General features: G+C 64.9%; 98 protein-coding genes and 8 tRNA genes (2 of these 106 only partly in view). 35 read left to right on the top strand and 71 right to left on the bottom strand.

Going from position 1 to position 115075, the window contains the following annotated elements; genetic code table 11:
• Both O6P39_RS08760 and O6P39_RS08755 read right to left on the bottom strand, forming a co-directional pair.
• On the bottom strand, positions 1-758 hold the start of the coding sequence (locus O6P39_RS08760) for a transporter substrate-binding domain-containing protein (RefSeq protein ID WP_275610964.1). The gene continues 2791 nt to the left of window position 1, outside the view; the window shows 758 of its 3549 coding nt (coding positions 1-758); it begins with the start codon at positions 756-758; the stop codon falls past the left edge of the window.
• 107 nt (positions 759-865) lie between these two features.
• The gene (locus O6P39_RS08755) at positions 866-1492 is read right to left on the bottom strand and encodes a response regulator transcription factor (protein WP_275610963.1); all 627 of its coding nucleotides are present in this window, start codon (positions 1490-1492) and stop codon (positions 866-868) included.
• Between the two features lie 884 nt (positions 1493-2376).
• On the opposite strand from O6P39_RS08755, the gene O6P39_RS08750 reads away from it, so the two are divergent.
• Positions 2377-2769: a response regulator gene (locus O6P39_RS08750; RefSeq protein WP_275610962.1), complete on the top strand. Its 393-nt coding sequence runs from the start codon at positions 2377-2379 to the stop codon at positions 2767-2769.
• A gap of 52 nt (positions 2770-2821) precedes the next feature.
• On the opposite strand, the gene O6P39_RS08745 is transcribed toward O6P39_RS08750, so the two are convergent.
• Positions 2822-3166 (bottom strand): YggL family protein, encoded by a 345-nt coding sequence (locus tag O6P39_RS08745; RefSeq protein WP_275610961.1) that lies wholly within the window; start codon positions 3164-3166, stop codon positions 2822-2824.
• 268 nt (positions 3167-3434) lie between these two features.
• On the opposite strand from O6P39_RS08745, the gene dacB reads away from it, so the two are divergent.
• A complete protein-coding gene (dacB, locus tag O6P39_RS08740; RefSeq protein ID WP_275610960.1) occupies positions 3435-4880 on the top strand; it encodes a D-alanyl-D-alanine carboxypeptidase/D-alanyl-D-alanine-endopeptidase in 1446 nt (481 codons plus the stop codon).
• Between the two features lie 31 nt (positions 4881-4911).
• Here dacB and O6P39_RS08735 read toward each other — a convergent pair whose 3' ends face one another.
• Together O6P39_RS08735 and rlmKL are read right to left on the bottom strand one after the other, a co-directional pair.
• Positions 4912-7326 (bottom strand): diguanylate cyclase, encoded by a 2415-nt coding sequence (locus tag O6P39_RS08735; RefSeq protein ID WP_275610959.1) that lies wholly within the window; start codon positions 7324-7326, stop codon positions 4912-4914.
• Positions 7327-7440: 114 nt separating this feature from the next.
• Positions 7441-9624 (bottom strand): bifunctional 23S rRNA (guanine(2069)-N(7))-methyltransferase RlmK/23S rRNA (guanine(2445)-N(2))-methyltransferase RlmL, encoded by a 2184-nt coding sequence (rlmKL, locus tag O6P39_RS08730; protein WP_275610958.1) that lies wholly within the window; start codon positions 9622-9624, stop codon positions 7441-7443.
• 486 nt (positions 9625-10110) lie between these two features.
• Between rlmKL and rmf the strand changes: the two genes are divergently transcribed.
• A complete protein-coding gene (gene rmf / locus O6P39_RS08725) occupies positions 10111-10329 on the top strand; it encodes a ribosome modulation factor (protein ID WP_015478012.1) in 219 nt (72 codons plus the stop codon).
• 101 nt (positions 10330-10430) lie between these two features.
• Here rmf and O6P39_RS08720 read toward each other — a convergent pair whose 3' ends face one another.
• Complete coding sequence (locus tag O6P39_RS08720; RefSeq protein ID WP_275610957.1) at positions 10431-11456, bottom strand: quinone-dependent dihydroorotate dehydrogenase; 1026 nt, start codon at positions 11454-11456, stop codon at positions 10431-10433.
• A gap of 53 nt (positions 11457-11509) precedes the next feature.
• Complete coding sequence (locus O6P39_RS08715; protein WP_275610956.1) at positions 11510-11731, bottom strand: DUF2835 domain-containing protein; 222 nt, start codon at positions 11729-11731, stop codon at positions 11510-11512.
• Between the two features lie 148 nt (positions 11732-11879).
• On the opposite strand from O6P39_RS08715, the gene O6P39_RS08710 reads away from it, so the two are divergent.
• A complete protein-coding gene (locus O6P39_RS08710) occupies positions 11880-12764 on the top strand; it encodes a DUF6685 family protein (protein ID WP_275610955.1) in 885 nt (294 codons plus the stop codon).
• A gap of 8 nt (positions 12765-12772) precedes the next feature.
• Here the strand turns inward: O6P39_RS08710 and O6P39_RS08705 are convergent, their stop codons facing one another.
• Complete coding sequence (locus tag O6P39_RS08705) at positions 12773-13186, bottom strand: hypothetical protein (protein ID WP_275610954.1); 414 nt, start codon at positions 13184-13186, stop codon at positions 12773-12775.
• 123 nt (positions 13187-13309) lie between these two features.
• Between O6P39_RS08705 and O6P39_RS08700 the strand changes: the two genes are divergently transcribed.
• The gene (locus tag O6P39_RS08700) at positions 13310-13519 is read left to right on the top strand and encodes a DNA-binding protein (protein ID WP_275610953.1); all 210 of its coding nucleotides are present in this window, start codon (positions 13310-13312) and stop codon (positions 13517-13519) included.
• On the top strand, positions 13516-13785 hold the full coding sequence (locus O6P39_RS08695; protein WP_275610952.1) for a hypothetical protein: 270 nt from the start codon (positions 13516-13518) through the stop codon (positions 13783-13785). Before O6P39_RS08700 ends, O6P39_RS08695 begins: the two co-directional genes overlap by 4 nt.
• On the opposite strand, the gene O6P39_RS08690 is transcribed toward O6P39_RS08695, so the two are convergent.
• On the bottom strand, positions 13776-14306 hold the full coding sequence (locus O6P39_RS08690; RefSeq protein WP_275610951.1) for a hypothetical protein: 531 nt from the start codon (positions 14304-14306) through the stop codon (positions 13776-13778). The genes O6P39_RS08695 and O6P39_RS08690 overlap by 10 nt on opposite strands.
• A 200-nt stretch (positions 14307-14506) precedes the next feature.
• On the opposite strand from O6P39_RS08690, the gene O6P39_RS08685 reads away from it, so the two are divergent.
• Entirely contained in the window at positions 14507-14722 is a 216-nt protein-coding gene (locus O6P39_RS08685) for a hypothetical protein (RefSeq protein ID WP_275610950.1), read from the top strand.
• A gap of 182 nt (positions 14723-14904) precedes the next feature.
• Here O6P39_RS08685 and O6P39_RS08680 read toward each other — a convergent pair whose 3' ends face one another.
• Positions 14905-16845 carry an amidohydrolase family protein gene (locus O6P39_RS08680; RefSeq protein WP_275610949.1) on the bottom strand — a complete coding sequence of 647 codons (1941 nt, stop codon included), beginning with the start codon at positions 16843-16845 and terminating at the stop codon, positions 14905-14907.
• A gap of 70 nt (positions 16846-16915) precedes the next feature.
• On the opposite strand from O6P39_RS08680, the gene O6P39_RS08675 reads away from it, so the two are divergent.
• Positions 16916-17635 (top strand): TetR/AcrR family transcriptional regulator, encoded by a 720-nt coding sequence (locus O6P39_RS08675; RefSeq protein ID WP_275610948.1) that lies wholly within the window; start codon positions 16916-16918, stop codon positions 17633-17635.
• Between the two features lie 322 nt (positions 17636-17957).
• On the opposite strand, the gene O6P39_RS08670 is transcribed toward O6P39_RS08675, so the two are convergent.
• On the bottom strand, positions 17958-22820 hold the full coding sequence (locus O6P39_RS08670; RefSeq protein ID WP_275610947.1) for an NAD-glutamate dehydrogenase: 4863 nt from the start codon (positions 22818-22820) through the stop codon (positions 17958-17960).
• Between the two features lie 315 nt (positions 22821-23135).
• On the opposite strand from O6P39_RS08670, the gene O6P39_RS08665 reads away from it, so the two are divergent.
• Genes O6P39_RS08665 through O6P39_RS08630 form a run of 8 tightly spaced genes read left to right on the top strand, consistent with a single transcriptional unit; the run spans position 23136 to position 32048 of the window.
• Positions 23136-24017, top strand: a complete 882-nt coding sequence (locus O6P39_RS08665) for a DUF1353 domain-containing protein (RefSeq protein WP_275610946.1) — start codon at positions 23136-23138, stop codon at positions 24015-24017.
• Between the two features lie 47 nt (positions 24018-24064).
• Positions 24065-25024 (top strand): MoxR family ATPase, encoded by a 960-nt coding sequence (locus O6P39_RS08660; RefSeq protein WP_275610945.1) that lies wholly within the window; start codon positions 24065-24067, stop codon positions 25022-25024.
• A gap of 1 nt (position 25025) precedes the next feature.
• The gene (locus O6P39_RS08655) at positions 25026-25970 is read left to right on the top strand and encodes a DUF58 domain-containing protein (RefSeq protein ID WP_275610944.1); all 945 of its coding nucleotides are present in this window, start codon (positions 25026-25028) and stop codon (positions 25968-25970) included.
• Positions 25967-26464 carry a DUF4381 domain-containing protein gene (locus tag O6P39_RS08650; protein WP_275610943.1) on the top strand — a complete coding sequence of 166 codons (498 nt, stop codon included), beginning with the start codon at positions 25967-25969 and terminating at the stop codon, positions 26462-26464. Before O6P39_RS08655 ends, O6P39_RS08650 begins: the two co-directional genes overlap by 4 nt.
• Complete coding sequence (locus O6P39_RS08645) at positions 26457-27500, top strand: VWA domain-containing protein (protein ID WP_275610942.1); 1044 nt, start codon at positions 26457-26459, stop codon at positions 27498-27500. Before O6P39_RS08650 ends, O6P39_RS08645 begins: the two co-directional genes overlap by 8 nt.
• Entirely contained in the window at positions 27497-29260 is a 1764-nt protein-coding gene (locus tag O6P39_RS08640; RefSeq protein ID WP_275610941.1) for a VWA domain-containing protein, read from the top strand. The genes O6P39_RS08645 and O6P39_RS08640 overlap by 4 nt, the downstream gene beginning before the upstream one ends.
• Positions 29257-30906: a protein BatD gene (locus tag O6P39_RS08635; RefSeq protein WP_275610940.1), complete on the top strand. Its 1650-nt coding sequence runs from the start codon at positions 29257-29259 to the stop codon at positions 30904-30906. The genes O6P39_RS08640 and O6P39_RS08635 overlap by 4 nt, the downstream gene beginning before the upstream one ends.
• Before the next feature lie 50 nt (positions 30907-30956).
• Complete coding sequence (locus tag O6P39_RS08630; protein ID WP_275610939.1) at positions 30957-32048, top strand: alpha/beta hydrolase fold domain-containing protein; 1092 nt, start codon at positions 30957-30959, stop codon at positions 32046-32048.
• 112 nt (positions 32049-32160) lie between these two features.
• On the opposite strand, the gene O6P39_RS08625 is transcribed toward O6P39_RS08630, so the two are convergent.
• Positions 32161-32577: a carboxymuconolactone decarboxylase family protein gene (locus O6P39_RS08625; RefSeq protein ID WP_275610938.1), complete on the bottom strand. Its 417-nt coding sequence runs from the start codon at positions 32575-32577 to the stop codon at positions 32161-32163.
• A gap of 129 nt (positions 32578-32706) precedes the next feature.
• Between O6P39_RS08625 and O6P39_RS08620 the strand changes: the two genes are divergently transcribed.
• Positions 32707-33516, top strand: a complete 810-nt coding sequence (locus O6P39_RS08620; RefSeq protein WP_275610937.1) for a cyclase family protein — start codon at positions 32707-32709, stop codon at positions 33514-33516.
• Between the two features lie 135 nt (positions 33517-33651).
• Here O6P39_RS08620 and O6P39_RS08615 read toward each other — a convergent pair whose 3' ends face one another.
• From O6P39_RS08615 to O6P39_RS08570, 10 genes are all read right to left on the bottom strand, one after another.
• Positions 33652-36033, bottom strand: a complete 2382-nt coding sequence (locus O6P39_RS08615; RefSeq protein ID WP_275610936.1) for an RND family transporter — start codon at positions 36031-36033, stop codon at positions 33652-33654.
• Positions 36034-36047: 14 nt separating this feature from the next.
• Positions 36048-37130, bottom strand: coding sequence for a YCF48-related protein (locus O6P39_RS08610; protein ID WP_275610935.1), 1083 nt, complete (start codon positions 37128-37130; stop codon positions 36048-36050).
• A gap of 274 nt (positions 37131-37404) precedes the next feature.
• The gene (locus O6P39_RS08605) at positions 37405-38772 is read right to left on the bottom strand and encodes a DUF1329 domain-containing protein (RefSeq protein ID WP_275610934.1); all 1368 of its coding nucleotides are present in this window, start codon (positions 38770-38772) and stop codon (positions 37405-37407) included.
• Positions 38773-38831: 59 nt separating this feature from the next.
• Complete coding sequence (locus O6P39_RS08600; protein WP_275610933.1) at positions 38832-40799, bottom strand: DUF1302 domain-containing protein; 1968 nt, start codon at positions 40797-40799, stop codon at positions 38832-38834.
• 487 nt (positions 40800-41286) lie between these two features.
• Positions 41287-43944, bottom strand: coding sequence for an aminopeptidase N (pepN, locus tag O6P39_RS08595; protein WP_275610932.1), 2658 nt, complete (start codon positions 43942-43944; stop codon positions 41287-41289).
• Positions 43945-44293: 349 nt separating this feature from the next.
• Positions 44294-45121 (bottom strand): DUF2797 domain-containing protein, encoded by an 828-nt coding sequence (locus O6P39_RS08590; RefSeq protein WP_275610931.1) that lies wholly within the window; start codon positions 45119-45121, stop codon positions 44294-44296.
• Between the two features lie 13 nt (positions 45122-45134).
• Positions 45135-45395, bottom strand: coding sequence for a DUF1315 family protein (locus tag O6P39_RS08585; RefSeq protein WP_275610930.1), 261 nt, complete (start codon positions 45393-45395; stop codon positions 45135-45137).
• Between the two features lie 201 nt (positions 45396-45596).
• On the bottom strand, positions 45597-46463 hold the full coding sequence (locus O6P39_RS08580) for a rhomboid family intramembrane serine protease (protein WP_275610929.1): 867 nt from the start codon (positions 46461-46463) through the stop codon (positions 45597-45599).
• Positions 46460-47440, bottom strand: coding sequence for a metallophosphoesterase (locus O6P39_RS08575; protein WP_275610928.1), 981 nt, complete (start codon positions 47438-47440; stop codon positions 46460-46462). The genes O6P39_RS08580 and O6P39_RS08575 overlap by 4 nt, the downstream gene beginning before the upstream one ends.
• Complete coding sequence (locus O6P39_RS08570) at positions 47440-48327, bottom strand: NAD(+) kinase (RefSeq protein ID WP_152224645.1); 888 nt, start codon at positions 48325-48327, stop codon at positions 47440-47442. Before O6P39_RS08570 ends, O6P39_RS08575 begins: the two co-directional genes overlap by 1 nt.
• Positions 48328-48428: 101 nt before the next feature.
• Here O6P39_RS08570 and O6P39_RS08565 point away from each other — a divergent pair, with 101 nt between their 5' ends.
• Positions 48429-49373: a DUF1853 family protein gene (locus O6P39_RS08565; protein WP_275610927.1), complete on the top strand. Its 945-nt coding sequence runs from the start codon at positions 48429-48431 to the stop codon at positions 49371-49373.
• Here the strand turns inward: O6P39_RS08565 and O6P39_RS08560 are convergent.
• From O6P39_RS08560 to O6P39_RS08550, 3 genes are all read right to left on the bottom strand, one after another.
• Complete coding sequence (locus O6P39_RS08560) at positions 49361-50272, bottom strand: pyridoxal-phosphate dependent enzyme (RefSeq protein WP_275611921.1); 912 nt, start codon at positions 50270-50272, stop codon at positions 49361-49363. The genes O6P39_RS08565 and O6P39_RS08560 overlap by 13 nt on opposite strands.
• 42 nt (positions 50273-50314) lie before the next feature.
• Positions 50315-51871, bottom strand: a complete 1557-nt coding sequence (locus tag O6P39_RS08555) for a chromosome partitioning protein ParA (RefSeq protein ID WP_275610926.1) — start codon at positions 51869-51871, stop codon at positions 50315-50317.
• Positions 51872-52132: 261 nt separating this feature from the next.
• On the bottom strand, positions 52133-54166 hold the full coding sequence (locus tag O6P39_RS08550; protein WP_275610925.1) for an NADPH-dependent 2,4-dienoyl-CoA reductase: 2034 nt from the start codon (positions 54164-54166) through the stop codon (positions 52133-52135).
• 213 nt (positions 54167-54379) lie between these two features.
• On the opposite strand from O6P39_RS08550, the gene O6P39_RS08545 reads away from it, so the two are divergent.
• Together O6P39_RS08545 and O6P39_RS08540 are read left to right on the top strand one after the other, a co-directional pair.
• On the top strand, positions 54380-55498 hold the full coding sequence (locus tag O6P39_RS08545) for a carbon-nitrogen hydrolase family protein (RefSeq protein WP_275610924.1): 1119 nt from the start codon (positions 54380-54382) through the stop codon (positions 55496-55498).
• Positions 55495-56532, top strand: a complete 1038-nt coding sequence (locus tag O6P39_RS08540; RefSeq protein ID WP_275610923.1) for an AraC family transcriptional regulator — start codon at positions 55495-55497, stop codon at positions 56530-56532. The genes O6P39_RS08545 and O6P39_RS08540 overlap by 4 nt, the downstream gene beginning before the upstream one ends.
• 252 nt (positions 56533-56784) lie before the next feature.
• Here the strand turns inward: O6P39_RS08540 and O6P39_RS08535 are convergent.
• The 20 genes from O6P39_RS08535 to leuC form a co-directional block, all read right to left on the bottom strand.
• Positions 56785-56861: transfer RNA gene (locus O6P39_RS08535), tRNA-Asp, on the bottom strand.
• Between the two features lie 96 nt (positions 56862-56957).
• Positions 56958-57034 (bottom strand) — tRNA-Asp (locus tag O6P39_RS08530).
• Positions 57035-57050: 16 nt separating this feature from the next.
• Positions 57051-57126, bottom strand: a tRNA-Val gene (locus O6P39_RS08525).
• A gap of 263 nt (positions 57127-57389) precedes the next feature.
• Entirely contained in the window at positions 57390-58157 is a 768-nt protein-coding gene (locus O6P39_RS08520) for an SDR family oxidoreductase (RefSeq protein ID WP_275610922.1), read from the bottom strand.
• Positions 58154-59365 carry an O-succinylhomoserine sulfhydrylase gene (locus tag O6P39_RS08515; RefSeq protein WP_275610921.1) on the bottom strand — a complete coding sequence of 404 codons (1212 nt, stop codon included), beginning with the start codon at positions 59363-59365 and terminating at the stop codon, positions 58154-58156. Before O6P39_RS08515 ends, O6P39_RS08520 begins: the two co-directional genes overlap by 4 nt.
• Positions 59366-59377: 12 nt before the next feature.
• Positions 59378-60883 (bottom strand): amidophosphoribosyltransferase, encoded by a 1506-nt coding sequence (purF, locus tag O6P39_RS08510; protein ID WP_275610920.1) that lies wholly within the window; start codon positions 60881-60883, stop codon positions 59378-59380.
• 105 nt (positions 60884-60988) lie between these two features.
• Positions 60989-61531: a CvpA family protein gene (locus tag O6P39_RS08505; RefSeq protein ID WP_207884323.1), complete on the bottom strand. Its 543-nt coding sequence runs from the start codon at positions 61529-61531 to the stop codon at positions 60989-60991.
• Between the two features lie 104 nt (positions 61532-61635).
• A complete protein-coding gene (locus O6P39_RS08500) occupies positions 61636-62286 on the bottom strand; it encodes an SPOR domain-containing protein (protein WP_275610919.1) in 651 nt (216 codons plus the stop codon).
• A gap of 18 nt (positions 62287-62304) precedes the next feature.
• On the bottom strand, positions 62305-63585 hold the full coding sequence (folC, locus tag O6P39_RS08495) for a bifunctional tetrahydrofolate synthase/dihydrofolate synthase (protein ID WP_275610918.1): 1281 nt from the start codon (positions 63583-63585) through the stop codon (positions 62305-62307).
• The gene (gene accD / locus O6P39_RS08490; protein WP_275610917.1) at positions 63582-64457 is read right to left on the bottom strand and encodes an acetyl-CoA carboxylase, carboxyltransferase subunit beta; all 876 of its coding nucleotides are present in this window, start codon (positions 64455-64457) and stop codon (positions 63582-63584) included. The genes folC and accD overlap by 4 nt, the downstream gene beginning before the upstream one ends.
• Positions 64458-64703: 246 nt before the next feature.
• Positions 64704-65327 carry a phosphoribosylanthranilate isomerase gene (locus O6P39_RS08485; protein WP_275610916.1) on the bottom strand — a complete coding sequence of 208 codons (624 nt, stop codon included), beginning with the start codon at positions 65325-65327 and terminating at the stop codon, positions 64704-64706.
• Positions 65328-65384: 57 nt separating this feature from the next.
• Positions 65385-66242 carry a tRNA pseudouridine(38-40) synthase TruA gene (gene truA / locus O6P39_RS08480; RefSeq protein WP_275610915.1) on the bottom strand — a complete coding sequence of 286 codons (858 nt, stop codon included), beginning with the start codon at positions 66240-66242 and terminating at the stop codon, positions 65385-65387.
• Between the two features lie 19 nt (positions 66243-66261).
• Positions 66262-69162: a FimV/HubP family polar landmark protein gene (locus O6P39_RS08475; RefSeq protein ID WP_275610914.1), complete on the bottom strand. Its 2901-nt coding sequence runs from the start codon at positions 69160-69162 to the stop codon at positions 66262-66264.
• A gap of 169 nt (positions 69163-69331) precedes the next feature.
• On the bottom strand, positions 69332-70339 hold the full coding sequence (locus tag O6P39_RS08470) for an aspartate-semialdehyde dehydrogenase (RefSeq protein WP_275610913.1): 1008 nt from the start codon (positions 70337-70339) through the stop codon (positions 69332-69334).
• A gap of 101 nt (positions 70340-70440) precedes the next feature.
• Complete coding sequence (locus O6P39_RS08465) at positions 70441-71652, bottom strand: FimV/HubP family polar landmark protein (RefSeq protein WP_275610912.1); 1212 nt, start codon at positions 71650-71652, stop codon at positions 70441-70443.
• Positions 71653-71890: 238 nt separating this feature from the next.
• A complete protein-coding gene (asd, locus tag O6P39_RS08460; protein WP_275610911.1) occupies positions 71891-73003 on the bottom strand; it encodes an aspartate-semialdehyde dehydrogenase in 1113 nt (370 codons plus the stop codon).
• 80 nt (positions 73004-73083) lie between these two features.
• Positions 73084-74166 carry a 3-isopropylmalate dehydrogenase gene (gene leuB / locus O6P39_RS08455; RefSeq protein WP_275610910.1) on the bottom strand — a complete coding sequence of 361 codons (1083 nt, stop codon included), beginning with the start codon at positions 74164-74166 and terminating at the stop codon, positions 73084-73086.
• Positions 74167-74250: 84 nt separating this feature from the next.
• Positions 74251-75015, bottom strand: coding sequence for a class I SAM-dependent methyltransferase (locus O6P39_RS08450; protein WP_275610909.1), 765 nt, complete (start codon positions 75013-75015; stop codon positions 74251-74253).
• A gap of 31 nt (positions 75016-75046) precedes the next feature.
• Positions 75047-75691 (bottom strand): 3-isopropylmalate dehydratase small subunit, encoded by a 645-nt coding sequence (leuD, locus tag O6P39_RS08445; RefSeq protein ID WP_275610908.1) that lies wholly within the window; start codon positions 75689-75691, stop codon positions 75047-75049.
• 12 nt (positions 75692-75703) lie between these two features.
• Positions 75704-77131, bottom strand: a complete 1428-nt coding sequence (leuC, locus tag O6P39_RS08440) for a 3-isopropylmalate dehydratase large subunit (protein WP_207884310.1) — start codon at positions 77129-77131, stop codon at positions 75704-75706.
• A gap of 168 nt (positions 77132-77299) precedes the next feature.
• Between leuC and O6P39_RS08435 the strand changes: the two genes are divergently transcribed.
• Positions 77300-78193, top strand: a complete 894-nt coding sequence (locus O6P39_RS08435; protein WP_275610907.1) for a LysR family transcriptional regulator — start codon at positions 77300-77302, stop codon at positions 78191-78193.
• 109 nt (positions 78194-78302) lie between these two features.
• Positions 78303-81179 (top strand): GGDEF domain-containing phosphodiesterase, encoded by a 2877-nt coding sequence (locus O6P39_RS08430; RefSeq protein ID WP_275610906.1) that lies wholly within the window; start codon positions 78303-78305, stop codon positions 81177-81179.
• 14 nt (positions 81180-81193) lie between these two features.
• Here O6P39_RS08430 and O6P39_RS08425 read toward each other — a convergent pair whose 3' ends face one another.
• Positions 81194-81817: an XRE family transcriptional regulator gene (locus O6P39_RS08425; protein ID WP_275610905.1), complete on the bottom strand. Its 624-nt coding sequence runs from the start codon at positions 81815-81817 to the stop codon at positions 81194-81196.
• Between the two features lie 110 nt (positions 81818-81927).
• Here O6P39_RS08425 and O6P39_RS08420 point away from each other — a divergent pair, with 110 nt between their 5' ends.
• From O6P39_RS08420 to O6P39_RS08410, 3 genes are read left to right on the top strand one after another with little or no spacing between them, the layout of a single operon-like run.
• Entirely contained in the window at positions 81928-83040 is a 1113-nt protein-coding gene (locus O6P39_RS08420; protein ID WP_275610904.1) for an FAD-binding oxidoreductase, read from the top strand.
• Between the two features lie 20 nt (positions 83041-83060).
• On the top strand, positions 83061-83435 hold the full coding sequence (locus tag O6P39_RS08415) for a RidA family protein (RefSeq protein ID WP_275610903.1): 375 nt from the start codon (positions 83061-83063) through the stop codon (positions 83433-83435).
• Positions 83436-83495: 60 nt separating this feature from the next.
• Positions 83496-84563, top strand: a complete 1068-nt coding sequence (locus O6P39_RS08410) for a hypothetical protein (RefSeq protein WP_275610902.1) — start codon at positions 83496-83498, stop codon at positions 84561-84563.
• A gap of 84 nt (positions 84564-84647) precedes the next feature.
• Here the strand turns inward: O6P39_RS08410 and O6P39_RS08405 are convergent, their stop codons facing one another.
• Positions 84648-85094 (bottom strand): Hsp20 family protein, encoded by a 447-nt coding sequence (locus O6P39_RS08405; RefSeq protein ID WP_275610901.1) that lies wholly within the window; start codon positions 85092-85094, stop codon positions 84648-84650.
• A gap of 147 nt (positions 85095-85241) precedes the next feature.
• Here O6P39_RS08405 and O6P39_RS08400 point away from each other — a divergent pair, with 147 nt between their 5' ends.
• Entirely contained in the window at positions 85242-85988 is a 747-nt protein-coding gene (locus O6P39_RS08400; protein ID WP_275610900.1) for an SDR family oxidoreductase, read from the top strand.
• Between the two features lie 106 nt (positions 85989-86094).
• Here the strand turns inward: O6P39_RS08400 and O6P39_RS08395 are convergent, their stop codons facing one another.
• The 11 genes from O6P39_RS08395 to O6P39_RS08345 form a co-directional block, all read right to left on the bottom strand.
• Positions 86095-87054: a tRNA-dihydrouridine synthase gene (locus O6P39_RS08395; protein WP_275610899.1), complete on the bottom strand. Its 960-nt coding sequence runs from the start codon at positions 87052-87054 to the stop codon at positions 86095-86097.
• Positions 87055-87132: 78 nt separating this feature from the next.
• Positions 87133-87588: a thioesterase family protein gene (locus O6P39_RS08390; protein WP_275610898.1), complete on the bottom strand. Its 456-nt coding sequence runs from the start codon at positions 87586-87588 to the stop codon at positions 87133-87135.
• On the bottom strand, positions 87585-88235 hold the full coding sequence (locus O6P39_RS08385) for a bifunctional 4-hydroxy-2-oxoglutarate aldolase/2-dehydro-3-deoxy-phosphogluconate aldolase (protein ID WP_275610897.1): 651 nt from the start codon (positions 88233-88235) through the stop codon (positions 87585-87587). Before O6P39_RS08385 ends, O6P39_RS08390 begins: the two co-directional genes overlap by 4 nt.
• A gap of 168 nt (positions 88236-88403) precedes the next feature.
• Complete coding sequence (locus O6P39_RS08380) at positions 88404-89243, bottom strand: alpha/beta fold hydrolase (protein WP_275610896.1); 840 nt, start codon at positions 89241-89243, stop codon at positions 88404-88406.
• 13 nt (positions 89244-89256) lie between these two features.
• Positions 89257-89796, bottom strand: coding sequence for a TetR/AcrR family transcriptional regulator (locus tag O6P39_RS08375; protein ID WP_275610895.1), 540 nt, complete (start codon positions 89794-89796; stop codon positions 89257-89259).
• A 163-nt stretch (positions 89797-89959) separates the two neighbouring features.
• Positions 89960-90035: transfer RNA gene (locus O6P39_RS08370), tRNA-Glu, on the bottom strand.
• A gap of 58 nt (positions 90036-90093) precedes the next feature.
• Positions 90094-90169: transfer RNA gene (locus O6P39_RS08365), tRNA-Ala, on the bottom strand.
• Positions 90170-90212: 43 nt separating this feature from the next.
• A tRNA-Glu gene (locus O6P39_RS08360) sits at positions 90213-90288 on the bottom strand.
• A 52-nt stretch (positions 90289-90340) separates the two neighbouring features.
• Positions 90341-90416: transfer RNA gene (locus O6P39_RS08355), tRNA-Ala, on the bottom strand.
• Between the two features lie 279 nt (positions 90417-90695).
• On the bottom strand, positions 90696-92180 hold the full coding sequence (gltX, locus tag O6P39_RS08350) for a glutamate--tRNA ligase (RefSeq protein ID WP_275610894.1): 1485 nt from the start codon (positions 92178-92180) through the stop codon (positions 90696-90698).
• Between the two features lie 49 nt (positions 92181-92229).
• Complete coding sequence (locus O6P39_RS08345; RefSeq protein WP_275610893.1) at positions 92230-93150, bottom strand: LysR family transcriptional regulator; 921 nt, start codon at positions 93148-93150, stop codon at positions 92230-92232.
• Positions 93151-93259: 109 nt separating this feature from the next.
• Here O6P39_RS08345 and O6P39_RS08340 point away from each other — a divergent pair, with 109 nt between their 5' ends.
• Together O6P39_RS08340 and O6P39_RS08335 are read left to right on the top strand one after the other, a co-directional pair.
• A complete protein-coding gene (locus tag O6P39_RS08340) occupies positions 93260-94294 on the top strand; it encodes an HlyD family secretion protein (protein WP_275610892.1) in 1035 nt (344 codons plus the stop codon).
• A 49-nt stretch (positions 94295-94343) separates the two neighbouring features.
• Positions 94344-95843 carry an MDR family MFS transporter gene (locus O6P39_RS08335; RefSeq protein WP_275611920.1) on the top strand — a complete coding sequence of 500 codons (1500 nt, stop codon included), beginning with the start codon at positions 94344-94346 and terminating at the stop codon, positions 95841-95843.
• A gap of 134 nt (positions 95844-95977) precedes the next feature.
• On the opposite strand, the gene uvrB is transcribed toward O6P39_RS08335, so the two are convergent.
• Positions 95978-97993: an excinuclease ABC subunit UvrB gene (gene uvrB, locus O6P39_RS08330; RefSeq protein ID WP_275610891.1), complete on the bottom strand. Its 2016-nt coding sequence runs from the start codon at positions 97991-97993 to the stop codon at positions 95978-95980.
• Positions 97994-98176: 183 nt separating this feature from the next.
• On the opposite strand from uvrB, the gene O6P39_RS08325 reads away from it, so the two are divergent.
• Together O6P39_RS08325 and O6P39_RS08320 are read left to right on the top strand one after the other, a co-directional pair.
• Positions 98177-99373, top strand: coding sequence for an amino acid aminotransferase (locus O6P39_RS08325; protein WP_275610890.1), 1197 nt, complete (start codon positions 98177-98179; stop codon positions 99371-99373).
• Positions 99374-99442: 69 nt separating this feature from the next.
• Positions 99443-99518: transfer RNA gene (locus O6P39_RS08320), tRNA-Asn, on the top strand.
• 121 nt (positions 99519-99639) lie between these two features.
• Here O6P39_RS08320 and O6P39_RS08315 read toward each other — a convergent pair.
• From O6P39_RS08315 to O6P39_RS08275, 9 genes are all read right to left on the bottom strand, one after another.
• Positions 99640-99987: a ComEA family DNA-binding protein gene (locus O6P39_RS08315; protein WP_275610889.1), complete on the bottom strand. Its 348-nt coding sequence runs from the start codon at positions 99985-99987 to the stop codon at positions 99640-99642.
• Positions 99988-100180: 193 nt separating this feature from the next.
• Entirely contained in the window at positions 100181-102169 is a 1989-nt protein-coding gene (locus O6P39_RS08310) for a nucleoside-diphosphate sugar epimerase/dehydratase (RefSeq protein WP_275610888.1), read from the bottom strand.
• A 73-nt stretch (positions 102170-102242) separates the two neighbouring features.
• Complete coding sequence (locus tag O6P39_RS08305; protein ID WP_275610887.1) at positions 102243-103268, bottom strand: glycosyltransferase family 4 protein; 1026 nt, start codon at positions 103266-103268, stop codon at positions 102243-102245.
• On the bottom strand, positions 103265-104182 hold the full coding sequence (locus O6P39_RS08300) for an SDR family oxidoreductase (protein ID WP_275610886.1): 918 nt from the start codon (positions 104180-104182) through the stop codon (positions 103265-103267). The genes O6P39_RS08305 and O6P39_RS08300 overlap by 4 nt, the downstream gene beginning before the upstream one ends.
• Before the next feature lie 105 nt (positions 104183-104287).
• Positions 104288-105313, bottom strand: coding sequence for a hypothetical protein (locus O6P39_RS08295; protein ID WP_275610885.1), 1026 nt, complete (start codon positions 105311-105313; stop codon positions 104288-104290).
• 118 nt (positions 105314-105431) lie between these two features.
• On the bottom strand, positions 105432-105737 hold the full coding sequence (locus O6P39_RS08290) for a lipopolysaccharide assembly protein LapA domain-containing protein (RefSeq protein WP_275610884.1): 306 nt from the start codon (positions 105735-105737) through the stop codon (positions 105432-105434).
• A gap of 30 nt (positions 105738-105767) precedes the next feature.
• On the bottom strand, positions 105768-106052 hold the full coding sequence (gene ihfB / locus O6P39_RS08285) for an integration host factor subunit beta (RefSeq protein WP_015478091.1): 285 nt from the start codon (positions 106050-106052) through the stop codon (positions 105768-105770).
• A gap of 202 nt (positions 106053-106254) precedes the next feature.
• Positions 106255-106854: an FMN-dependent NADH-azoreductase gene (locus O6P39_RS08280; protein WP_275610883.1), complete on the bottom strand. Its 600-nt coding sequence runs from the start codon at positions 106852-106854 to the stop codon at positions 106255-106257.
• 150 nt (positions 106855-107004) lie between these two features.
• Positions 107005-107319 (bottom strand): 3-phosphoglycerate kinase, encoded by a 315-nt coding sequence (locus tag O6P39_RS08275; RefSeq protein WP_275610882.1) that lies wholly within the window; start codon positions 107317-107319, stop codon positions 107005-107007.
• 55 nt (positions 107320-107374) lie between these two features.
• Between O6P39_RS08275 and O6P39_RS08270 the strand changes: the two genes are divergently transcribed.
• From O6P39_RS08270 to O6P39_RS08255, 4 genes are all read left to right on the top strand, one after another.
• Positions 107375-108301 (top strand): LysR family transcriptional regulator, encoded by a 927-nt coding sequence (locus O6P39_RS08270; protein ID WP_207884256.1) that lies wholly within the window; start codon positions 107375-107377, stop codon positions 108299-108301.
• Between the two features lie 34 nt (positions 108302-108335).
• The gene (locus O6P39_RS08265) at positions 108336-109127 is read left to right on the top strand and encodes an alpha/beta fold hydrolase (RefSeq protein ID WP_275610881.1); all 792 of its coding nucleotides are present in this window, start codon (positions 108336-108338) and stop codon (positions 109125-109127) included.
• Positions 109128-109156: 29 nt separating this feature from the next.
• Positions 109157-109717, top strand: a complete 561-nt coding sequence (locus O6P39_RS08260) for a peptidylprolyl isomerase (RefSeq protein WP_275611919.1) — start codon at positions 109157-109159, stop codon at positions 109715-109717.
• 75 nt (positions 109718-109792) lie between these two features.
• The gene (locus tag O6P39_RS08255) at positions 109793-111625 is read left to right on the top strand and encodes an ABC transporter ATP-binding protein (protein ID WP_275610880.1); all 1833 of its coding nucleotides are present in this window, start codon (positions 109793-109795) and stop codon (positions 111623-111625) included.
• Positions 111626-111805: 180 nt separating this feature from the next.
• Here O6P39_RS08255 and O6P39_RS08250 read toward each other — a convergent pair whose 3' ends face one another.
• The 3 genes from O6P39_RS08250 to zwf are packed head-to-tail and all read right to left on the bottom strand — an operon-like array spanning position 111806 to position 114643.
• A complete protein-coding gene (locus O6P39_RS08250; protein WP_275610879.1) occupies positions 111806-112453 on the bottom strand; it encodes a bifunctional 4-hydroxy-2-oxoglutarate aldolase/2-dehydro-3-deoxy-phosphogluconate aldolase in 648 nt (215 codons plus the stop codon).
• A 17-nt stretch (positions 112454-112470) separates the two neighbouring features.
• On the bottom strand, positions 112471-113187 hold the full coding sequence (pgl, locus tag O6P39_RS08245; protein ID WP_275610878.1) for a 6-phosphogluconolactonase: 717 nt from the start codon (positions 113185-113187) through the stop codon (positions 112471-112473).
• Positions 113174-114643 (bottom strand): glucose-6-phosphate dehydrogenase, encoded by a 1470-nt coding sequence (gene zwf / locus O6P39_RS08240; protein ID WP_275610877.1) that lies wholly within the window; start codon positions 114641-114643, stop codon positions 113174-113176. Before zwf ends, pgl begins: the two co-directional genes overlap by 14 nt.
• 186 nt (positions 114644-114829) lie before the next feature.
• Here zwf and O6P39_RS08235 point away from each other — a divergent pair, with 186 nt between their 5' ends.
• Positions 114830-115075: the 5' end (the start) of a MurR/RpiR family transcriptional regulator gene (locus O6P39_RS08235; RefSeq protein WP_275610876.1), read on the top strand. The gene runs 612 nt beyond the window's last position; only the first 246 of its 858 coding nucleotides appear in the window; its start codon is at positions 114830-114832; its stop codon lies beyond the right edge, outside the window.

Here is a 115075-nt window from a genome sequence, read left to right as displayed (position 1 = left end):
GAGTAGGCACCACCGGGGCTCCAGCGGCGCTGGATGGTGTTGTCGACCTGCTGCGGCGTAGCTGCCAGTGCGTGATTGAGGATTCGCAGCAAGGGTTCGTCGGCGCTTCTGACGGCGAAGCTGAATCCCGCGCCGTTGAAGCTGGCAAAATTGAGCGACTTCAGATTGGCGAGATAACCCTGGCTGATCAGGTATTGCGCGCTGAATGCATCCCCCACGAACAGATCCGCCTGGCCGAACGCCACCGCCTCGAGCGCCTTGCGTACGGACTGGAAAGGCATGATCGTGGCGCTGGGGAAATACTTGGCTATCTCCTCGCCGGAAAAGTAATCGCTGACCACCGAAATCCGCTTGCCAAGCAACTGCTCCCCGCTATCCAAGCGCAACCCCTGGGGCCCGACGACAACCGGCTGATTGGTGAAGTAGGGTTGGGAAAGACTGATCCCGGGGATGTTCGACTCATAGTCGGTAGAACGGCTCAGCAGGTCGATCTCTCCGTGCTGGAGTGCGTCGATCGCGGCATTTCTGTTGGCATATCGGCGCACTTCGACACGAACGTTGAGAGCGTCGGCAAGCACTCCCATGTAATCGGCGGTGACACCTTCGAGGTCGGTGCCACTGGCAGTGATATCGAACGGCGCATAATCGGGCGCAGTCACCCCCAGTACGAGGGTGCGCTTGCCTCGTAGCCATTGCCAGTCAGCCTCATCCAGGGGGACCTTGACCCTCACGTCCAACGACCGGGCCAGCAGATTCATCGGAGACCAGGAGCTCAACTCCGCTCCCTCGCCCCCCAGGCAACCCAGTAGCAGTGCTGCCACGAGCGCCAAACGAAGGTGCCTACGCCAGTTGAACATCAGCCACCTCAGACCAAGGCGTTACGCTTGGCGAATTCGATCAAATCGACCAGAGAATGGGCATTCAACTTCAGCAGCAATCGTGTCTTGTAGGTGCTGACCGTCTTGTTGCTGATGAACATCTGCTCGGAGATTTCCTTGTTCGAATAACCATTGGCAAGGTACTGGAGCACAGCCATTTCGCGGTCGGAGAGGCGCTGGATGAGCTCCTGGTCATCCATTTGCCCGCTGTTTTTGCGTGTTTGCCGAATGGCCGTGCTGGGGAAGTAGTTGTACCCCGCCACCACGGCACTGACTGCGCTGATCAGTTCGGCCAGCCCGCCTTGCTTGCAGACGAACCCCGAGGCACCGGCCTGCATGCAGCGCATGGCGAACAGCGATGCGCTCTGCCCGGTCAGCACCAGGATTTTCAGTGGCAGTTCGAAGGCGGAGATGCGGCTGATGACTTCCAGGCCATCCAGGCGGGGGATTCCGATGTCCAGGACAACCAGATCCGGGACAAGGTCCTTGACCAAGGAGAGAGCGTCCACGCCGTTGTCCGTCTCGCCCACGACGACATGGCCTTCTTTTTCCAGCAGTACCCGCATTGCCATGCGGATTACTGGGTGGTCATCGACAATCAGTACCTTGCTCACGGAATCCCTCCGACAGTTTTCATCAAGTGAAATATCTGCCGGTAAGATATCTTCTAAGCTTGTTCTGTCGAGACGAGCTCCCCTCGATATTTATCATCAAAGGGAATTCCTACACAACAAGCGTAGATATCCTACAAAACTCCTAAAACCTTGATCACCGACCCTCCAAAAAATACAACTACCAATCTCTATATCTGACTTCCAGGCAGACCCTTCTGACATCAAACAAGCAAAACACCGGCAGCGCTTTTTCCACAAGAGCTGCACCTTTGACAACAGCACATCCTTAACGACATTCCAAGATGGCCACCCTTCAGTTGATGGACCTGGAGGATCACCCGATTCCCAGGCAACCCACCATGCCGCCCTGAAAACGCGCGGTTATTGGGATATGCGGACAGCGGCCACTGAGGGGGGGGGGGCATTGCAGCGGCGGCGCCCCAGAGCAGGTATCGACATCTGCGATGACGGCTTGCCCTTTCTGCAACGGGTCGTACAGGAGAATCTGATCAAATCTTGGAGGCTGATGTGCGAGGAGTCCTCGGAACTGCATCGGGAGATATTGCATCTGGCCGGAACGCACAGAACTCAGACATTAATGAAGGTTGGAAATTCATTACTCCCGCCGACATTAAAAAAATCAAAAACCATAAAAATTCAAGCACAGCACTAATAAACTCACGCCCTCACTGAACCTCCAATAAAACCACCCTGCAAGGCCTCACACATCAAAAATTCGAAGCACTCACCCAAACAAATAAAAATACTCGAATATCCTTAGATGCATTAATACACCGAAAATCATTTCGAGTACCGAATACTTTCCGAAACGAACTTTCTGAGCCCGACAAAAGCCCACAAATCTCACCCCCAGGAGATTCGTCATGCAGGACCCCAAACTCGCCATCCTGGTCGTCGAGGATCATCCCTTTCAGTTGATCGCCATGCAGATGCATCTCAACCGGATGGGCTTCTTCCGCCTGACGCCCGCGCTGGACGCCGAGGAAGCGCGGGAGGCCTGTCAACGGCGCGCAAAGCCCTTCGACCTGCTGCTGTGCGACATCAATCTCCCGGGCACCAACGGCGTGGACCTGCTTGGCGAACTGGCCAGCAGTGGCGGCATACGGCAAGCGATACTGTTCAGTTGCAAGGAGGAAGACGAACTGCAGAAGTTGGAGCAAGACCTAAAAAGCCGCGGCCTTCCCCTCCTCGCCTGCCTGTCCAAGCCCCTGGACCCGCAGACGCTGCTGCAGACCCTGGGCAAGAAAAGCGCATGACGCCCCGGATGCACCGCCACCCTCGGCAGCGCGTGCATCTCGAGGACGCCACCTACGCCTTGGCGTTGATGGGCTGATCCGGATACCAGGCGTCCATCAACGGCCCCGCCGTGTAACCGGCAAGTTCCGGCTGCTGCTTGAGCCAACCGTCGACGATGGCGCGCTGTTCCTCGCTGACCGAGCCGCGATGCGCCAGGCAGATGAAACCGTACTCGTCACAGCCGCCATACACCATGTCGTTGGGCTCCACCGCATCGGCCGCGAAGCGCTCCATGAACGCCGCGATCGCCGTTGCATCCATATCCTCCCTGTATTGGAAGCTCAATTCGAATCCCAACTCCTGGAATTCATCGACACACAACTTCTTGCGCAAACGACGAGAACGATGGGTGGCCATCTGACTATCTCCGGCGGACAAGGCGACAATTCGACCTCATCGTGATTATTCCAACTGCCCGCTGCGATCCGGGCAGACCATCCACAACTTTAACAGTTCCACCGCCCTCGCCCATGACAACTGGCATGTGTTGCCCAGCGCAACACGCAGCGGCTTGCGGCATAATGTCCGCAGCTCCGGGGGAACAAGGAGCGCTTATTCGTATTGTTGCGTTTCATCTTTTCATTTTTTCATGTCAATGCCCGACCACTGGGATGTCACCTTTCCTATGTTCAAATCGCTGCGTGTTATCGCCCTCGCCACACTGTTACCCTTCACCCTGCCGGCCCTGGCCCAGATCAATACCACCCTGCCCGAACGCGTCGAAAAGGCCCTGAAGGCCAGCAAACTGACCAACGATGCGCTGTCGCTGGTGATGATTCCCCTCGAAGGCCCCGGCAACGCCACGTATTTCAATGCCGACGTATCGGTGAACCCGGCGTCGACCATGAAGCTGTTCACCACCTACGCCGCCCTGGAGATGCTCGGCCCCACCTACCAGTGGCAGACCGAGTTTTACACCGACGGTCAGCTCAAGGACGGCGTGCTCAACGGCAACCTTTACCTCAAGGGCGGCGGCGATCCCAAGCTGAACATGGAGAAGCTCTGGCTGCTCATGCGTGACCTGCGCGCCAATGGCGTCAGCAAGGTCACCGGCGACCTGGTGCTGGACCGTAGCTACTTCAACATCCCGCAGTTGCCGGTGTTCAACGACGACGGCGGCGACGACAACAAGCCCTTCCTGGTCGGTCCCGACTCCCTGCTGGTCAACCTCAAGAGCGTGCGTTTAGTGGTGCGTTCCGACGGCGGCAAGGCCAGCGTGCTGATGGACCCGCCACTGGCCAACGTACGCATCGACAACCAGGTCCAGGTGAGCAAGGCTGCGCCCTGCCCGGCCTGGCCGAAGCTGCGCTTCAATCCCGTCACCCAGTTCGATGGCACCTCTCTGGTAGCGACCGGTCAGATTCCCCTGGGCTGCAGCGCGCAGACCTACATGTCGCTGCTCGACCATCCGGGCTACACCGCCGGCGCGGTGCGCGGCATCTGGCAGGAACTGGGCGGCACGATCATGGGCAAGGACCGCGAAGGTAACGTGCCCAAGAGCGCCAAACTGGTCGCCCGCGCCGATTCGCCGGATGTAGTGGAAGTCATTCGCGACATCAACAAGTACAGCAACAACACAATGGCGCGCCAACTGTTCCTCTCCCTGGGCGCGCGTTTCCGCAACGGTGCCGACGCCGATGACGCACAGGCCGCGCAGCGGGTGATTCGCCAATGGCTGGCGCGCAAGGGCATCACCGCCACTCACCTGGTGATGGAGAACGGCTCCGGCCTGTCGCGCGACGAGCGCGTCAGCGCCCGCGAGATGGCCGCGATGTTGCAAGCCGCCTGGCACAGCCCGTACGCAGCCGAATACATCTCCTCGCTGCCGATCGTGGCGAAGGACGGCACCATGCGCAAACGCCTGCGCGGCACCCCGATGGCCGGTGAGGCGCACGTCAAGACCGGCACCCTGAACACCGTTCGCGCCCTCGCTGGCTTCAGCCGCGACGCCAACGGACGCTCCTGGGTGGTGGTGGCGATCCTCAACAGCAACCGGCCGTGGGGCGCGTCGTCCATCCTCGACCAGGTGCTGCTGGACCTCTACAGCACCACCAAGCGCGCCGGCGACTGATGGACGTGGGCCCCGGCACCTGCCGGGGCCCTCAGTCGTCTGCGCGTTCCAGACGATCCCGCCCCTGCCGCTTCGCCCGGTAAACCGCCCGGTCCACCTTGCACATCAGATCATCGGCCGTTTCGCCGATGCGCCAGCCGGCCACCCCGAAGCTGGCGGTCACCACGCCAACCCCCTCCATGGGCTGGCTGCGCAGCGCCTGCCACAGCGCTTCGGCCAGTTGCATGGCCTGCTCCACCGAACTGCCCGGGCACAGCACCACCAACTCCTCTCCGCCCAGGCGGCAGAATACGTCCGCCTTGCGCAAGCGCTGGGCGACTCGCTGGCACAGCGTGACCAGAACGGTGTCGCCGGCCTCATGGCCGAATCGGTCATTGATGCTCTTGAAGTGATCGACGTCGAACATCACCAGCGACAGCGGCTCGCCACTGCGTGAGCAGCGCGCCATGCTCAGTTCCAGTTGCTCCTTGAAGTACCGTCGGTTGTGCACGCCAGTCAGCGCGTCGGTCACCGAGAGCCGCCGCAACTCCAGCTCCGCTTCCTTGCGCCGGGTAATGTCGGTGGCGATGCCCAGGTAGCCGGTCATCACACCCGACGAATCCCGTACCCCGGTGATGATCAGGTTGATCTTCAACCTCTGGCCGTCGCGACGAACGCACGTCCACTCGTACTCCTCGTGCCCTTCGCCGACCAGCGCGCCGACCACTTCGAACCCTCGGATCTCGCGCCCCAGCACGGTGGACAGGTCATGCGCCCGACGGCGGATCTCCTCCTTGACGAAGATGCTCTCCGGCACCGGCCGACCCAGCACCTCCCGCGCGCTATAGCCGAACAGGCGTTCGGCGCCGACATTGAAGCTGCGGACGAACCCCCGCAGGTCGGTGGACACTATGGCCACCTGGGTTGCCGCATCGAGCAGCCCATGCAGGCGACTGTTGACCTCGCCCAGTTCCAGCTCCACCGCCTTGCGCGAGCTGATGTCGGTCTGCGTACCGATCATGCGGCGCGCAGAACCGTCACTCCCCCGCTCCACGACCTGGCCCCGGTCCAGCACCCACAGCCATCGGCCACTCTTGCAGCGCAAGCGATGCTCGCTCTGGTACAGCGATGTCTCGCCACGCAGGTGCCGCTGAAGCGCCTCGCCACGCGCAGCCTGATCATCCGGATGAATCCGGCGCGCACACTCGTCGGGACTCGCGCCAACCTCCGCATCGCGGAACCCCAGCATGGCCTTCCAGGCGTGGGAGTAGAACACCTTGCCCAGGTCGATATTCCAGTCCCACACGCCGTGGCCGGCGCTGTCCATGGCAAAGTGCAGGCGTGCCTGGTTCTCCTGCAGCTCCAACTGATTCGCGCGCAGCTCAGCAGTACGCTCCTCCACCAGTTGCAGTGCCCTCTGGCGCTGCCCCAGCAGCGCCAGCACATAACCGGCCAGCAACAACGAGGTCAGCAATCCGCCGAGCAGCACCCACAGCTGCGGATGCCCCTCGTTGCGTTGCAGAAAGTCGCGGGAAGGCTCAACGCGGACGAGGTAGTCCCGCCCAGCGAAGTCCAGGTGCCGCTCCATCACCAGTCCGGAATTCTGCGCAGCCCGCACCACGCTGCGGTACATCGGCAAGTCCGGACCCTGCTCGGCGCTATCGCGCAGCGTAATCGCCAGTTGCGCCAGGCTATCCACGTCCATGCCCTGTTCGATCAGCAGGCGGTAGCTGATCGCGGCCACCAGCATGCCCTGCAGGCCGCCAAGGCTTTCCTCCCCAGGACTGGTCATCACACTACCGCGGTAGAAGGGGGCGGCCAGCAGGACGCCGGCCGCGTCCTCCACCGGCGCACCGGGCAGGACGACCGGCATCGACGCGGTCAGTTGCCGTCCGGTGAGCACCCGCTGCGTCAGTTCGCGCCCCGGCAGGGTGGAACTCAGATCGAGCCCAAGCGGCAATTCCTGCAGATACTCTGATGCCCCGTAGAGCACGGGAAAGTAGCGCTCGCGGACCTGCGCGGGCACCGGATGGCTCTGCGAGTCGAGGTCATGAATCAGATAGTCGAGCAGCCCGGAAGCCTGGACCTGCTCTTCGAACGCCGCGCGCGCGTTCTGCTCGACCCTGGGCAGCCAGGCATATCCCAGGGCATCCCCCAGCAAGGGACTGACGAAATGCTCGAACTCCTCGCGCGATACCTCGTTGGAGTTCTCGAAGAAGCGCTGGATGGACTCCAGTTCGCTGCGCTGCAACACCAGCCGCTCACGCACCCGATCGACCCGCTCGTTGGCCGCCAGGGCGAACTGCTGTTCCAGCGACGTGCGGGCGTTGCGCCAGACATTCCAGCCCAGCAACCCCGTCAGCAACACCCCCGCAGCGAGCACCAGGCCGGCTGCGCGCAACGCCTTCTTTTGGCGAGCGAATCCCTGAGCGACAGGCAACTGCCCATAGGCCGGCAACTGAGTCATGGGGACTCCCGCGTCAGGGCTGCGGAAAGGGTACCCAGTTCTTATAGCAGATGATGGCAGATTGCCCAGGAGCCACTCGACGCACGGCCTCGGTCGGCCGTGCGCCAGTCGACATCAGCGCACGGTAATGCGCCAGGCGCGGTGGATCTTGCTGTTGCGGGCGAAGTCCTGGTCCAGCGTCTGGGCGCTGATTTCCTCGACCTGATAACGCGCCGCCAGCCCTTCATCCAGCTCGAACTTGCGGAAGTTGTTGGAGAAGTACAGCACCCCACCCTTGGCCAGGCGGGCCATGGCCAGGTCGATCAGTTCGACATGGTCGCGCTGCACGTCGAACACGCCTTCCATGCGTTTGGAGTTGGAGAAGGTAGGCGGGTCGATGAAGACCAGGTCGTACTCGCCGCGATCCTCGCGCAGCCACTCCATCACATCGCTCTGCACCAGGCGCTGCTTGTCGGAGAAGCCGTTGAGCGACAGGTTGCGCCGCGCCCAGTCGAGATAGGTCTTGGACAGATCGACGCTGGTGGTGCTGCGCGCATCGCCCTTGGCCGCATGCACGGTGGCCGTGGCGGTGTAGCAGAACAGGTTGAGGAAGCGCTTGCCCCTGGCCTCGCGCTGGATGCGCAGGCGCATCGGACGGTGGTCGAGGAACAGGCCGGTGTCGAGGTAGTCGGTCAGGTTGACCAGCAGCTTCACGCCACCCTCTTCCACTTCCATGAAGCGGCCTTCGGCGTTCTGCCGCTCGTACTGCTTCTTGCCGGCCTGACGCTCGCGACGCTTGATCACGATGCGCTCGGTGGGAATCCCCAGGGCCTGCGGCAGTGCGGCCAGCGCATCGAGCAGGCGGGCCTGGGCCTTGGCCGGGTCGATGGACTTGGGCGCGGCGTATTCCTGCACATGAGCCCAGTCCCGGTACAGGTCCACGGCCAGGGCGTACTCGGGCATGTCGGCGTCATACAGGCGGTAGCACTCGATCTTTTCCTTGCGCGCCCACCTGCCCAGTGCCTTGAGGTTCTTCTGCAGGCGGTTGGCGAACATCTGCCCGCCTTCGCTCAGGCGCGCCTGTTCGATCACCGCGGCGCCCTGGGCCGGCGCGGATTCGCTGCGCTCGCCGCGATCGCCGGTCACGAACTGGCGCGGTTCCACGTCGAGCATGATCAGCTTGCACGGCAAGGCGCCGTTGAAGAAGGCGTACTGCTTGTGGCTGCGGATGCCCATGCGCTTGCCCAGCTCCGGCGCACCGGTGAACACCCCGGCGCTCCAGCCCAGGCAACTCTGGCGCAGGCGCTCGCCCAGGTGCTGGTAGAGGTACAGCAGGCTGGCTTCATCGCCCAGGCGCTCGCCGTACGGTGGGTTGCAGATGATCAGGCCCTTCTGGCCCTTGTCCGGACGCGGCTCGAAGGTGGCCAGCTCGCCCTGGTAGATCTTCACCCATTCGGCCAGGCCGGAGCGTTCGATGTTGTTGCGCGCGGGCTGGATCAGGCGCGGGTCGGCCTCGTAGCCGCGAATCCACAACGGCGTCTTCGAAAGACCGGCGTCAGCCCGGCGCTGGGCTTCCTCGATCAGCTTCTTCCAGATCGCCGGAACGTGACCCAGCCAGTTGCTGAAGCCCCAGCGCTCGCGCTTGAGATTCGGTGCGATGTCGGCGGCGATCAGGCCGGCCTCGATCAGGAAGGTGCCGACACCGCACATCGGGTCGGACAGCGCGCCGCCTTCAGCGGCGATCTTCGGCCAGCCGGCGCGGATCAGAACGGCAGCGGCGAGGTTTTCCTTCAAAGGTGCGGCGCCCTGCTGCAGACGGTAGCCGCGCTGGTGCAGGCTGTGGCCGGAGAGGTCCAGCGACAGCACCGCCTGGCCGCGATCCAGGTGCAGGTGCACACGGATGTCCGGATTGACCTTGTCCACCGTCGGGCGCCTGCCGAACTCGGCGCGCAGGTTGTCGACGATGGCGTCCTTCACCTTCAGCGCGCCGAAGTGGGTGTTGTCGATGCCCGAACCCTTGCCGCTGAACTCCACCGCAAGGCTGCCGCCGGCATCCAGGTGGTCGCTCCAGGGCACGGCGCGCACGCCCATGTACAGCTCTTCGGCGTTGTTCACCGGAAAGCGCGACAGCACCAGCAACACCCGATTCGCCAGGCGCGACCACAGGCACAGGCGATAGGCCGTCTCCAGGTCGCCCTGCCCGCGCACCGCCGACACCTGGGCGCGCGCCTCCTCAAGGCCCAGCGCCTGGGCCTCGTCCAGCAACAGGCCATCGAGCCCCTTGGGGCAGGTCAGGAAAAGTTCGTAGTGTTCCGCCATGTCAATCTTCCCGGGCCGCAGCCCTCTCTTTTTTATGAAGCTCCACCAGGGAGCCTCGTCGGCCATTCGCGCGGTTGGTTTTTCCGCGAACAGCAATCGGTGTTCATTTTCGGGGACGGACGTTCAATCCGTCTGCGACCTCGAGTCGCACATAACCGGCCCGCTCGTCGGAATGAGAGAAAGTCGCAATTAGACACACTTTCCCCTTGACCCGATACAACCCCGCGCCCCTGGTGGGTTACGCGATGGTGGCACTTCCCAACCGGGCAAATTCTTATGGCTTGATTCCATAAGAGTTAAGTCTTTATGACAAATTGGTTGTTCACAGCCCCGGAGGCATTGGTTAGAACTCAGCTTAATCCGTTATCGCAATGATGACGGGCGGGGCGTGTCACGCCGGCAATGCGCCCCATTGGCGGAATTTTCCGCCCGGCCTCCCAGGGGGGCCAACGGGACATAACAGTCAACAAGTGAGGGCAACACCCTATGAGAAGACTTAAGCGTGATCCGTTGGAAAGAGCCTTTTTGCGCGGTTATCAGCACGGCATTACTGGAAAATCTCGCGACCTCTGTCCGTTTACTCATCCCACTGCCCGGCAATCCTGGCTCAATGGCTGGCGTGAGGGCCGTGGCGACAACTGGGATGGTTTGACCGGCACCGCCGGTATTCAACGTCTGAACCAGATGCAGCACGCAAACGGCTGAATCTACGAATCACACCGACTTCCCCAAGCCGCCCCATCCGGGCGGAAGGGCGCAAGCCCAAGGGCTCCGATAAGGAGCCCTTTTTAATTCCCCGCTGTTCTTCAGCCCCTTCTGGCCGCGGCGATGGCATCCACCGCCTCGCGGATCAGCGCCGGGCCCTTGTAGATGAAGCCCGAATAGATCTGCACCAGGCTCGCACCGGCCGCGATCTTCTCCGCTGCATGGATGCCTTCGGTGATACCGCCGGCAGCGATGATCGGTAGACGCCCGCCCAGCTCGCCGGCCAGCACCTTGACGATGTGGGTGCTCTTCTCGCGCACCGGCGCACCGGACAGGCCACCCGCCTCGTTGCCGAACGGCAGGTTCTCGACGCCTTCGCGACCCAGCGTGGTGTTGGTGGCGATCACCGCGTCCATGCCCGACTCGATCAGCGCGGCGGCAACCATGGCGGTTTCCTCGTCGCTCATGTCCGGGGCGATCTTGATCGCCAGCGGTACGCGGCGGCCATGCTGGACAGCCAGGTCTTCCTGGCGCTGACGCAGGGCTTCGAGCAGTTGCTTGAGCGAATCGCCGAACTGCAGGCTACGCAGGCCGGGCGTATTGGGCGAGCTGACGTTGACCGTCACATAGCTGGCGTGGGCGTAGACCTTGTCCAGGCAGATCAGGTAGTCGTCCACCGCGCGCTCGACCGGCGTGTCGAAGTTCTTGCCGATGTTGATGCCCAGCACGCCACGGTATTTCGCCGCCTTGACCCGCTCGATCAGGTGATCGACGCCATGGTTGTTGAAACCCATGCGGTTGATGATGGCGGTGGCCTGCGGTAGGCGGAACAGGCGCGGCTTTGGGTTGCCTGGCTGCGGGCGCGGGGTGACGGTGCCGATCTCGACGAAGCCAAACCCCAGTTGCGCGAAGCCATCGATAGCATCGCCGTTCTTATCCAGGCCGGCCGCCAGCCCCACCGGGTTGGCGAACTCCAGGCCCATCACCTTCACCGGCAGGCTGGCCGGAGCCTTTGTGACCAGGCCATTGAGGCCGAGACGGCCGCCGGCACCGATCAGGTCGATGGACAATTCGTGGGAAGTTTCCGGGGAAAGCTTGAACAGGAGCTCGCGGGCCAGGCTGTACATGGTCGGGCATCGGTCGGCAAAATGGGGCGTTATTATAGCCGGCCGCACCTCGCTCAGGCGAGGCGACGCAAAGCCAGTAGCCGCCCGGCGTCATCGAACTCCAGTTCGAAGCAGCCCTGTACGCCCGAATGGGTGACGAATGGGCGCAGATGACGGGCCGGCAGGCTGATCCGGCGGCCCTCGCGACTGGTCACCAGCACGCGATTGGCGTCCCCGCGGTAGACTGCCTGCAGTCTGTCCGCCGGCAGGCAGATGTCCAGCACCACGCAAGCCATGGAGGCTCCCCCGAGTGAAGGGAAGAATTTTGCCACAACGCATGCGCCAAACGGCGCCAGGGTTTTCTATGCTTAGGGCAATTCGCCGTGCATCCTCTCCGGCGCTTCCTGCACTGACCATCCGGCCATCGGGAGTCTTGCGTCGCACATGAGCCAGCCCCCTCGCCACCGCAGCATGACCAGCCGCCTGGCCAGCCTTGCCCAGCGCCTGGGGCTTGGCGGCGCCGATGCGCATAACGTCGCGCAACGCAGCCGCATGCTGTCGCTGCCGTTCAAAGCCATCGAAGCCTGCGCCAGCGGCATCGGCTGGCAGTCCGGAACGCCGCTCCATCGCCTGATCGACCTGCCACGCGGCGCACTGTCGGGACCGGTGCAGGAAGACAAGGCGCGCATCCACGCGGTACTCAAGCGCCTGGTCAGCAGCCACAGTGAGGAACAACCATCTCTCGACCTGCGCACGCTCGACGGCCTGTGCCAGCGAGCCCTGCAGGACAGCCCCCTGGCAACGCTGGAGGAACTGGCGCAGAGCGACAATGGCCGCAAGGTACGGATCATCAGCTACAACGACTTCACTCGGGTGCTCGGCCAGGCGCTGCCCGGTTTCGAGCGCAAGGCCACCTTGCAGCTACGGCGTGCCAGCTGGCATGGCGACCGGCTGTTCTGGGATGACGACAATCACGCCTACGAGATGGCCAGCGCCGTGGTCTATGCCCGGCGGCGCGGACTGGAGATCACCCTGCCGGCGATCATTCAGTGCTTCGAGCTGCGCACAGCAGTGCTGGATGAGCTGGATAACGGCTTCCACATGTTGGCGATGCCGGCGCAGGCCTGGAGCGACCCGGCGTTCATGGGCCTGCTGCTGGACACCGGCATGCCTTACGCGCGCTTCGGCCTGTTCAACACGGAAACCCCGGAAAGCCTGCTATTGCCCAAAGACCATCCGCAGTCCGACACCTTTGGCCAGGGCCTGCGGGAAGCGGGCGCACCGGACGTCATCGACTATCTGCGGCGCATCGGCAAGGTTGGCCGATAGCCGCCGCACTATGCGTCGGCGTCTTCCTCGTTGATCCGCCGCTCTTCCTCGCACAGGCTGTCCAGCACTTCGCGGTGGCGCGCTTGCCACTCTTCCAGGCTCAGATCGCTGCTGGCAAGCAACTGCGGATGGCGCTGGACCAGATAAACCGCCGCGCGCTGGGCGGAGTCGGCAACCTTCCAGGTCACCTCCGTGGAATCAATTGGCCCCTCGTAGGTGATCCACCGGCTGAAATCCTCGTACTCGCTGCAGACCTTCTGGAAGTCCTCGTCACGCATACGTTGGTTGCCGTACTCGATATTCTCCAGATCTTTCTCTTTCATTCCGACTGTTTCGGAAAATGCGCGGCGCGACAGGCCGGTCAGCGCACGAAGCGCCCGTAGCCTTTCTCCTGCAGTGAACAGGAAACGTTTCTTTACCATGTGTAATCCGCGTCCGAGATTGCAAAACCCAGTTATAAAGTCCTAATAATCGGGATAAATTCCCGCATCAACAGGGGCTCGAACCTGTCGGTTCGAGCGATTCCCGATGGTGCAGGATGCAGCATGAAAGTGGAAGAATCGTTCTCCCCGGACCTCATCGAAGGCAAGTACTACCTGACACCCAAGCGTTTTGCTCAATTGATCGGCATGAGTGACCGGCTGGCCGTAGTGCAGCAATGGATCGACCTCGGCGAGGTGCCGTCACGCATGATCGGCGGTCATCGCCTTGTGGACCTGAGTGCGATGCTCAAGCGCACCGTCCCCCATCGATGAACCTGCCTTTGCTTCCGCGAATCTGCCTGCACGCGGCCGACCTGGCGCGCGGCAGACAGGTATTGCTCGTGTGGGAGGAATGCCAGGCTCTGCGGGAGTTGCAGCGCATCGGTCTGTTGCACATGCAAGCGCCGGAGCTCGATCAGCAGGCAACGCTCTGCACTTGCCGGCATCCCCGGTTGTTCGCCTTTCACTTCTATTACCGCTGGCTGCCGACCCACATCGGCAGCTTTCGTCCGTCAGGCGAGGACTTCGATCATTCCTGAGCAGCTTCCTGCGCAGCCTCGAGCGCCGGCGCCGCGGGAATGCCGATCTCCACGCAGAGCGCCATGACACGCTCGAGGTCTTCGCGGTAGACCAGCACGCACTGCAGTTCGTCATCCAGCGGCTCGCTGAAGTCCACCAGTACATAACCGCCCTTTTCGGGATAAAGCGCGCCGAGCTGGGTCTGGATGCGGTTCAGCGCGGCGAGGGGTTCGGCCTTGCGCAGCTGCTTGGCCTGCAGGACGAAGTTGACGCTCGGGTCGAAGGAGGCGCGAATCTCCGTGAACAGTTCCTCAAAGCTGTCGCCCTGGAACAGCACGATTTCCGGCAGGCTGCCCACCACCACCCACTCCCCCAGGGGAATCGGGAAGCTGTCGTCGTAGTTGATTTCCGGGTTGGCCGCGTGGAAGGCCTCCGGGTCGGCATAGGCCTGGGCGGCCTCGTCGGCGATCTGCTCGATCTCCGCCTCGCCCAGGCAGCCCGAGCTGATCAGTGTGAGGAGTTCGACGAGTTGCGCTTTCATGGAGGAGTCCTGAGAAGGGATGAACAGCCGCGAAGGATATCCGCAATCGTTGGAAAACGCCGCAGGAAGGGAACCTTCTGACAGCTCCAGGAGTCGGAAGTCGCCATAACGATACTCACTATCAAACGGGATGATTTCTGCTCGATCCGTGCGATTGCTAGCCTGACATCCGCCCCGAGCCTCCCTGCGTGCATAAAACCATGAACCGTGCCCTCGCCCTCCTCACCCTGGCCGTGCCCCTCTGGCTGGCAGGCTGCAGCAGCCAGCCGGCGCCGCAGCAGCAGCCCTACAGCGATGCCGAAGTGAAATCCTTCGCGCTGAAGATCCTGGGCGCCAGCAACATGTCCGACGATCTCTATGCCAAATACCGCCGTGCGCTGACCGAGCCGCACGACGGCGGGCGTAGCGGCAGCTGAGCAGACGCATCGGTTACGACAGCGAAGGGCCGCTCATTCAGATACGCACGACCTGCGCATAAAAAATCCGATGCCCGTTCAGGCATCGGATTCTGATTTCCCGCAACCAACGCCACGCCAGGGAACCCTCGAACGGCTGGCATCAGCCGCAAGGGCTCATCCCCACTGCGGGAGATGTTGGTCTATTGGCTGTAGACCGTCTTGCCACGAAACACCGTCTGCATGACCTGAGTCTCGGCAATCTTTTCCGGGGTGCCCTGCTGAACCAGATCGAACAGGTTTCGGTCCAGAACGATGAAGTCGGCGGACTTGCCCGGCTCGATCGAACCCATGAGCTTTTCCTGGCGAACAGCGCGAGCACCGTTGATGGTGTAGGCGTCCAGCATCTGTTCCAGCGTGGCGCTCTGCTCAGGGTTGTAGGCCGGCTTGCCGGGGATGGCGCGGGTGATGCCGGCAGCGATGTTCATGAAAGGCCGCGGGTCGCGCGTATCCACCGGAGCATCGCTCCCCGCCACCAGCACAGCGCCAGCCTTGGCGGTATTGCCGACAGGGTAAACGGCATTCCAGGTGTAATTCTTCGGGTTGTAGAGCAGGTCGTTGATGTCCTGGCCTTTCTTGCTCGGTTCGAGGAATGGGGTGATCAGTATGTCGTACTCGGGTTGCTCGTTGATCCAGGCGTAGGTGTAGGTGAGGTAGGTGCCCAACTCGCCCAGACGTTTCTGGTCATCCGGATGGACCATCTGCAGGTGGGCAATGGTGTGCGGGATGTGGCGGTCGCCATTGCGCTGCCGGGCAGCCTCCAGCGCATCGATCGTCACACGAGTGGCACGGTCGCCTACGCTATGGACATGGATGCTGAAGCCATCGGCATCCAGCGCACTGGCGTAATTCTTGAAGTCTTCCTCCTTGTAATTGACGATGCCGTTGTTCTTCGTCTCCTCGCTATCCTGGGTGACGGTGACGGCGCCGGTCTCTTCATCCTGCTTGAGGTGGGGTTTCTGGTAGTGATGCAGCATGCCGGCGTTGGGTGAGAACGGCGGCTTGCTGAAGGGGTCGCCTTCGAGCACACCGTCGGCAAAGATCTTCACCGCATCCGCCTTGATCAGCGGATTGCCGGCAAAGGAGTCGCGGACTTCCCGAGCCTTTTTCAGGTGCCCGACGATATCCACCTTGCCCTTGTAGTCATCGGAGATGAAACAGGTGGCAGCCGTGACGTGCATGTTCAGCAGGTTCTGCTGCTGCATCTTCACCAGTTGCTCGCGGATGAAATCGTTGGCACAGGCATCCTGGATGCTGGTGATGCCGCTTTGCGCCATGACGTTCGCGACCTTCGGCAGGATGGCGCCGTAAATGGCTTCGCCGCGCGGATCACCTACTTCCTGGGCGAACATGTCGAAGCTGCCGACCGGAATCTTTTCCTTGGCCGCATCGCGGACCACCCCGCTGTCCAGGCTGACATAGGGCGCGAGCTCGGCGAACACGCCGCCCTTGCCCAGGCTTTTCGCGTTGAAGCCAACGACCTTGCCGCTGTCGTCCTGCGCCATGCTCAAGGCCTTCGAGTTGTAGGCGCTGGCGTGGCCGTCGACACCGGAAAGGACGATCGGATGGCCGTCAGCCACTGCATCCAGCGCCTGGCGGATGGTCTTGTAGGTATCGGTCGGCTCGTTGTTCTCGTAGGGAACCCACTGCTCGATCTTCAGCCAGGCGCCCGGCTCGCTGGCGTAGCGCGGCAGGCACTCCTTCACCTTGCTGGCCAGTTGATCGAGGTTGACGCTCTTGCCTTCGAGGTCGCAGACGTCCAGCGGGACGACACCCATGACGTGAATGTGGTTGTCGTGCAGACCGGGCAGGACCATCTTGCCGCCCAGGTCGACCACGCGATACCCCTGGCTGATGAAGCCCTCCGCGCCTTCCCGGCTACCGGCATAGACGAACTTGTCATTCGACACGGCGATGGCTTCGACCTTCCGGCGCTGGGCATCCTGGGTATAGATCTGACCGTTCAGGTACACCGTGTTGTCAGGGTTGCCGGCGTCCGGGGCTGGCGTCTGGCTGCATCCGGCGAGCCCGGAGAGCAGGACGAGGGAGGACAGCGTCAGGTGTTGTTTTGGTTTGAGCCGCATACATTCTCCAGTTAAATTACAGTAATTACTGTAATTTAAACTTCTACCAGCGTTGCCCCCGGAGCGTCAATTGTTCCGGTTTGACTCTCTCGGGCAGGTCAATGTGAAATGCGCGGCAGTGAAAGATGAGGCTGGGCATTGGATGATTCCGCAAGACTTGAAGATGCGCCGCGAGCCGCGCCAGCAGCGCACCCTGGAAATCGTCAGGAAGATCGAGCAGGCAACGCTGGCGTTACTCAAGGAGGGCGGCATGCCCCTGCTGAACACCAATGCCATTGCCGAGCGCTCCGGCATCGACATCAGCTCGCTCTACCGCTTTTTCCCCAACAAGGAAGCGATCGTGTATCGCCTGGGGCAGCAATGGCTGGACGCTATTCGCGCTCGGGAAAAGGCTATTTTCGAGAGCGGACTGGGCCTGATCGAAACCTGGGACGCGCTGGGTGAAATGATCGATGAGGTCGAGCAGGAGTTCTCCGGCTACGGCGCCCTCTGGCAGGCCATGGATGCGATTCCGGAGCTGTGCGACCTGGAGGCGGAGCATGAGGCCTTTCAACTCGACAACATGCGGGTGCTGCTGAGAAAGCATGGTTGCCAGTGGCCGGAGAAGGAGCTGCTGGAATTGCTGCGCTACCTCTATCGCACCTGGGATGTGGTCAAGCAGGGCAGCATCGAACAAGGCGAAGCGCGCGGGCTGATGTGGCGTGCGCATCAGAAGTGGCAGTATCGGCTGCTGCTGTTGGCGGTCAGCACTTCGGGAGCGGCCGAGTTCGAACGCGAACTGCAGGTGTGAAACACGTAGGGCGTACAACCGTTCGCGGTTGTACGCCGTTACACCGTGCGTCCGTCACCGACTCCAGGGCCAGGCCCGGAGCGCCCTGAAATCAAGGCCAAGCGGCGTATAACGTCGAACGTTATACGCCCTACGATTACCCCGGATCGCGGACAGAGTCCGCCCCTACAGGTCGAACCCCGCACGGTTCTCGTAGGAGCGGGGCTTCTCCGCGATGTTTTTGACGATTCCGCACAACTTCCTTCACGCACGAGTCCGCACCCGAAAAAAAGCCCCGCACTAGGCGGGGCTGGAGCATCAAAGGGTCAACGAGCGGTGTGCATCAAGGGATGCACACACCGTGCTGGTTGCTTTGCGCCAGGTCGAGCAGCTCCCGGTTAGCGACGGCGTACATCGCATAGTCGGTGCTGTTGGAGGCACGCAGCTCGGTGAGCATGGTGCGCCAGCGCTCGACCATGGGAGCGTGCTGTGCCAGCCAGAGAAGCACGCGCGCATCGATCTCCGCCGGGCCGTCCTGCATCTGCAGGACCGACACGGTGATCGCCCGCTGCTGCCAGTCCAGATCGTCGCGGAAGGCTTCGCGGGCCAGCGCCTGCCAGTTGTTCTCCACCGGCAGGGAGCTGATCTGCTGCAGGTACCAGGTCAGTTCCAGTTCGCTGCCCAGGGCGAAGTAGGCGCGCGCCACATCGGCCGGGTCGCGGCCGGTGACGTCCGCCGCTTCAATGATCGGCAGCAGGGTGTAGAGGTGGCTGGTACCGGCGACCATACGCGCCAACAGCTCCGGCACGCCGGCGTCGACGTAGCCCTGGTAGCGCGCCTGCCACAGCTCGCGGGTCGGGCCTTCGAGCAGTTCGTTGAGCTTGAGGCCGAGGGCGGCGATGCGCGGGCCGAAGTGCGCCACGTCGCGAGCGGCATCCTGCTCGTTGCGGCGGCTGCGCAGGAACCAGCGGGTCGCGCGGCGGCCCAGACGCATCAGCTCGTCCATCAGGGTCAGCTGCACTTCCGCCGGCACCTGGTAGTCCAGCGCCTCGATCTGGCGGAACCAGTGCGGCAGGTGGAAGACATCACGCACGATCACGTAGGCGCCGGCCACGTTCGCCGGCGTCATGCCGGTGGACTCCTTCAGGCGTTGCACGAAGGTAATGCCCATGTGGTTGATCAGGTCGTTGGCGATCTGCGTGCTGACGATCTCGCGCTTCAGGCGGTGCTTGCGCATGGCCGGGCCGAAGGTATCGACCAGGGTCTGCGGGAAGGCCGTCTCCATGTCGCGGGTCAGGTAGTCGTCGTCCGGTACCAGCGAGCCCAGCAGTTGTTCCTTCAGATCGATCTTGCTGTAGGAAATCAGCACGGACAGTTCGGCACGGGTCAGCCCCTGGCCTGCGGCGATGCGCTCGGCGAGGGCATCGTCGGTGGGCAGGAACTCCAGCGCCCGGTCCAGCTTGCCGCGGCCTTCCAGGTCGCTCATCAGCCGCTTGTACTCGGCGATGCGCTCGCGGGCGCGGCGCTCAGCCAGGGACAGCGCCTGGGTCTGCTTGTAGTTGTTGCCCAGCACCAGGTCGGACACCTGGTCGGTCATTTCCGCCAACAGCTTGTTGCGCTGCTTGCTGGTCATGTCGCCAGCAGTCACCACCTCGTTGAGCAGGATCTTGATGTTCACCTCGTGGTCGGAGCAGTCCACACCACCGGCGTTATCGATGAAGTCGGTGTTGCAGGCGCCGCCGTTCAGACCGAATTCGACCCGCGCCAGCTGCGTCATGCCGAGGTTGCCGCCCTCGCCCACCACCTTCACCCGCAGGTCGCGGCCGTCTACGCGCAGGCCGTCGTTGGCCTTGTCGCCGACGTCAGCGTGGGTTTCATCACTGGACTTCACATAGGTGCCGATGCCGCCGTTCCACAGCAGGTCCACCGGTGCCTTGAGCAGCGCGTGGATCAGCTCGGTGGGGGTCAGGCGCTCGGCATCGATGTCGAAGCGCGCACGCACTTCCGGGGTCAGGGTGATGCTCTTCGCGCTACGCAGGAAGATGCCGCCGCCGGCGGAGATCAGCGAGGCGTCGTAGTCCGCCCAGCTGGAGCGCGGCAGGTTGAACAGGCGCTGGCGCTCGGCGAAGCTCGCCGCCGGGTCGGGATTCGGGTCGAGGAAGATGTGCATGTGGTTGAAGGCCGCGACCATCTGCAGCTTGTCCGACATCAGCAGGCCGTTGCCGAACACGTCGCCGGCCATGTCGCCAATGCCGATGACGGTGACGCTGTCCTTCTGCACGTCGATGCCGCGCTCGCGGAAGTGACGCTGCACCGAGACCCAGCCGCCACGGGCGGTGATGCCCATGCCCTTGTGGTCGTAGCCGGCGGAACCGCCGGAGGCGAAGGCGTCGCCCAGCCAGAAGTCGTATTCGGCGGAAATGCCGTTGGCGATGTCGGAGAAGGTTGCGGTGCCCTTGTCGGCCGCCACCACCAGATAGGGGTCGTCGGCATCGTGGCGCACCACGTTGGCCGGCGGCACGACCTTGCCTTCCTTGAGGTTGTCGGTCACGTCCAGCAGGCCGGAGATGAAGATCCGGTAGCAGGCGATGGCCTCGGCCTGGATTTCATCGCGAGTGCCGCCCACCGGCAGGCGACGCGGGATGAAGCCGCCTTTGGCACCCGTGGGCACGATCACCGCGTTCTTCACCTGCTGCGCCTTCACCAGGCCCAGCACTTCGGTGCGGAAGTCCTCCTCGCGGTCGGACCAACGCAGACCGCCACGGGCCACGTCGCCGAAGCGCAGGTGCACGCCTTCCACCCGCGGGCAGTAGACGAAGATTTCGAATTTGGGCGTCGGTCGCGGAATCTCCGGAATCGCCTTGGGATTGAACTTGAAGCTGAAGTAGCCCTTGTTCTGCCCGGCCGCGTCCGGCTGGTAGAAGTTGGTGCGCAGGGTCGCCTTGATCAGGTCGAGGTAGCGCCGCAGGATGCGGTCTTCGTTGAGTACCTGGACATTGTCCAGTGCCGCGAGGATGGCCTGTTCCAGCTTCTGCTGCTTGTCGTCCAGGTCCTCGGCGGTGAGCTTGCGGGCCAGGTAGAAGCGGGTCTTGAACAGACGCACCAGTTCGCGGGCGATATCCACGTGGGCGTTCAGCGCGCTGGCGATGTAGCCCAGGTCGAAGCCCAGGCGAATCTGCTTGAGGTAGCGGGCATAGGCACGCAGCAGCGCCACGTCGCGCCACGGCAGGCCGGCGGTCAGCACCAGGCGGTTGAAGGCGTCGTTCTCGGCATCGCCGTTGACGATGTGGACGAAGGCGTCCTGCAGGGTCTCGTTGAGTTCCTGGATGTTGACGTCCAGGCCTTCGGCGTAGGTGAAGGCGAAGTCGTGGATCCAGTACTCGCGGCCATTGCTGTGGCGCAGGCGATAGGGGAACTCGCCGAGCACGCGCAGGCCGAGGTTCTCCAGGATCGGCAGGACGTCCGACAGCGCCAGCGGCGAATCGGCGTGGTACAGCTTACAGTGCAGCTGCTGCTCACCCTGGGCCAGCGGCTGGTAGAAGCTCATCACCAGCGGACGCTTGTCCGACAGGCTGGACAGGTGCTGCAGGTCCACCACCGCGAAGTGCGGGGCGAAGCGCTCGCGGTAGCCAGCCGGGAAGCCTTTCGGGAAGTCTTCCAGCAGGTTGTTGCCCTGCCCTTCGCCGAAGTTTTCCAGCACCAGCGCGGCGTAGTCGTCCTGCCAGGAGCGGCAGGCCTGGATGGCTTCCTGCTCCAGCTGCGCGGCGTCGACGTCGATGCGGTTCTTCGGGTCGACGCGCAGGATGAACTGCACGCGGGCCAGGGTGGACTCGGAGAAGAAGGTCCAGAACTCGCAGTCGCTGGCCTTCAGGCGGTCACGCAGGACCTGCTCGATCTTGATCCGCGTCTCGGTGGAATAGATGTCGCGCGGCACGTAGGCCAGGCAGTAGGCGAAGCGGCCATAAGGGTCCTTGCGCAGGAACAGGCGGATCTTGTTGCGTTCCTGGATCTGCACGATGGACATGGCGGTGGCAAACAGTTCGTCCACCGAGGTCTGGAACAGGTCGTCGCGCGGCAGCACTTCCAGCACCTGCGCCAATTCCTTGCCCAGGTGGGCATTGGCGTCGAAACCGGAGCGACGCTCGACTTCGAGCACCTTGCCGCGGATCGACGGGATCTGGGTCACGCTGTCGTTGTAGACCGAGGAGGTGAACAGGCCCATGAAGCGGAACTCGCGCAGCACCTTGCCCTTGGCGTCGATATCGCGGATCGATACGTAATCCGGGTAGGCCGGGCGATGCACGCGGCTGGGGTGCGAGGCCTTGGCGAAGGACAGCAGCAGCGGCTCGCGCAGGTAGGCCACCGCGTAGTCCTCGATGTGCAGTTCCTGCTGGCTGAGGCCGGTGCGCAACAGCTTGGCTACGCCGAGGAAGGACTTCTCGTCGTAGACCATGCGACCGCCATCGGTCTCGTCGGCGACGGTGAATTCCTCGTAACCGAGGAAGGTGAAGTGGTTGTCCAGCAGCCACTCGAGGAAAGCGCGCACCTCCGCGGTCTCTTCCGCGCGCGCCTTGGACTTGGACTTGCCCAGCCAGGCCAGCAGGTCTTCGGCCTTGGCGCGCATGTCCGGGAAGTCGGCCACCGCCAGGCGAACCTCGCCGAGCACTTCGAGCAGGGATTTCTCCAGGGTCCGCAGTTCACCGATGTGGGAGCAGCGGTCGATCTCCAGGTACATCAGCGATTCCTGATGCACATCCTTGCCATGGGTGCCCTTGGGCAGGATCTCCAGCAACTCGCCCTTGCCGTTGCGGCGCACGCTCAGCACGTTGGTCTGCAGGGTGTGGATGCTGTAGCCACGGCGGTTCAGTTCCATGCGTACCGAATCGACCAGGAACGGCTGGTCCGGATGCAGCACCTGCACGGCGGTGTGGGTGGACTGCCAACCGTGCTTCTCGTAATCGGGGTTGTACACCTGCACCTCGGGCTGGGCCGGGTCGAACCGCTCCAGCATGCGCCAGGTCGACAGGGTGCAACCGACCAGGTCGGACAGCCTGCGCTGGGTCAATTCGTCGAGTGCGATGAAACCGAAGAACTGTTCGGCGAACAGGGCCACTTGTGGCATGCCCTTGTCGTCGACGTGCTGCGCCAGGGCCGTCTGCAGTTGTTGCTGGAAGTCGGCTTTGCTGGCTGCGGTGAAGAACGCCATGGTGTTACTCCGCTGGGCTCGAATTATTGGATTGAGCGTAGTTCGCTTGTGCGTCTTGAGGGGATCACAGATGTATCTGGGCAGTGTGACCCTCGATCGACCGTCCCGACCGGGCGGTCATCGATTCGCCGAGCTTATCGGTAGTGGGCTACCGCTCGCTTACGGGGCTGCGACATATTCGTTCAACGGCTTGCTCCGGGCGGCCCCCGAAACGCCCATTGGGCAATCACCGAAGTATTTGTATGACCGATCCGGAACGGGCGTATCAAATATCAAAGCGCTATCATGCCCCCTCCCCCGCCTGGAACGGATGCCATGCAACGCCGACCTCCCTTGCGCCGCCCACTGCTGCGCCACCTGGACAACCTGGTGGTCACCTCGCTCGGCGTTGCGCTGGTCGCCCTGGCCTGGCTGTTCCTGCCGCTGGCGGTTCGCCCGCTGCTGCTGGGCGCCCTGCCGGTCTATCTAGGCGTACTGCTGCCGCGCTGCATTGGCCGCCGTGAGCGCCTGCGCCGGGTCGCCGCCGCGCGCCAGCGTTCGATCAAGCAATGGGGTTTCTGCAGCCGCGACCGTAGCGGGCCGTGGATCAACTACATCGACTTCCCGCTGGTGCGTGAGGACGCCACCTTCAAGGGCCGCTTCTTCTATAGCGAGTGGCTGGTGGTGCACGACGGCCGCATCATCATCAACCCCGGCCCGGCCAGCGTGGATCTGGACGCCGGCACCGTGAGCTACGACCTCTCCTGCCAGCGCACCTACGCCTGGGACGGCTGTTCGCCCAAGGTACCCTTCTACTGGATCGCCACCTTCGGCACGCCCGACTGGTGGGACCACCTGGAGCCGGTGCAGTACCTGTGCCGCGGCCAGCAGAAGCAGCGCCTGATGTTCTGGCCGGTAGCCCACCATGCGAGCCTGGTGCATGACGCGCTGTACCAGTTCCTCAACGTCGCCCCGGTGACCAAGGCCGAGGCGGATGAACTCTTTCACCGCATGCTGCTCGAAGCCGGCATGCCGCGCCTGGTCGCCTGGGTCTATCGGTTCGCGGTCATCCATGGCGGCGCCCGCGAGATGCGCCGGGTGCGTAACCCGAACAGCGCGCTGCGCTGCCTGACGCCACTGCCCGGCGACCCGAAGTCGCAGGCTGCGCAACCTCAGGTGAGAACCCCGGCGCTCCCCGAGCAACTGCCGATGCAGTAAAGTATGGGCCCCGACAAAGCCCCACCCTCGTCCAGGAACCCCACGCGATGGAACATCGTGAGTCGCTGCTTGCGCTGCGCCAGTACCTCTCCAGCCAGATCCTAGGCCAGGAAAAGCTCATCGAGCGTCTGCTCATTGCCCTGATCGCCGACGGCCATCTTCTGGTGGAAGGTGCACCGGGCCTGGCCAAGACCAAGGCGATCAAGGACCTGGCCGAAGGCCTGGAAGCCGAATTCCACCGCATCCAGTTCACCCCCGACCTGCTCCCGGCGGACATCACCGGCACCGAGATCTATCGCCCGGAGAACGGCACCTTCGTCTTCCAGCAGGGGCCGATCTTCCACCACCTGGTGCTGGCCGACGAAATAAACCGCGCCCCGGCCAAGGTGCAATCGGCACTGCTCGAAGCCATGGCCGAGCGCCAGGTCAGCGTGGGCCGCAGCACCTACGACCTGCCGCCGCTGTTCCTGGTGATGGCGACGCAGAACCCCATCGAGCAGGAGGGCACCTACCCGCTGCCCGAGGCCCAGCTCGACCGCTTCCTGATGCACGTGAAGATCGGCTACCCCGAGGCTTCCGTGGAACGCCGCATCCTCCAGCAGGCCCGCGGCGAAGCGCTGCACGGCGAGACCAGACCCGAGCGCCAGGTGACCCAGGAATCCATCTTCGCCGCCCGCCAGGAAATCCTCGGCCTGTACATGGCCGACGCGGTGGAGGAGTACCTGGTGCAACTGATCATGGCCACCCGCAACCCGGCCAAGTACGACGCCGAACTGGCCGAATGGCTGTCCTACGGCGCCAGCCCGCGCGGCTCCATCGCCCTCGACCGTTGCGCGCGCGCCCACGCCTGGCTGGCCGGCCGCGATTTCGTCAGCCCCGAAGACATCCAGGCGATGCTGTTCGATGTGCTGCGCCACCGCCTGATCCTGTCCTTCGAGGCCGAAGCCGCCGGGATCGACCAGGACCGCGTGGTCCAGCGCATCCTCGACGTGGTCGCCGTCGCCTGACATGCACAACGTCCTGGCGCCCGGCGTGGCCGTCTCGCTCGGCGAGCTGATCGAGATACGCCATCGCCTGCGCGAAGCCCAGCTGTTCTCCACGCCGTCGCGCCGCAGCCCGCTTATCGGCCTGCACCACTCGCGCCTGCGCGGGCGCGGCGTGGACTTCGACCAGGTGCGCGTCTACCAGGCCGGCGACGACGTGCGCACCATTGACTGGCGCGTCACCGCGCGCACCCAGGAGCCGCACACCAAGCTGTTCCACGAAGAGCGCGAGCGCCCGGTGTTCGTCCTCGTCGAGCAGAGCACCCGGCTGTTCTTCGGCTCGGGGCTGTGCCTCAAATCGGTGCTCGCTGCCCGTGCAGCCGCCTTCATCGGCTGGTCCGCGCTGGCGCACAACGATCGCATCGGCGGGCTGGTGTTCACCGACAGCGAATGCCACGAGATCAAGCCCCGCCGCAGCAAGCAAAGCCTGTTGCAGTTGCTCAACCTGGTCGTGCGCGCCAACCACGGACTGCTCGCCGGTACTGGCGTCAATCATGGCAGCGATGGCTTCAGCATGGCCCTGCGCCGCGCCCGTGAAGTGCTGCGCCCCGGCAGCCTGATCCTGGTGGTATGCGACGAGCGCGCACTGGGCGACCTGGCTGAGCAGCAACTGGCACTGCTGGCGCGCCACACCGACCTGGTGCTGCTGCCGGTGTCCGATCCGCTCGACCACGCCCTGCCGGCGGCCGGGCTGTTAAGGTTCGCCGAAGGACAGGCACAACTGGAGTTGGACACCCATATCGACGAACAGCGCCTGGCCTACCGCGCCCTGGGTGAGGCCCGCTGCGAGCGCTGGACGCGCCTGGCCCAGCGCCTGGGCGTGCCGCTGCTGCCGCTGTCCACCCAGGAGGAACTGGTGGAGCAGTTGCGCAATCTGCTGGAACAGCACCAGCCGGGGTACGCGCCATGAACCCGCTGGACCAGCTGGAACCGCTGATCACACCCGCACCGGTCGCCTGGTGGCCGCCCGCGCCCGGCTGGTGGGTAGTTGCCGCCCTGATTCCGATAGCTCTGTGGGTGCTCTGGCTGACGCGCCAGCACTGGCAGCCACGGCGCAAGCCGAAGGAAGTCGCGGAGGCCCCGCTCGATCCCCTGCGCCAGGCGGCGCTGGAGGAACTCGCGCGGCTGCCGCGCCCCTATGACCGTGCTCCCGCCGGCCCCTGGCTGCAGGCGCTCAACGGCCTGCTCAAGCGCGTCTCGCGGGCGCGCTGGCCGGACAGCCACAGCCATACCCTGAGCGGCCGCGCCTGGCTGGCCTTCCTCGACAACCGCTGCCCCGCCGCCGGCCTGACCCGCTGGATGATCCTGGTCGAAGGCGGCTACCGCGCCGAATGCCAGCTCGACGACAAGGCCATCAACGGCCTCGCCGCCGCCGTGGAAACCTGGGTGCGCAAGCATGTTTGAGTTCGCCTGGCCGTGGGTCTTCCTGCTCGCGCCCCTGCCCTGGGTGATGCGCTTCATCCTGCCGCCCGCGGACAGCGGCGAGGCCGCGCTCAAGGTCAGCTTCCTCCAGGAACTCGAAGGCCTCGCTGGCCGCCGCGCCCGCGCGCGCCTGCCGGCCTGGCGCCAGCAGGCGCCCTTCGCCCTGCTCTGGCTATGCCTGCTGATGGCGGCGGCGCGCCCACAGTGGGTCGGCGATCCACTGCCGATTCCCGCCACCGGCCGCGACCTGTTGCTCGCCGTGGACGTCTCCGGCTCCATGGACTACGCCGACATGCGCTGGGAAGACGACGAGATCAGCCGCCTGGAACTGGTGAAGAAGCTCTTTGGCGGCTTCATCGAGGCACGCCGTGGCGACCGCGTCGGCCTGATCCTCTTCGGCACCCGCGCCTACCTGCAGGCGCCGCTGACCTTCGACCGCGACACCGTGCGCGTCTGGCTCGACGAGGCGATGATCGGCATCGCCGGCAAGGACACCGCGCTGGGCGATGCCATCGGTGTGGCGGTCAAACGCCTGCGTCAGCGCCCAGCACAGAGCCGCGTGCTGGTGCTGATCACCGACGGCGCCAACACCGCCGGCGAGATCGATCCGCAGACCGCAGCCCGCCTCGCCGCCGAGGAACAGGTGAAGATCTACACCATCGGCATCGGCGCCGATCCACAGCAGGGCGGCGTGAAAGGCCTGTTCGGCCTGAACCCCGGCCTGGACCTGGACGAACCGACGCTCAAGGCAATCGCCGAAACCACCGGCGGCGAGTATTTCCGCGCCCGCAACGGTGAGGAGCTGCAACGCATCTCTGACAGCCTCGACGCCCTGGAACCGGTGGAGCAGAAACCCACCCAGGCCCGCCCTGCCCTCGCCCTCTACAGTTGGCCGTTGCTGCTGGCCCTGTTGATCAGTGTGACGCTGGTGGTCCGCGAACTCTGGCCGCCGGAGGACTGGCGCTGGCCGGCTCGCCCCGCCTGGCTGGCACGACTGCGCCGGGAGCGGCAGCCATGAGCGCGCTCTGGCCCCACCTGCTGCGCCCCTGGTCGCTGCTCCTGCTGCCGCTGCTCGGCTGGCTGCTGTGGAAACTCTGGCACCGCCAGCGCCGCGCCGGCCGCTGGCAATTGCTGCTGCCGGCGGCCTTCCACCCCTGGATGCTGTCCGGCGGTCACGGCCGTCACGAACGGCGCCCGTGGATATTCCTCGGCCTGGCCTGGCTGCTGGCGGTACTCGCGCTGCTCGGCCCGAGCTGGCAGTACCTGGAACAACCGGCGATGGAGCGCAGCGATCCGCTGGTGGTGGTCCTCGAACTGACCCCTGAGATGCTCGCCACCGACCTGCCGCCCAGCCGCCTGGAGCAGGCTCGGCGCAAGGTGCTCGACCTGCTTAGGGCACGCAGCGATGCGCAGACGGCCATCGTCGTCTATGCCGGCAGCGCACACACCCTGGTGCCCCTGTCCAACGACCTGGGCACCGCGCGCAACCTGCTGGACGCGCTCAAGCCGTCGATCATGCCGGCACCGGGCCGCCGCGCCGACCTCGCCATCGAACAGGCGCGCCAGCTGCTGCACCATGGCGCCGAAGGCAAGGGCCATATCCTGCTGATCACCAGCGCCCTGGATGCCCAGGAGCGCCAGGGCATCCGCAAGGCGCTCAAAGGCAAGGGCAAGGACCTGCTGCTGCTCGCCATCGGCACCGCCGGCGGCGCGCCGATCGCCCAGGAAGACGGCACCTTCCTCAAGGACGAGCAAGGCAACATTCTGGTGCCACGGCTGGACGAGAACGCCCTGCGCCAGTTCGCCAGCGACCTCGATGGGCGCTTCCAGCGCCTGCGCCCGGGCAACGCCGACCTGCGCGCCCTGGGCCTGCTGAACAACTCCCAGGGCCTGCAGGTCAGCGAGGAAGACGCCCTCCTGCGCCTGCAACGCTGGGCCGACCAGGGCTACTGGCTGCTCCTGCCCCTGCTGTTGCTCGCCGCCTGCGCCGGTCGCCGGGGCTGGCTGTTCAGCCTGCCGCTGCTCCTGCCCTTGCTGTGGTCGCCGCCGCAGAACGCCAACGCCTTCGAGCTGGCCGACCTCTGGCTGACCCCTGATCAGCAGGGCCAGCGCCTGCTCGATGCCCAAAAGCCAGCCGACGCCGCCGAGCACTTCGAGGACTTCCGCTGGCGGGGCCTGGCCCTCTATGAAGCCGGCGACTACGCCGATGCCGCGCAGGCCTTCGCCCTGGGCGACAGCGCCGCCGACCACTACAACCGTGGCAACGCCCTGGCCCGGCAGAACGAACTGGAAGCCGCGATCGACGCCTACGACCAGGCCCTGGAGCGCGCCCCCGACCTGCTCGCCGCACAACGCAACAAGGCACTGCTGGAAGACCTGCTGCGCCAGCGCCAGAAAGCCTCCGGCGAGGAAGAAAGCCAATCATCCCAGCAGCAGAATCCGACCCAGGGCGAGTCCAGCGAACCCCAGCCGGTGCAGCCCAAGGATTCGAAGCCCAAGGAGGAGCAGTCCGAGGAACAGGACTCGCAGCCCACCCCGTCGGCCCAGACACCGGAACAGCGCGATGCCGACAAGCCGGCGGACAGCCAGAGCAACACGCCGCAGGCGACCCACGGTGAAGACGGCGAAACCAACCTGGCGATCACCGGTCCATTGACTGACGAGCGCCGCCAGGCCCTGGAACAATGGTTGCGCCAGATTCCCGACGATCCATCCGAACTGCTGCGCCGCAAGTTCTGGTACCAGCAACAGCAGCAGCGCCAGGAACCCACGCAATGAAAAGGCTGATCTGCCTGACCCTGCTCTGCCTCGCCGCCGTCCGCGCCGAGGCAAGCTTCACCGCCAGCGTCGACCGCACGCGCCTCAATGAAGGTGAAAGCATCGACCTGACGCTGGAGTCCGACGACCCGACCCTGTTCGGCAAGCCGGACCTCAAGCCCCTGGACGAGCAGTTCGTGGTGCTCGGTACCCGCCAGGTCAACCGCCTCACCACCCTGAACGGCAAGACCCAGGCTACCACCCGTTGGATCGTCACCCTGCAGCCGCGTAACGAAGGCACCGTGGTGATTCCGCCGATCAGCCTGGGCGGTAACGCCACCGAGTCGATCAGCCTGCACGTGCTCAAGGCTGAGGAAAGCACCAGCAGCCAGAAGCTCGCCCCGGTGTTCATCGACGCCAGCGTCGACCAGGAGGAGAGCTATGTGCAGGCGCAGGTGATCCTGACCTTGCGCATCTATCACTCGGTGTCGCTGTACGACGACAGCAGCCTCACGCCCCTGCAAATCGCCGATGCGCGCGTTGAACCACTGGGCGAGGCGCGCACCTACGAGAAGGAAATCAACGGCGTGCGCCATGGGGTCATCGAAATTCGCTACGCGATCTTCCCGCAGAAGAGCGGCCCCCTGGAAATCCCTGGCCAGACCTTCAACGCCACCCAGGCCGCCCAGCAGCGCAGCCCCGACGACAACCCCTTCGGCCCGCCGCCGGGCAAGCAGATCCGGGTGATCTCGCCGACCATCCCGCTGCAGATCAAACCCAAGCCCGCCGACTATCCCAAGGACGCCCCCTGGCTGCCGGCCCGCTCGCTGAGCCTGAGCGAAACCTGGAGCCCGCAGCCGGAGCAGGCCCGCGCTGGCGAAGCACTGACCCGCAACATCATGCTACGCGTGGAAGGACTCTCCAGCGCCCAGCTGCCGCCGCTGCCGCAAACGCTGCCGGCCGAGCTGCGCCATTACCCCGACCAGCCGCAGCTGGCCAACCAGGGCACCGAACAGGGCGTGATCGGCAGCCGCGAAGAACGCGAGGCGCTGATCGCCGACCATGCCGGCCAGGTGCAATTGCCCCCTGTCGAAGTGGTCTGGTGGAACACCCGGGACAATCGCGTCGAGCGCACCAGCCTGCCAGGGCGTACTCTGGAGGTCGCCGCCAACCCGCAACTGGAAAACCCGGCCGATACGCCCAGCTCTCCCGCTACGGACGCCCTGCTGCAACCCCAGGCGCGCCTGTGGCCATGGCAGTTGGCCTGCGCCATTCTCGCCTTCACCACGCTGCTGGGCTTCGGCCTGTGGTGGCGTGCGCGCCGGCTGCCCGCGGTGATTCGCGCCGCGGTCGCCGGCCCCAGCGCCCGTACCCTGCTCGACGAACTGCGCCGCGCCTGCCAGGCCAACGATCCACATGCCACCCGCCAGGCGCTGGATGCCTGGGCGCGCCAGCAACCGGAAACCCTGGCGGACATGGCGGCGCGCTTCGTGCCGCTGTCCGATGCCCTGGACAGCCTCAACGGCGCGCTGTACAGCGACAGCGAAGGCGGCCGCAACTGGCAGGGCGAGGACCTCTGGCGCGCCGTCCGCGGCCTGCCGGGCGCCGATCCGGAAGCCGCGCCCACGACCGAGCCGGGTAGCCTGCCGCCGCTCTACCCGCGCTGACGCAGTGGCGGGGCTATGCTTGCTGGCAAGCCCCGCCAAGAGGCGCAGCAATGCCCCGCGTTCGCACTCCGAGACTTCTCCCAGCACTGGTTACCGGCCTGCTGCTGACCCGCGTCCTGCACGCGGCCCCCGCCCTGCCGCCGACGCAACCGCTGCAGGGCCCCGGCGGCTCGGGCTACAGCCACGCCGATGTGCGCCAATGGCACTTCAACGCCGATGGCAACGAGTACTGGGTCTTCACCCCCGCCCGCCCACAGCCGGAAAGCGCCCCGCTGGTGGTGTTCACCCACGGCTGGAGCGTGATGCAGCCGGACCTGTACCGGGCCTGGATCGAACACATCGTCCGGCGCGGCGCGATCCTCATCTATCCGCGCTACCAGGCCAACCTGAAGACACCGGCGGCGGACTTCCTGCCCAATGCCGCCGACTCGGTGCGCCGTGCCATCGGCGACCTGCAGGCGGGCAAGCTCGGGATGAAACCGGAGCTTGCGCATGTGGCCTACGTCGGCCACTCCGCCGGCGGCCTGATCGCCAGCGGGCTTGCCGCCTCCTGGCAGCGCCTGGGTGTGCCGAAACCGAGTGCGCTGATGGCCGTGGAGCCGGGCAGGAGCAGCGGCTCGCGCTGGCGTCAGGTGCCAATGGAGCCGCTCTCGAAGATTCCCGCCGGCACCTTGCTGCTGGCGGTCTGCGGCAATGAGGATGAGGTCGTAGGCTGCGATGACGCACGACGCGTCTACCAGGAAAGCGCCCAGGTCGCCGCGCGGGACAAGGACCTGCTGCTCCTGCACAGCGACCGCCACGGCAGCCCGTCCCTGCTGGCCAACCACTCCGCCCCGACCGCGCCTCGCTTCGACCCGCGCTATCCGCCCAGCGACTCATCCAGCTGGTTGCTCAACCGCGTGCAGGAACGGGTGCGCCAGCGCCTCAAGCAGGGCCAGCCCTCCGCCCATAACGCCCTGGCCACCGATGCAATGGACTGGTACGGCACCTGGAAGCTGTTCGACGCGTTATGCGACGCCGCCTTCTACGGCCAGGACCGCGACTACGCACTGGGCGGCGGTGCGGCGCAATTGTCCATGGGGCGCTGGAGTGACGGAACGCCGGTGAAGGCGATCCAGCGGCTGTCGGCGACGGCTCCCTGAGAGCCCTTCTTCGGTCAGGGTTCGCGAGCAAGAACTAGGCGTCCCCCTCGCTCCTACAGGAGGAACACCGGCGCCCACTTGTAGGAGCGAGCTTGCTCGCGAACAGCCTCACTCAGTGACCACCCGTTTCCATCACCGCCCCCTTGAACACATCGTCCAGCGGCACCTGGTAGCCAATGGCAAGGCGGTTGGTCTCATTGGCCATGGCCACCACCGCCAGCAGCTCGCCGAGCATCGCATCGTCCATCCCCGCCTTGCGCGCCGCGGCGCCGTGGGAGCCGATGCAGTAGTTGCAGTTGTTGGTGACACTGACGGCGACGTAGATCAACTCCTTCACCAGCGGGTCGAGCTGCCCCGGCCCCATCACCTCCTTGAGGCTTTCCCAGGTGCGCTTGAGGGTCTGCGGGTGGTTGGCCAGGGCTTTCCAGAAGTTGTTCACCCAGTCGATCTTGCGGGTCGCCATGATGTCGTCGTAGACGGCGCGGACTTCGGGGCTGGCATCGGCGTATTCGATGAGCTGGAAGGACATGGGCACTCCTGGTTCGTTCGTTTGAATAACAAGGCGGAATAAGAAAAGCAGAATTCGGAATTGGAAGGCGGGACGGGCGCTGGAGAAAGATAAGGCGCGCCAACCCATCCCCGTCAAGGAATCAGACACATGCGCCGCCTACCCGCCCTGCTCTGCTCCGCCGCCCTGCTGCCGCTTCTCGCTCAACAACCCGCCCATGCCGCCCAACCCGGCCTGTGGGACACCTACGCCAGCCTCAAGCAACACACCTGGGTCGACCTCACCCACGCCTTCGACAACGACACCCCGCACTGGAAAGGCTTCGAGCCCATGGGCCGCAAGACGCTCTATACCGTGGACAAGGACGGCTTCCAGGTGGAGCTCTACAGCCATGTCGGCCAATGGGGTACCCACGTCGATCCGCCGGTGCACTTCCACAAGGGTCTGCGCAGCGTCGATCAATTGGAGGTGAAGGAACAGTTCCTGCCACTGGTGGTGTTCGACATCCACCAGCAGGTAGCGAAGAACCCCGACTATGTGCTGACCCTGGCCGACGTGAAGGCCTGGGAAGCCAAGCACGGCCCGGTGCCCGAGGGCGCCTTCGCCGCGCTGCGCACGGACTGGTCCCAGCGCTGGCCGGACCAGGCGAAGATGCAGAACCAGGATGCCAAGGGCGTGGCGCATTACCCGGGCTGGAGCAAGGAGGCGCTGGTGTACCTCTACGAGACGCGCAAGATCACCGCGTCCGGCCACGAGACCACCGACACCGATCCGGGCATCGCCACCAGCAAGGACGACTATTCGCTGGAGTCCTACATCCTGGGCACCAACCACTACCAGATCGAACTGCTCGCCAACCTCGACCAGGTGCCCGAGGCCGGCGCGCTGGCGGTGGTGAGCTTCCCGAAGATCGCCAAGGGCACCGGCTTCCCGGCACGGGTGTTCGCGATCCTGCCGTGACAGCCCTTGTAGGAGCGAGCTTGCTCGCGAACCCATTCCCGTGACGAGGCTGTTCGCGAGCAAGCTCGCTCCTACGAACAGCAAAAAAAACCGCGGCCCTTGGGCCGCGGTTTTCGTTTGTCGCTCGGCTGTCGATCAGTGAACCAGGATCGACGCCTTCTTCTGACGCACCTTCTCCGGGTTGATCAGGAAGCGTGCCAGCGCCGGCAGCAGCCACAGGGCACCGAACATGTTCCACAGGAGCATGAAGGTCAGCATCAGGCCCATGTCGGCCTGGAACTTGATCGCCGAGAAGATCCAGGTGGCGACGCCGATGGCCAGGCACAGACCGGTGAACAGCACCGCTTTACCGGTGGACTTCAGGGTCTCGTAGTAGGCGTCCTGCAAGGACAGGCCCTGGCGCAGGAAGGACTCCAGGCGGGTGTAGATGTAGATGCCGTAGTCCACGCCGATACCCACGCCCAGTGCGATCACCGGCAGGGTCGCCACTTTCACGCCGATGCCGAGCATGGCCATCAGCGCGTTGCCCAGCACCGAGGTGAGGATCAGCGGCAACACGATGCACAGGGTCGCGGCGAAGGAGCGGAAGGTGATCAGGCACATCACCGCCACGCAGATGTACACCAGGATCAGGATGGTCAGTTCGGACTGCTTGATCACCTCGTTGGTGGCCGCCTCGATACCGGCATTACCGGCGGCGAGCTTGAACTTCAGGTCATCCTGATTGTTGGCCTTGGCGAACTCCTGGACCACGCCGACCGCACGGTCGAGGGTCTCGGCCTTGTGATCGTTGAGGAATACCAGCAGGGGCGCCAGCGAGCAGTTGCTGTTGAACAGGCCTTCGGCGCGGCTGATGGAATTGTTCAGCACGTCCTGGTTGCGCGACAGCGACTCCCACTTCAGGTTGCCCTCGTTCATGCCCTTGATCATCTGCTTGGAGACAGTGACCAGGGAAATGGCCGATTGCACGCCCTCGGTGTTTTCCAGGCGCCAGGCGAGCTCGTCGATGGCGGCCATGGTCTTGTGGGTGGAGCAGCCTTCGGCGGCGGACTCCACCATCACCACCAGCACGTCGGAGCTGGTCGAGTAGTTGCGGATGATGAAGTCGTTGTCCAGGTTGTAGCGCGAGTCCGGACGCAGCTCCGGCGCGCCCTGGTCGAGGTCGCCGATCTTCAGGTGATGGCCTTCCCACATGCCGACGGCGAACATCGCCAGGGCGATGACCACGGAAATGGGCGCCACTTTCGGACTGGCGAAGTTGGACAGCGCGCGCCAGAACGGATGGTCGCGTACGGCGTCTTCCTTGCTGCGCTGCACCGCCTTCTTGCTGATGCCGATGTAGGAGATGGCGACCGGCAGCAGGATCAGGTTGGTGAACACGATCACCGCCACGCCGACGGAGGCGCCGATGGCCAGTTCACGGATCACGCCGATGTCGATCACCAGCAGGGTGATGAAACCGACGGCGTCCGCGAGGATGGCGATCATGCCCGGCAGGAACAGTTGGCGGAAGGTACGGCGAGCGGCCAACAGCGGGGTTTCCGCGTCGCTGGACTGCAGGGCGATACCGTTGATCTTCTGCACGCCGTGGGAAATACCGATGGCGAAGATCAGGAACGGCACCAGCATCGAATACGGGTCCAGCCCGAACCCGATGGAGTGCAGCAGGCCGAGCTGCCAGATCACCGCCACCAGGGTGGTGGAGAGTACGGCGATGGTCGAGCGCACGCATTTGGTGAACCACAGCAGCAGCACCAGGGTGATCACGAAGCAGATGCCGAAGAAACCGACCACCAGCAGCAGGCCGTCGATCAGGTCACCGACCTTCTTGGCGAAGCCGGTGATGTGGATTTTCACGTTCGGGTTCTGCAGCTGGTACTTGTCGCGGATCTTTTCTTCCAGCTCATGGGAGAACTGGCGGTAGTCCAGCTTCAGCAGCTTGCCCTGGTCCTTCGGGTCCGGGTAGACCTCCAGCAGCGGCACGTCGACGATGCTCGACTTGAAGTTGTTGGCCACCAGGCGGCCGATCTGGCCGGACTTGAGCACGTTGTTGCGCAGCAGTTCCAGCGCCTTGGGCGAGCCGTCGTAGGTCTGCGGGATCACTTCGCCACCGGCGAAGCCTTCCTCGGTCACCTCGGTCCAGCGCACGCTCGGGCTCCACAGCGACTTCATGCCGGAGCGGTCGACGCCTGGAATGTAGAAGACCTCGTCATGGATCTTCTGCAGCGTCTCCATGTACTCCTTGGTGAAGATGTCGCCGTTCACCGCTTCCACCGAGATACGCACGGTGTTGCCGAGGTTGGCCAGGTCGTTGCGGTGCTCCAGCATGTTCTGGATGAACGGGTGCTGCAGCGGAATCATCTTCTCGAAGCTGGTGGACGGACGCACCTGCGTCGCCTGGTAGCCCAGGAAAATGGTCACCAGCAGGCAGGCGATGATCACGAACGGCCGGTGGGTGAAGATGATGCGTTCCAGGAAAGTCGCCTTGTCCTGTTGATGCTTGCTGATAGCGTTCATGGAGGCTCCCCGGCTCATTGCTGTTCGGTCAGCTCGGCGCCGGTCGCCGAAGCCAAGTGGATGCCGCCCTGGCCGACCAGCACCAGGTTGCCGTTGCCGGCGCCGCTCACGCCCGCCAGGGACAGGCGATCGGGACGGTTGTAGACCTTGAAGCTCTGGCCGTCGTCCTTGCTTTCCAGGACGCTGCCGCCATGCCCGACCACCACCACGGTGCCGTCCGCCAGCAGCGAACCTTCGGAAAGACCGAACTCCAGCTCACCGCCGTTGGCGGTGGGCAGGTTGACCTGCTGCCAGCTGTCGCCGAAATCGGTGGTGCGGAACAGGTGACCGCGCAGACCGTAAACCAGCGCGGTGCCCGCCTGGCGGGTGCCGATGGCGCCGAACAGCGAACCTTCGTACGGGCCTTCGAGTTTCTCCCAGGTCTGGCCCCAGTCCTTGGAGCGGAAGATGCTGCCGGCCTCGCCGACCACCAGCAGGCCGGAATCCTTCACCGCCGCGATGGAGTTGAGGTGGTACTGGTCCTCGTTGTCCATGCGGTCACTGACGTCTTCCCAGTGCTGGCCACCGTCGGTGGTTTCCAGCAGCGCGCCGTAGGCGCCCACGGCCATGCCGTGGTTGTCGTCCTGGAACCAGATGTCCAGCAGCGGCGCTTCGCGCTTGAGGTCTTCGAACTGGCGGGTCCAGGTAGTGCCGCCATCGGTGGTGACGAGGATCTGCGCGTCGTGGCCGACGGCCCAGCCCTTCTTGTCATTGAGGAAGAACACCGAGGTCAGCAACTGGCGGGTCGGCACCTTGGCCTGGGTCCAGCTCTTGCCGGCATCGTCGGAGTAAAGGATATGCCCGTGATCCCCTACCGCCACCAGGCGCTTACCGGCCTCTGTGACGCCCAGCAGCAGACTGCTGGCGGCCTTGGCCGAAGGGATGGAGCTGGAGTCACTGGCCGCCTCTGTCGCCGCGACGGCGTGCAAGGGAGCGACGGACAGCATCAGCAAGGAAAGTGCGCCGAGCAGGGAAATCGATTTGCGCGACATCGGGAAGGAGCGCGGAGTCTCCGACACGGACTGCTCGCTCGTAGTGCGCCACTGGGGCTCACGCATATGCCTTTACCTCTTTGTTCTTATTGCAGGCGGTATCGAGTGTGGTCGCTATATAGCCAGCGTTTTCCGGGGCTGACAATTAACGGCACGTTATCTTTTGTTAAGCAGCGAACACCTCCCCCAAAAGGATGATTGCACATGGCTATGAACGCTGTAAGGCGCGCCACAGAAGGCTTTCAATGGGGTGTGTGGTAACACTTTGGCTCCGCCACCGGTCGGAGGCCGGCAAGAAAAAGCCCGCCAGAAGGCGGGCTCTTTCAGACGCGGGACGAACTCAGCGAGTGCCGCGGCGACGCAGTGCGGACGGGCTGAAGTAGGAGTCGTCCGGCACGGCCTGGGCGAAGTCGATGGTGGTCGGCTCTTCGTTGTCCAGGTTCTGCACGTGGTAGCGGCGGGCCTGCAGGTCGTGGAAGGTATCCAGGGCGGTCCAGGTGGTGGGCAGTTCGTAGTAGTTCTTCAGGTAGGCCAGCGACACGCGCCACAGCTCGCCACGGCCATCGTACTGGTCGACCTCGGCGGCGCCCCAGCTGTCCTCGTCGAGGAACAGCACGCGCTTGGAATAGATGTGGCGCGCGCCCGGCTTCAGGGTGCCCTCGACGACCCACACGCGGTGCAGCTCGTAGCGGGTGTACTTGGGATTGAGGTGGCTCGGGGTCAACAGGTCCTTGTACTTAACGTCCGGGCTGGAGACCTTGTAGTTGTTGTACGGGATGTACATTTCCTTCTTGCCGATCAGCTTCCAGTCGTAGCGGTCCGGCGAGCCGTTGAACATGTCGGTGTCGTCGGCGGTACGCAGGCCGTCGGCGGCGGCGATCGGGGTGTCGTAGGCCAGGTTCGGCGCACGGCGCACACGGCGCTGGCCGGCGTTGTAGCCCCAGGCCTGGCGCGGCTCCTTCACCTGGTCGAGGGTCTCGTGCACCAGCGCGGCGCCGCCGGCCAGGCGAGCCGGGCTCTTGGTGAAGGACAGGTAGTAGAACAGCAGGTTGTTCAGGTCGGCGAAGCTCTTGCCCTGCACGTAGTACTTGAACAGAGCTTCCTGCTGCGAGGTCACCAGGGAGTAGTCGCCGTTGCGCTGCACCGCGACTTCCGAGGCGCGGCGCACGACGAAGGTGCCGCGGTAGCGGGCAATGTGGTTCCACAGTGCTTCCACGCCATTCTGCGGAATCGGGAACGGAATGCCGCCGAAGGCATCGACGAAGCCGTTGCCGCCCTCGGCCAGCTTGGCGCTGGTTGCGTTCTTGAAGGTGTTGTCATACACCCACTGCGGCGCCGAGCCACTGCGGCGGCTGGGGTACACCGGCATCTGGAAGGTGTCCGGGTAGGTGGCGAACAGCGCCAGGGTGCCTGGGGTCAGGTTGGCCTTGTACTGGTCCAGGTTGGCCTTGGTGATGGTGTACAGCGGCTTGTCCGACGCGAACGGATCAATGTGGTGCTGGCCCGGCTTGTAGCCGGCCGGGGCCTGGGTGATGCCACCGGTCCAGGCCGGGATGGTGCCGGCGGCGTTGCCGGCCTTTTCCGCGCCCAGCGGGGTCAGGGACGATTGCAGCTTGGCCGCGTCCTGCGCGGAAACCGCTGCCAGGGCACTGCCGGCGGACAGGGCAAGGGCCACCGCCGCGCCGATCAGGGTACGCATGTTGCGCATGGTGTTTCTCCGTGAGGTTCACCCGCCGGGCGCTTCAGGCACCCGGCGTATGCTTGTCGTTAGAAGGAGTACTTGACGTTGAAACCGACGTTGTCGCGGTCACGTCCGGCGTTGTTCTGCCCTGCTCCGTAGAACTCGGTGTATTGCAGCTCGGCTTCCAGGGCGTTCAGGTAGGTAGCCTTGACGCCCAGGGTGTAGGCCTTGCGGCCTTCGATGAAGTTGCCGGTCTGGTAGGAGTTGCCTTCGAAGTCGTCCTTGTAGACGGCGTACGGCGAGACGTTCACGCCGGCGAACACGTCGTTCCAGGTACCCGAGAGCAACAGGGTGTAGCCGTAGGCGTTCTTGTTCACCTGATCGTCGCGGTCGTAGCCGGAGACGTAGGCGCCGTTGCCGCGGCCGGAGTAGTAGCGGGTGGTGCCATCGTAGGCGGTGTACTGCAGGTCGCTGCCGCGCAGGTGCTCGGAAGCCAGCTCCGCCACGCCCATCAGCGAGTCGAAGGACAGCTGCGGACCGAAGTTGTAGATGGTGCCCAGCGAGGTGTTGAAGGCCTCGACACGCTCGTAGTTGTGGATCTGGTCGGTGATCGCCACGTCACCGCCGCCGATGTTCACGGTCTTCCCGCTGGCCAGCTGCGGCGCCTGGACGAGCAGGTCGCCGAGCAGGTCGTTGGTGGTGGCGATGCCGATCGGCAGGTTCGGGCGGTAGGCCAGTTCACCGAACACCGAAGCGTCGCCCACCGTGGTGTTGAAGCTGAAGCCGTACATGCGGATGTTCTCGACGTACTCGCGACGGGCGTTGACCTGGTTGGCCACGTCCACCGCCGCCGCACCGTTGACCAGCCCCAGCACCTGCCCGGCCATGGCGTTGCCGCTGCCGGCGGCGGCCATCAGTTGGTCATAGGAGGAGAATCCGCCCAGGCCGGCCAGCTGGTCCATGTCCAGACCGGCGTAGCTGCGGTTCAGGTCGGCGTAGATGGTCGGTTCCTTGGCGTGGTAGTTGACGAAGTAGAAGCCGAACTCGGTGGAGTTCAGTTCTTCGGCAATGTAGTGGAAGGCCACGCCGAACTGGCCGTCGTTCTTGGCATTGATGTCCTTGCCGACGTTGGCGACCTTGAACACGCCGTTGGAGTCCAGGTACTGGGTGCCCTGCAGGCCGCCGACATGGGCCGCCGAGAGCTGCGGATAGAGGCTCTGGAACAGCGGGTTGGCCAGCGCACCAACAGTGGTGTAGGCGGTGTTGCCGCCATCGGCGAACAGGTCGGTTTCGGAGAAGTAGGTGCCGACCGGGTCGAGACGGGTTTCCTTCCAGTTCCACTGGTAGAAGGTGTCCATCGAAAGGTTGTCGGTCAGGCCGATGTTGAAGCTCACCGCCTCCACTGGCATCAGCACTTCCTTGAGCTCGGCGCCTGGCAGGCGGAACTTGGCGGCATCCACCGGGTTGGTGGTGTTGACGCCACCGCGGTAGAAGAGGCCCTCGCCCCAGTTGAAGACCTGGCGGCCCAGGCGACCGGTGACCGGATGCTCGGCCACGTCCCAGTTGCCATAGACATAGGCGTCGAGGATTTCCGCACGGCTGCCGGCGGTATCGCGGGTCTCGCTGGTGAAGTGGTCGTTGTTGGGGTAGCTCTGGCTCGGCTGCGGCGGCTGGTTGTGGTCGTAGTAGTCGTTGCGCTTGTCCATGATCTGGGTGTCATAGAACGCCGAGCCACGCACGAACATGCCGTAGTTCTTGTAGGTCGCTTCCAGGTCGGAAGTGATCTTGTACACCTCGGAAACCAGGCCGGTATCGAAGTTGCGGTTGCCGTCGTTGCCGTTGATGTCGTTGTTGCTCTTGTCCTGCCCCTGCACACGCCACAGGGTGCCGTAGGAGACCGTGGTATCCAGCGAGCCGCTCACCTCGCTGTCGAGGAAGCTGAACTCGACGGCGGCAGCCGGAACCGACATCAGCAGAGGCAGGACACCTGCCAGGGCAAAACCCGCGCGAGCAGGTGCGAAACGCAAGACGCTCTTGCGAACCGGGATTTCCATTAGGACTCACTCCATGGACTGATCATTCTGTAAGGGCGCCGCCACTGCGGGCGGTTCGCCTCGTCAGCCGTTATTCCACGGCCTTGTTGTCGTCGATCTGAAGGAAACTCCCCCAAGGTGCTCGACACGCCCCCCGACCCAATGGCCAGGCAAAGGCTAAGCGGGATCGGCCGGTGCAACGCCGATGCCAATTGCTGTAAACGCGCTGAATCTACTTACAAAATTTAAAGATATGGCCCGCTACTTTTTGTGACTGATCATCCACTGATCAACCCCACTGACCGATTGCGCCATCGGCCTCTCGAAATGGCGCGATCCGCCCCTGGAAGGCCCGACGCAGACAGGGCGGCACCCTGGCGCCAATTCACCCCAGCGATAAGGCGACCATCGTTTAATTTCGATAAGTAACAAAAAGGTGTTACCAGCCAATGCTGGTAACACCTTCAGAGAGGCAGGCGGCGCCCCGGACGGAGCGCCGGAGGGAAGATCAGGCGAGACTCTTGCTGACCACCTCGAAGACATCGCTGGACAGCTCGCCGGACGCCAGGATGCGTTCCAGTTCGGCACGCATCAGCGCCTGCCGCTCGGGCGCGTACTTGCGCCAGCGGGTCAGCGGAGTGAGCAGGCGGGACGCGATCTGCGGGTTCAGCGCATTGAGGGTGATGATCTGGTCGGCGAGGAAGCGATAGCCCGCGCCGTCCGCGCGGTGGAAGTTCACCGCGTTCTGGTTGGCGAAGGCACCGATCAGCGCACGAATCTTGTTCGGGTTCTTCAGGGTGAAGGCCGAATGATTCATCAGCGCCTGCACGCGCTCCAACCCGCCCGGCAGGGTGCAGCCGGCCTGGACGCTGAACCACTGGTCCATCACCAGCGGGTCGTCCTGGAAGTAGTCGGCGAACATCGCCAGCGCCTCGGCCTTCTCGCTTTCGAAGGAAGAGTTGACCAGCACGGCCAGCGCGGTCAGGCGCTCGGTCATGTTGTCACAATCCTTGTACTGCTCCTGGCAGGCGGCGAGCACCTCGGCCTTGCCGCTCTGCATGAGGTAGGACAGCGCGATGTTCTGCAGGCTGCGGCGGGCGATGTGGGAAGCCTCGGCCACGTAGGCGGTCTCGCGGGACTGCTTGCGGTTGGCCTGGTAGCGCTCCCACAGCTGCTCGTGCAGCGCCGCGCCGATCTGCTGGCGGGCGAACTCGCGGGCGGCGTGGATGGCGTCGACGTCGGCCACTTCGCTGATCTCGGTGAGGTATGCCTCACTGGGCAGCGAGAGCATCTCGGCGACCATCGCCTGGTCGAGACCGGTATCCAGCAGCAGGGTGCGGAAGGCGGTGATCAGGCGCTGGTCGAGCACCAGTTTCTCGCCGCGCTGGTGCTGGCCGATCAGTTCCTGCAGGACCTGCACGGACAGTTGCTGGCCAGCTTCCCAGCGGTTGAAGCCATCCTCGTCGTGCTGCATGAGGAACATCAGCTGGTCGCGGTCGTAGGGGAAGCTCAGCTTCACTGGCGCGGAGAAACCACGCAGCAGCGACGGCAGCGGCTTCTCGGCCAGGCCGACGAAGGTGAAGGACTGCTCGGCCTGGTCCACGGTCAGCACGCGGTCGCTGCCGTGAGCATGCTCTTCGCCCTGCAGGCGCAGCGACAAGGCGTTGCCCAGCTTGTCGATCAGGCCCATCTGCACCGGAATGACGAAAGGCTGCTTCTCGCTCTGTCCCGGCGTGGCCGGGCAGCTCTGGCGGAAGGTCAGGGTGTAGGTCTGCGCAGCAGCGTCGAAGCTCTCCTCCACCGCCAGGCGCGGGGTGCCGGACTGGCTGTACCAGCGCTTGAACTGGGTGAGGTCCACGCCGTTGGCGTCTTCCATGGCCTTGACGAAGTCGTCGCAGGTCACGGCCTGGCCGTCATGGCGCTCGAAGTACAGGTCGGTGCCCTTGCGGAAGCCTTCGGCGCCCAGCAGGGTGTGGATCATGCGCACCACTTCCGAGCCCTTCTCGTAGACGGTCAGGGTGTAGAAGTTGGAAATCTCGATGAAGGAATCCGGCCGCACCGGGTGCGCCATGGGGCCGGCATCCTCGGCGAACTGGTTGGTGCGCAGGAAGGCCACGTCCTCGACGCGCTTGACGGTGCGCGAGTTCATGTCGGCGGAGAACTCGCTGTCGCGGAACACGGTGAAGCCTTCCTTGAGCGACAGCTGGAACCAGTCGCGGCAGGTCACGCGGTTGCCCGACCAGTTGTGGAAGTATTCGTGGGCGACCACGCCTTCGACGCGCTGGTGCGCGGCGTCGGTGGCGGTCTCGGCCTTGGCCAGCACGCAGCTGGAGTTGAAGATGTTGAGGCCCTTGTTCTCCATGGCGCCCATGTTGAAGTCGTTGACCGCGACGATCATGAAGATGTCCAGGTCGTACTCGCGGCCGTAGACCTTCTCGTCCCAGCGCATCGAGTTCTTCAGGCTGTCCATGGCGTGCTGGACCTTGTCGATGTTCTCCGGCTCGACGTAGATGCGCAGCGTCACGTCGCGCTCGCTCAGGGTGGTGTACTGGTCTTCCACGCACCAGAGGTCACCGGCGACCAAGGCGAACAGGTAGGCCGGCTTCTTGAACGGGTCCTGCCAGGTCGCCCAGTGGCGGCCGCCCTCTTCCGAACCGCTGGCCACCGGGTTGCCGTTGGACAGGAGCACCGGGTACTTGTGCTGCTCGGCCGACAGCGTGGTGGTGAAGCTGCTCATCACGTCCGGACGGTCGAGGTAGTAGGTGATCTTGCGGAAGCCTTCGGCCTCGCACTGGGTGCAGAACATCTTGCCGGACTTGTACAGGCCTTCCAGCGCGGTGTTGCTTTCCGGGTGGATGCGCACGGTGCTGTCGACGGTGAAGGTCTTGGCCGTCGGCTGCAGGGTCAGGTGGTTCTCGTCGAGCTGGTACTGGCCGGCTTCGAGGGTCTGGTCATCCAGCGCGACCGACAGCAGCTCCAGCTGCTGGCCGTCGAGCACCAGCGGCGGCAGGCCGTCGCCACGCTCCGGGTTGCGGCGCATCACCAGCTGGGCGTGGACCAGGGTGTGGTCCTCGTACAGCTCGAAGGTCAGGTTGGTCTCGTCGATCAGGTACTCGGGCGCCTGATAATCCTTGAGGTAGATGACTTTCGGTTGCTCGGTACGCATGGCTTTTGGCCCCTTGGCAGGCGGCAGGCCCGATAGGCCGGCCGGAGGAATCTGGGTACTGACTCTAGCGAGATAGAGCGAAGCAGGCGAGTCGGAACCGCATCTATCCCTAGATGCGGCTCCGGGCCGGAAATTCAATGAGCGTTCGATCAGAACCTGTTTACGATCTCGCGAGCTAGAGCGGTAGTAGGCGAAACGACCAACGGGAGTAACAGCCAAAGGCTGGCCCGAAGGGTAAGCGCCAGCGAATAAAAGAACCCGAAGAGCGGAGTTTACGCGCTGTAAATGAGCATCTGAGGGCGCTTTTCAAAGCCCTACCGCCGACGCGCAGCAGATCGTAAACAGGTTCTCAGGCGCTGATGGCCAGTTGGTACGCGGTGAACTTGCGTACATTGATCACGCCGGTATCGAAGATCAGGTACTGGCCCTTTATACCTTGCAGGGTCCCCTCCACCACCGGCGTCTTCTCCAGGTCGAAGCTGGTGATCTTGGCCGGGTAGGCCACCACCGGGTAGCTGATCTCGATGGGGTCCAGGTCAAGCACCGGCTGGAGCGCCTGCAGGCCAAAGCGCTGCTGCAGACCGAGAATGCCCTCGGCGCAGGTGTCGAACAATTGCTCGCGGATGGCGACCAGGTCCAGCGGCTCGGCCTCGCCCTTGAGCAAGGCACGCCAGTTGGTGCGGTCGGCGACCTGGCTGCGCAGCAGGTCTTCGACGAAGCCGGACTGCTGGCGGGTGGCCACGCGCATGATCGGCAATGCCTGGCGCGCGCCCTGGTCGATCCAGCGGGTCGGCACCTGGCTGGCGCGGGTGATGCCCACCTTCACGCCCGAGGAGTTGGCCAGGTAGACCACGTGGTCGGTCATGCAGAAGCGCTCGCCCCACTCAGGCTCGCGGCATGAGCCGTCTTCGTAGTGGCACTTCTCCGGGCTCATGATGCAGCTGTCGCACTGCGCCAGCTTGGTGAAGCACGGGTAGCAGTAGCCCTGGCTGAAACTCTTCTTGGTCTTGCGTCCGCAGTGGCAGCAGAAGATTTCGCCCAGGTACTCCAGGCGCAGGGTCTTGCCGATCAGCGGGTTTACCGGGACCTCCGCCTCGCCGAGGCGGAAGGCGTATTGCACGGGGCTTTCCAGGCGCGCCGACATCTTGTCCAGGGCGCCGCGTCCAAGCTCTACCATCAGAAAGCGGCCATCAATGCAGGGTATTGGTCGAGAACAGGATGTTCGGGATCGGCTCGGCGTGGGATTCGCATTCCTGCGGGCCCATGTAGCCGGTGCGCTGGTCTTCGGGCAGATTCTTCATCTCCCAGGCGATCACGGCCTGCAGCGACAGTTCCTTCTGCTCCTGGGACAGCTTGCGGCCATCGGGCCACTTGCCGATTTCCACGGCGAGCTTGAGGCTCTCGTAAAGCTCGGGGGTGATGTTCTGGATCATTTCGGCGAAGGACGACATGGGCCGGCTCCTGCTGGAGAAAAACGAAGCCGGCATTCTACCGGGCCGAAGGCTTTGGCGCACGAACAGAGGTCAGGCGGTAGGTGATTGATTCCGTGTAGGAGCGAGCTTGCTCGCGAACGGACTCGCCGGGCACTGTGGAGCCGGGCGGTTCGCGAGCAAGCTCGCTCCTACAGGTTCCGCCCCGGCGAGGAGGCAGCTTCAGTGCCCCGCGCGGCGCGCCAGCAATCCGCCGATCAGGCCGCTCAGGCAGCCCGCCACCAGCCCGCCCACGTGCGCGCCGTTGGCAATGGAGCCGAAGCCGAGCAGGTCGATCACCCCGGACAGGCATACCAGCAGCCAGATCAGCATCATCGCCACCACGCCCTTGGGCAACTGGTAGGCCGGGGTCGGCGCCATGCGCTGGAAGATCCAGCAGTGACCGAGCAGACCGTAGAGCACGCCGGAGAGACCGCCGAACAGACTCGGCCCGCTGACGCCATACTGCACGACGTTGGAAACCAGGCCGAAGCCCAGGCTCAGGCCCAGCAGCATCCCGGCGCCCTGGCGGTACTCGATGCGCCGCCCCAGCTCCCAGTACCACATGCCGTTCATCGCCAGGTGCAGCCAGCCGAAGTGGATCAGCATCGGCGTCCACAGCCGCCACCACTGCCCCGCCGCCAGGGTGTCGGTGAGCGGCAGGAACATCACGCGGTCCTCGCCGACCAGGCGGAAATCCTGGAAGGTCAGCCAGCGCAGGGTTTCCGGGTAGGTACCGAGCAGGGTCACGGCGGCAACGGCGCAGGTTACCAGCAGCACCGCCGCAGTCATCCAGCTCAGTTTCAGCTGTTCCAGGAACCCGGGCCCGCCACGCCGGCGCTCGGCCTGCACACTGAACTGAGGGTCACCCTGGGGATAACGCTCGTACAGCGTGCGCACCTGCTCGGCCAGTTGGGCATTGGGCACCCAGAGCACCTGCTCACCCGATTCCTCGCTGACCCGGAAAGGGACATTGAGGCGCCGCAGCAGGTTGACGAACTCGCCCAGGTCGACCGCCGCCGGCAGCCGTATCGCTTCAACCACACTCACGCATCGCCCTCCGGACGCTTCACGTCCACCCACACGAACTTGCTCCGCTCCAGACGGGTCTCGTCGTCCAGCCGATAGGCCGCAAGCTTGCCGTACATCACCGCGCTGTAGTCCAGGCAGGCCAGGTTGGGCCGGATCGGCGCGGGCGTACCGCGCCGCCAGTAGTGACCGACGAACAGCAACGGCTCGTCGGCACCGTAGGTCAGCAAGCGGGACTTCTGCTCGTCGCTCAGGCGCTCGCTGGCCACTTCGTCAGGCAGCGCATCAGGCTGGAACACGATGTCGCCGTAGGTTTCCGGTGCGCGGTCCTCCTCCCAGAACTTGGTGCGGAAGAACGAACGGGTGAAGCCATCGCTGCCGGTCAGGGTCAGGCCATTGGGCAGGCGCATGTCGGTGCCACGCAGCAGGCGGTCACAGGCCTGCTGGGCGAAACTGCCCGGCTCGGCAGTGGCCTTGAGGAAGGCTTCGTCGATGCGGCCGTCGTGGAACTGCTGGCGCAGCGCGTCGATCACGTCGTGGTCCCAGCAGGCGTGGACCATGCGGAAGCGTCCGGCGTCGAGGAACAGCGGCATGCTCTGGAACCAGCCGAGGAAATCCCGCCAGTCCGCCGGATGGCCTTCGAACTGGTCCAGGGTCTCCTTGATCAGCCGGGCGTGGCGCGGCGTGTGCTCGCGCACGTACTGCCGACCGCTGCCGGGCGCCGCCGGGGTCGACCAGCCAAGGGCGTTGAACTCGTGGTTGCCCATGATGCACAGCGCTTCGCCGGCGGCGACCATGTCGTGCACCCGGTGCAGCGCCTCGCGGATGCGCGGCCCACGGTCGATGATGTCACCCAGGAACAGTGCCTGCCGCCGCGCATGCCGCCAGACACCACCCTGCAGCCGGTAGCCCATGCGCTCCAGCAGGTAATCCAGGGTATTGGCGCAGCCGTGGATGTCGCCGATCAGGTCATAGCCGCGTGAGGGGTCGAGTTCCATCACTCGCTGCTCCCGAGGCGACTGCCCCAGCCCAGCTTGGTCCGGCAGACCTCGTAGTAGTTGTGGTCGATCGGGTGGATCAGGCGCAGCTTCTGCGGCTTCTTGCTCACCGTGACGGTGTCGCCGGGGGCGCAGGTGAAGTGGTTCTGGCCGTCACAGGACACCTGCGGGTAGATCTGCATGTTCGGCGAGACGACGATCTTCAGCTCGCTGTTGCCGTCGACCACGATGGGCCGTCCCGAGAGGGTGTGCGGATACATCGGCACCACGACGATGGCGTCGAGCTTGGGATGCATGATCGGCCCACCGGCGGACAGCGCGTAGGCGGTGGAGCCGGTCGGGGTGGCGACGATCAGGCCGTCGGCCTTCTGGCTGCAGACGAACTGGCCGTCGATGTGCAGCTCGAACTCGATCATCCGCGTGGACTTGCCGGGGTGCAGCACCACGTCGTTCAGCGCATCGCCCTGGCCGATGGACTCGCCATGGCGGCGCACCTGGGCGTCGAGCAGGAAGCGGCTCTCAACGATGTACTGGCCGCCGAGCACTTCGGCGACCTTGGTTTCCAGCTCGTCCGGGCGGATGTCGGTGAGGAAGCCCAGGCTGCCACGGTTGATCCCCAGCACCGGCACCTTGTGCCGCGCCAGGGCGCGCGCCGCGCCGAGCATGCTGCCGTCACCGCCGACCACGATCACCAGGTCGCAGATCTCGCCCATGATTTTCCGTGAGCAGGTCTGCAGGCCGTGGCCGGGCAGCACCTCGGAGATGGTGTCCTCGAGGATCACGTGCAGATGGCGTTCGATGAGGAAGCGCTTCAGCCGACGGATGGTTTCCAGGACCTGGGTGCTGCCCAGGCGGCCGATGATGCCGATGTTGCGAAAGGGTTCCATGGGACTCCGGGCGGCTTTGCGATGCGGGAATGACGGAATTATGGGCGAAACGCCGAAGCAGCGGCAAACCGCAGCGCGAGCTGAGCGGCTAGGCTAGAGGGATGAGCGCTCTGACCCCACTCCTGAACGAACTGCTGACCGAGCTGCGCCAGCCACAAGTCCGCGATCTGGCCTGGACGCTGCTCTCCCCGCCGCTGCTCAATCCGGGCAGCCCAGCCCTGCGCCACCCGCTGACGGCCAGCCGCTGGCTCGCCGAGCCGTCGCGATTGGCCGACTGGCTGCGCGCCCAGGAACACTCGCCCGCACACCTGCTGGAACAGTTGCAGAGCACACCCCACCAGCGCCTCGGCCGCTACTATGAGCGCCTCTGGCAATACGCCCTGGAACAGGCGCCTGACCTGCGCCTGCTGGCCGCCAACCTGCCGGTGCGCGACAACGGCCACACCCTGGGTGAACTGGACCTGCTGCTGGAAGACGACGACGGCCTGCATCACCTGGAACTGGCCATCAAGCTCTACCTCGGCCCCAGCGAGGATGGACCCAACGCCTGGCTCGGTCCCGGCGCCGAAGACCACCTGCTACGCAAGATCGAGCACTTCTACCAGCACCAGTTGCCGCTCTCGGCGACGCTCGAAGGCATGTGCGTGGTTCGCGAGTTCAGCGAGGCCACGCCCTCGGCCGGGCTCTGGCTCGGCGGCTACCTGTTCTACCCCTGGCCAGCGCGCTGCCCGCCGCCCGCGGGCGCCAGCGAGCATCACCTGCACGGCCGCTGGCTGCACCGCCAGGAATGGCCGCGCTATCAGGAGTTACACCCCGAGGGCTGGCAGGTACTGTCGCGAAAACACTGGCTGGCACCGGCGGCGTACGACGCCGATGAGCGCTGGACCGCCGCGCAGTTTGACGACTGGCTGACGGAGCTGCCGGAGGACGGCTTCCCGCAACTGCTGGTCCGCCTGGCGTTCCAGGACGGGCGCTGGCGCGAACAGGAGCGTCTGTTTCTGGTGGGCGACCGTTGGCCGCGGGTGCACGGCGGCTATTCGCGCTGAGCGGCCAGCGCCAGGAGGCGTTCCTGCATGGCCCGCCGCCCCTGCAGGCCCCCCGTATGCACGGCAACTATGCGACTACCACGCGCGACCCGCCCGGCGGCGACCTCATCGTGCAGCGCCAGCAGCAGCTTGCCGGTGTACATCGGCTCCAGCGGCACGCCGCATTCAGCTTCGCTGTCCAGGATGAAACGCGCCAGCGTCGGGTCGATCCGCGCAAAGCCACCCCGGCTGGCGTCGATCAGGCGGTAGCCGCACGCCTCGACTCCCGCCTGCGCCAATAGCGCGGGCACCTGTTCCTCGACGCCATGCCCCGGCGGTACCGCCAACGCCCCCACCAGCGGATGCGCGCCGCTCTCGCCCAGCACCAGACCGGCCAGCGTCGTACCGGTGCCGCAGGCGACCCACAGCTGCTGATAATCCCACCAGCCAATGCCCGCCAACTGCTCGCGAATCATCGCCACCAGCGACACGCAGCCCCGCGCACCGGGCAGACCGCCGCCACCCTCGCCCACCGGCAACAATCCGGGATAGCGCTCGCGCCAGGGCATCCAGAAGTCCGGCTCATGGCGCCGGCGATAGCCGCCGTAACCCAGCCAGTGCAATTGCATACCGAGCTGGCGCAGGTCGGCAATCGTGGGGTTGTCCTGCTCTTCGCCGCGCAGCAGCCCGACGGTGCGGAAACCGAAACGGGCGCCGGCTGCGGCCAGGGCGTGAAGGTGATTGGAATGGGCGCCACCCAGGCTCATTACACCATCGAGACCGAGATCGGCGGCCTGCTTCAGATAAGGCGCGAGCTTGAACCACTTGTTGCCGCAGATGAGGGCGTCGACCTGGTCCAGGCGCAGCAACGCCAGCTCGACGCCGGCGCGCTCCAGCCAGTCCAGGTGAACGGGTTGCAGCGGTGCGACGGGGCGCCAGTCAGGGTACTGCAAAGCGTCCGCTTAAGCCGTGGTCACGCTGCGCAGGCGGCCAGCGGTCTTGTGGCGGGCGCAGCAGTTGCTGTCGCCTTCGACGAAACGTCCGGGTGTCTCCACACGGTCGATCGGCAGGGCACAGCGGTCACCGTTGGACAGCCGCCCCTCGCAGGTCGGCTGCTGGTAATGCGCCAGCCACTGGCGGTACTGGTCTTCGGAGACGAAGCACTTGGCGGCGGCGAAGGCCATCGGGTTTTCCTGATAGCGGGTGACATCCCCAAGCGACAGGGTCAGGTGGCCGGCGCCCGGATGATAGACCACGAAAACCACGCCCTGGCCGGCCAGGCGCTCCAGCATCGAGCTGTCCGCCGCCTTGGTAGACTGCAAAGCCAGCTCCTGGCGCAGGTTCTCGACGCTCTGTTGCAGCAGCTCGGCCTGTAGGGCCTGCTCACGCAGTTGCGCGCTCTCCTGCTGTAGCTGCGTGCTTTCCTGGCGTAACTGCTCGATGTCCCGACGCAGTTGATCGAGTTCCCGGCGTTGCTTTTCGGTCTCCTTGCGCAGCTTCTGGTTTTCCTGCTGAAGCTGCTGGCTCTCCTGCTGCAATCGCTGCCCCAGCTCGTTGCGATAGCCCAGTTCCGCGTCGCGGACGGAAACCTGCTGCTGGTATTGAGTCTCCAGTGCGGCGATACGGGCCTTGGCCTCATCTTCGATCTGCTGGCGCAACTGCTCCATCTCGTCGCGGCCGCTCTCCTCGATCTGCCGCAACTGGGCGGTCAGTTCTTCGCGGCCACGCTGGAATCCGCTGACCTGCCCGTCCAGTTCGCGGCGCAGGTCGGCGTTGATGTCTTCTTCGCGCTTGAGCCCTTCTCGCAGCGCCGAAACCTCGGCCTGCAGCACCTTGACCTGCTCCTGCGCACCGAGCTTCAGGCGGTTGAGCTCCTGCTCGTGCTGCTCGCTGATCTGCGACAGGCGGGTCTCGTGCTGGTCGAGCAGTTCGGCGGTCTTCTGCTGGTGCTCCTGGAGCATCTCCCGCGCGAGCTTCTCGGCGGTTTCCCGGGATTCCTCCTCGGAGGGTGCGTACCACTGGTGCTCAGCCGCCATCTGCAGGCGCTGCGGCTCGACGGATGCCGGCTCCTCTTCGACCAGCACCCCCAGGTTGTTGCGCTTCGCCGCAGCGCGGAGCTGCGCCAGGTGATTGCTGTCACCTTCAAGAACGGGGTCCCACAGGTGCATCTGGTGCCAGGACACCGGGCACTGACTGCGGCAGGCCAGACGAATCGGGCCGGCGCCCAAGTCCGGGCCACGGCCAGCGCGCTCGGCCAGGTTGCGCAGGGGCAGGTTCCAACCGCGATCAGCCTCGCCGTTCTCGTCGAAGTCCAGGTAGAAGAAGACTGCCGTCTTGACCAGCAGGCGCGGGTTGATCAGCACATAGGCCAGGCGTACCTGCTGCTCGGCGAGATCCGGCATCTGCACGACGTTGTCGAGCAGCGCCTCGAATTCGGGGTAGAGCATTTCCTTACAAACGCCACGGTCATTGAAGAAGACCACGGCTTCCACCATCTGAGGCTTCTTCTGCATGCTCATCGATTGACCTCTGGGCCTGTGCGGGAGGAAGTCTGGGAAATGATGCCGTAGGAAAGTGGCACCCTGATGGCAGGAATGCCCTGACATCCGGACCAGTCTAGGGGAAATAATGTCGCAGGCAATGTGACTGGGTTGGCACCCGACCTGCCGGTCAGGTTAACCGGGCGAGCGGCGAGATAAATCTGTGATGCAGTTTGTCATTCCGCAAAAAACACAGGCCCCGGAGGAACTTTCCGGGGCCTGTGTTTAGGGACTTACGGCTCAGAGTTCAGCGGCGAGGCGCGAGCCCTGATTGATAGCGCGCTTGGCATCCAGCTCGGCGGCCACGTCGGCGCCACCGATCAGGTGCACGCGCTGCCCAGCGGCCACCAGGCCGTCATGCAGCTCGCGCAGCGGCTCCTGGCCGGCGCAAACGACCACGGTATCCACCGGCAGCACCTGCGGCTCGCCGCCGGCCACGCTGATGTGCAGGCCATCGTCATCGACCTTGAGATATTCGACGCTGTTAAGCATCTGCACCTGCTTGTTCTTCAGTCCGGTACGGTGAATCCAGCCGGTGGTCTTGCCCAGGCCGTCGCCGACCTTGGACTTCTTGCGCTGCAGCAGGAACACCTGGCGCGCCGCCGCATGCGGATGCGGCTTGATGCCGGCGACACCACCACGAGCCTCCAGGCTCTCGTCGATGCCCCACTCCTTCCAGAAGGCGTGGCGATCTAGGCTGGTGGATTCACCGTCGTGAGTGATGTATTCGGAGACGTCGAAGCCGATGCCGCCGGCGCCGATCACCGCCACACGCTGACCCACCGGCTTGCGCTCGAGGATGGCGTCCAGGTAGCTGATCACCTTGGCGTTCTCGATGCCCGGAATGGCCGGGGTACGCGGGGTGATGCCAGTGGCGAGGATGATCTCGTCGAAGCCGCCCTTGGCCAGGTCGTCCACGCTGACACGGGTGTTCAGGCGCAGTTGCACGCCGGTGGTCTCCACCTTGCGCTTGAAGTAGCGCAGGGTCTCGTAGAACTCTTCCTTGCCCGGCACGCGCTTGGCGACGTTGAACTGGCCGCCGATCTCACCGGCGGCGTCGAACAGGGTCACCTCGTGGCCGCGCTCGGCGGCGACGGTGGCGGCGGACAGACCGGCCGGGCCGGCGCCGACCACGGCGATCTTCTTCACGTGTGTAGTCGGGATGTAGTTCAGCTCAGTCTCGTGGCAGGCACGCGGGTTCACCAGACAGCTGGTCAACTTGCCGCCGAAGGTGTGGTCCAGGCACGCCTGGTTGCAGCCGATGCAGGTGTTGATCTCGTCCGCGCGGCCTTCGGCGGCCTTGTTGACGAAGTCCGGGTCGGCGAGGAACGGGCGGGCCATGGACACCATGTCGGCATCCCCTTCGGCCAGCACCTGTTCGGCCACTTCCGGAGTGTTGATGCGGTTGGTGGTGATCAGCGGGATGCCGATCTCGCCGCGCAGTTTGGCGGTGACCTTGGTGAAGGCCGCGCGCGGCACCTTGGTGGCGATGGTCGGGATGCGTGCTTCGTGCCAGCCGATGCCGGTGTTGATGAGGGTGGCGCCGGCCTTCTCGATGGCCTTGGCCAGCAGGACGATCTCGTCCCAGGTGCTGCCGCCTTCCACCAGGTCGAGCATCGACAGGCGATAGATGATGATGAAGTTTGGGCCCACGGCTTCGCGCACGCGGCGGACGATCTCCACCGGCAGGCGCATGCGGTTTTCGTAGCTGCCGCCCCAGCGGTCGGTGCGCTGGTTGGTGTGCGCGACCAGGAACTGGTTGATGAAGTAGCCTTCCGAACCCATGATCTCGACGCCGTCGTAGCCGGCCACCTGGGCTAGGCTGGAGCAATTGACGAAGTCGGCGATCTGCTTCTCGATGCCCTCTTCATCCAGCTCGCGCGGCTTGAACGGGTTGATCGGCGCCTGGATGGCGCTGGGCGCCACGGACTTGGGGCTGTAGGCGTAACGGCCAGCGTGGAGGATCTGCATGCAGATCTTGCCGCCCGCCTCGTGCACCGCCTGGGTGACGACCTTGTGCTTCTCGGCCTCTTCCGGAGTGCTCAGCTTGGCCGCGCCGGAATACACGCCGCCTTCCTCGTTCGGGCCGATGCCGCCGGTGACCATCAGGCCGACGCCACCACGGGCGCGCTCAGCGAAGTAGGCCGCCATGCGTTCGAAGCCCTGAGGCTTCTCTTCCAGACCGGTGTGCATGGAGCCCATCAGGGTGCGGTTGCGCAGCGTGGTGAAGCCGAGGTCCAGGGGGGCGAGCAGGTGCGGATAAGGGGCGGTCATACGTCCTCCAGCAGTCACGGTGGCGCCGCCCCCTCGGCTCGCGCGTGGAACGGGCGGCACGGGGTGCGGTCGGTATGGGGCAGACTCTAAGGAGCCACCCTGGCCCGCTCAATGATCAAAAGTAACAACTTACTGATCGAAGATGACACAGCGACTTGGCAACGGACGGCCCAACCCCTACCCTGTGCTGCACCTATTGAGTACACGCTCCTCATGCGCAAGCTGATCTTCCTTATCCTGGTGATCCTGTTCGCCGGCTATGCCGGTTGGGCAGAGCGTCGCCCGGTGGGCCACTACCTCTCCGACCTGCGCAGCCAGGTCGCGCTCAACCAGGGTGAACCGTCCGAGCGCGGCAACCTGTTGGGCGTGCAGCCGGAACTCTTCACCCAGGACTACCAGAGCGTCGAGCGCCTGCGCCTGAAATTCCACGCCTACCTGGCCAAGGCTCGCGACGAGGGTCTGATCAACCCACGCACCGTGGTGGTCTTCCCCGAGCACATCGGCACCTGGCTGGTGGCAGCCGGCGAGAAGCCCGAGGTCTACCAGACCGAGCACCTGGCCGAAGCCATGGAGTGGATGGTCGCCAGCAACCCGCTGAAAGTGGCGCGTGGCTGGCTCGGCGCCAAGAGCGAGGACCGCATGGCCGACGCCCTGTTCCGCATGAAGGCGGTGGACATGGCCCACGACTACCAGACGCTGTTCGGCGGCCTGGCCCGGGAGTTCGGCGTCACCATCGTCGCCGGCTCCATCGTCCTGCCCAACCCACGGATCGTCGAAGGGCAGATCCGCACCGGCAACGGCCGTCTCTACAACGTCAGCCAGGTCTTTGGCAGCGACGGCCTGCCGCTGGGCAAGCCGCAACGCAAGCTGTTCCCCATCGACGAAGAGAAACGCTTTACCCGCGGCAGCGACGCCGACGACCTGCAAGTCCTGCAGACTCCCGCCGGACGCCTGGGCGTGCTGATCTGCGCCGACAGCTGGTACCCGGCGGGCTACGCCGCGCTGGCGGCGAACAAGCCGGACTTCATCGCGGTGCCGGCCTTCCTCACCGGCAATGGCAACTGGAGCAAGCCCTGGAAGGGCTACAACGGCGCCGCCACGCCGACCGACGTCAAGTTCAAGCCCGGCGAGCTGACCGAGGGCGAAGCCTGGGAGCGCCTGGCCCTGGCCGGCCGCATCGGCGCAAGCGGCGCCCGTGCCGGCATCACGGTGTTCCTGCGTGGTCACCTCTGGGACCTGGGCAGCGACGGCCGCAGCCTGGTGGTCAGCGGCGACAGCCACACCCTGGCGCCGGACGGTCCGGGCGCCCGCCTGATCAACCTCTGGCTATGAGCCGTCCGACCATGCGTCTTGGCGATTTGTCCGTGGGCTTCGTCCACAGCCTCGCCGACGCACTGGCGGAAAGCGGCGTCGCGCCGCAACCGCTGCTGGAACAATATGGACTGGACGCTGCACGCCTTGGCGAGCCGGGCGCGCGCCTGTCGATCCCCCGCTACATGCGCCTGGGGCATGCCGCCATCCAGCAGAGCGGCGACCCCGCCCTGGGCCTGCGCATGGGCCAGTTGAGCCGCCCGAGCCAGAGCGGCCTGGCCGGCGTCACCGCGGCGCAGGCGCCCAACGTTCGCGCCGCCGCTCGCGCGCTGATCCGCTTCGAGACGTTGTACGCGCACAACTATCGCGGTCACAGCAATTTCATCGAGGACGCCAGCGGCGCCTGGTTGCGCTTCTACTCCATCAGTCCGTACAACGCCTACAATCGCTTCGTGGTGGATTCGGTGCTGGCCGGCTGGGTAAGCATGCTCGGCAGCATCGGCGTGCAGCCGCTGCGCCCGGAGAAGGTCGAGATCGAGTATCCGGCGCCCGCCTGGGCGTCGCGCTTCGAAGAGATGTTCGGCTGTCCGGTGGAGTTCGGCGCGGAACACAACCAGCTACGCCTGGATCAGTCAGCCCTGGCGCGCAGCAACCCGGAGCACTGCCCGAGCACCTGGCGGCAATTGCTGGAAATCTGCGAGAAGGAACTGGAGCAGATGACCCGCACACGCAGCCTGCGCGAGCGCGTCGCCCAGCTGTTGGGGCCGATGCTCAACGGCCGCGAGCCGGACCTGGAGGAAGTCGCCGCGCGCCTGAAGCTGCCGACCTGGACCCTGCGGCGCAAGCTGGCCGAGGAAGGCACGCAGTTCCGCAGCATCCTCAACGACACCCGCCGCGACCTGGCGATGATCTACATCCGCGACACCGACCTCGCCTTCGGCGAAATCGCCTACCTGCTCGGCTTCGCCTCGGCCGAGGCCTTCCAGCGCGCCTTCAAGCGCTGGAGCGGGCAGACGCCTGGGGAATTCCGCCGCGCCCAGCGTCACAGCGCCTGATCACATCTCCGTGGCGTCGTCGGCCGGCTCCGGCAGATCCTGTTCCACAGCGCGCAGTTCCAGCAGTTCTTCCTGATAGTCGTCCATTGGCTTTCTCCTGACCGTTCGATCCGGTTTTAGCAAAGACCACGAGGAAAAAGCTAGACGCGTAAGGTGACCAGACCGTGACAGCTTCTTACAGAGAGATAGCGAGGATTTTTCCGTGCGCAACGAAAAAGCCCTCAGGTATTGCTACCTGAGGGCTTTCGAATATGGCGCAGCGGACGGGACTCGAACCCGCGACCCCCGGCGTGACAGGCCGGTATTCTAACCGACTGAACTACCGCTGCGTGTCGGTTGGACTTGCGTCCGGTACAGCAACCTCCTTGCGCCTGGAGCTGTTCGCTCGACAAGCCGGTTCGGGGTAGGAACCAAGGAGGGGGAAATGGCGCAGCGGACGGGACTCGAACCCGCGACCCCCGGCGTGACAGGCCGGTATTCTAACCGACTGAACTACCGCTGCGCGTAACTTGCGAGAGTGGTGGGTGATGACGGGATCGAACCGCCGACCCTCTGCTTGTAAGGCAGATGCTCTCCCAGCTGAGCTAATCACCCTTCGTCTCGAAGTGGGGCGCATTCTACAGCCGACGAATCCTAAGTCAATGCCCTGATTGAACTTTTTTTCATTTTCCGCGAAAAAAGTTCGGCGTGCGGTTACCAGCCTCGGTGCGGACCCAGGTTCGCGAGCAAGCGCGCTCCTACAGGGCCAAGGACCGCGTGTGCTCTTGTAGGAGCGAGCTAGCTCGCAAACAGCCCACGCTCGGAGCCACAAAAGAAAAGGGCGGCCTCAGGCCGCCCTCCTCTTCCACGCTCGACACTCAGTCGAGGTAGATCATCTTGCACGTCATGCCGCCATCGATCACCAGTTCCTGCCCGGTGACGAATCCGGCCCCCTCGCCGACCAGCCAGGAAACCGCCGCCGCAACGTCTTCCACCGTCCCGACCCGGCCGACCAGGTGCTGGTCATGGTCCAGCTCGGTCAACGGCTCGGCCTCCCGCACGCGCAGGTCGCGGGCATCGATCCAGCCCGGGGAAATCGCGTTGACGCGAATCTCCGGCCCCAGGCTGCTGGCCAGGGCGTGGGTCAGCGACAGCAGACCGCCCTTGCTCGCCGCATAGGCTTCGGAATTCGGCTCGGACTGGTGTGCCCGGGTCGAGGCGATGTTGACGATGCTGCCGTTGTGCGCGCGCAGGTATGGCGCACAGTGCTTGGCGAGCAGCATCGGGCCGGTGAGATTCACCGCCAGGGCGCGGTTCCACTCGTTCAGGCCCAGGCCTTCAAGGGGGGTGTTGTGCGGCCGGGCGATGGCGGCGTTGCTCACCAGCGCATCGAGACGGCCGTACTGGCCGATCACCTCAGCGACCGCTGCCGCCACCTGCACCTCGTTGGCCACGTCCAGCGCCACGAAACCGGCCCGCTCACCCAGTGCCTGGGCCACTTTCGGCCCGCGCTCGCGGTCGATGTCCGCCAGCACCACTTGCCAGCCTTCGGCGATCAGCCAGGCGCTAACGCCCAGGCCGATGCCACGCGCCGCACCCGTTACCAGGGCGACGCGGCCATTGCCGAAGAGTTCCGTCGCGCTCACAGGGCAGCCAGGCCCCGCGCCAGGTCGGCCGTGATGTCAGCGACATCTTCCAGGCCCACGGCAACGCGGATCAGGTTGTCACGGATACCGGCGTTCTCGCGCTCCTGCGGCGACAGGCGACCATGGGAGGTGGTGGCCGGGTGGGCGATGGTGGTCTTGGTGTCACCCAGGTTGGTGGTGATGGAGATCATCCGGGTGGCATCGATGCAGCGCCAGGCCGCAGCCTTGTCGCCCTTCACCTCGAAGCTCACCACCGCACCGAAGCCCTTCTGCTGACGCTTGGCCAGTTCGTGCTGCGGATGGCTGGGCAGACCCGCGTAGTACACGCGCTCCACGCCCGGCTGCTGCTCCAGCCACTCGGCGACCTGCTGGGCCGAAGCGCTGTGGGCCTGCATGCGCACGCGCAGGGTTTCCAGACCCTTGATGAAGATCCAGGCGTTGAATGGGCTCAGGGTCGGGCCGGCGGTACGCAGGAAGCCGACGACGGGCTCCATCTGCGCGCGGCGACCGGCGACCACGCCGCCCATGGTGCGGCCCTGGCCGTCGATGTACTTGGTTGCGGAGTGGATCACCACATCCGCACCCAACTTCAGCGGCTGCTGCAGCGCCGGGGTACAGAAGCAGTTGTCCACCGCCAGCAGCGCGCCCTTGGCGTGGGCGATATCGGCCAGGGCGGCGATGTCCACCAGTTCGGCCAGCGGGTTGGACGGCGATTCGACGAAGAACAGCTTGGTGTTCGGCTTGCAGGCCGCTTCCCAGGCCGCAAGATCGCTCAGCGGCGGGTAGTCCACTTCGATGCCGAAGCGCTTGAAGTACTTCTCGAACAGGCTGATGGTCGAACCGAATACGCTGCGCGAGACCAGCACATGGTCACCGGCGCTGCACAGGCTCATCACCAGGGAAAGAATCGCCGACATGCCGGTGGAGGTGGCCACCGCCTGCTCGGCGCCTTCCAGCGCGGCGATGCGCTCCTCGAAAGTGCGCACCGTGGGATTGGTGTAGCGCGAATAGACGTTGCCCGGCACTTCACCGGCAAAACGCGCGGCCGCATCGGCGGCGCTGCGGAACACGTAGCTGGAAGTAGTGAACAGGCCTTCGCCGTGTTCCGCCTCCGGGGTGCGACGCTGGCCGGCGCGCACCGCGAGGGTGTCGAAGCCGACACCCTCCAGGTCGCTGTCCAGCCGGCCGGCTTCCCATTCCTGAGCCATGCCCTGCTCTCCTTAGTCGTTATAGAGATCGATGATGGCGCTGACGGCGCTGGCCTTGGTCTTGGTCGCGTCGTTGCGCGCCTGCTCGATCTTGTCCAGATAGGCTTCGTCGACGTCACCGGTGACGTATTCACCGTTGAACACGGCGCAGTCGAAGTGTTCGATCTTGATCTTGCCGCCCTCGGTGGATTCGATCAGGTCCTGCAGGTCCTGATAGACCAGCCAGTCGGCGCCGATCAGCTCGCAGACCTCTTCGGTACTGCGGTTGTGGGCGATCAGCTCGTGGGCGCTCGGCATGTCGATGCCATAGACGTTGGGATAGCGCACCGCCGGGGCGGCGGAGCAGAAGTAGACGTTCTTCGCGCCGGCCTCGCGGGCCATCTGGATGATCTGCTTGCAGGTGGTGCCACGGACGATGGAGTCGTCCACCAGCATCACGTTCTTGCCGCGGAATTCCAGCTCGATGGCGTTGAGCTTCTGGCGTACCGACTTCTTGCGCGCGGCCTGGCCGGGCATGATGAAGGTACGGCCGATGTAGCGGTTCTTCACGAAGCCTTCGCGGAACTTCACGCCCAGGCGGTTGGCCAGTTCCAGCGCAGCGGTGCGGCTGGTGTCCGGGATCGGGATGACCACGTCGATGTCGTGGTCCGGGCGCTCGCGCAGGATCTTGTCGGCCAGCTTCTCGCCCATGCGCAGGCGCGCCTTGTAGACCGAGATGCCGTCCATGATGGAGTCCGGACGCGCCAGGTACACGTGCTCGAAGATGCACGGCGCGTACTGCGGGTTGGCCGCGCACTGGCGGGTGAACAGCTTGCCGTCTTCGGTGATGTATACCGCTTCGCCCGGCGCCAGGTCGCGGATCAGGGTGAAGCCGAGGACGTCCAGGGCCACGCTTTCCGAGGCGATCATGTATTCCACGCCGTTCTCGGTGTGGCGCTGGCCGAAGACGATCGGGCGGATCGCATGCGGGTCGCGGAAGCCGACGATGCCGTAGCCGGTGATCATCGCCACCACGGCATAACCGCCGACGCAGCGGGCGTGCACGCCGGCCACGGCGGCGAAGACGTCTTCCTCGGTGGGCTGCAGCTTGTTGCGCACCGCCAGCTCATGGGCGAACACGTTGAGCAGCACTTCCGAGTCGGAGTTGGTGTTCACGTGGCGCAGGTCGGATTCGTAGATTTCCTTGGCCAACTGCTCGACGTTGGTCAGGTTGCCGTTGTGCGCCAGGGTGATGCCGTAGGGCGAATTCACGTAGAACGGCTGCGCCTCGGCGGAGCTGGAGCTGCCCGCGGTGGGGTAGCGCACGTGGCCGATACCGATCTTGCCGACCAGGCGCTGCATATGGCGCTGCTGGAAGACGTCGCGGACCAGGCCGTTGTCCTTGCGCAGGTACAGGCGGTCATCCTGACAGGTGACGATCCCCGCAGCGTCCTGGCCACGATGCTGGAGAACGGTGAGCGCGTCATAGAGCGCCTGATTGACGTTCGACTTGCCCACGATACCGACGATGCCACACATGCGACGCAACCCCTAGTTGGTTTCAGGCTAAAACAATCCGTTACTCGGCAGTATCCACCGGACCTGCCGTTACGGCGACGGCTTCCCGTCGCCTCCACCTGCCCCTCACTGGGCCGGCAGCAAAGTACCCGCTCCGGACGGCGGAGCGATGGTAACGCCGGACATCCAATGCCCGGCAAAAGTCAGAATGGTGTTCTTCGACCAGTCGGCGACGATCAGGAAATGCGGTAGCAGCACAGATTGCTGCCACCATGGGTCCTGCTGCACCGGCGCCAGGCTCAGCAGCCCGACCAGCAGCACCACCAGCAACACGCCACGGGCGCCACCGAAGACCATGCCGAGCACGCGGTCGGTGCCAGACATGCCGGTCACGCGCACCAGCTCGCTGATGAGGAAATTGACGAGTGCGCCCAGCAGCAGCGTAACGACGAAAAGAATGGCGCAGGCAGCAATGACACGCCCGGAGGGCAGCTGGATGTAGGGTGCGAGATGCTCGGCCAGCGCGCCGCCGAACATCCAGGCGACCGCACCGGCTACGATCCAGGTGACCAGCGACAGGGCTTCCTTGACGAAGCCTCGGCTCAAGCTGATCAGGCTGGAAATGACGATGATGCCGATCATCGTCCAATCGACCCAGGTAAATGCCACGTTGCGGCCCAGAAACGGAAAGGCCCCGCATTTTAGCAGAGGCCTTCGATTTAGCGGAGCCCCAGTTTGACATGGGGCTGATTGAGTAAAGCTAACGAACCGGCTCAGCCACGCTCAGGCTGGAAGCGCACCACGAAGCCATTGAGCTTCTGCTGCTTGCCCAACTGGTCGCGCAAGCGATCCGCCTCGGCGCGCTCGACCACCGGACCGACGAATACCCGGTTCATGCCGTCGAAGCTGCGCACGTAGGCGTTGTAGCCCTGGCTGCGCAGTTGCTTCTGCAGTTCGTCGGCGCGAGCGCGGTTGGACAGGCTGGCCAGCTGCACCGACCAGCTGACCGGCAGATTGCTGGCATCCAGACGCTGGGCAGGAGCGGGAGCCGGGGCCGGAGCTGGCGCCTTGGGCGCGGCGCTGGCCTGGGTCTGCTGCGGCTGCGGTGCGGGAGCGGCAGGCTTGGGCGCCGGCGCAGCGGGTACCGGCTGCGCGGGAAGGCTGGCGATCGGCGCGGACGGCGCGGGGGCGGCCTCCGGCTGCGCAGCGGTGTCAGCCTCTTCCGCCTGCGGCTCCGGCACCTCGGTGGGCTGCACCTCGACGCTCGGCATGGCCGGCGGCTTGGGCATTACCGGCGCCTCGACCACGACCTGACGCATCTCGTCCTCGCGGGTAAACAGCATCGGCAGGAAGATGATGGCCAGCGCCAACAACACCAGCGCGCCGACAACCCTCTGCTTGAGCCCCTTATCGAGCAAGGCCATGGATCACTCCCCTTTTCCTTATCGAGCAGCCCTGACGAGCCACTCCAGGGCATCCGCCACGCTGTAGAACGAACCGAACACCAGAATCTCGTCGTCCGCCGAAGCCGCATTGCACTGCGCTTCAAGCGCCGCGGCGATATCCGCGTGACGACTGACGCTCGCGCCACGGGCGCGCAACGCAGTTTCCAGCTCTTCCGCCGGCCGACTGCGACCGGTGGGCAGCGGCGCGACGGCCCAATCCTGCACCAAGCCGAGCACGGGTTCCAGTACGCCGTCCAGATCCTTGTCCGCCAGCAGGCCGAAAACGGCACGGCGCACACCCTTGGGCGGCGCAGAGCGCAGGCGGCCGGCCAGGTACTGCGCGGCATGCGGATTGTGCCCCACATCCAGCAGCAGATGGCGCTCTTCACCGCGCCATTGCACGCTGCGACGATCCAGGCGCCCGATGACCCGGGTGCGCTGCAGGGCGGCAGCCAGTTGCTCGGGCTGCCACGGCAGGTCCAGCAGGGCGTAGACCTGCAAGGCCAGTGCCGCGTTCTCCGTCGGCAGATCGAGTGGCGGCAGGTTATGCAGGGTCAGGACTTCCCCGGCGGCATCGCGACCGCGCCAGTGCCAGTCGCCCTCGCCCAGCGCCAGGTCGAAATCACGACCACGCAGCAGCAACGGCGAACCCAGGTTACGCGCTTGTTCCAGCAACGGCGCTGGCGGCTCCAGGTCGCCGCACACGGCGGGATTGCCGGCGCGGAAGATACCGGCCTTCTCGAAGGCCACGCTTTCGCGGGTATCGCCCAGCCAGTCGGCGTGATCGATACCGATGCTGGTAACCACGGCGACGTCGGAATCGATCAGGTTTACCGCATCCAGGCGGCCACCCAGGCCGACTTCCAGCACCACGGCGTCAAGGCCTGCGCGCTCGAACAGCCAGAAGGCCGCGAGGGTGCCCATTTCGAAGTAGGTCAGGGAGATTTCGCCACGGGCCGCCTCGACGGCGGCGAAGGCTTCGCAGAGCGCTTCATCGCGGGCTTCGACGCCCTCGATGAGCACGCGCTCGTTGTAGCGCAGCAGGTGCGGCGAGCTGTATACGCCGACGCGCAGACCCTGCTCGCCAAGCATGGCGGCAAGGAAGGCGCAGGTGGAACCCTTGCCGTTGGTACCGGTGACGGTCACCACGCGGGGCGCGGGGCGCCCCAGGCCCAGCCGGCCGGCTACCTCACGGGAGCGGTCCAGCCCCATGTCGATCGCGGTGGAGTGGAGTTGTTCGAGGTAGCTGAGCCAGTCGGCAAGGGTACGTTGGGTCATCCTGCGAGCGCGGTACTTGGAGTGTGGGTGAACTTGGCCAGCAGCTTGGCGAGCCGCTCGCGCATTTCGGAACGGTGAACAATCATGTCGATGGCGCCGTGCTCCAGCAGGAACTCGCTGCGCTGGAAGCCTTCGGGCAGCTTCTCGCGCACGGTCTGCTCGATCACACGCGGGCCGGCGAAGCCGATCAGGGCGCGCGGCTCACCGACGATCACGTCGCCGAGCATCGCCAGACTGGCGGAAACGCCGCCGTAAACCGGGTCGGTCAGCACGGAGATGAACGGGATGCCTTCTTCGCGCAGGCGGGCCAGCGCGGCGGAGGTCTTGGCCATCTGCATCAGGGAGATCAGCGCTTCCTGCATGCGCGCACCGCCCGAGGCGGAGAAGCAGATCATCGGGCAACGATGCTCCAGCGCATAGTTGGCGGCACGCACGAAGCGCTCGCCGACGATGGAGCCCATCGAACCGCCCATGAAGGAGAACTCGAAGGCACTGGCCACTACCGGCATGCCCATCAGCTTGCCGCTCATGGAGATCAGCGCGTCCTTCTCGCCGGTGTCTTTCTGCGCGGCGGTCAGGCGGTCCTTGTACTTCTTGCTGTCGCGGAACTTCAGGCGGTCCACCGGTTCCAGCTCGGCACCGAGCTCTTCGCGGCCCTCTTCATCGAGGAAGATGTCCAGGCGGGCACGGGCACCGATGCGCATGTGGTGATCGCACTTCGGGCAGACGTCCAGGGTCTTTTCCAGCTCGGGACGGTACAGCACCGCTTCGCAGGAAGGGCACTTGTGCCACAGGCCTTCCGGAACCGAGCTCTTCTTCGCCTCGGAACGCATGATGGAAGGGATCAGCTTGTCTACCAGCCAGTTGCTCATGCTCTCGTCTCCAGTGCAGGGGCACGGCCTGAAACCATGCGCGTGTCCCTGAGCAAATTCATCGTCGCGGTTCCGGCCTCAAGGCCCCGAACCCCTCGCAAACACAGGCGCCGCCAGAGGCGTCGCCACGAATACACCACTCGATGCGGGTCGCCGGCGATGAACACCAACGATTCCCAGCGCTGCCAGGCAGCGATTGGGTAGTGGACGGCGGCAGTCCGCTCGTCGTCACATGAAGATTCCGCGTCACGCCACCGACCGGCACTGGGCGATGAAGTCGCGGATCTTCTGCGCGTCCTTGATGCCCTTGCTGGCCTCGACGCCGCCACTGACGTCCACCGCATAGGGACGCACCTGGGCGATGGCGTCCGCCACGTTCTCCGGCGTCAGGCCGCCGGCCAGGATCAGGGGGCGCTTCACATCCCTGGGCACCAGCGACCAGTCGAACGCCTGGCCGGTCCCGCCGGGCACGCCTTCCACATAGGTATCGAGGAGGAAACCACTGGCCTGTGGATATTTCGCGATCTGCGCCGTCACGTCGTCGCCCGGCTTGACCCGCAGCGCCTTGAGATAGCGCTTGCGCCAGCCCGAGCAGGCTTCGGGCGTCTCGTCGCCATGGAATTGCAGGATGTCCAGCGGCACTGCATCGAGGATCTCCCCCAACTCGCAACGACTGGCATCGACGAACAGGCCGACCGTGCTGACGAAGGGTGGCAGCGCGGCGACGATCGCCCTCGCCTGCTGGATGCTCACCGCGCGCGGGCTCTTGGCGTAGAACACCAGCCCGATCGCGTCGGCACCCGCCTCGGCGGCGGCCAGGGCATCTTCGACTCGGGTAATACCGCAGATTTTGATGCGAACGGCGGACAAGATGCAGCAACCTTCAGGCAAGTGATCGATCGATGTTAGCAAATGCCCCTGGCATCGTCAGCCAAGGATATCGGGCAAACTTGAAAGGAAATGTGGCCCCAGATAACGCTCGGGCAGTTCGAACTCTTCCGGGTACTCCACGCGCACCAGGTACAGCCCGTACGGGTGCGCAGTGACGCCACCGGCGCGACGGTCGCGCGCCGCCAGCACCTCTCCCGCCCACTCCACCGGGCGTTCGCCGGCACCGATGGTCATCAGCACTCCGGCGAAGTTGCGCACCATGTGGTGCAGGAAGGCGTTGGCGCGGATATCCAGCACGATGAAGCGGCCATGCTCGATCACCTCCAGGTGATGCACGGTCTTCACCGGCGACTTGGCCTGGCACTGCACGGCGCGGAACGAAGTGAAGTCGTGGGTGCCAACCAGCGCCCTGGCCGCTTCGCGCATGCGCGAAACGTCCAGCGGGCGATGGTTCCAGGTGACTTCCTCGGACTGGTGCGCCGGGCGAATCGGGTCGTTGTAGATCACATAGCGGTAGCGCCGCGCCATGGCGGTGAAGCGCGCATGGAAATGCGCCGGCATCACTTTCGCCCAAGTCACGCTGATGTCGGCCGGCAGGTTGGCATTGCTGCCCATGATCCAGGCCTTCAGCGGGCGATCGACAGCCGTATCGAAATGCACGACCTGTCCGCTGGCATGCACGGCGGCATCGGTGCGCCCGGCGCAGATCACCGAGACCGGCCCGTCGGCCACTTTCGACAGGGCTTTTTCCAGCGCCGCCTGCACGGAGGGCACGCCGTCTTCCTGGCGTTGCCAGCCACGATAACGGGCACCTTTGTATTCGACGCCCAGGGCAATCCTGGAAACGCCAGCGGCAGCCACTTCGGCTGCCGCTTGGGGTATTGCTTCACTCATCTATCTGGAGCCTTCCGGCTCAGGCGATGCGCCCGAGCAGTTCACGCGCTTCCTGCTGCTGATTGTCGTTACCCTCGGCGAGCACTTCGTCGAGGATGTCGCGGGCGCCTTCGGTGTCGCCCATGTCGATATAGGCACGCGCCAGGTCGAGTTTGGTAGCGGCTTCATCGGCGCCGGAGAGGAAGTCGAACTCGTCATCCTCCTCCGCACTTTCGCCGGCAGCGTCGAGATCATTCGTCGCGAAGCTCGCTTCCGGCTCCAGCTCCGGCGTCGGCGCCTTGGGCTCCTCGACGTCGCCAGCCAGACGATCCAGTTCCGCACTCACCTCGTCGAGCTGGGCGGAGAAGCTGTCGTCAGCCTTGACCGGTTCGTGCTCCTCGCCAGGCAGGGAGAGATCGAAGTCATCCGGCAGGTCGGCCAGGGACTGCGTCACGCCATGATCCTTGTCGAGGGAGAATTCCTGCTCACTGACACCGGACAGCGACGTGGTGTCATCGTCCAGACCCAACAGGAAGTCCTCTTCCGGGGACGACGGAGCGTCCTTCTCCAGATCGAGGGTAAAGTCTGCCAGGTCATCGGACAGCGATACGTCCGCAGGCTTGGCGGCAGGCTCCGCCCCCAGGTCGAGGTCGAAGGCGAAGTCGTCGTCCGCCTTGGCCGGCTCAGCGGCAGGTGCGTCGAATGCCAGGTCGTCGTCCAGGTCGAAGGTGCTCAGCGACAGGTCGTCGGCCTTGCTCTCGGCCGGCGCCGCAGGCTTGTCGTCTTCCAGCTCGAGATCATCCAGCGCCAGGTCGAAGGCGTCGTCGAGATCCCCCGCCAGAGGAGCCGATTCGGCGGCAGGTTCCGGCTGGGCCGGCGAATCCAGATGCAGGTCATCCAGGCTGAAGCCGCCGAACTCGTCAGCAGCCGCCACGGCGGCGGCGCCCGCCGCACCCACGGCAGCCAGAGCAACCATGCCCGGATAACGAGACTTCAACTGCTCGACCTGGCTGTCGGCGCCGCCCATCTCACGCAGTTCGTTTTCCTGACGGGCGAAGCCTTCACGATCACCGATCTCGGCATACACCTCCATCAGCTTGAGACGCAGGTCGGCGCGCTGCGGCTCGTCGTAGATGGCGCCCTGCAGGAGTTCGGCAGCCTGGTTGAAGCGGCCGTAGGCAATGTAGATATCCGCCTCGCCCAGGGCATCGCTGGTCTGCGCGGCGACACGCTCGGGCGCCGACGCCGCCGGAGCGGCCACTTCGGCAGCCTGCGGGACGTCGAGGGAATCCAGATCGCCATCACCCAGGTCGAAACCACCACCCAGGCCATGCTCGTCCGCCTCAGCCGCGGCATCCAGTTCCTCGCGCTCCTTGGCGGCCCGACGGCGCGAAATCACCATCAACAGCACCAGCAGCGCCAGCACGGCACTACCGCCGATAGCGCCCAGCCAGACCGGGTTGGCCAGGACCTCATCGATGAAGCTCTCCGCGACGGGCTCGACAGGAGCCGGTGCGGGAGCCGGAGCCGGTTTCACCTCAGCCGGCTTGGCGGCCTCGGGGGCCGGAGCCGGCGGTGCAGCCGGAGCAGCAGGCGCTGCCGGAGTCTCCGGAGCGGCCGGCGCACTGGCCTCAGGCGCGACGGGCGCCGCCGGCTCGCTCGGTTGAGCGGGTGCAGCGGACGGAGCGGGCTGGGCCGGAGCGGCAGGTTGATCAGGCACTGCGGGCTGAGGAGCGGGAGCAGTAGGAGCAGCAGCGGACGCATCCGCCGCCGGCGCCTGGGCTGCGCCTTGCGGCGCAGTACCGAGCTGGCTCTGCAGCTTCGCCAACTGGGCATCCTTCAGCTCGATGAGCTTCTGCAGCTTGTCCATCTGGCTTTTCAGGTCGCCCATGCGACTCTGCAGTTCTTCGTTCTCGCGGCGGGTGGTATCCAGGCTTTCCTGGGTAACGGCGAGCTTCTCGGCAATGGCCTTGCCATCCTTGCTGCCCTTGTCGCCACCCTTGGCCTTGCCGTTTTCGCCGGAGACCAGGCGCAGGCTGTCCTTCTCCTCGGCTTGCGAAGGAGCGGCGCCAGCGTTGGCGCGCGGCGTGGCGTCCAACTGACGGGCACCGCCAGTCGGCAGGCTGCGCCCTTCGCGCCAGGCGGTGTATTGCTGAGTGACTTCGGCGGCCGCGTCAGGCTGCGTGCGGGACTTGATCTGCTCCGCATCCGGCAGGCGCAGTACCTGGCCACTCTTCAGGCGGTTGATATTGCCGCCGAGAAAGGCGTCGGGATTGAGGTCCTGGATCGCCAGCATGGTCTGCTGGACTGAAACACTGCTGTTCGGACGCGCACGCGCTGCGATTTCCCACAGGGTGTCATTGCGGCCGGTACGGTATTCGTTGCCATCCAGGCGGCGCGGAGCCGGCGCCGCTGCCGCAGCAGGACGCGGGGACGGCGCAGCGGCCGGACGCGGCGCGACCGGAGCAGGCTGGCGGGAAATCGGTGCCGGAGCGGCCATGGGTGCGCGAGGCGCAGCGGCTGCGGCGGTCTGCGGGGAGTACAGCGGCGGGTCGAGCAGCACGGTGTATTCGCGCAGCAGGCGGCCATTGGGCCAGAGCACCTCGACCAGGAAGTTCAGGTAGGGCTCCTGGACCGGACGATCCGAGGTCACGCGAATGACGCTCTTGCCGTTCGGCTTGATGATCGGGGTGAACTTCAGGCCGGTGAGGAAGTACTGGCGGTCGACGCCCGCCTTGTTGAAGTCTTCCGGCGACGCCAGCTTGGGGATTACCTCGCCCTGGGCAAGATCACGAACTTCGACCAGGTCGATCTCGGCATCCAGCGGCTGGTTCAGGGCTGAACGCAGGTGGATGTCTCCCAACCCCAGTGCATGCGCCATGCCCGTGGTCAATGCCGAAGCAGCCGCGATTGCCTGCACCAGTTTACGAAGCCGGATCATAATTTAATCCCTTGTTTTAATAGCTTTTTCTGGATTAGAACGAAGTCTATTAGGTTGCCGCTGCCCATGATGTCCGCCGTTTTCACGACGGGACCTCTCCCCTGCCAGCGCCAATCCCAGCCAGTATTGCCAAGCTAGAATACTTCTTCAAATATTCGGTAAGTATCTTTTACAGATAGTGTTTTATCAACAATTCGCCCAAGTTCACAGCATTCAGCGCTGCGCCTTTTCGCACATTATCTGACGCAATCCACAAATTCAGTTTGCATGGATTTGTCAGACCAAGACGTAGGCGTCCGACATAAACACTATCCTGCCCCTGTGCATCACCGATGACAGTCGGGTAATCGTCTTCGACCCGTTCGATGCCGGGCGCGTCATCCAGGGCAGCCAGCGCCGCATCCAGCGAAACTGGTGCGGCGGTGGTGATCGACAGCATCAGCGCATCGCCGAAGAACACCGGCGCCATGGCACAGGTGACATCCAGCGCACCTTCCAGCCCCGGGAACAGCGCGGAGAGCTCCGCGGCCATGCGTCGCTCCAGGGCCGAATGCCCCTGCTCATCCACTGCGCCAACCTGGGCCAGCATATTGAAGGCGTACTGCCGGTCAACCAGCTTCGGCTCCAGCGGGCGGGCGTTGAGCAGCTCGGCGGTTTGCCGCGCCAGCTCCTGAACCCCCTCGCGCCCCAGGACCGAGGCGGAAAGGCAGGCGGTGACGCTCAGTTGGCGAACTTCCAGCACGTCTCGCAGCGCGGCGAGCACTTCGGCGACTTCCGCCGCCGGCGCGCAGGGCGCGGCGATCCGCACCGGCAGGCTGGGCTGTTCCAGCGCCTCGCCATTGGCCGCCGGCAAGACAACCAGGGATTGCTCGGCCAGCGCCGCCCCACTGAGGTCAATCACGCTGCAACCGGCTGCCAGCGCCTGCGCGGAGCACTCATGGGCGGCATCGGCGGTAGTGGAGAGGAAGGCCAGGCGGACCTTGGCGAAGTCGAAGTCGGACAGCTTGCCGACACGCAGGTTGCGTCCACGGAACGCCACCGACTTGCCGGCGGATTCGCCCGTGGCCAGCAGATACAGGGTGCCTACGGGAAAGTCCCGCTCTTCCAGCAGCTCGACCAGTGCCTCGCCCACAAGTCCGGTGGCGCCTACTACGGCGATGTCGATGGTTTCAGGCATCCAGTGTCTCGCGATATCAGGGAAGTAAACTGCGCTGCACTTTACTTGCCCCCCAACGGCGAGGCAATCAAGTGCCTCGCCGCCTATCGCGACAGAACGGGTTACGGATGCGCGACGCCGTCCGAGGCTTGAGCGGCAACCACGGCCTCAGGCTGAGCAGGGGCAGAAGCGGCAGCTGGCACTGTGGGCTGGGCAGGCGCCACGTACGCGCCGGCAGGCTTGCCAGCCCGGTCCTGCTCCGCCAGACGAGCGATCAGGCCGGCGATCTGCGCATCCTTCAATTCGACCAGCTTGTTCAGCTTTTCCATCTGGCTCTGCAGGTCGGCGATCCGGCTGCGCATTTCATCGCCCTCGCGGCGAGCACTGTCGAGCCCTTCCTGCAGTACGGCGAGCTGTTCGGTGTCGGCCTTGTCCTTCTGGTTGGCGGCGCGCCCCGATACCAGGCGCAGGTTATCGCGCGCCTCGGCACTGACCGGCGCCGCTCCCGCTTCGGTCCTTTTCGTCGCATCCATCTGCCGGGCCTGCGGCAGCGCAGCCTGGCGACGTGCCTGCCACTCACCGTTCTGCGCCTCGATACGCGCCACGGCCTGCGCATGACTCTGTGCCCGCACCTGCTGTTCATCGGGCAGGCGCAGCACCTGCCCCACTTTCAGCCGATTGGCGTTGCCATCGACGAAGGCATCCGGGTTCAGTTGCTGGATCGCCAGCATGGTCTGCATCACCGACACGCTGGACGAGGGGCGATTGCGCGACGCAATGTCCCACAGGGCATCGTTGCGCTGGATTCGATAGCTGTCCGGCGCTGCCGGTGCTACTGACGGTGCCACTGCCTGCGCCGGCGCAGCCTGGCGAACAGGCGCGGCAGCCGGGCGGGTCGCAATGGCCGCCGGCGGGGTCACCGGCGTGGCGACGTAGCTCGGCGGGTCGAGCAGCAGCGTGAATTCACGCACCAGGCGTCCCTGCGGCCACACCACCTGCATCACGAAGTTGACGTAAGGCTCCTGGATCGGACGCTGCGAGGTCACGTGGATGACGCCACGGCCGTTCTTGCCGATATCCGAACTGAAACGCAGGCCGGTCACCAGTTGGCTGCGGTCGACCCCTAGGCGGTCGAAGTCCTGCTGGGAGGCGAGGCTGACCATCACCTCCTCCGCATTCAGGTCGCCCGCGCCGCGCAGTTCGATGTTCGCCGACAGGGTCTGCCCAAGGACCGCACGCGATGAAATCTCGCCCAGCTCCAGCGCACTGGCGGTGCCTGGCAGGAAGGCCGAGGCGATGGCCGCCGCCAACAAGAAACCGTGAATTCGAGACATCCTCTCCCCCGCAGCAAGTATCCGATTGGCCGGCGCGAAAGGGCGCACCGAAACCTGGGCTGCGAGGATAGCGAGTGGTTCTCCGCTGCTTTTCCGGGTCCGTCACAGAACACCGCGAAATCAAGGGAGAACACTGCCAACATCCCGGACTTCGAACGTTTTTGTGCGCAAGATCACTTGCCGCAGAAAGCACGACGCCGGCACAAGGCCGGCGTCGTGGGTATTACTCAGAAGCGGATCAACGCTCGAGCAGAATGCGCAGCATGCGACGCAGCGGCTCGGCGGCGCCCCAAAGCAGTTGGTCGCCGACGGTGAAGGCGCCCAGGTACTGCGAGCCCATGTTGAGCTTGCGCAGACGACCGACCGGAACGCTCAGGGTGCCGGTGACGGCTGCCGGAGTCAGTTCGCGCATGCTGATGTCGCGCTGATTGGGAACCAGCTTGACCCAGGGGTTGTGCTGGCTGATCAGACCTTCGATGTCGGCCATCGGCACATCCTTGTTCAGCTTGATGGTCAGCGCCTGGCTGTGGCAGCGCATGGCGCCGATGCGCACACAGATGCCATCCACCGGGATCGGGCTCTTGAAACGGCCGAGGATCTTGTTGGTCTCCGCCTGGCCTTTCCACTCTTCGCGGCTCTGGCCGTTGGGCAGTTCCTTGTCGATCCACGGGATCAGGCTGCCGGCCAGCGGGACACCGAAGTTCTCGGTCGGCATGGCGTCGCTGCGGATGGCCTCGGCGACCTTGCGGTCGATGTCGAGGATGGCGCTGGACGGATTGGCCAGGTCATCGGCGACGGAGGCGTTGATGGCGCCCATCTGCTTGATCAGCTCGCGCATGTTCTGCGCGCCGGCGCCGGAGGCCGCCTGGTAGGTCATGGCAGACATCCACTCAACCAGACCGGCTTCGAACAGGCCGCCCAGGGCCATCAGCATCAGGCTGACGGTGCAGTTGCCGCCGATGTAGTTCTTGGTGCCGGCATCCAGCGACTGGTCGATGACCTTGCGGTTTACCGGGTCGAGGACGATGACCGCGTCATCCTGCATGCGCAGGCTGGAGGCGGCGTCGATCCAGTAGCCCTGCCAGCCGGCTTCGCGCAGCTTGGGGAAGACTTCGTTGGTGTAGTCGCCGCCCTGGCAGGTCAGGATGACGTCGAGGGTTTTCAGTTCCTCGATGCTGTAGGCGTCTTTCAGGGGGGCAATGTCCTTGCCAATGGACGGACCTTCGCCACCCACATTGGAGGTGGTGAAGAACACCGGCTCGATCAGGTCGAAGTCCCGCTCTTCCAGCATCCGCTGCATGAGCACCGAACCGACCATGCCACGCCAACCGATCAGACCTACACGCTTCATCGCTACTACACCTTCATATATTTAGAGGGCCGTCGCTCCCGCATTCCAACAAGGGGCCGGGAGCGAGCGAGCCGGAGAGATTACAGATTCCGCAGCGCGGCGACTACCGCATCGCCCATTTCGCGGGTGCCGACCTTCTTGCAGCCTTCGGACCAGATGTCGCCAGTGCGCAGGCCCTGGTCGAGCACCAGGCTCACGGCCTTCTCGATGGCGTCAGCGGCGGCGCCTTCGTTGAAGGTGTAACGCAGCATCATCGAGACCGAGAGGATGGTCGCCAGCGGGTTGGCAATACCCTGCCCGGCGATATCCGGCGCGGAACCGTGGCACGGTTCGTACATGCCCTTGTTGTTCGAATCCAGCGACGCAGAAGGCAGCATGCCGATGGAGCCGGTGAGCATGGAAGCCTCATCCGACAGGATGTCGCCGAACATGTTGTCGGTGACCATCACGTCGAACTGCTTGGGCGCGCGGACCAGTTGCATGGCGGCGTTGTCGACGTACATGTGCGACAGCTCGACGTCCGGGTAGTCCTTGGCGACTTCCTCGACCACCTCGCGCCACAGCTGGCTGGACGCCAGGACGTTGGCCTTGTCCACCGAGCACAGCTTCTTGCCGCGAACGCGGGCCATGTCGAAGCCGACGCGGGCGATGCGGCGGATTTCGCTTTCGCTGTACGGCAGGGTGTCGTACGCCTGGCGCTCGCCGTTTTCCAGCACGCGCTGCTCGCGGGGCGAACCGAAGTAGATGCCACCGGTCAGCTCGCGGACGATGAGGATGTCCAGGCCGGCGACCACTTCCGGCTTCAGGCTGGAAGCGCCAGCCAGTTGCGGATAGAGGATGGCCGGACGCAGGTTGCCGAACAGGCCCAGTTGCGAACGGAGCTTGAGCAGGCCGCGCTCGGGGCGGATGTCACGCTCGATCTTGTCCCACTTCGGGCCGCCCACGGCGCCCAGCAGGATGGCGTCGGACTTGCGCGCGCGCTCCAGGGTCTCGTCGGCCAGCGGCACGCCGTACTTGTCGATGGCGGCGCCGCCCAGGTCGTCGTGGGTCAGTTCGAAGCCCAGCTGGAACTTGTCGCTGGCCAGCTCCAGGACCTTGATCGCCTCGGCCATGATCTCCGGGCCGATACCGTCGCCGGGCAGAACCAGAATCTGTTTGCTCATCTCTTCGCTCTCTTATCTAAAGACGCTTGGCAAATAACGTATCGCCCCGGGAGGCTCGCACCACCCGGAGCGTTCAAGAAATATTCAGCGCTCGGCCCAGAGCACCAGCACGTCGGTGCTGAAGGAGCCCTCGGCGTCGATTTCGAAATACTCGCGCACCTCGTCGCCCACCGAAAGCTGCAGGGCGCGAATGGCCTGGCGCATCACCTCGGGGGTGCGCATGCGCTCGACCCAGGAGGTGAACTCCAGGCGCAGGCGCTGGCGCTTGGCGGCAGTTACCGCAAGACCCGCCTCGCCCACCAGACGCGCCCACTCCGACGGGGAGTAGTCACGCACGTGGCTGGTGTCGCGCAGGACTTCGACAGTCTGCAGATGGGTGTCCAGCAGAGGCAAGCCCGGCGCCGCCACATCGATGAAGCAGGCCACGCCACCCGGCTTGAGCACCCGGCGCACTTCGCGCAGCGCCTGGCCGACATCCCGCCAGTGGTGCGCGGAATAGCGGCTGAAGACGAAATCGAACTCGCCATCCTCGAACGGCAGCTGCTCGGCGGCGCCACGACGGGTGGAGATGTTGCCCAACCCGCGCTCGGCAGCAGCCGAAGCCACTACGTCGAGCATCTGCTGCGACAGGTCGTAGGCCACCACTTCGCCGGCCAGCGGCGCGACGTTGAAGCTCACGTGCCCTGCCCCGCAACCCAGGTCCAGCACACGCGCACCGGTAGTCGCCGACAGTCGCTCGCGCAGCTGGGCAAACTCCTCGCCCTGGGCGTGTACGGCGCTGGTCAGGTAAGCGTTGGCCTGGGCGCCGAACTGGCGCTGGACCACTTGCTCGTGGCGACTCTCGGTCATGGTGCTCTCCTCTCGCGGTGGTGCGACGCCATCAGGCGTCGCGGAACAACCAGGGCTGGCTCTTCTTGTAGCCGGTTTCGAAACTGCGGATGGCGTCGGCGTCCTGCAGGGTCAGGCCGATGTCGTCCAGGCCGTTGAGCAGGCAGTGCTTGCGGAACGCGTCCACTTCGAAGCTGTACTGCTTGCCGTCCGGACGGGTCACGGTCTGCGCGGCGAGGTCGACGGTCAGCTGGTAACCCTCGGTGGCTTCGCACTGGGCGAACAGCTCGTCCATTTCTTCATCTTTCAGGATGATCGGCAGCAGGCCGTTCTTGAAGCTGTTGTTGAAGAAGATGTCGGCGAAGCTCGGCGCGATCACGGCGCGGAAGCCGTACTCGTCCAGGGCCCACGGCGCGTGCTCGCGGGAGGAGCCACAACCGAAGTTCTCGCGGGCCAGCAGCACGCTGGCGCCCTGGTAGCGCGGGAAGTTGAGGACGAAGTCCTGGTTCACCGGACGCTTGGAGTTGTCCTGGTTCGGCTGGCCCACGTCGAGGTAGCGCCACTCGTCGAACAGGTTCGGACCGAAGCCGGTACGCTTGATCGACTTGAGGAACTGCTTGGGGATGATCTGGTCGGTGTCGACGTTGGCGCGGTCGAGCGGCGCGACGAGGCCGGTGTGCTGAGTAAAGGCTTTCATTTATAGGTCTCCTCAGGCCTGCATCAATTCACGTACGTCGATGAAACGACCGGTCACGGCAGCCGCGGCGGCCATCGCCGGGCTCACCAGGTGGGTACGACCACCGGCGCCCTGGCGGCCTTCGAAGTTGCGGTTGGAGGTGGAAGCACAATGCTCGCCGCTCTCCAGGCGGTCCGGGTTCATCGCCAGGCACATGGAGCAGCCCGGTTCACGCCACTCGAAGCCGGCTTCGATGAAGATCTTGTCCAGGCCTTCCTGTTCGGCCTGTGCTTTCACCAGGCCCGAGCCCGGCACGACCAACGCCTGCTTGACGGTGGAAGCGACCTTGCGGCCCTTGGCCACGGCAGCGGCGGCGCGCAGGTCTTCGATGCGCGAGTTGGTGCAGGAGCCGATGAACACGCGGTCCAGCTGGATGTCGGTGATCGCCTGGTTGGCGTTCAGGCCCATGTACTTGAGGGCGCGAACGATGGAGTCGCGCTTGACCGGGTCGGCTTCCACGGCCGGGTCCGGCACGTTCTGGTCGACGGCCAGGACCATCTCCGGGGAGGTGCCCCAGCTGACCTGCGGCTTGATGTCCTCGGCACGCAGCTCGACGATGGTGTCGAAGTGCGCGTCGGCGTCGGAGACCAGGTCGCTCCAGGCTTCCACGGCCTTGTCCCAGTCGCTGCCCTGCGGCGCGAACGGACGGCCCTTCACGTATTCGATGGTCTTCTCGTCGCAGGCCACCATGCCGACGCGGGCGCCCGCTTCGATGGACATGTTGCAGATGGTCATGCGGCCTTCCATGGACAGGTCGCGGATGGCGCTGCCGGCGAATTCCAGGGCATGGCCGTTGCCGCCCGCGGTACCGATCTTGCCGATCACCGCGAGGACGATGTCCTTGGCGGTCACGCCGAAGGGCAGTTTGCCTTCCACGCGAACCTGCATGTTCTTCATCTTCTTGGCGACCAGGCACTGGGTGGCGAGCACGTGCTCCACCTCGGAGGTGCCGATGCCGTGGGCCAGCGCGCCGAAGGCGCCGTGGGTCGAGGTGTGCGAGTCGCCGCAGACCACGGTCATGCCCGGCAGGGTCGCGCCCTGCTCCGGGCCGACCACGTGGACGATGCCCTGGCGGACGTCGTTCATCTTGAATTCGAGGATGCCGAAGTCATCGCAGTTCTCGTCCAGGGTCATCACCTGGATGCGCGACACTTCGTCGGCGATGGCGTCGATACCGCCCTTGCGCTCGGCCTGGGTGGTCGGCACGTTGTGGTCCGGGGTGGCGATGTTCGCATCGATGCGCCACGGCTTGCGACCGGCCAGACGCAGGCCTTCGAAGGCCTGCGGGGAGGTCACTTCGTGCAGGATGTGGCGGTCGATATAGATGAGCGACGAACCATCGTCACGGCGCTTCACCTCGTGCATTTCCCAGAGCTTGTCGTACAGCGTCTTGCCGGCCATCAGAGAATCCTCATCAGCGTCTTTCTATGCCCCTTGGGCTTGTGGGGATGATGCTATGGAAAGGCGCTGAATAACTCAAATTCATATTTTTTATTCAAAGGATTCCCAGGAGGAATACAGGTGCGTTATAAGATTCAGGCGCCGTTTCCAGCCCCTCCGGGAGTCGACATGGACCTGACCAGCCTCAACACCTTCCTCGCCATCGCCGAGTCCGGCAGCTTCTCCGAAGCCGGCGAGCGCCTGCACCTGACCCAGCCTGCGGTGAGCAAACGCATCGCCGCCCTGGAGAGCCAGTTGGGTGTGCGCCTGTTCGACCGCGTCGGCCGTGAAGTGACCCTGACCGAGGCGGGCCGAGCCCTGCTACCGCGGGCCTACCAGATCCTCAATGTACTGGACGACACCCGCCGCGCCCTGACCAACCTCAATGGCGAGGTGAGCGGCCGCTTGGTCCTGGCGACCAGCCACCACATCGGCCTGCATCGCCTGCCACCGCTGCTGCGGGCCTTCACCAAGGCGCACCCGCAGGTGGCGCTGGACATCCAGTTCTGCGATTCGGAAGTGGCCTACGAAGAGATTCTGCATGGCCGCGCCGAACTGGCGGTCATCACCCTCGCCCCGGAAACCGCCGAACCGGTGCGCGCCGTGCCGGTGTGGGACGACCCGCTGGATTTCGTCGCCGCCCCCGAGCACCCGCTGTCGGTGCAGGGCCCGGTATTCCTCGCCGACGTGGCGCGGCACCCGGCGGTGTTCCCCGGCGGCAATACCTTCACCCACCACATCGTGCGGCGCATGTTCGAGGCCGAAGGCCTGACGCCGAACATCGGCATGAGCACCAACTATATGGAGACCATCAAGATGATGGTCTCCATCGGCCTGGCCTGGAGCGTACTGCCGCGCACCATGCTCGACGACAGCGTCGTACGCCTGCCGCTGCAGGACATCCAGCTCAGCCGCCAGTTGGGCTACATCCTGCATACCGAGCGCACCCTGTCCAACGCCGCGCGCGCCTTCATGCGCCTGCTCGACGCCCAGGCGGCCGGGCTTGCGCCGGTCGCGGCCTAACCTCTATTGTTCTGACAGAACAAGAAGAACAAGGGGCCCGAATGCCCGTCCGCATGCCATTTCGCCACCGCTTTGTGAGCGGTCCCGGCCTCTTGTCGGGGAGCGCTGCATGAGCCGAAGCGCCTCCTCGTCCCTGCCCGAATCCGAAAGCCAGGATCAGTTCGCCAAGGCCTTTCATACCGGCCCCGACGCCATGGTCATCACTGACCGGAGCAGCGGGCGCTTCCGCGAGATCAACGCCAGCTTCACCGAGCGCTTCGGCTGGAGCCGCGACGAAGCCATCGGCCAGACCTCCCTGCAATTGGGCATCTGGCGCAGCCTGGATGAACGCCAGCGCATGCTCGACACCATCGACGCCGAGCAGCGCATCGACGGCTTCGAAGTCACCCTGCTTACCCGCGCAGGCGAAGAACGCAGCGCCCGCGTCTACGGTTGCCAGATCGAACTGCAAGGCCAGGCCTGCCTGGTCCTGACCATCCGCGACGTGACTCGCCTGCGCGCCCAGGAACAGGCTCTGCGCGATAGCCAGGAGCGCCTGGACCTGGCGCTGGACTCCGCGCAACTGGGCATCTGGGACTGGCACATCCCCTCCGGGATGATCTACGGCTCCACCCGCGCTGCCGTGCTCCATGAGCTGCCGGCGCAAGACTTCCACGGCCACTTCGGCGAATTCTTCGCCTGCGTCGACGAGGCCGATCGCCGGCGCATGCGCCAAGCCTACGCACGCCTGGCCAAGGGACCGGACAACGACTACCAGTTCACCTACCGCGCGCAGCTGCAATCCGGCGAAGTGCGCTACCTGGAGAGCCGCGCCCGGCTCTACCGGAGCACCGACGGCAAGCCTCTGCGCATGGCCGGCACCCTGCTCGACATCACCGAACAGGTGGTGCGCGAGCGCAACCTGGAAGCTTCCGAGGAAAAGTTCGCCAGCCTGTTCCAGGGCAGCCCCGACCCGATCTGCGTGACGCGGGTGCGCGACGGCGAGCTCATCGAGGTCAATCCGAGCTTCTGCAGCACCTTTGGCTGGCGAGCCGAGGAGGCCATCGGTCGCTCTTCCCACCAGATGTCGTTCTGGGCCGATCACCACCAGCGCGAGAGGTTGTTCGAACAACTGATGCGCGACCACTCGCTGCAGAACATCGAGGTGCAGTTCCTCACCCGCGACGGCCGCCCCATCACCTGCATGGTCGCCAGCCGGCTGATCTGGGTCGACCGCCAGCTGTGCATCCTCTCCACCTTCCGCGACGTCACCCGGCGCCTGCAGGCGGAAGAGGAACTCAAGGCCAGCCAGGAGAAATTCTACAAGGCGTTCCACTCCAGCCCCGACGCCATCACCATCACCGAGCGCGACAGCGGCCGCTACATCGAGGTCAACGAAGGCTTCCATCGCCTGACCGGGTATCGCCCGGACGAGGTGATCGGCCAGACCTCCCTGGGCATCAATATCTGGTCCGATCCCAGCGAACGCCAGAACATGATCGCCGCGCTGAAACGCGATGGTTTCGTGCACCACATGGAGATGCTCGGCCGCCATCGCGACGGCACGGTCAAGACGGTGGACGTCTCGGTGGAGCAGATCGACCTGGGCGGCACCGCCTGCCTGCTGCTGACCGCCCGCGACACCAGCGAACTGCGCGAGGCCGAAGCGCGCATCCAGCACCTGGCCTACCACGACGCCCTGACCGACCTGCCCAACCGCGCCCTGCTGATGGATCGCCTCAAGCAGCAGATCGCCCTGCTGCAGCGCCACAACATGCGCGGCGCACTGCTGTTCCTGGATCTCGACCACTTCAAGCACATCAACGACTCGCTGGGGCATTCGGTGGGCGACGCCATCCTGCAGATGGTCACCGCGCGCCTGGAGGCCAGCGTACGCCAGGAAGACACGGTGGCGCGGCTAGGCGGCGACGAGTTCGTGATCCTGCTCACCGGCATCGATGGCAGCCGCCTGGAAACCGCGCGCCGGGTCCGCCAGCTGGCCGAGAAACTGCGCGACCTGCTGGCCGAACCCATGCTGCTGGACGGCCACCGCCTGCAGATCACCCCGAGCATCGGCATTGCGCTGATCCCCGACGACGGCGCGACGCCCGAGGACCTGCTCAAGCGCGCCGACATCGCCATGTACCGCGCCAAGGACGCCGGCCGCAATACCGTGCAGCTGTTCCACGCCTCCATGCAGAAAGCCGCCAGCGAGCGCCTGCGCCTGGAGAGCGGCCTGCGCATGGCCATCGCCCGCCGCGAGTTCAGCCTGCATTACCAGCCGCAGGTCGACTCCCGCGGCACCCGTATTGTCGGCGCCGAAGCGCTGTTGCGCTGGGAGCACCCCACGCAGGGGCCGCAATCGCCGGCCAGCTTCATCCGCGTGCTGGAAGACAGCGGCCTGATCATCGAAGTGGGCCGCTGGGTCATCGAGGAAGCCTGCCGTACCTGCGCACGTCTGCTCGCCGAAGGACGGATCGACCCCGAGGACTTCTGCCTCAGTGTGAACATCAGCCCCCGGCAGTTCCGCCAGAACGATTTCGTCGAGCGCGTCCTCGACAGCCTGCACAAGGCCAAGCTGCCGGCCAGCCTGCTGAAGCTGGAGATCACCGAGGGGATCGTGATCCAGCAACTGGAAGACACCATCGCCCGCATGCAGCGCCTGCGCCAGGCCGGGGTGCGCTTCGCCATGGACGACTTCGGCACCGGCTACTCGTCGCTCACCTACTTGAAGCGCCTGCCGGTGGACAGCCTGAAGATCGACCAGAGCTTCGTGCGCGACGCGCCGAACGACAGCAACGACGCCGAGATCGTCCGCGCCATCATCGCCATGGGCCACAGCCTGGGCCTGGAACTGATCGCCGAAGGCGTGGAAACCCCGGAGCAGCTCGCCCTGTTGGAAGAACAGGGTTGCCACCTGTACCAGGGCTACCTGTTCAGCCGGCCCGTGCCGCTGGAGGCCTTCATCGGCCAGTTGCCACGCCGGGACACGCAAAAGGCGCCCTGAGGCGCACCGCCCGGTCAGCCGGCCGGGCGCAACTCCGACATCACCACCATCACCTGCGCCTCGTCCGCCTCGCCGTCGTTCAGGTAGAGGTGGCCGACGCTGCTGTCGAAGTAGGCCGTCTCGCGCGGGCCGATGCTCACCGACTCGCCCGTTTCGAACTGGATGCGCACGCGCCCGGAAACCACCAGGGCGAACTCCTGGCCGGGGTGACGGACGAAGTCGTCGAACTCCCCCACCTCACGAGCGAAGATACGCGCATACAGCGGGGTCATGCTGCGCTGCGGGAAGTCGCCAGCGATCGGGTAGTACTCGTAACCGCCGGTATCGTAGCCGGCGGCTTCATCGACACGCGTCTTCACGAAGGTTTTCAGCCCGACCTGGGCGCCGACGGACGGTAGCGGGCGGAACAACTGGGCGATATCCACCTGCAGCGCGCGAGCCGCCGCCGCCAGCTTGTCGTAGCTCACCGCGACCTGCGCCAGCTCCATCTTCGACAACGTGGAAAGCGCCACGCCAGACAGGTCGGAGAGCTGCTTCAGGGTCAGTTTCTGCTGCTTGCGCACCGCCCGCAGGCGCGCGCCGACTTCGTTCCGATCCAGCTGCTGAGGCTTGGGCTGGGCTTGGGCGGTTTCGCTCATGAGGCATCTCGAAAGGGAATGCGGAAAGTTTACCGGGCCTTGCATTTGTCGCAAAAATTCTCATATCTTAGATTTCTCACATAAGAGAAAACCTGCGAAAGGTCCTTGCCGTGAATCCATTCGACATCGTCATCATCGGCGCCGGCATCGCTGGCGCATCCCTCGCCTACCGACTGAGCGAAACCCACCGGGTGCTGGTGCTGGAGCGCGAAGAACAGCCCGGCTACCACTCCACCGGACGCTCCGCCGCCATGTTCATGGAGGCTTACGGCACCCCGCAGATCCAGGCGCTGACTCGCGCCAGCCGGGCCTTCTACGAAAATCCACCGGCCGGGTTCAGCGAGCACCCGATTCTTACCCCACGCGGCTGCCTGTATGTCGGCGGTCCCGAGCAGGTCGAACTGCTCAAGCAGGCCGAAGCCACACCCGGAGTTCGGCGCATCAGCACCGAACAGGCGCTGGAATTCCTCCCGTACCTGCGCGCCGACGCCATCGCCGGGGCGCTGTACGAACCCGATGCCCGTGATCTCGACGTCCACGCGCTGCACCAGGGCTACCTGCGTGGCTTGCGCCAGCGCGATGGCGAACTGCGCTGCAACCGCGAGCTGCTGTCGGCCCGGTACGAAGACGGCCTGTGGACGCTGGAGCTCAGCCAGGGCGACATCGTACAGGCCAGGCAACTGGTAAACGCCGCCGGCGCCTGGGCCGATCACGTGGCCGAGCGTTGCGGCGTCCGCCCGGTCGGCCTGCAGCCCTGCCGCCGCACGGCCTTCACCTTCCCGGCCCCGGAGGGCGTCGACATCAGCCGCTGGCCCACGGTGATCGGTATCGACGAGAGCTTCTACTTCAAGCCCGACGCCGGCCAGCTGCTCGGCTCGCCCGCCAACGCCGACCCGGTACAGGCACAGGACGTGCAGCCCGAAGAGCTGGACATCGCCCTGGGCGTACACCACATCGAAGAGCACACCACCCTGACGATCCGCCGTCCGAACCACAGCTGGGCCGGCCTGCGCTCCTTCGTCGCCGACGGCGACCTGGTGATCGGCCAGGACGAGCAGAACCCGGCGTTCTTCTGGCTGGCCGCCCAGGGCGGTTACGGCATCCAGTCGGCCGATGGCGTGTCGCGCCTGGCCCAATCGCTGCTGCTCGGCCAGCCGCTTCCCGAATCCCTGCGTCAGGAAGGCGTGGATCCCCTGCGCCTGAGCCCGGCGCGCTTGCGTTGAATCCTACCGGAGGCACTCCCATGAGCGATATCCAGCGTTATCCCAGCACCCTGCCCTTCCCTTTCTCCCGCGCGGTCAAGGCCGGCGGCTTCCTGTTCCTGTCCGGGCAGATCCCGATGACTGCGGATGGCCAGGTGGTGAAAGGCGACATCCAGACCCAGACCGAAGCGGTGATGACCCGCATCGGCGAGAGCCTGGAAGCCTGCGGCGCGAACTACTCCCAGGTGGTGAAGGCCACCGTGTGGCTATCGGACATGGCGCATTTCGCCGGCTTCAACGAGGTGTACAAGCGCTACTTCGACCAGGGCCTGCCGGTGCGTTCCTGCGTGGCCTCCGCCCTGGCGCTGGGCGTGGACGTCGAAGTGGAAGTCCAGGCCTACGTCGGCGAAGCGTGATCCTTCCTCCGGTCTCGCCACAGGCGGGGCCGCCCCCATAACAACAATAGGGTTTCGATCATGAAGACCAGTCTCAAACTCGGTGGTGCCTACATAGGCCTGGTGGTCGGCGTCGGTTTCGCCTCGGGCCAGGAAATCCTCCAGTTCTTCGGCAGCTTCGGCATCATGGGCCTGGCTGGCGCCGTGGTGGCACTGGCGCTGTTCGCCTTCCTGCTGATGAACCTCTACCAGATCGGCAGCCGCCTGCAGACCCAGTCGCACAAGGAGGCCATGGAGTTCATCTGCGGCAAGCCGCTGGGCCGCGTCGTCGACCTGATGCTGACCTTCTTCCTGTTCGGCACCATGGTGGTGATGTTCGCCGGGGCCAACTCCTCCTTCGAGCAGCAACTGGGCATCGGCCACAACATCGGCGGCATCGTGCTTGGCGTGCTGACCATCATCACGGTGTGCCTGGGCCTGAAACGGGTGATCACCCTGATGAGCCTGATCACCCCGGTGCTGATGATCATCGTGGCGATCATCGCCATCTACGCCCTGACGCACATCCAGAAGCCGCTGGCCGAACTGGAGCAGATCGCCCTGGCCCTGCCGCACCCGGCGCCCAACTGGCTGCTCAGCGCTTTCCTCTACGTTTCCTACAACGTCGCCGCCACTGCGGCCGCCGTGGTGGTGATGGGCAGCAGCGTGGCCAACCTGCGCAAGGCCGGGCTGGGCGGCGTGATCGGCGGCGCCGGCGTCGGCGTGCTGATCCTGGCCATGGCCCTGGTGATGCTGGTGCAGATCGACGTGATCGGCGACAGCGCCATTCCCACCCTGCTGCTGAGCAACCACATCGCCCCGTGGTTCGGCGACGTGATGCTCGCGCTGTTGCTGGTGAAGCTGTACTGCACCACCAGCGGCTTCGCCTACACCCTGGCCGCGCGCTGCGCCGCCTATGGCGTGCCGTTCCGCGTCGCTACGGTGGCCGCGGTGGTACTCGCCTTCATCGGCAGCCAGGTCGGTTTCGTCAAGCTGGTGGGGATCGTCTACCCGATCATGGGCTACCTGGGCTTCGTCCTGATGGTGGCGATCGTCATCGCCTGGTGGCGCAATCGTTCGGCGCCGCTGCCGGAACGGCAGAACGCCTGACCGACGCAGAAACGAAAACGCCCGTCTCTTGCGAGACGGGCGTTTTGCTATGCGGCTACGGCTCGGTCAGTGCCGAGGCGCGACTCAGCCTTCGATGGCCGGGCGCTGGCCGTTGATGGCGATCCGCTTGGGCTTGGCTTCTTCCGGAACGATGCGCACCAGCTCGATGCTCAGCAGGCCGTTCTTCAGCGACGCGCCCTGGACCTCGATGTGGTCGGCCAGGCGGAAGGACAGCTTGAAGGCACGCTGGGCGATGCCCTGGTGCAGGTAGGTGACGCTCTCGGAAGCCTTCTCGCGCTTGCCGCCGTTGACGGTCAGCACGCCGCGCTCCACCTGCAGCTCCAGGTCTTCCTCCTGCAGGCCGGCGGCAGCGATGACGATGCGGTACTGGTCGTCACCATGCTTCTCGACGTTGTAGGGCGGGTAGGAACTGCCGCTTTCACTGCGCAGGGCGGATTCGAACAGATCGTTGAAGCGGTCGAAACCAATGGACTGGCGGAACAGCGGGGCGAGGGAAAGGACGTTGCTCATGGCGAATCTCCTGAAAATTTCAGCAAGGTATGATCTGGAGCCTGTCTTCAGAACTCCGATGCGGGACCCGTCTTCGGCCTCCCGCAGGGACATAGATAGGGATGGCAAAATCGGTTTCAAGCCCCGCCTCGCAAAAAGGATTCGCCCATGCAACCCGTCATGCTCATCACTGGCGCCAGTCGCGGCATCGGTGCCGCCACTGCCCTCCTCGCCGCCGAACGCGGCTTCGCCGTGGCCCTCAATTACCGCCGCGAGCACGAAGCGGCCCAGACGCTGGTGGAACGGATCACCGCTGCCGGTGGCACCGCGCAGTCCTTCGCCGCCGACGTATCGAGCGAAGCGGACGTGCTGCGCCTGTTCCGCGACGTGGACGAAGCTTTCGGCCGCCTCGATGTGCTGGTGAACAACGCCGGCATCCTGGAGCGCCAGATGCGCCTGGAAGACATGGACGTGGCACGCCTGCAGCGGGTGTTCGCGGTCAACGTCACCGGCACCTTCCTCTGCTGCCGCGAAGCGGTGAAGCGCATGGCGCACAAGCATGGCGGCCAGGGCGGGAGCATCGTCAACGTCTCGTCCATGGCCTCGCGCCTGGGCTCGCCCAACGAGTACATCGACTACGCGGCGGCCAAGGGTGCGGTGGACAGCCTGACCATTGGCCTCGCGAAGGAAGTGGCTGGCGAAGGCATCCGCGTCAACGCGGTGCGGCCGGGGCTGATCAAGACCGAAATCCACGCCAGCGGCGGTGAACCGGGGCGTGTCGAGCGCCTGCAATCGGCGATTCCCCTGGGACGAGGTGGCGAAGCGGAAGAAGTGGCGCGGGCGATCCTGTTCCTGGCCTCGGACGAGTCCAGCTACAGCACGGGCGGATTCATCGACGTCAGCGGCGGACGCTGACTGCTTTTTTGTAGGAGCGAGCTTGCTCGCGAACCGCCCAAACGCCGACTTCAGCCGGGTGATCTGTTCGCGAGCAAGCTCGCTCCTACGAATATCAAGAGTCGGATCAGGCCGCTTCTTCGATTTCGACCTGCATCATCCGGTCGATCACTTCGCAGTCATGCTCGCGTCGCACCTGGGCGAACAGCTCCACCGCTTCAGGATAACTACGGGTGAGCATCCCCAGCCACTGCTTCAGGCGCCCCGGCGCATAACGCGGCGCCAGCTTGCGCCGCGCCTGGCGCCAGAAGTCGTCGAGCAGCATGCGCACTTCCGACCAGGGCATCGGCACCACGTCGCGACCATCGCGCCAGGCAGCGATCTGCCGCGCAAGGTCCGGCCGCGAGACCAACCCACGCCCCAACATGATGTCCGCCACGCCGCTGATGGAGCGGCAGCGGTGGTAATCCTCCAGGGTCCAGACTTCGCCATTGGCGAACACCGGCACCTTCACCGCATCGGCCACCTTGGCCACCCACTCCCAATGCGCCGGCGGCTTGTAGCCTTCCGCCTTGGTCCGCGCGTGCACCACCACGTGGGCGGAACCGGCATCGGCCAGGGCACGGGCGCAGTCGATGGCGCCGTCCGGGCTGTCGTAGCCCAGGCGCATCTTCGAGGTCACCGGAATGTGCTTGGGAACCGCACGGCGCACCGTCTCGATGATGCTGAACATCAACTCGGGTTCCTTGAGCAACACCGCGCCGCCACGGGAGCGGTTCACCGTCTTGGCCGGGCAGCCGAAGTTCAGGTCGATCACCGGCGCGCCCAGTTCGCAGGCCTGCACAGCGTTCTCCGCCAGGCATTGCGGATCGGAGCCGAGCAGTTGCACGCGCATCGGCACGCCGGCACGGGTGCGGCTGCCGTGTTCCAGTTCCGGGGCGAGCGCGAGGAAGGCCGACGGCGGCAGCAGTCGGTCATTGATGCGGATGAATTCGGTGACGCACCAGTCGATGCCGCCGACGCGGGTCAACACATCGCGGAGGATGTCATCTACCAGCCCTTCCATCGGGGCCAGGGCGATCTGCACGACAGGCGAGCCTCAAGCAAATGCGGGGCCGCGGATTGTAGGGAATGCGCCGCGCCGGGAAAAGCACGACGCGACGGATCACGCGCCGGCAGCCACGGCTTCCGGGGAGAGCACAGCGCGGCCATAACCCTCGATGAACTCCGCCGGCATGCGCTTGGGCTTGCCGGTGGACAGCTCGATGCAGACGAAGGTGGTCTGCGCACGCAGCAGGGTCACGGCGTCTTCCGGACGCACCAGCTGGAAGTGACGGGTCATCTTCAGGCGCTGGTCGGACTCGACGATCCAGGTCGCCAGTTGCAGCTGGTCGCCTTCATAGGCGGCCGCCAGGTAGTCAACCTCGTGGCGCACCACGGCCATGGCGCGGTCCAGCCGGCGGTACTCGGCCAGGTCCAGCCCCAGCCGCTGGGAGTGGCGCCAGGCGCAGCGCTCCAGCCAACTGACGTAGACGGCATTGTTGGCATGGCCGAGGCCGTCGATGTCTTCGGCCTTGACCTCGATGTCGATGACGAAGGGATCGGGCAACTGCCAACTCATGAGGAATGCTCCAGGCTTGCGGCCAGCTCGCGGGCTTCGATGGCCAATTGAGTGATCTGGTCCCAGGCGCGGGCGCGCACCAGGCTCGGCGGCGCGATCCAGGTGCCGCCGACGCAGGCGACGTTGGGCAGGCGCAGGACGTTGAGCAGGTTTTCCTGGGTGATGCCGCCGGTTGGGCAGAAGCGGATGCCGGTAAAGGGCTCCTTCAGGCTCTTGAGCATCCGGATCGCTGCATTGCCGTCGGCGGGGAACAGCTTCAGCGAGCGATAGCCGTACTCCAGCGCCACCAGCACCTCCGAAGGCGTCATTACGCCGGGCAGGAACGGCAATTTCGCATCATCGGCGGCAGCTACCAGACGCGGCGTGCAGCCGGGACTGATGGCGAACTGCGCGCCGGCATCGCGGGCCTCCTGGAACTGCTCGGTGTGGATCAGCGTGCCGGCGCCGAGAATCATCTCCGGCAGCTCGCGACGAATCTCCGCGAGGGCGTCCAGTGCCTGTGGCGTGCGCAGGGTCACTTCGAGCACCCGCACGCCACCGTCATACAGCGCGCGGGCCAGATCACCGGCCAGCGCCACATCGTCGATCACCAATACCGGCATGACCGGGCGCGCCTGCTGCAGCACCCAATCCAGCGAAAGATTCATGCGTTTCCCCCAATCGGCCACCCGCATGCGCAAGACCTCGCGCCCAGGCCGGGGCAGCCGGAAATGCCCGGAAGTCTACGCCAGGCCGCGAAGCCTGACGACCCGCAACGGGCCATCATGAAACGATAACGGCGGCCTGCGGCCGCCGTTATCAGGCTATTGAATGACTCAGGATGCCAGGGCCAGGGCGAGCGGCTCCTCGACGCCCTCCAGCAGCTCCAGTACCGCCTCCGCCAGTGCGGTGTCCGCCAGCACGCGGTGGTGCCCGCCGCTCGGCAGCCGCAGCAGCCGGCTACCCGGCCAGGCCTCATGGATGGCCAAGGACTCGGTCACCCGCACCTGACGGTCATCCTCGGCGTGCACCACCAGACCAGGCATGCCCAGCTCGTAGCGCGCCACATCCAGCTGCTTCGCCGGAATGCCCGCCTGCCGCTCGACCTGACGGATGAAGCTCGAACGCGCCGCCGGCGACAGACCGACGTAGTTGGCGAAACCACGCAGTACGGTGAGCACCTTGCTCGGCGCGGCAATGGTCACCAGGGTTTCGGTGCGCAGGCCCATCTGGGTCGCCAACAATGCACTGGCGCCGCCCAGGGAATGGCCGATCACCGCGCGCAGCGGCGGTAGCTCGCTGGCGGCTTCCAGCAGGGCGCGGGCGAACAGCACGACGTTCGCCTCGCTCCCTGGCGAGCGGCCGTGGCCCGGGGCGTCAAGGGCGATCACTCCGTAACCGGCGCCGACCAGCTTCTCGATCAGCGCGGCGAACTGCGTCGGGCGCCCCGCCCAGCCGTGCATCAACAACACCGCCGGACCTTCGCCCCAACGCAGCGCGGACAGGCCGAAGCGCAGGGTGATGCGCTCGGAGCTGGCCAAAAGCGGCAGCTCCCAGTCACGCGGCGGCAACTCGTTGGGCGTCATGAACAGCTGACGCATGCGCCCCGCCGCCCATTGCGGCGCAACGCGGCCCAGGGTGGCGTTGATTCCACGAACCCAGCTCAGACTGCTCATTTTCCGTACCTCCTCAGATCACCGCTTTCTTCGCGGCACGCAAGACACGATCGGACAGGTCGCCCTTGCCCAGGGCACGGGCCAGCGCCAGTCCGCCAATCATCAGGGCCATATCGCTGAGCACCGCGTCGATTTCCTCCGGACGCTCAGCAAGGCTCGCCACCATCAGTTCCACGTGTTCTTCCAGCGCCTCGCGGAATCCTTCCGGCAGGTGCGCCACTTCGCTCAGGGAACTGGGGATCGGACAGCCTTCGTCTTCGGTGTCGCGGTGCTTGCGCGACAGGTAGAACTGCGCCGCCAGTGCCCGGCGCTCGGCAAAACTGGTTTGCGGATCGAACATCTTCAGGCCAGCCCGGCGCTTGCTCAGCAGTTGGCGGAAGGCCTCCAGCATCAAGGCATCCTTGCTCTCGAAGTGCGCATAGAAGCCGCCCACGGTCAGCCCCGCCGCCGCCATCACCTCGCCCACGCTGGGGTCGACCGGACCGCGCTTGAGCAGCGCGCTGGTGGCGGCGGAAAGAATGCGCTCGCGGGTCTGGGCCTTCTTGTCGCTCATGGCATCGCTCCAAAAATATTATGATCAGAATATTATTCTCATAATAAAAATCGGCAAGCCGAAAGTGCGACCGCTGGTCGGGAGAAAATTCTTCAGGAGGGAGAAAAACAAAAGGGCCACTGAAAGTCTCAGTGGCCCTATAGGCATCGCAGAGCGATAAAAATGGCGTCCCCTAGGGGACTCGAACCCCTGTTACCGCCGTGAAAGGGCGGTGTCCTAGGCCACTAGACGAAGGGGACATATCCTTCGAAGAAACCCGCTGAACCGCGGATTCTGGCTTCATCCCGAATGGGAAATTGGTGGAGCTAGACGGGATCGAACCGTCGACCTCTTGCATGCCATGCAAGCGCTCTCCCAGCTGAGCTATAGCCCCAGATCACTCTGGCTGACGACGCGAACGCATCGCCGCTGGATAGTGGCGTCCCCTAGGGGACTCGAACCCCTGTTACCGCCGTGAAAGGGCGGTGTCCTAGGCCACTAGACGAAGGGGACGCAAAACCTTCGATTTCGGCTTCGTCCGGACCGACGAAGCTTACTGGTAATTTGGTGGAGCTAGACGGGATCGAACCGTCGACCTCTTGCATGCCATGCAAGCGCTCTCCCAGCTGAGCTATAGCCCCAAAGTACCGCTGGATCTACCGTTCCGCGTCGCTCTGTCATTCAGTTCGTCGCTGGAACGGGGCGCATCTTAGGGGCGAGACGACACCCTGTCAACAAGATTTTTTCAGATTTCTAATTTTTTTCTCCCAAAGAACAATCACTTATGTGACCACCCCGATTTCCGGCCGGTGGAACGAGCGGCCCGCGCGCCCTCCTCCAGCCGCGCCAAACGGGCTGCGCAGGTATGAAAAAGGCCGGGCACCTGACGGCGACCGGCCTTCTCCAGTGTAGGAAAGATATTAGGCGCCGATGGCGTCGCGAATCTTTTCCCACTCCTTGGCTTCTTTCTTCGACGCACCGCCCAGCAGTTCCAGGGCCTGGCGCAGACGGTAGCGCGACAGGTCGGCACCGAGGATTTCCATGGCATCGAGCACCGACACCGAGCTGGCTTGGCCGGTGATGGCCGGGAACATCAGCGGCATCACGTCACGCAGCTTGAGACCCAGGTGCTCGGCCACGGCCTGGATGGTCGCGGTGATCCTGTCCTTCTCCCACTGGCGCAGCGCTTCCAGCTTCCACAGCACCAGTTGCAGCACCTGGCGAACCTGGGTGGCGTCGAGCTTCTTGTGTTCGAACAGCTTGGCGTCCAGTTGCACGCCGCCACTGAAGAAGAAGCCGGCCAGCGGGGCGATCTGGCTGAAGTTCTCCACGCGGCCCTGCACGTGCGGGGCGATCTTCATCAGGTACTCGGGGTTGAGCGCCCACTTCTGCACTTCCTTGGCGAAGTCCTCCACCGACAGCTCGCGAATCCACTGGCCGTTCAGCCAGGACAACTTCTCGATATCGAAGATCGGGCCGCCCAGGGACACGCGGGACAGGTCAAAGTGCTCGATCATCTCCGCCAGGCTGAACTTCTCGCGCTCATCCGGCATGGACCAACCCATGCGGCCGAGGTAGTTCAGCAGCGCCTGGGGCAGCAGGCCCATGCGCTCGTAGAAGGTGATGGAGGTCGGGTTCTTGCGCTTGGACAGCTTGCTCTTGTCCGGGTTGCGCAGCAGCGGCATGTAGCAGAGCACCGGCTGTTCCCAGCCGAAGTACTCATACAACTTGATCAGCTTGGGCGCCGAGGGCAGCCACTCTTCACCACGCAGGACATGGGTGATGCCCATCAGGTGATCGTCGACCACGTTGGCCAGGAAGTAGGTGGGCAGGCCGTCGGCCTTCATCAGCACCTGCATGTCCATGCGGTCCCACGGGATTTCCACGTCGCCACGGAGCATGTCCGGCACCACGCAGACGCCCTCGGTCGGCACCTTCATGCGCACCACGTGGGATTCGCCGGCGGCGATACGCTTGGCCGACTCTTCCTTGGACAGGTGCATGCAGTGACCGTCGTAGCGCGGGGTTTCCTTGCGCGCCTGCTGATCGGCACGCAGCGCGTCGAGTCGCTCGGCGGAGCAGAAGCAGGGGAAGGCATGGCCTTTCTCGACCAGCTCGTCGCTGTACTGCTTATAGATGGCGCCGCGTTCGCTCTGCCGGTACGGGCCGTGCGGACCGCCGACGTCCGGGCCCTCGTCCCACTCGATGCCCAGCCAGCGCAGCGCGTCGAAGATCTGCTGTTCCGATTCGCGGGTGGAGCGCAGCTGGTCGGTATCCTCGATACGCAGGATGAACTGGCCGCCGTGCTGACGGGCGAAGCAGAGATTGAACAGCGCGATGTAGGCGGTGCCGACGTGCGGGTCACCGGTGGGAGACGGCGCGATACGGGTGCGGACAGTGGTCATGAAGGCTCTCATGTGAATCGGTGAGGACAGCGCGGGCCAGGACACGCGCTCATGGACGCGATGTTATCAGGCGGGCCGCCCCCGGCTCCAGCCAACGCTCCGCATCAATCGGCAGGTTAGTGATCAGGAAGTCGAGGAAGGCCTTCACCTTCATGGCCTGGAATCGCCGTGACGGGTAGACGGCATACAGCTCGCCAACCGGCAGCTGCACCTGCGGCAGGACGCGCACCAGACTGCCGTTGGCCAACTGTTCGTCGACGATCAGCTCCGGCAACGATGCGATCCCGGCGCCGGCCAGTACCGCTTCGCGAGCGAAGGTGATGTTGTTGCACGACAGCACCCGATGGCAGGGAATGCTCTCGCCGCTCAGCGGCCAGTAGCGCTGGGAATCGGACTGCAGCAGCACGGCGCGATGGCCGGCCAGTTCCTCGACCTGCCGTGGCTGGCCGTGCAAGGCCAGGTACTCCGGGCTGGCGCACAGGCAGCGGTTGGTGATCAGCATGCGCCGGGCGATCAGCGTGGAGTCTTCGGGCTGGCCGACCATGATGACGATGTCCACGCCCTCTTCCAGCGGATCGACGCTGCGCGACGTGAGCTCGACCTCGGCAGTGATCTGCGGGTAGAGCCGCATGAAGTCGCCCAGCACCTTGCCCAGGTACATCTGGCCGAACTCGATGGGCGCGCTGATGCGCAACAACCCCGACGGCGCCTGCTGCAACTGCATCACCGCCTGCTCGGCCTCGGCGAAGTCATGCATGATCTGCCGGCAGCGGTCGTAGTAGGCCTGCCCCACTTCGGTCAGGCGCAGCTTGCGGGTGGTGCGATTGAGCAGCCGCACCCCCAGGCGTTCTTCCAGCAGGACGATGCGCCGGCTCACCGTCGATTTCTGCATGCCCAGGCTCTGCGCGGCCTGGGTAAAACTGTGCAGCTCCACGACGCGGGTGAAAATCAGCGCATCATCCAGCCCCATGATTGTTCCCTATAAGCAACAAAGTTTCCGAAGTGTAGCGGCTACGTGCCGCCACGGAACACTGTTACATTGGCAAACATTTTTCCGTCAACCAAACGCTCGTTTAACTATGCCTGCCCAACTGCAACGTCGCCTGACCGTGTTCCTGACCATCCTCGTGGTGGTCGCCCTCGCCCTCCTGGCGCGCTGGTATTTCATCGGTCGCTTCGTCGAGACGACCGATAACGCCTACGTGCAGGGCGAGATCACCCGTATCGCCAGCCAGCTCGGTGCGCGCATCGACGAAGTGCTGGTGCAGGACAACCAGCATGTGGAGAAAGGCCAGTTGCTGGTCAAGCTCGAAGCCGACGACTTCAAGCTCGCCCTGGACCGCGCCAAGGCCACCCTGGCTACCCGCGAGGCAGAGCTGGAGCAGGCCCGCAGCAAGCTCAAGGGGCAGTCGAGCGCCATCGCCGCCAGCGAGGCCGACGTGAATGCCAGCCAGGCCACCCTCGGCCGCGCCGAAGTCGACCTGGGCCGCGCCCAGGCACTGCGCGGCCCCGGGTACGTTTCCGAGGAGCGCGTCACCACCCTCACCGCCGACTCCCGTGTCGCCCGCTCCCAGGTCGCCAAGGCCCAGGCCGACCTTCAGGCCCAGCGCGTCCAGCGCGACACCCTGGGCACCGATGTCCAGCGGCTACAGGCGCAGATCGAGAGCGCCCGCGCCGACGTCGCCCAGGCCCAGCTCAACCTGGCCCGCACCGAAATCCGCGCCCCGGTGAGCGGCCTGGTCGGCCAGCGCAACGCCCGCATCGGCCAGTACGTACAGGTCGGCACCCAGCTGTTGTCGCTGGTGCCGGACGATGGCATCTGGATCCAGGCCAACTTCAAGGAAACCCAGATCGGCAAGATGCGCCCGGGGCAAAAGGCGCGCCTGGTGTTCGACTCCTTCCCCGACACCCCCATCGACGGCGAAGTGCAGAGCCTGTTCGCTGCCTCCGGCGCACAGTTCAGCCTGCTGCCGCCGGACAACGCCACCGGCAACTTCACCAAGGTGGTACAGCGCATCCCGGTAAAGATCACCTTCGCCGACGACAACCCGCTCAAGGGCCTGATCCGCCCGGGCATGTCGGTCGATGCCGAGGTCGAGTTGCGTGTCCGCTGATGCCCTGGTGCGGCCGGTCGGGGAACCGACCCGCCGCGACTGGATCGCCGTGTTCAGCGCCATGCTGGGCGCCTTCATGGCAGTGCTCGACATCCAGATCACCAACTCCTCGCTGAAGGACATCCAGGGCGCGCTGGCCGCCACCCTGGAGGAAGGCTCGTGGATTTCCACCTCCTACCTGGTGGCGGAAATCATCATGATCCCGCTCACCGCCTGGCTGGTGCAGCTGCTCTCGGCACGCCGGCTGGCCTGGATGATTTCCACCGGATTCCTGTTCTCCTCCCTGCTCTGCTCCTTCGCCTGGAACCTGGAGAGCATGATCGTGTTCCGCGCCATGCAGGGTTTCACGGGCGGTGCGCTGATTCCCCTGGCCTTCACCCTGGCGCTGATCAAGCTGCCGGAGCACCACCGCCCCAAGGGCATGGCGCTGTTTGCCATCACCGCCACCTTCGCGCCCTCCATCGGCCCGACCCTGGGCGGCTGGCTGACGGAGAACTTCGGCTGGGAATACATCTTCTACATCAACATCCCGCCGGGCCTGCTGATGATCGCCGGCCTGCTCTACGGCCTGGAGAAGAAGCCTCCGCACTGGGAACTGCTGAAGAGCACCGACTACGCCGGCATCGTCACCATGGCCATCGGCCTGGGCTGTCTGCAGGTATTCCTGGAAGAAGGCCACCGCAAGGACTGGCTGGAATCCAACCTGATCGTCAGCCTGGGCAGCATCGCGCTGATCAGCCTGATCCTCTTCGTGATCCTGCAAACCTCACGGCCGAATCCGCTGATCAACCTGGGCATCCTGCGCAACCGCAACTTTGGCCTGTCGAGCATTTCCAGCATTGGCCTGGGGATGGGGCTGTACGGCTCGATCTACGTGCTGCCGCTGTATCTGGCACAGATCCAGGGCTACAACGCGATGCAGATCGGCGAGGTAATCATGTGGATGGGCGTGCCGCAGCTGTTCCTCATTCCGCTGATTCCCAAGCTGATGAAGATCGTCGAGCCGCGCCTGCTGTGCGCCGTGGGCTTCGGCCTGTTCGGCATGGCGAGCTTCTTCTCCGGCGTGCTCAACCCGGACTTCGCCGGCCCGCAGTTCAACCAGATCCAGCTGTTACGCGCCCTCGGCCAGCCGATGGTGATGGTCACCATCTCGCTGATCGCCACCGTTTACCTGCAGCCGCAGGACGCGGGGTCGGCCTCCAGCCTGTTCAACATCCTGCGCAACCTCGGCGGCGCCATCGGCATCGCCTTGCTGGCCACGCTGCTGGATAGCCGCGCCAAGGTCTACTATGACTACCTGCGCGAAGCGGTGGTGCCGGTGAACGGCGCGGTGGACGAGCGCCTGGCGCAGCTGACCGCGCAACTGGGCACGCAGCAGGCGGCGCTGGGCAAGATCAGCGAGATCGTCCACCAGCAGGCGGCGATCATGGCCTACAACGACGCCTTCCATGCCATCGGCATCGTGCTGGCGGTCAGCATGGTGGCGGTGCTGCTGACTCGTCCGCTGCCGGCGGGCATGGGTGTCGGCGCGGGGGCCGGGGCGCATTGAGCGTCCCCATGCCACACCAATCCTTGTAGGAGCGAGCTTGCTCGCGAACCCCGCTTCACGCCGGAGCCTCAGGGTGCTGTGCGGTTCGCGAGCAAGCTCGCTCCTACGAAAAGCCGCCCAGCCGCCTTCACGACTTATCCCATCGACACCATGCGGTCGCGCAATTTGCCGATCTCGTCGCGTACCCCGGCCGCGGCCTCGAACTCCAGGTCCCGCGCCAGCTGGTACATGCGCTCTTCCAGCTGCTTGATGCGTTTGGCGATCTCGTCCGGTGTGCGCAGTTCATTCTCGTAGCGCCCACTCTCCTCCGCCACCTTCGCCAGACTGCGGCGCTTGCCCTTGGCACCCGGCACCACGGCGCCTTCGAGGATGTCCTTGATGTCCTTCTTCACGCCCTTGGGCACGATGCCGTGCTTGGCGTTGAACTCAAGTTGCTTGGTACGACGTCGCTCGGTCTCGTTGATCGCCCTCTGCATCGAGCCGGTAATGTTGTCGGCGTAGAGGATCGCCTTGCCATGCAGGTTCCGCGCGGCGCGGCCGATGGTCTGGATCAGCGAGCGTTCGGAACGCAGGAAGCCTTCCTTGTCCGCATCGAGGATCGCCACCAGCGACACCTCGGGCATGTCCAGGCCCTCGCGCAGCAGGTTGATCCCCACCAGCACGTCGAAGGTCCCGGTGCGCAGGTCGCGGATGATCTCCACCCGCTCCACGGTATCGATGTCCGAGTGCAGGTAGCGTACCCGCACATCGTGGTCGCCCAGGTAGTCGGTGAGGTCTTCGGCCATGCGCTTGGTCAGGGTCGTGACCAACACCCGCTGGTCCTCGGCCACGCGCAGGCGGATTTCCGAGAGCAGGTCGTCCACCTGGGTGGTGGCCGGGCGGATTTCCACTTCCGGATCGACCAGGCCGGTGGGACGCACCACCTGCTCGATCACCCGGCCGGCGTGCTGGTCCTCATAAGGGCCAGGGGTTGCCGAGACGAAGATGGTCTGTGGGCTGATCGCCTCCCATTCCTCGAAGCGCAGCGGCCGGTTGTCCAGTGCCGACGGCAGGCGGAAGCCGTATTCCACCAGGGTTTCCTTGCGCGAACGGTCGCCCTTGTACATGGCGCCAACCTGGGGAACGCTGACGTGGGACTCGTCGATCACCAGCAGGGAATTGGCCGGCAGGTAATCGTAGAGGGTTGGCGGCGGCTCACCGGGACCGCGCCCGGAAAGGTAGCGCGAGTAGTTCTCGATGCCGTTGCAGTAACCCAGTTCGAGGATCATCTCCAGGTCGAAACGGGTGCGCTGTTCCAGGCGCTGGGCTTCCACCAGCTTGTTGTTGGTGCGCAGGTATTCCAGGCGCACCTTGAGTTCGGCCTTGATCTGCTCCACCGCCTCCAGCAGCGTTTCCCGTGGGGTCACGTAGTGGCTCTTGGGGTAGAAGGTGAAGCGCGGCAGCTTGGTGATCACCTCGCCGGTCAGCGGGTCGAAGGCGGCGATGTTCTCCACCTCGTCGTCGAACAGCTCGACGCGGATGGCTTCCAGGTCCGATTCCGCAGGGAATATGTCGATAACGTCGCCGCGCACGCGGAAAGTGGCGCGAGCGAAGTCCATGTCGTTGCGGGTGTACTGCAGGCTGGTCAGGCGGCGTAGCAACTCGCGCTGGTCCATCCTGTCGCCGCGATCCAGGTGCAGGACCATCTTCAGGTAGGACGCCGGGTCGCCCAAGCCGTAGATCGACGACACGGTGCAGACGATGATGGCGTCCTCGCGCTCCAGCAGCGCCTTGGTCGCCGACAGGCGCATCTGCTCGATGTGGTCGTTGATGGAGGAGTCCTTCTCGATATAGGTATCGGAGGACGGCACGTAGGCTTCAGGTTGGTAGTAGTCGTAGTAGGAGACGAAGTACTCCACCGCGTTGTTCGGGAAGAAGGTCTTGAACTCGCCGTAGAGCTGCGCGGCCAGGGTCTTGTTCGGCGCCAGGATCATGGTCGGGCGCTGCACCTGGGCGATGACGTTGGCGATGCTGAAGGTCTTGCCGGAACCGGTCACCCCCAGCAGCGTCTGGTGCGACAAGCCCGCTTCCAGTCCTTCCACCATCTGTCGGATGGCTTCTGGTTGATCACCGGCGGGCTTGAAGCGCGAATCCAGCTGGAATAACGACATGGGAACCTCGCATTGGCGTGTGACGCTTCGGTCGCCAAAGCGTCATACCAGTCGAAAAGCATGCGCGATAACTCGCCGCCTGCCATAGAGGGCTATATAATACCGGCCCGTCGACGCAACCCCCAGCGCCGTGAGCGGGGGGTTGCAATTGCACTTCACTCCCGCCTTAGAGCTGCTGCCAAAATGAGTCTGTTCTCCGCTGTCGAAATGGCCCCCCGTGACCCCATCCTGGGCCTGAACGAAGCTTTCAACGCCGATACCCGTCCGGGCAAGATCAACCTGGGCGTTGGCGTGTACTACAACGAGGAAGGTCGCCTCCCGTTGCTGCGTGCCGTCCAGGCCGCGGAGAAGGCCCGCATCGAAGCTCATGCCCCGCGCGGCTACCTGCCGATCGAAGGCATCGCCGCCTACGATTCGGGCGTGCAGAAGCTGCTGTTCGGCGCTGACTCCGAGCTGCTGGCCGAAGGCCGCGTGGTGACCACCCAGGCCGTTGGCGGTACCGGCGCGCTGAAGACCGGCGCCGACTTCCTCAAGCGCCTGCTGCCCAACGCCACTGTCGCCATCAGCGACCCGAGCTGGGAAAACCACCGCGCCCTGTTCGAAGCCGCCGGCTTCCCGGTGCAGAACTACCGCTACTACGACGCCAGCACCAACGGCGTTAACCGCGCCGGCCTGCTGGAAGACCTGAACGCCCTGCCGTCGCAGTCCATCGTTGTGCTGCACGCCTGCTGCCACAACCCGACCGGCGTCGACCTGACCATGGACGACTGGAAGCAGGTGCTGGACGTGCTCAAGGCCAAGGGCCACGTGCCGTTCCTCGACATTGCCTACCAGGGCTTCGGCGACGGCATCGACGAAGACGCCTCTGCTGTGCGCCTGTTCGCCCAGTCCGGCCTGAACTTCTTCGTCTCCAGCTCCTTCTCCAAGTCGTTCTCGCTGTACGGCGAGCGCGTCGGCGCGCTGTCGGTCGTGACCAACAGCCGCGAGGAATCCGCCCGCGTCCTGTCCCAGGTCAAGCGCGTGATCCGCACCAACTACTCCAACCCGCCGACCCACGGCGCCAGCGTCGTCGCTTCCGTGCTGAACAGCCCGGAACTGCGTGCGGTATGGGAAGAAGAACTGGGCGAAATGCGCACCCGCATCCGCGCCATGCGCGAAGCCATGGTTCAACAACTGGCCGCCCTGGGCGCCAAGCGTGACTTCGGCTTCGTTGCCCAGCAGCGCGGCATGTTCTCCTACTCCGGCCTGACCGCCGAGCAGGTAGAGCGCCTGAAGAACGAGTTCGGCATCTACGCCGTCGGCACCGGCCGCATCTGCGTCGCCGCGCTGAACAACGGCAACCTGGACACCGTGACCCGCGCCATCGTCCAGGTGCTGTAAAAAATTATGGGGAAGTCGTCGGGGCGATGTTGACTTCCCCTTTTTAATCAGTAAGATACGCCCCGTTGTTCCGCGATAGCTCAGTCGGTAGAGCAAATGACTGTTAATCATTGGGTCCCTGGTTCGAGTCCAGGTCGCGGAGCCAAATTCAAAGCCCTCGGCACATGCCGGGGGCTTTTTCTTTGGGGTCAGGAAAGTCGATGCCCCCTCCCCCGCACCAATAGAAAAGCCGGTCAACGACCGGCCTTCTTCCTTTCTCAGCTCCCTCAGAGCGAAATCCTGTCTCGATTCTTATCCAGGGTACCCTTGCCAATCCCCTTCACTTCCAGGAGCTGATCGATGCTGGTGAACGGGCCATTGGCCGTACGGTAATCGACGATCGCCTGGGCCTTGACCTTGCCGATGCCCTTCATCGACTTCTGCAACTCTTCCACGGTCGCGGAGTTGATGTTTACGGTATCGGCCTGCGCAACCGGCGCCTTGCTGGCGGGGGCGGTGGATTCGACGGCAGGCTTGGCAACGGGCTCAGCCTTGGCAGCGGCACTGGTGGCGCCAGCAAAGGACAAGCAGGCCAGCAGGATAATGCTTGCGGCAGAAAGCAGACTCTTCTTCATGGATCGTTCCTTGACGTATCAGGTTTCGAGGCGGGCGCCATTGCGCCGCCCGGAAAACATATCGCCAGGAATACCCGTGAAAACGCCGGTTTAAAGAGTCGGCAACAGTTTCCGCTGCCGCCGACAGATCGCGAGGAAAGGGCTGACAACGCTCGCAGATGCGGCTCTTCCCGCGTCTGCTAGAAGCCCGCGATCAGGGCTCCATGCGTCGGTGCTGATGGATGAGATCGACGATGTCGCCTTCCGGGCAATAGCCGTTGACCGTCTCGCGCAGCAACTGACGCACCCGCGCATAGTTGCCCTGGTCAACCGCCTTGAGCAGGTCGACCAACACCAGCTTGAAGCCCTCCCAGGGCATCAGCTCCTCGTTGGCCTTCATGATCATGGGGTGCTCGGTAGCGCTGACGTCGTCGCCGATCAGCAGCTCCTCGTACAGCTTCTCGCCCGGCCGCAGCCCGCTGAACTCGATGGAGATATCACCGTGAGGCGTCCGTTCGGAGCGCACACTCAGACCGGACAGGTGAATCATCCGCTCGGCCAGCTCGAGAATCTTCACCGGCTGCCCCATGTCGAGCACGAACACGTCACCGCCACGCCCCATCGAACCCGCCTGGATGACCAACTGGGCAGCCTCGGGAATCGTCATGAAATAACGGGTGATGCCGGGATGAGTGACGGTCACCGGCCCCCCGCGCTTGATCTGCTCGCGGAACAGCGGGATCACCGAACCGGACGAACCCAGCACGTTGCCGAAGCGAACCATGGTGAAGCGGGTCTTGTTGACCTGATGCACGCCGGACTTGTCGCCGAACAGCACCGGCGCCGACTCCTGGCTCAGCGCCTGCAGGATCATCTCCGCCAGCCGCTTGGTGCTGCCCATGACGTTGGTGGGGCGAACCGCCTTGTCGGTGGAGATCAGCACGAAATTCTGAACCCCGGCCTGCACCGCTACCTGGGCCGTATGGAGCGTGCCGAGCACGTTGTTGAGCACGCCCTCGGAAATGTTGTGCTCGACGATCGGCACGTGCTTGTAAGCGGCCGCGTGGTAGACGGTGGCCACCTTCCAGGTCCGCATGACGTCGAGCAGCCGCTCGGGGCTGCGCACGGAGCCCAGGATCGGCACCAACTGGACCGCCAGGGACTCGCGCCTGACGCGCATGTCCAGTTCCTGGTGCACGCGGTAGAGGTTGTATTCGCTGTGCTCGAACAGGACCAGCACCGTCGGCGAGGAGGCCAGGATCTGGCGGCAGAGCTCCGAGCCGATGGAGCCGCCCGCGCCCGTCACCATCACCGCCTGGCCGCGGATGCAGTGCTCGAACAGCTCCTTGCGCGGCTCGACCGCGTCTCGCCCGAGCAGGTCGGCGATGTCCACTTCCTGGATGTCGTCCACCCGCACCCGGCCGTTGGCCAGGTCGATGAAACCAGGAACACTGCGCACGTGCAGCGGATAAGGCTCCAGCAGCCCCAGGATCTCGCGACGGCGCGCACGCGATGCGGACGGAATCGCCAGCAGCACTTCCTGCGCGCCGGTCTCCTCGATCAGTTGCTGGATATGCTTGGGCTTGTACACGCGAAGGCCGGCGATGATCCGGTTGGCAATCTCGTCGTCGTCGTCGATGAAGGCCACCGGGCGCATGGCCCGTCCCAGGCGCAAGGCGGCGACCAACTGGTTGCCCGCCGAGCCGGCCCCGTACACGACCACCTTCGGCAAACCGTCCTGCCTGTTGAAGAAGGGCACCGCCTGCACGGCGCTGTACCAGTCGCCCATGAAGTACTGGCGCATGGCCAGACGCAGGCCACCGACCATCAGCAGGCTGAGCCACCAGTAATTGAATACCAAGGATCGAGGGACGGCCTCCTCGACCGCACGATTCCAGTAAACCACCAGCGACAACAGCAGCGCCGACAACGTGACCGCCTTCCAGATGGCGATCAGCGCGTCGTTGCCCAGGTAACGCATCACCGCCCGGTACATTCCGAAGCGAATGAACAGCGGGATCGCCACCAATGGCGCTGCCACGAACAGCCAACTGTGCACGCGCAGCGGATACATCAGGTCCTCTGTCCCCAGGCGCACGATGAACGCCATCCAGAGCGCGAACCAGACCAGAATGATGTCAGTGACGACCTGCAAGAGTCGCTTGTACCGTCGCGGAAGCCTTAGCAGGCGTTCTCGAAGCATTTGTGCTTGTCCTTCATCGAGAGCGGGAATAACGCACTCCCCCCGCTACATTGACCACCATTTCCAATGGAGTTCAGCTCACATCCTGATCATCCGGACGGCCTGCACCCAGACGAGCTACGACAAGCACCAAAGGAGCATAGGCCGCAATCAGTGCCAACAAACCGGAAACCTGTCCCAGACTGACCAAAACCGCAAGCGGCATCAACCAGCACAGGTTGATGCCGGTAATCGCCAGCGACACCCGCAAGTGACTGCCATAGTGCCGCGACGCACGCTGGTAGGCGTGGCTGCGATGCGCTTCATAGACTCGCTCACCGCGAATCAGGCGGTGGAGCAAGGTGTAGCTCGCATCCACCACGAAAACCCCGAGCAGGATCAGCCAACTCCACAGCAAGGGCGGCGATACCCACCCCGCCTGAAGCGCCATTCCCCCCAGCACGACCCCAAGGAAACCGCTGCCGGCATCCCCCATGAAAATACGCGCCGGGGGGAAATTCCATACCAGAAACCCCGCAGTCGCCATGGCCAGGATCAATGGAAGCAATGCCTGCGAACCCGCACCGACCAGCCAGTAGCACAACGCCCCGGCCAGACAGACGCTGATGGCCTCCAGGCTGGCGATGCCATCGATGCCATCCATGAAGTTGTACAGGTTGAGCAACCAGACCAGAAACACCAAGGCTAGCAGATCCCCAGCCACACCCAGGTCCATCGCGCCCCAGGGCATGCTCAGCACCGGCAGGCCACCCACCCAGTACATCAACCATCCGGCCCCGACGAAATGCCCCAACAGGCGCCAACGGGCCGGAATATGCCGATGATCATCCAGAAAGCCGATGACGGCCACCCAGGCGCCGGCAGGCAGCAGTGCCACCAGGCTATGAACCTCGACAGCCCCTAGAACAGCCGCTAGCGCCAGACAGCCGAGGAAACCCGCCACGATGGCGACGCCACCGCCGCGGGGCGTTGGAATCTGGTGCGAACTACGGGCGTTGGGGATGTCCATAATGCTCCGCGCCAACGCGTAGCGCCGCACCCCCCAGGTCATGCCCCACGACGCCAGGAAAACAGCCGCCAGCAATACCCCCATGCTCATTGACCTCGACACTCCTTGTACCATTGCGCGGTTTCCCGGATAGCCTGTTTCATCGACACCGGAGGCTGCCAGTCCAGAACCTGGCGAGTGGTGGAGATATCCACCTGCAGCGAGCCGAGCAGGCGCTGCACCTGTTGGCTGCGACCGGTGAACAGCCCCAGCGCCCGCAGGACCATGGCCGGCACCGGCAGCAAGCGCGGGCGCACGCCCAGCGCCTCGCTCAGTTCGCGGCAGAGTTGCGCCGTGGACAGGTCCTGCCCGTCGCTGGCCAGGAACACCCGGCCAGCTGCCGCGGGATGACGCGCACACTGCAGCAGCAAGTCGACCAGATTGTCCCGCGCCACCAGGCTACGGCGATTGTCGATGGCCGCGAAAGGCAATGGCAGCCGACGTTGCAGCGCCCCCATCAGACTGGCGAAATTGGCCTTGACGCCGGGCCCGTAGACCAGCGGCGGGCGCACCGCCACCACTTCGAGCCCGGTATCCCCGGCCATTGCGAACAGCATCTGCTCCGCTTCGAGCTTGGACTGCCCGTAAGGGTCCTGCGGGTGCGCGACCGAATCGGAGCGGTACGACTGCCCCGGCTCGGTTTCCTCGCCGTTAACCTTGATGGAACTAACGTAGACGAAGCGCTTCACGCCTGCAGCGACGGCCTGTCGCGCCAGTTGGCGAGTCGCCTCGACGTTCACCGCGCGGAACTCGGCCAGCGGATCGGCGGCGCGCTCGTCCATGACATGCACCCGCGCGGCGGCATGAATTACCACGTCGATACCCTGCACCGCCTCTTCCCAGCACTGGGACGCACTCAGGCCATCGATATGCACACACTCGATACCACCCGGCAGCTCATCCGGCCGCCGCCGTACAGCGATGCGCACATGCACTCCCGATTCCGCGCACAAACGCGCCAGCATGCCTCGGCCGACAAAACCTGTCGCGCCCGTCAGTAAAACATTCAATCCTGTACCTGCAGAACCTGACGCCCACGGGCGTCATCCAGAGTGTCGTGCGAATTCGCGCTAGAGAGGCGAGATGACAGGCCGCAGCGCATTCCAGGCATGGCAGCTCGGGCACTGCCAGTGCAGCTCCCGCCCCGAGAAACCGCAGCGGCTGCAGCGATAGCGCGGCATTGTCCTATACAAGCCGATGATAATTGGAGCAATTTTTTCGATGCCCGAAGTATTGCCGTCCGCCACGTGAAGCCCATCCAGGAATTCGCCAACGCCCTGCCAGGAAGGGCGCTGTTCGACACGCCGCAACAGGCTGTCGCGCCAGTAGGTAGAAGCGCCGTCGTCCTCGGTCTCAGCCAGAACCGCCAGGATCAGCGGCGGTACCTCTTCGGACTCCGCCAGGTTGCGGAGGAACTCGCGAACCTGCGGCACACCCAGGCAATCGTAACGTCGCAACAGCGGCACGATCTCCCCAACGAAAGCCTTGGCGTCCCGCGCCAGCTCGCCCATGGTGGCGACGGCCGCGGGATGATCCTGCCGCCAGAGCTCGCAACCCAGCCGCATCAGCAGTGCCCGCACGCAATGGCGATCCACCCGGCGTGCTTCGCGCAGCAGCTCCTGCATGCCGCTGCGGTCGCCACTGCGACCTTTCTCCTGGGCCAGCTCGCAGTAGTAATTGGCCAGCGCCGCGACCAGCTCGGGCCGGCTGGGTACCAGCTGGGCCGCCAGCTCGATCGCCCGGGACCAATCCTTCTCCCGCTCGCAGATCAGTCGTTGCTCGTCGAGCGCTTCCAGCGAAATCGGCTCACCCTGCAGATGAACCAGCTCATCCAGCAGTTCCTCGGCACTGCCGAGCAAACCGCCTGCAATGAAGTCCCGCGCCAGTTCGAGGCGAACCTGCGAGGCCAGCGAAACATCCTCGCCAGCGCGGCCGAGAAGGTCCTGGTGAATATGAATGGCTTTTTCGATATCGCCCCGCCGGCGGAACAGATTGCCGACGTGCAGATGGCTTTCCAGCGTCTCCGGGCTCAGCACCAGGCCCTGGGAGAGATTTTCCAGCGCATCGTCGGAGTGGCGCTCCAGCAGGTTGTGCATGCTGTGGATGCGCGAGCGCAGGTCATTGCCTGCGCCGGGAATGGGCTGTGAACGCGAACGCCGCCCCATCCACCAGCCGATGGCCAGGGCGCAGAAGAAGAACAGCGTCGCGAGAACGCTAGGCATGATCCGTCAGCGACTTGTCACGCAGCGCGTCGTTCTCCTTGCGGAAGCGGGTAATTTCAGAGCGCATGCCCGCCATGCGGACGCGCGCCCGGGCGCGGACGGGAATGCTCAGCAGCAGGCCGATCAGCCCGCCGAGGACAAACGCCAGGGACACGAAGACAACCAGCGGCCATTGCGGCGACTGCCAGCCCAGGAAGGTCAGTTGCACAGTCTGGAGGTTTTCCAGGACGAAAACCACGACCACGGCAGCCAGAACGACCAGCGCCAGGATGAACAGGAAACGCTTTACCCGAAGCATGGAAACTCCTTCAAAACGGATACCCCGGGCTCACTCGGGCTCGTTGACGCGGTCGCGCAGCTCCTTGCCGGGCTTGAAGTGCGGAACGAACTTGCCGTCCAGGCGCACGGACTCGCCGGTCTTCGGATTACGGCCGGTGCGCGGGGCGCGATAATGCAACGAGAAACTGCCGAACCCCCGGATTTCGATGCGATCCCCAGTCGCCAGAGCCTGGGACATTTGCTCAAGCATGGTCTTGATCGCCAGCTCCACATCCTTTGCGGAAAGCTGCCCCTGATGGGTGACGATTCTCTCGATCAACTCCGACTTGGTCATGGTTTTCCCTTCTTTTTCAAGCGGCTAGATCAGCTCAAGGTTCTTTTAGCATGCTGATCAGACTTTGAACAGCCCGAAGGGAAAGGATGTGATCGCTCCCCCGCAGGGCCAACCTCGGGAATAAAAAATGGCCGGCCTCCGGGGGAAGGAGGTCGGCCACGGTCGCACCCAGGAGCGGAAGGGTGCGCAAGGGAAAAACGGATCAGGCGACGGCGGCGAGTTGAGCCTTGGCCTTGGACAGACCCTTCTCGGCGAATTCGGCGCCCATGTTCAGGCCTTCGGCGTGGATGAAGGTGACGTCATGGATGCCGACGAAGCCCAGCGCCTGGCGCAGGTAGGGCTCCTGGTGGTCCAGCGCACCACCGGCGTAGACGCCGCCGCGGCTGGTCAGCACGAAGGCGCGCTTGCCGGTCAGCAGGCCCTGCGGGCCGGTCTCGGTGTACTTGAAGGTGACGCCGGCGCGCAGCACATGGTCCAGCCAGGATTTCAGGGTGCTGGGAATGGCAAAGTTGTACATCGGCGCGGCCAGCACCAGCACATCGGCGGACTGCAGCTCGGCGGTCAGCAGATTGGAGCGCTCCAGCGCCGCCCGTTCGATCTCGGATTGCTCTTGCTCAGGCTTCATCCAGCCGCCCAGCAGGTTGGCGTCCAGGTGCGGCACCTGCTCGACGGCCAGGTCGCGCACCTGGATTTCATCCGCCGGGTGTGCGGCCTGCCATTGGGCGATGAATTCGCGGGTCAGCTGACGGGATACGGAACCTTGCTGGCGGGCACTGCTTTCGATAACCAGAACGCGGGACATGGATTCGACCTCCATCGGTCAGTGACTTGTCGATGGAGTGAATCCTAAAGATGGATAACTCGATAAAAAAGCGGAAATAATCGCTGCTAATTATCGAATAAATTGATTTTCAGCTGAACTGCTTCTAGTCTTGGCCCCGTAAGGAAACTATCAGGCCGGCGCACAGGTGAGCTTGATGCGCAGCTTGATGACCGCGCGACTGAAGCTCGAGGTCATGTTGGCCTCCTTGCCCGGCTCCAGAGTGGCCTTGCGCACATGGGGCGTTTCCGGGCCATTGACGAATACCGCGGTGCAGGTCACCGGCTGCTGACCGTTGTTGCGCAACAGGATCGCGCCCATCTGGTCGCCGATGTCCTGGGTGTCATAGCTGATCTCGGTGCCATTGAGCGACTTCTCGACCTCAATGGGATAGGCCAGTGCGGTCAGCGGCAACAGTGCCAGAACGGCACAACAGATTTTTTTCATGGCGGTCTCTTGTTGGTCTTCTGCGGACCGCCAGATTAGACAAGAGGAGGCGAGGATGAAAGCGCCCCGCGTTACCCTGGATCAGTGGAGAACCCTGCAGGCCGTGGTCGATCACGGCGGCTTCGCCCAGGCGGCGGAAGCCATGCACCGTTCGCAGTCGTCGATCAGCTACACCGTGGCGCGCATGCAGGAGCAGCTCGGCGTGCCGCTGCTGCGCATCGACGGACGCAAGGCGGTGCTCACCGAGGCCGGCGAAGTGCTGCTGCGGCGCTCCCGCCAACTGGTGAAGTCCGCCGGCCAGCTGGAAGAGCTCGCTCACCACATGGAACAGGGCTGGGAGCCGGAGGTCCGCCTGGTCGTGGACGCCGCCTACCCCACCGTGCGCCTGGTCCGCGCCCTCTCCGCCTTCATGCCGCAAAGCCGTGGCTGCCGGGTGCTGCTGCGCGAAGAAGTGCTCTCCGGCGTAGAGGAAGCCCTGGTGCAGGGCCATGCCGACCTGGCCATCAGCGGCCTGAACATCGCCGGCCATCTGGGTGCTGACCTCAGCGTGGTGGATTTCGTCGCCGTCGCCCACCCCGACCACCCGCTGCACCGCCTGCAGCGCGAGGTCACCCACCAGGACCTGGAAACCCAGATGCAGGTGGTGATCCGCGACTCCGGCCGCCTGCAGCCACGCGACGTCGGCTGGCTGGGCGCCGAGCAACGCTGGACGGTAGGCAGCCTGGCTACCGCCGCCACCTTCGTCAGCAACGGCCTGGGCTTCGCCTGGTTGCCGCGGCACATGATCGAGCGCGAGCTCAAGGACGGCGTGCTCAAGCCACTGCCGCTGACCCAGGGCGGCGTACGCGAGAGCCGCTTCTACCTCTACCCGAACAAGGAGAAGCCGCTGGGCCCGGCCACGCAGATTCTCGTCGAACTGCTGACCACCTTCGCCAGCGTCCCACTGGACGCGCACTTCGCCGCCCCCGAGAGCCCGGCCTGAGGCCGGGGCCCAGAGCCAAAGCAAGGAGCCCGTCATGCCCTTCTTCGACCACGCCGGCCACCGCCTGCATTACGAGGAAAGCGGATTCGGCACCCCGGTACTGCTGGTGCACGGCCTTGGCTCCAGCACCCGCGACTGGGAATACCAGGTGCCGGAGCTGGAGAAACGTCACCGGGTGATCGCCCTCGACGTACGCGGCCACGGCCAGTCGGACAAGCCGCGCGAGCGCTACAGCATCGCCGCCTTCGCCGAGGACGTGATCGCCCTGCTCGACCACCTGCACCTGGGCCGCGTGCACCTGGTCGGCATCAGCATGGGCGGCATGATCGGCTTCGAGCTGGCCACCCGCTGGCCGGAGCGCCTGAACAGCCTGACCATCGTCAACAGCGCGCCGGAAGTGAAACCGCGCACCCTGCGCGAATACCTGGAAGTGGCGCGCCGGCTGTTCCTCGCCCACGTGCTGGGCCTGGACACCGTGGGCAAAGCGCTGGGCAAGCTGCTCTTTCCCAAGCCCGAGCAGGCCGACCTGCGCCGCAAGATCCAGCAGCGCTGGCCGCAGAACGACAAACGCGCTTACCTTTCCAGCCTGCACGCCATCATCGGCTGGGGTGTGCAGGAGCGCCTGGCGCGCATAACCTGTCCCACACTGGTGATCAGCGCCGACCGCGACTACACCCCGGTCTCGCTCAAGCAGGCCTACGTCGGGCACCTGCCCAACGCCCGCCTGGTGGTGATCGAGGACTCGCGGCACGCCACGCCGCTGGATCAGCCGGAACGCTTCAACACCACCCTGCTCGACTTCCTCGAGCAGGTCGACCATCCCTAGAACCTAACGGAAACATCCGCCAAATGACTCTGTTCAAACGCTTCCTGCTCGCTGCCTGCTCCCTGGTCCTGGCCGGCTCGGCATTCGCCGCCGACGCCAACAAGCCGCACGTACTGCTGTCCACCACCTCGGGTGAAATCGAGATCGAGCTGTACGCCGACAAGGCACCGATTTCCGTGAAGAACTACCTGTCCTACGTCGACAGCGGCTTCTACAACGGCACCATCTTCCACCGCGTGATCCCCAACTTCATGATCCAGGGCGGCGGCTTCACCGAGGCCATGAAGGAGAAGGACACCCAGGCGCCGATCAAGAACGAAGCCGACAACGGCCTGCTCAACGAGCGCGGCACCCTGGCCATGGCCCGCACCAGCGCAGTGGACTCGGCCACCAGCCAGTTCTTCATCAACCTGACCGGCAACGACTTCCTCAACCACGGCGCCCGCGACTTCGGCTATGCCGTGTTCGGCAAGGTGGTGCGCGGCATGGGTGTGGTCGACCAGATCGCCCAGGTCCAGACCGGCAACCGCGGCATGTTCCAGGACGTGCCGAAAACCCCGGTCGTCATCCTCTCCGCCAAGCGCCTGTGATGTCCCGCGCACACGCCTGACGGAGGCCATATCCAGCGGGTCCAGGACGGACCCGCTACCAACCTGAGAAGAATCATGCTTTACCGTCGTTTCGAACGTCTGATCGACCCCTTCCGTGACGTCCCCGAGCGCATGCCGCCGTCCGACGTCATCCGCTTCTACGTCTATTACCTGCGCCAGGTCTGGCCAGTGTTCCTCGCCCTGCTCTTCGTCGGCCTGATCGTCGCGCTGATCGAAGTCGCGCTGTTCAGCTACCTGGGGCGCATCGTCGACCTCGCCCAAGGCACCGCCCCCACCGACTTCTTCACCCTGCACGGCCGCGAGCTGATCTGGATGGCTGTGGTCGCGCTGATCCTGCGCCCGCTGTTCAACGGCCTGCACGACATGCTGGTGCACCAGAGCATCAACCCCAGCATGACCAACCTGATCCGCTGGCAGAACCACCGCTACGTGCTCAAACAGAGCCTGGGCTTCTTCCAGAACGACTTCGCCGGGCGCATCGCCCAGCGCATCATGCAGACCGGCAACTCCCTGCGCGACTCCGCCGTGCAGGTGGTGGACGCCATCTGGCACGTGGTCATCTACACCCTCAGCGCCCTGGTGCTGTTCGCCGAGGCCGACTGGCGCCTGATGATCCCGCTGGTACTGTGGGTGATCGGCTACGTCGGCGCGCTGGGCTACTTCGTGCCGCAGGTGAAGCGCCGCTCGGTGGCCGCCTCCGATTCGCGCTCGAAACTCATGGGCCGCATCGTCGACGGCTACACCAACATCACCACCCTCAAGCTGTTCGCCCATACCCGCCAGGAGGAAAACTACGCCCGCGAGGCCATCGACGACCAGACTCGCAAGGCCCAGCGCGCCGGACGCGTGGTGACCTCCATGGACGTCACTATCACCATCTTCAACGGCCTGCTGATCGCCGGCACCACGGGCCTGGCCCTGTGGCTGTGGAGCCAGTCGCTGATCTCGGTGGGAGCCATCGCCCTGGCCACCGGCCTGGTCATCCGTATCAACAACATGTCCGGCTGGATCATGTGGGTGGTCGGCGGCATCTTCGAGAACGTGGGCCAGGTGCAGGACGGCATGCAGACCATCGCCCTGCCCCGCCAGGTGGTGGACAAGCCGGAAGCCAGGCCGCTGACGGTGAATCGCGGCGAGGTGCGCTTCGAGCAAGTGTCGTTCAGCTACGGCAAGGGCGGCGGTCTGATCGACGGCCTCGACCTGGTGGTGCGCCCCGGCGAGAAGATCGGCCTGGTCGGCCCCTCCGGCGCCGGCAAGTCCACCCTGGTCAACCTGCTGCTGCGCCTGTATGACCTGGAAGCCGGACGCATCCTGATCGACGACCAGGACATCGCCGGTGTGACCCAGGAAAGCCTGCGCGCGCAGATCGGCATGGTCACGCAGGACACTTCGCTGCTGCACCGTTCGATCCGTTCCAACCTGCTCTACGGCCGCCCGGATGCCGGCGAGGACGAATTGCAGGACGCCATCCAGAAGGCCCGCGCTTCGGAATTCATCCCGCAACTGAGCGACGCCGAAGGGCGGCAGGGACTCGACGCCCATGTCGGCGAGCGCGGCGTGAAGCTTTCCGGCGGCCAGCGCCAGCGCATCGCGATCACCCGTGTGCTGCTCAAGGACGCGCCGATCCTGATCCTCGACGAAGCCACCTCGGCGCTGGACTCGGAAGTGGAAGCGGCGATCCAGGAGAGCCTGGAGACCCTGATGCAGGGCAAGACGGTGATCGCCATCGCCCACCGCCTCTCCACTATCGCCCGCATGGACCGCCTGGTGGTGCTGGAACACGGCCGCATCGTCGAGAGCGGCAGCCATGCCGAGCTGCTGGCCCATGGCGGGCTTTACGCGCGGCTTTGGCGGCACCAGACGGGTGGGTTCGTCGGGGTGGATTGATCGTTTGCCCTGAGATGCACCAAAGCATCCGTTATCTGTAGGAGCGAGCTTGCTCGCGAACAGCCCGAGCATCAGAGCCGCCGGGGAAATCCGTTCGCTAGCAAGCTCGCTCCTACGAAGAGCCGCTCGCCCCCATAAAAAAGCCCGGCACAGGGCCGGGCACGTCCAAACCGGGACAGCTCAGTGTGTGTCCAGTAACGCCAGCGCCTCTCGGCTCAAGCGCTCGACCGTAGCCCAGTCGCCACTGTCGATGGCGGCCTTGGGCAGCATCCAGCTGCCGCCCACGCACATCACGTTGGCCAGCCGGTAGTAGTCATTCAGGTTGTCCGGGCCGACGCCGCCCGTGGGGCAGAAACGCACGTCCGGGAACGGCCCGCCGAAAGCCTTGAGCGCATCCACGCCGCCGCACACCTTCGCCGGGAACAGCTTGAAGCGACGCAGGCCGTGGCGGTACGCGGCCATGATTTCCGACGCGGTGGCCACGCCCGGCAGCAGCGGCACCGGACGAGTCACGGCGTACTGCAGCAACTCCTCGGTGCAACCCGGCGTGACGATGAACTTCGCCCCCGCCTCTTCCGCCTGGCGGAAGGTTTCCGGATCGAGCACGGTGCCGGCGCCCACCAGCAGTTCCGGGCGTTGCTCGCTCAACTGGCGAATGGCGGTGAGCCCCAGCGAGGTCCGCAAGGTCACTTCCAGAACGGTGATCCCTCCAGCGGCAAGGGCATCCGCCATGGGCAGGATGTCCGCCTCGCGGTCGATGGTGATCACCGGCAGGATGCGCGCACGCTGCGCCAGGGCATCGATCTGCTGGATGTGTTGTTCAGACATTGCGGTAACTCCGTGCCTCAGGGGCACCAATGGATCGAAAGAGGTGCGCGCAGGAACGCGTTGACCGGCATGCGCTGGTCGTCGTTGTCGCTGAGCGCCTGGCTCAGGGTGGCCAGCTTGGCCTCGCCCTGGATGGCCAGCAGTTGCACCCGCGCGCCCTGCAGCACGGCGCGGGTCAGGGTCAGGCGCTGACGGGGCACGCTCGGCGCCCACATCGGCAGGCAGCGGCGCGTGCTCACCGGGTCGAGCGCTTCGACCAGCCCGGCGCTGCCGGGGAACAGCGAGGCGGTATGGCCGTCGTCGCCCATGCCCAGCACCAGCACATCGATGGGCAGGCTCAGCTCATGCAGGAAACGGTCGGCCTTGTCGGCCGCCTCTTCCAGCGAGGCCGCCGACTGGTACAGGCCGATGAAGTGTGCGCGGGCCGCCGCGCCCTTGAGCAGATGGCGACGCAGCAGGCCGGCATTGCTGTCCGGGTGCGACTCGGGCACCCAGCGCTCGTCGGCCAGGCTGACGGATACCTTCGACCAGTCCAGCTCCGCGCTACTCAGCGCTTCGAGGAAGGCAATCGGACTGCGCCCACCGGATACCACCAGCAACGCCCGGCCACGTTCGGCCAGCGCCGCGCGCAATCCATCGGCCACGGCGGCGGCCAGTCCTTGCGCCTGCTCGGCGGCGTTGTTCCAGGTTTTCCAGGCCATGCCTTCAGCCAGTTTCGGTTCAGTGATCGCCATACCAGTCCCTCCCGTCGCGCGCGATCAGGGCAACAGCCGCCTGCGGTCCCCAACTGCCCGCCGGGTACGGCTTGGGCTCCTCGCCCAGGCGGCCCCAGCCGGCGATCAGGTGGTCACACCATTTCCAGGCGAACTCCACCTCGTCCTTGCGCACGAACAGGTACTGATTGCCTTGCATGACTTCCAGCAGCAGTCGCTCGTAGGCGTCCGGCGTACGGGCGGTGTGGAAGGTCTCGGAAAAATTCAGTTGCAGCGGGCCGGTGCGCAGCTGCATGCCCTTGCCCAGGCCCTGGTCCTTGGTCATCACCTGCAGGGAAATGCCCTCGTCCGGTTGCAGGCGGATGATCAGGCGGTTGCTGATCAGCGAGCGCTGCTCCGGGGCGAAGATGTAGTGCGGCGGTTCCTTGAAGTGGATGACGATCTGCGACAGCTTCTGCGGCATGCGCTTGCCGGTACGCAGGTAGAACGGCACGCCGGACCAGCGCCAGTTGCGGATATCCACGCGCAGCGCGACGAAGGTCTCGGCGTCGCTGTTGGGGTTGGCGTTTTCCTCGGCGAGGTAGCCGGGCACCGCCTTGCCGTCGATGAAGCCGGCGGTGTACTGGCCGCGCACCACGCGGGTTGCCAGTTGCTCCGGCGCGATGGGTTCGAGCGCGCGCAGCACCTTCACCTTCTCGTCGCGGATGCTGTCGGCGGTCAGGTCCGCCGGCGGGTCCATGGCGATCAGGCAGAGCAGCTGCAGCAGGTGGTTCTGCACCATATCGCGCAGCTGGCCGGCCTTGTCGAAGTAGCCCCAGCGGCCTTCGATGCCGACCTTCTCGGCCACGGTGATCTCCACGTGGGAGATGTGATTCTGGTTCCACTGGGTCTCGAACAGGCTGTTGGCGAAGCGCAGTGCGATGAGGTTCTGCACCGTCTCCTTACCCAGGTAGTGGTCGATCCGGTAGATGCGGTTTTCCGGGAAGAAGCGCGCCACCGCATCGTTCACCGCGCGGGATGATTCGAGGTCGTGGCCGATGGGCTTCTCCAGGACCACCCGGGTGCGCTCGGCGAGACCGACGGCGGCGAGGTTCTCGCAGATGCCGCCGAATACCGAGGCGGCCGTGGCGAAGTAGGCGACCAGGGTGCGCTCCTCGCCGACCTGTTCGGCCAGCGCCGTGTAGGAGCCGGCGTCGAGGAAGTCCATGTTCAGGTGAGTCAGGCGCGCCTGGAAGCGCGTCCACACCGCCTCGTCCCACTCCTTCGCGGGCACCGCCTGGCGCAGGCGTCGCTCGATGACGGTCAGCGGCGCCTCGCTGGCACCTTCGTCGCGGGCCAGGGTGAGAATACGGGTATCACCGTGCAGCAGGCTCTCGCGGTCGAGCTGATACAGCGCCGGGAGCAGCTTGCGCAGGGCAAGATCACCCAGGGCGCCGAACAGCGCGAGGGTGCAGGGCAGAACGCGGACTTCAGGCATTTGTTGTTACCAACCAAATTTTGAACGATAGTTAGCCTTCCACGCCGGCATTAAGACAAATATGTAGTAATTAAACAACATATTTTTGCCGTTTCGCACCGCTGTTGGTCACCTGCCGGCCTGACGTTAGGATAGCGCCGCTGGCCGCCTCTACCCGGCCAACCGTCGATTGCCCAAGGAGCACGGATGAAAAACCTGCTGGAGCAGATCCAGAGCCGTCTGGAAGAGCTGAACAAGGCCGAGCGCAAGGTCGCCGAAGTGATACTGCGCGACCCGCAGCAGGCCACGCGTTTCAGCATCGCCGCGCTGGCCCAGGCCTCCAGCGTCAGCGAGCCGACGGTGAACCGCTTCTGCCGCTCCTTCGGCATGAGCGGCTACCCGGAACTGAAGATCCAGCTGGCCCAGAGCCTGGCCAGCGGCGCGGCCTTCGTC

This window comes from Pseudomonas sp. PSE14 (assembly GCF_029203285.1).
Classification (GTDB): domain Bacteria; phylum Pseudomonadota; class Gammaproteobacteria; order Pseudomonadales; family Pseudomonadaceae; genus Pseudomonas.
The sequence above is the reverse complement of the archived record's forward strand: the minus strand, read 5'-3'. Positions and strand labels throughout refer to the sequence as shown.

Coding starts and splice junctions, on each gene's coding strand:
- O6P39_RS08750 (WP_275610962.1), top strand. CDS start 2,377: ATGCAGGACCCCAAACTCGCCATCCTGGTCGTCGAGGATCATCCCTTT.
- O6P39_RS08745 (WP_275610961.1), bottom strand. CDS start 3,166: ATGGCCACCCATCGTTCTCGTCGTTTGCGCAAGAAGTTGTGTGTCGAT.
- dacB (WP_275610960.1), top strand. CDS start 3,435: ATGTTCAAATCGCTGCGTGTTATCGCCCTCGCCACACTGTTACCCTTC.
- O6P39_RS08735 (WP_275610959.1), bottom strand. CDS start 7,326: ATGACTCAGTTGCCGGCCTATGGGCAGTTGCCTGTCGCTCAGGGATTC.
- rlmKL (WP_275610958.1), bottom strand. CDS start 9,624: ATGGCGGAACACTACGAACTTTTCCTGACCTGCCCCAAGGGGCTCGAT.
- rmf (WP_015478012.1), top strand. CDS start 10,111: ATGAGAAGACTTAAGCGTGATCCGTTGGAAAGAGCCTTTTTGCGCGGT.
- O6P39_RS08720 (WP_275610957.1), bottom strand. CDS start 11,456: ATGTACAGCCTGGCCCGCGAGCTCCTGTTCAAGCTTTCCCCGGAAACT.
- O6P39_RS08715 (WP_275610956.1), bottom strand. CDS start 11,731: ATGGCTTGCGTGGTGCTGGACATCTGCCTGCCGGCGGACAGACTGCAG.
- O6P39_RS08710 (WP_275610955.1), top strand. CDS start 11,880: ATGAGCCAGCCCCCTCGCCACCGCAGCATGACCAGCCGCCTGGCCAGC.
- O6P39_RS08705 (WP_275610954.1), bottom strand. CDS start 13,186: ATGGTAAAGAAACGTTTCCTGTTCACTGCAGGAGAAAGGCTACGGGCG.
- O6P39_RS08700 (WP_275610953.1), top strand. CDS start 13,310: ATGAAAGTGGAAGAATCGTTCTCCCCGGACCTCATCGAAGGCAAGTAC.
- O6P39_RS08695 (WP_275610952.1), top strand. CDS start 13,516: ATGAACCTGCCTTTGCTTCCGCGAATCTGCCTGCACGCGGCCGACCTG.
- O6P39_RS08690 (WP_275610951.1), bottom strand. CDS start 14,306: ATGAAAGCGCAACTCGTCGAACTCCTCACACTGATCAGCTCGGGCTGC.
- O6P39_RS08685 (WP_275610950.1), top strand. CDS start 14,507: ATGAACCGTGCCCTCGCCCTCCTCACCCTGGCCGTGCCCCTCTGGCTG.
- O6P39_RS08680 (WP_275610949.1), bottom strand. CDS start 16,845: ATGCGGCTCAAACCAAAACAACACCTGACGCTGTCCTCCCTCGTCCTG.
- O6P39_RS08670 (WP_275610947.1), bottom strand. CDS start 22,820: ATGGCGTTCTTCACCGCAGCCAGCAAAGCCGACTTCCAGCAACAACTG.
- O6P39_RS08665 (WP_275610946.1), top strand. CDS start 23,136: ATGCAACGCCGACCTCCCTTGCGCCGCCCACTGCTGCGCCACCTGGAC.
- O6P39_RS08660 (WP_275610945.1), top strand. CDS start 24,065: ATGGAACATCGTGAGTCGCTGCTTGCGCTGCGCCAGTACCTCTCCAGC.
- O6P39_RS08655 (WP_275610944.1), top strand. CDS start 25,026: ATGCACAACGTCCTGGCGCCCGGCGTGGCCGTCTCGCTCGGCGAGCTG.
- O6P39_RS08650 (WP_275610943.1), top strand. CDS start 25,967: ATGAACCCGCTGGACCAGCTGGAACCGCTGATCACACCCGCACCGGTC.
- O6P39_RS08645 (WP_275610942.1), top strand. CDS start 26,457: ATGTTTGAGTTCGCCTGGCCGTGGGTCTTCCTGCTCGCGCCCCTGCCC.
- O6P39_RS08640 (WP_275610941.1), top strand. CDS start 27,497: ATGAGCGCGCTCTGGCCCCACCTGCTGCGCCCCTGGTCGCTGCTCCTG.
- O6P39_RS08635 (WP_275610940.1), top strand. CDS start 29,257: ATGAAAAGGCTGATCTGCCTGACCCTGCTCTGCCTCGCCGCCGTCCGC.
- O6P39_RS08630 (WP_275610939.1), top strand. CDS start 30,957: ATGCCCCGCGTTCGCACTCCGAGACTTCTCCCAGCACTGGTTACCGGC.
- O6P39_RS08625 (WP_275610938.1), bottom strand. CDS start 32,577: ATGTCCTTCCAGCTCATCGAATACGCCGATGCCAGCCCCGAAGTCCGC.
- O6P39_RS08620 (WP_275610937.1), top strand. CDS start 32,707: ATGCGCCGCCTACCCGCCCTGCTCTGCTCCGCCGCCCTGCTGCCGCTT.
- O6P39_RS08615 (WP_275610936.1), bottom strand. CDS start 36,033: ATGAACGCTATCAGCAAGCATCAACAGGACAAGGCGACTTTCCTGGAA.
- O6P39_RS08610 (WP_275610935.1), bottom strand. CDS start 37,130: ATGCGTGAGCCCCAGTGGCGCACTACGAGCGAGCAGTCCGTGTCGGAG.
- O6P39_RS08605 (WP_275610934.1), bottom strand. CDS start 38,772: ATGCGCAACATGCGTACCCTGATCGGCGCGGCGGTGGCCCTTGCCCTG.
- O6P39_RS08600 (WP_275610933.1), bottom strand. CDS start 40,799: ATGGAAATCCCGGTTCGCAAGAGCGTCTTGCGTTTCGCACCTGCTCGC.
- pepN (WP_275610932.1), bottom strand. CDS start 43,944: ATGCGTACCGAGCAACCGAAAGTCATCTACCTCAAGGATTATCAGGCG.
- O6P39_RS08590 (WP_275610931.1), bottom strand. CDS start 45,121: ATGGTAGAGCTTGGACGCGGCGCCCTGGACAAGATGTCGGCGCGCCTG.
- O6P39_RS08585 (WP_275610930.1), bottom strand. CDS start 45,395: ATGTCGTCCTTCGCCGAAATGATCCAGAACATCACCCCCGAGCTTTAC.
- O6P39_RS08575 (WP_275610928.1), bottom strand. CDS start 47,440: ATGGAACTCGACCCCTCACGCGGCTATGACCTGATCGGCGACATCCAC.
- O6P39_RS08570 (WP_152224645.1), bottom strand. CDS start 48,327: ATGGAACCCTTTCGCAACATCGGCATCATCGGCCGCCTGGGCAGCACC.
- O6P39_RS08565 (WP_275610927.1), top strand. CDS start 48,429: ATGAGCGCTCTGACCCCACTCCTGAACGAACTGCTGACCGAGCTGCGC.
- O6P39_RS08555 (WP_275610926.1), bottom strand. CDS start 51,871: ATGAGCATGCAGAAGAAGCCTCAGATGGTGGAAGCCGTGGTCTTCTTC.
- O6P39_RS08550 (WP_275610925.1), bottom strand. CDS start 54,166: ATGACCGCCCCTTATCCGCACCTGCTCGCCCCCCTGGACCTCGGCTTC.
- O6P39_RS08545 (WP_275610924.1), top strand. CDS start 54,380: ATGCGCAAGCTGATCTTCCTTATCCTGGTGATCCTGTTCGCCGGCTAT.
- O6P39_RS08540 (WP_275610923.1), top strand. CDS start 55,495: ATGAGCCGTCCGACCATGCGTCTTGGCGATTTGTCCGTGGGCTTCGTC.
- O6P39_RS08515 (WP_275610921.1), bottom strand. CDS start 59,365: ATGGCTCAGGAATGGGAAGCCGGCCGGCTGGACAGCGACCTGGAGGGT.
- purF (WP_275610920.1), bottom strand. CDS start 60,883: ATGTGTGGCATCGTCGGTATCGTGGGCAAGTCGAACGTCAATCAGGCG.
- O6P39_RS08500 (WP_275610919.1), bottom strand. CDS start 62,286: ATGGCCTTGCTCGATAAGGGGCTCAAGCAGAGGGTTGTCGGCGCGCTG.
- folC (WP_275610918.1), bottom strand. CDS start 63,585: ATGACCCAACGTACCCTTGCCGACTGGCTCAGCTACCTCGAACAACTC.
- accD (WP_275610917.1), bottom strand. CDS start 64,457: ATGAGCAACTGGCTGGTAGACAAGCTGATCCCTTCCATCATGCGTTCC.
- truA (WP_275610915.1), bottom strand. CDS start 66,242: ATGAGTGAAGCAATACCCCAAGCGGCAGCCGAAGTGGCTGCCGCTGGC.
- O6P39_RS08475 (WP_275610914.1), bottom strand. CDS start 69,162: ATGATCCGGCTTCGTAAACTGGTGCAGGCAATCGCGGCTGCTTCGGCA.
- O6P39_RS08470 (WP_275610913.1), bottom strand. CDS start 70,339: ATGCCTGAAACCATCGACATCGCCGTAGTAGGCGCCACCGGACTTGTG.
- O6P39_RS08465 (WP_275610912.1), bottom strand. CDS start 71,652: ATGTCTCGAATTCACGGTTTCTTGTTGGCGGCGGCCATCGCCTCGGCC.
- asd (WP_275610911.1), bottom strand. CDS start 73,003: ATGAAGCGTGTAGGTCTGATCGGTTGGCGTGGCATGGTCGGTTCGGTG.
- leuB (WP_275610910.1), bottom strand. CDS start 74,166: ATGAGCAAACAGATTCTGGTTCTGCCCGGCGACGGTATCGGCCCGGAG.
- O6P39_RS08450 (WP_275610909.1), bottom strand. CDS start 75,015: ATGACCGAGAGTCGCCACGAGCAAGTGGTCCAGCGCCAGTTCGGCGCC.
- leuD (WP_275610908.1), bottom strand. CDS start 75,691: ATGAAAGCCTTTACTCAGCACACCGGCCTCGTCGCGCCGCTCGACCGC.
- leuC (WP_207884310.1), bottom strand. CDS start 77,131: ATGGCCGGCAAGACGCTGTACGACAAGCTCTGGGAAATGCACGAGGTG.
- O6P39_RS08435 (WP_275610907.1), top strand. CDS start 77,300: ATGGACCTGACCAGCCTCAACACCTTCCTCGCCATCGCCGAGTCCGGC.
- O6P39_RS08430 (WP_275610906.1), top strand. CDS start 78,303: ATGAGCCGAAGCGCCTCCTCGTCCCTGCCCGAATCCGAAAGCCAGGAT.
- O6P39_RS08425 (WP_275610905.1), bottom strand. CDS start 81,817: ATGAGCGAAACCGCCCAAGCCCAGCCCAAGCCTCAGCAGCTGGATCGG.
- O6P39_RS08415 (WP_275610903.1), top strand. CDS start 83,061: ATGAGCGATATCCAGCGTTATCCCAGCACCCTGCCCTTCCCTTTCTCC.
- O6P39_RS08410 (WP_275610902.1), top strand. CDS start 83,496: ATGAAGACCAGTCTCAAACTCGGTGGTGCCTACATAGGCCTGGTGGTC.
- O6P39_RS08405 (WP_275610901.1), bottom strand. CDS start 85,094: ATGAGCAACGTCCTTTCCCTCGCCCCGCTGTTCCGCCAGTCCATTGGT.
- O6P39_RS08400 (WP_275610900.1), top strand. CDS start 85,242: ATGCAACCCGTCATGCTCATCACTGGCGCCAGTCGCGGCATCGGTGCC.
- O6P39_RS08390 (WP_275610898.1), bottom strand. CDS start 87,588: ATGAGTTGGCAGTTGCCCGATCCCTTCGTCATCGACATCGAGGTCAAG.
- O6P39_RS08385 (WP_275610897.1), bottom strand. CDS start 88,235: ATGAATCTTTCGCTGGATTGGGTGCTGCAGCAGGCGCGCCCGGTCATG.
- O6P39_RS08380 (WP_275610896.1), bottom strand. CDS start 89,243: ATGAGCAGTCTGAGCTGGGTTCGTGGAATCAACGCCACCCTGGGCCGC.
- O6P39_RS08375 (WP_275610895.1), bottom strand. CDS start 89,796: ATGAGCGACAAGAAGGCCCAGACCCGCGAGCGCATTCTTTCCGCCGCC.
- gltX (WP_275610894.1), bottom strand. CDS start 92,180: ATGACCACTGTCCGCACCCGTATCGCGCCGTCTCCCACCGGTGACCCG.
- O6P39_RS08345 (WP_275610893.1), bottom strand. CDS start 93,150: ATGGGGCTGGATGATGCGCTGATTTTCACCCGCGTCGTGGAGCTGCAC.
- O6P39_RS08340 (WP_275610892.1), top strand. CDS start 93,260: ATGCCTGCCCAACTGCAACGTCGCCTGACCGTGTTCCTGACCATCCTC.
- uvrB (WP_275610891.1), bottom strand. CDS start 97,993: ATGTCGTTATTCCAGCTGGATTCGCGCTTCAAGCCCGCCGGTGATCAA.
- O6P39_RS08325 (WP_275610890.1), top strand. CDS start 98,177: ATGAGTCTGTTCTCCGCTGTCGAAATGGCCCCCCGTGACCCCATCCTG.
- O6P39_RS08315 (WP_275610889.1), bottom strand. CDS start 99,987: ATGAAGAAGAGTCTGCTTTCTGCCGCAAGCATTATCCTGCTGGCCTGC.
- O6P39_RS08310 (WP_275610888.1), bottom strand. CDS start 102,169: ATGCTTCGAGAACGCCTGCTAAGGCTTCCGCGACGGTACAAGCGACTC.
- O6P39_RS08305 (WP_275610887.1), bottom strand. CDS start 103,268: ATGAGCATGGGGGTATTGCTGGCGGCTGTTTTCCTGGCGTCGTGGGGC.
- O6P39_RS08300 (WP_275610886.1), bottom strand. CDS start 104,182: ATGCTGGCGCGTTTGTGCGCGGAATCGGGAGTGCATGTGCGCATCGCT.
- O6P39_RS08295 (WP_275610885.1), bottom strand. CDS start 105,313: ATGCACAACCTGCTGGAGCGCCACTCCGACGATGCGCTGGAAAATCTC.
- O6P39_RS08290 (WP_275610884.1), bottom strand. CDS start 105,737: ATGCTTCGGGTAAAGCGTTTCCTGTTCATCCTGGCGCTGGTCGTTCTG.
- ihfB (WP_015478091.1), bottom strand. CDS start 106,052: ATGACCAAGTCGGAGTTGATCGAGAGAATCGTCACCCATCAGGGGCAG.
- O6P39_RS08280 (WP_275610883.1), bottom strand. CDS start 106,854: ATGTCCCGCGTTCTGGTTATCGAAAGCAGTGCCCGCCAGCAAGGTTCC.
- O6P39_RS08275 (WP_275610882.1), bottom strand. CDS start 107,319: ATGAAAAAAATCTGTTGTGCCGTTCTGGCACTGTTGCCGCTGACCGCA.
- O6P39_RS08270 (WP_207884256.1), top strand. CDS start 107,375: ATGAAAGCGCCCCGCGTTACCCTGGATCAGTGGAGAACCCTGCAGGCC.
- O6P39_RS08265 (WP_275610881.1), top strand. CDS start 108,336: ATGCCCTTCTTCGACCACGCCGGCCACCGCCTGCATTACGAGGAAAGC.
- O6P39_RS08255 (WP_275610880.1), top strand. CDS start 109,793: ATGCTTTACCGTCGTTTCGAACGTCTGATCGACCCCTTCCGTGACGTC.
- O6P39_RS08250 (WP_275610879.1), bottom strand. CDS start 112,453: ATGTCTGAACAACACATCCAGCAGATCGATGCCCTGGCGCAGCGTGCG.
- pgl (WP_275610878.1), bottom strand. CDS start 113,187: ATGGCGATCACTGAACCGAAACTGGCTGAAGGCATGGCCTGGAAAACC.
- zwf (WP_275610877.1), bottom strand. CDS start 114,643: ATGCCTGAAGTCCGCGTTCTGCCCTGCACCCTCGCGCTGTTCGGCGCC.